Source organism: Geodermatophilus ruber, from assembly GCF_900114385.1.
Lineage (GTDB): Bacteria > Actinomycetota > Actinomycetes > Mycobacteriales > Geodermatophilaceae > Geodermatophilus > Geodermatophilus ruber.
The window spans coordinates 228020-342718 of sequence record NZ_FOSW01000003.1 but is presented as its reverse complement, the minus strand read 5'-3'; the positions used below and the strand labels follow the sequence as shown (position 1 = coordinate 342718).

Sequence of the window (114699 nt, the reverse complement as noted above, 5' to 3'; positions counted from 1 at the left end):
GGTCGATACCTGGCTCGGCGTCCTCGCCCTGGTGCACCAGGGCATGGGCATCTCCTACGGCCCCGCGTCGAGTGCCAACAGTGAGGTCTTCGGCCGGGTCGACGTCGCGACGCTGGCCGACGCGCCCCTGTGGGAGCTGGGCATCGTCTACCGGGACGAGGCGCTGCGCGGAGCAGCGGGCCGCGCCTTCCTCACCGCCTTCCGGCGGGCGCTGCCCGGCGCGAACCGCTCCTACCCGAACGTGGCCGTCCCACCGGGGCGCCTCCCCGGGCGACCGGTCCTGGAGCAGTCCCTGCCGCGGCTGCTGGGCACCGCCGCGGACCTGGCGAAGACGTCGGTACCCGGAGCTGCCGAGGTGTCGGTGACCCTGCTGGTCGAGAACCAGGCGACCACCGTGGCCAGCACCGGACAGCTCGCCCTCGAGCTCGACGCCTGCCAGTACGAGCAGGACGACGGCCCCTGCCTGCACGCGGCCCGCTCCGGTGAGCCGACCGAGATCCCCGACAGCCGCACAGAGCCCCGCTGGCCGGCGTACGCCCGGAGCGCCACCGGGCACGGCGCGCTGTCCGTCCTGTCCGTGCCGCTCGTCATCGACGCCGACGGGCCGGTCACCGGATCACTGAACATCTACGCGACCGGGCCGCAGGTCTTCGGCTCCGCCGGTCGGGCGGCAGCCGCCCGCGTCGCCGACTTCGCGGCCGCCGCAGCAGGGAGCGCCTCCGCCTACCGTGGCGCCCGGAACCAGGTCGAGAACCTGCGAACCGCGCTGACGTCCCGGGCGGTGATCGAGCAGGCCAAGGGCATCCTGATGGAACGGGGCAAGCTGACCGCCGAGCAGGCCTTCCGGGCGCTCAGCGAGGAGTCGATGGCGGCCAACGTGAAGGTGCGCGTCCTGGCCGAGCAGCTCGTCCTCACCGGCCAGTTCCCCGACCGTGCTCCCACAGCCAGGACTCGGTCGCCTGCCCGCCGCCGGCCGCGGAGTTAGGCGGAGGCGGCGCCGTGTCAGCCAGCCGGACGAAGTAGCGGTCGCCCCATGGACGTTCATGGAGAGCCGGCGGCGGGATCGTGGGCCCGAAGGGCGCGCCGCCGGCCCGGCGGAGCGGAAGCGCAGGGCCGGGGTAGCAGAGCCCGATCCCTCATGACCGGGCGCCGGACGGCGCTCGGGCCGGTCAGCGTACGACGACGCGGGGGAGCAGCGCCCAGACGTGCTTGCACTCGTGCTCGGCCACCCAGCCGTAGCCCGTGGCGTACGCCGCAATGACGAACAGGCCGTACCCGCCCTGGCCGGCGGGGCGGCCCGGATCGGGCGAGGGCGGGGCGCCGACGGCCGCGTCCATGACGTCGACCAGCCAGTGGTCGGGCAGCGGGCACACCCGCAGCCCGACGGGCAAGCGGCCGTGGCGCAGCCCGTTGGAGGCCAGCTCGTCCAGCGCCAGCACCAAGCGCTCGGCCGCCTCGCTGTCCGGCGGGGTGGGCCGCACGTCGTCGTCGGCGAGGTGCCGCCGGACGGCGGCCCGCACACCGGGCAGGTCCCCGAGCGTCCTCAGCTCCCAGGTCCAGCAGTCGTAGGCGTGCGGCATGTGGCCGCCGGCCCAGCGGTCGGGGGACTGCCGGGGGACACGGGGCGTCGGTACCCGGAAGCCCTCAACCACGGGAGGCGCCGGAGGGAGGCGTCATGTGCACGGCCGGAGTCCTCGAATTCCTGCGATGGGCGCCGGGGCGACGCGATGGGAAGAGCGCACGAGCAGGACGAGAGGTGTGGGGAGTGGGCGTCTGGCCGCCTCACCCAACCAGGCGCCGGGCTACCGCGCAGCGCGACGTCAGGCGAGCACCGTCCCTGCCGGCACCCCGCCAGGGATGCCGCGTGCCAGCTCGTCGTCCCGGGGCGGTCCGCTCCACTCGACCATGAGCAGCGACGCGTCGTCGCTGGTGCGCCCGCCGCGGCCCTTCAGCAGCGCGTGCGAGAGCAAGCGGACCGATTCCGCCGGGGGCAGCTGCTCCAGGGCGTTCGCCTCGATGAACTGCCGCAACCGCTGCTCGCCGAACTGGCCGCCGCCGGCCACCCGCTCCTCGACGACGCCGTCGGTGAAGAAGAGGACGCGGTCGCCGGGGCGCAACTGTGCCGCGTGGACGTGCGGCGCGGCGTGCCCGAACCCGACCGGCCGGGTGATGGGGCCGCTCAGCTCGTCGACCACGCGGCCGTCGCGGATGAGCAGGCCGCTGGGGTGACCGGCGTTGATCCAGGTCAGCTCGCCCGTGACGGTGTCGAGCTTGCCGAGCATCGCGGTGGCGAACCGTCCGGGGAACGAGGACGCCATGACGCCGTCCATCTCCCGGTACATCTCGGGAAGCGCGCTGCCGTTGATCCGGCCGTGCCGGTAGGCGGCGATCATCAGGGTGGCCATGATGGCCGCCTCGACGCCGTGGCCCATGGCGTCGAACACCGCGAGGTGCAGCGTCTGGTCCTCGAGGGCGTAGTCGAAGCTGTCCCCGCCGACCTCGTAGGCCGGTTCCAGCGCCCCGGCGAGGGCGACGTCGGGGGTGGTCATCACCAGCGGCGGCAGCATCTGCCACTGCAGGTGCGCCGACAGGCTCATCGGGGCCGTCATGCGGGTGCGGGCGAACGTGTCGGTGTACCCGGACTTGGTCACCACCAGGTCGGCGGTCAGGCCGGCGAGGCGCTGGGCCAGCCGGCGGTCGTTGTCGTCGACCTCCGGCAGGGTCAGCGCGAGCACGCCGACGCGGTCGGAGCCGTCGAGCATCGGGACGAAGAGCCGCACGCTGCCGTCGGCCTGATGCACCTCGCACCGTTCGTCGGTGCGGAAGGCGGTACCCGCGGGGCTGTCGTCGATCAGCTCCGCCTCACCGACCAGCCCCGGCCCCTGGAGCGGGCGCAGGGTCGCGTGGTCGAAGTCCTGCAGGTAGATCGAGACGTCGCGCCCGCCCATCTCGGCGATCTCCTGGGCGACCAGCGGGCCCACCAGCCGCGGTGGCATGAGGTGCGCACGGTCGAGGAGGGACCCCAGCAGGCGCTCGCCCAGGCTCTCGCCGCGGGTTCTGCCGCCCGGGTCGGCGAACCCCAGACCGGTCAGCGCGTCGTCCTCCGGGCCGCGGAGGTCACGGTCGATCTGTGCATCGTGCTGCGTCATCACTGCCCAACCGGTCGGTCCGCGCCGATCGCGGCTCATCGACTCTTCACGAGGAGGCGTGCGAGGGCAAGGTCCGGTAACTCACATCGATCCGGCCGGTGGTCGGCCGGCTCCCGACCTGAGCCCGCCCGGCACTCGGACGAGACTGACGCCGTGGACGGCGAATCGACGGTGCTGTTGGTGCTCGCCACGGTTGTCGTGATCGTGGTGATCCACCGGATCTCCGAGCGGACGGGGCTGCCCGCCGCGGCACTGAAGACCCTGGTCGGCATCGGGTACGCGTTCATCCCCGGACCGCACATGGTCCTCGATCCCCACCTGATCCTGACGGTGGTCATCCCGCCGTTGCTGTACAGCGCGGCGCTGGACTCCTCGCTGGTGGCGATCCGCCGCAACCTGGGCACGGTGATCAGCCTGTCGGTGCTGCTCGTGCTCGTCAGCGCGCTGGCGGTCGGCGTGAGCTTCGACCTGCTGGTCCCGGGGGCCACCCTGGCCGTGGGCGTCGCGCTCGGCGCCGCGATCGCCCCGCCCGATCCGGTGGCCGCACTGGCGGTGGGACGCCGGGTCGGGCTGCCGCCCCGGCTGCTCACCCTGATCCAGGGTGAGGGCCTGCTCAACGACGCCACCGCGCTGACCCTCCTCTCGGTCGCGGTCGCCGCGGCCACCAGTGGATCCTTCTCTCCCGGCGCCACCGCGCTCCAGTTCGTCCTGGCCTCCGTCGGCGGCGTCGCGGTCGGGCTCCTGGTGGCCACCGCCGTCCGCGGGATCCGCCGCCTGTGGCAGGACCCGCTGACGCTGAACGCGGTCTCCCTGGTGACCCCGTTCGGGGCCTACCTGCTGGGCGAGGCGCTGCACGTCTCCGGGGTGCTGGCCGTGGTGGTGGCCGGACTGGTCATCGGCCACGACACCCCCCGCAGGGTGTCCGGTGCCAGCCGGCTGCAGGTCGACGCGGTCTGGCGGCTGGTCGACTTTCTCCTCGAGGGGTTCGTCTTCCTGCTCATCGGCATGCAACTGCCGGCGGTCGTGGCCGGGTTGGGCCAGTACGACATCTCGACGGTCGTGCTCGCCTCCCTCCTCACCGTCGGCGTCGTCCTGCTGGTCCGTCCGCTCTGGCTGGTGCTCACGCTGCTGCTGCCGCAGTCCCTGCACACCCGCCTCGGCCGCGCGGACGGCGACACCGCGGACCGCCCCGAGGACAGCCGCGACCGGGCCGTCGAGCGGTTCTCCGGCCGTGAGCTGGTCGTGCTGAGCTGGGCCGGGACACGGGGAGTCATCAGCCTGGCGGCGATCTCGACGCTGCCGATGACCACGGAGAGCGGCGCCCCGTTCCCGCTGCGCGACCTCCTGCTGTTCTGCACCTATCTCGTCGTGCTGGTCACGCTCGTCGGCCAGGGGCTGACGTTCGCGCCGCTCGTCCGCGCACTCGGCCTGCACGCCAACGCCGCCGACCAGGCCCGGCTGCAGAACCGGGCGCGCGCAGAAGCCGCGCAGGCCGGGCTCGAGCAGCTGGACGAGCTGGAGCGGGAGGACCACGACCCGGTCGACAGGCAGATGATCAACGCCCTCCGCAACCAGCTGGAGAGCCGGCTGCGCAAATACCGGCAGCGGTTGGACGTGCTGGCGAACTCCTCGGACGGGGTCCCGTTCAACCCGCACTACGAGGCGGGGGTGCGGGCGCAGCGAGCCGTCCTCGACGCCGAGCGCGAGAGATTGGTGCACCTGCGAGACGTCGGCCAGCTGCCCGACTCGGGCCTGCGGGTGCTGGAGCGGGAAATCGACCACCAGGAGGGCCTGCTGCCCACCCCCGCCCGGCGATGAGCACGACGCCGCACACCCCCGGCGCACTGCGTCGGGGTTCGTCCCGAAAAGCCGGATTCGTTTCCCCGAATCCGGCGCTCGGGAGAACCCGCAGCTCAACCACGGAGGGCCTGGTCAGACGACCGGGTCCTACGTGATTCTGCGGCTCTCGTCATCGTCCGCGCCGCCCGTTCCACGGCAGCCGGCAGCCGGCAGGCGACAGGCCGGCGTCGTTGGGCCAATCGGCGGCCGGAAGGGTTCTCAGCCGGCGGTGACGGAGCTGCCGGGAAGCTCGCTCTGCTGGACGCGGCCGTCGAATTCGGCGGGCGGCTGCCGGAGCTGTTCTGCGGGTTCGCCCCTCGACAGAGGAAGGTGTTCGTGGCCGGTACCCCTACGCCGGTCGGCGGCGATGACGTGTGTGGGTCGCGTTCATGTACGCGGCCGGCCGTCCGTATCGACCACTCGCGGACAGGTCCACGCCCGATGGATGAGGAGAGCGAACACTTGATGTTGTGGCCGGCCCTGGCCTTGATCGGATTCCTGGTACTGACGGCCTTCGTCGTCGTCCTGGGCACCGTGTCGACGGATCGTTACGAGAGAGAGCAGCAGGCGCGGACCATGTCCGCCCGGCCTGCCGCGAAGTCGATCGGCGTCGCCCCGACCACCTGACCTACGACCGCCCCCGCATCCCGATCCGTTCACGTTCCGTGGCCGACGTGCGGGCTACACCTCACCCATGGCGGGCGGGCGCTATGGATGGCACTGCGCGGCCGGCCGCGGTCGGCAACTCCTCCGCCGAACCCCGGGAGTGGGGGAGTGGACGCGGCGGCTGCAGGCCCGACGCGGCCGGGAGGTGAGAGACCGGTCTGGTGGGAGTCGTCCGATGAGACAGGCAATCGCCAGGCTGCGCCCGGAGCGGACTGGCCAGCTCGTTGGCCCCGGCCGGAGCCGTGCCGCGGCCGCGGCACGGCTCCGGCAGAGACCGCACGGTGACGAGGCCCTGCGGGCGGGACCCGTCAACCCGGTGGCGGCGTTGCTCCGCCCTCGCGGCGGCCAGTTCCTACGGTGTCATGGCGGCACCGGGCGAAGTCGCCGTGGGACGGCGCCGCGGTGTCGATCCGTGCTCGACCGCCCGGTCCTCTCACCGGCGACCGCTCATGAGTACCTGTATCGGGATCTCGAGGGCCGCGGCGCCGGCCACGGCCGTCGCGGTCGTGGCAATCGCCACCCCGTGTACACCGGCGGATGCCGAGCTCAGCTCGTCGCGAACCCGCGCGAGAGCTGCCTGTCCCGCTGATGGGGCACCGACACCTGCGGGGCCGGTGTCGCCCGAGCAGTGGCCAGCACGATCTGTGGCGAGCGGGGGAGGCCTCGGCGGGTGCAGCACAATCGGAGCGCGCGGGCGCCGGTGAGCGCATCGGTCTCCGGCGGCACCACGAGCAGATCGGCGCGCCGGGAGCCACCGGCCCAGGTGACACTGACGACCTGGGGGTCCATGCTGCGGAAGCCACCGGCGCGGACCACCCCGTCCGCGACCGCGATCCTGCGCGGGAGCAGTGGCCAGGCCGCCAGGGAGTACGCGAACCGCTCGACCCGGACGCCCCGTCGGCTCAGCTCGGCGATCAGCTCCGGCAACTCGGCGGCCAGGTCGTACCGGCGCGGCCACCATGCACCGTCATACGTCGCGGACCCCCACCCCGCATCGGCCCGGAGGCTGACCCGGACGTCGATGCCTGCCCGGAATCCGCCGTCCAGGCCCGGGCGGTTGTTCGGCCCACACTGGTGGGGCTCGTCGACGTTCGGACAGGACATCGGGTGCCTTCCCCCTGAAGAAGTCATGACGCGGCACAAGAGAGGTGAGATCACCGCCCACCTGCCACCCGGCGGCACGGAACGGCCGACGGGGGAGGCGAGGCGGGGCCATCTCACCCAGGTCATCGCCGGCTCCCGGTGTAGGGGTACGCCGGCGCCGGAGTTTCTCGCGTCACGCTGTCCCCGCTGGGCCACGCTCCCGCCCCAGCGGGGACGTCGAGCAGGGAGACGCGGAGGGCCGCCTCCGGCCTGCCGGCGCTTGTGGCTGCGGCAGCGCGGGGGCAGTCATCGCCGCCGCCCGAGACCTTGCCCCTTGTCGCTGACCAGAAGGGCGAGGCTACCGAGGCGACAGCGTCACCGGTGACCCTGGCCGTGAGCGGCGCCCCGGGAGGCGTCCGCCTCCCCGTGCCCGGCCTGTTGGCCGGCCGAGCCCTTGGTCGAGGGCGTCGCAGAACTGTTGCGCGTGGTGTGGGTGGGGTCCTGCGCGCGCCCCAGGTCCGTCGTCGCCTGGTGGTCGGCGCGGTGGGCCTGGTAGTAGCGCGCCCACTCGTCCACCTGAGCGGGCGTGAGCGGGTCGTCCTCCACCTGCCGGTGCTGGTTCACGCAGTCACCGAAGGGTTTGCCCGGGTCGCAGTCGTATCCCGTGGGCACGGGACCGGCCGGAGTCGGCGTCGTCTCGTTCCGGCTCTCCGTCGTGGGGGTCCCCGGAGTCCCGGTCGCACTCGCCGTGGTCCGCGGGGTGATCTCGCTCGTCGCCGTCGCCGTCGCCGTCGCCGTCGCCGTCGCCGTCGCCGTCCCCGTCTCGGCCGTCCGTTGCGGGTCGGGCGCCTGGAGCGAGGTGGCTGTCTCGACGACCTGCGCGAAGGCATGCTGCGCTCCGGCGGGGAGGACGCCGGCGGTCCCTGCGCCGGTGACGCCGAGGACGACGATGCCGGCACCGGCGGCGACCCTGGCCACGGCTCCGGCCGAGGCGATCCTGTTGAGGGCGGACCACATGGGAGGTCTCCGCCGCTCGGCCACCCGCGGAGACGTGTCGGGCCGGTCAACGGTCAGACCGGTGGCCAACAGTTCGGCGAGCGCCGGGTTCGGATGGCCCGGCTGGGTGGCGGTGGCCCGCACCGCTTCGGTGAATGCGGCGAGTCCGCTCGCTCCCGGAGGAACGGGCGGGCCGGCGAGGGCGGCCTCGAAGGCCCTCTCGGCAGCGGCGTCAGCTGTTGTGGTCATCTCGTCCCCGTCATCGCGCGACGGCCGGATAGAGGTCCGCCGTCGTCGCACCGTTCACAGCCTCCGCGGGAGAGGCCTCTTCGAGCAGCGCCCGCAGGGTGCGAAGTCCCCGCCGCTGGAGTGCCTTCACGGCCCCGGCCGACCGCTCCATCACCTCGGCGATCTGCTCGATCGTCAGGTCGGCCAGGATGCGAAGCAGCAGCACGGTGCGCTGGTCCTCTGGCAGTTGCGCGCACCACGAGTGCACGTTCTCGGCGCCGACGCGGGCGAGGGCATCGTCCTCGACGTCGCCGCCGATGCTGCCAGCCACTTCGCTCAGCGCATCAGGATGGTCGGCGAGCTGGGGCCGGCGGCTGCGCCGGCGCCAGTCGTCCATGAGCCGCCGGTGGGCGATGGTGAATACCCATGAACGCAGAGCCGCCTCGTCCCCCTGGAAGCGGGCCAACCCGGTGAAGACACCGACGAAGGTCTCGCTGGCCAGGTCGTCGGGCTCGAGCGCGCCGTGCAGACGCAGGTAGCCGGTCACGGCCGGCGACAGGTCGCGGTAGAGAACCTCGAACGCCCACGCGGCTCCCGTCTGCGCGGCCGCCAGGACGTTGTCGAACGGCAGACCCGTTCCCATGCCACTCCTCGCGCCGCCCTACCCGTGCGGTCCGATCGTCAGGTCATGGGCGGCCGCAGACCGGGAGCGGAACCGGATCGGACGGAACTTTTCCGGTCAGGGCGCCCCGCCGGTCACTCCAGTGGTCTTCTCGCACTCCTGACACGTAGACGCGCCGACGTGGCGATGCGCCGGCCCTCATCCGGCCTGTTCAGGTGCGCGTTTCGGAGTGTCAGTCGCAAGGGTCGGGCTCACACGGCCGCGGCTCGGGCAACCGCATCGACGCGTTGCCGCCGAAGGCCCAGCCGCCGGGCGGAGTGGCACCGGCGCTCCGCTGCCCGGAGGGACCGCCGGCGGCGGAGCGGGGGCGGTGAGGCGAGGCATGGCCGGACCCGTCCGGGGCCTGCCGCCGTCGGCGATCACGACGACGGCTCCGCCGCCGACGGCGGCCGCGAGCGCGGTGCGCGCGTCGGTCACGCGCTGCGGCGGGGGAGGGCCAGCGGGCCGTTCGGGCCTGACTGCCGGGAGTCGGTGATCCACCGACTCGGCGGGATGGGGCGAATCCCACTTCGTGGTGTCCGAGGGGCGACACGTCACACCCGCACACGGCTACGGCCGGGATGCGCAGGGGTATGGACGGCCTGGCGGTAGCCGGTCCCGGGATCGGGCAACAGCCCGGCGCGATCCGCAGCAGGGCAGGTCCTCCCGATGGGGCGAGAAGTGGCCAGGAGGACGGCGTCCTACCGGATCCGCCGGCCCGTCTCCTCGGTGCAGTAGCCACCCAGGCCCTCGACAGCGGCGCGGAAGGCGGCCGAGCCCAGCAGCTCCCAGAGCGGGGCCAGCACGGGGGCGTCGAGCAGACCGGCGGTGACGACGAGGTCGTAGGGCTCGGTCGTCACCGGCACGAAGTCCAGAGCGTAGGCGCGGGCCGCCGCGAGGATGCCCAGCCCGCAGTCCGCCCGGCCGGCGGCGACCGCTCCCGCCACCGCCAGGTGGGTGTGCTCCTCGCGGGCGTAGCCCTCGACGTCGTCGGGGGACAGGCCGCGGCGGGTGAGCTCGTGGTCGAGCAGCACCCGGGTGCCGGCGCCCCGCTGCCGGTTCACGTAGCGGACGCCCCGGCGGGTGAGGTCCTTGACGTCCTGCAGCCCCAGGGGGTTGCCCGGCCGGACGATCAGGCCCTGCTCGCGGTGGACCAGGCGCACGACGGCGACATCCCGACCGGCCAGCAGCCGGTCGACGTAGGGCAGCGTGTACTCGCCGGACGCCGGGTCGAGCAGGTGCGACCCGGCCAGGTGGCACAGCTCGTCCCGGACGGCGACCAGCCCGCCGAGCGAGCCGACGTTGGAGGAGGCCAGGCTGATCCGCGGGTCGCGGCGGCGCAGCTCCGATGCGGCCAGGTCGAGCACCAGGTCGTGGGAGCCGATGACCACGATCGTGCGCCTGATCTCGTCCAGGCCGCGCAGCAGGTCGATCTCGACGTCCTCCCCGGCCTGGTGGCCCTCGGTACCGGCGGGGACGACGAGCAGCCCGTCGGCCCGGACGAGGGAGGTGAGCACGCCCGCTCCCCGGGACAGCGGTGTGGCCACGACCCGGCCGGCGACCTCGCCCAGCCGCACCCGGATCCAGTCGTCCATCCCGACCACGGAGGCGAGCTTGCGGGACAGCCGGGCCCGGGTGACCGGGCGGCGCTGCACCGCCGCGCCCTGCAGCGCGGCCAGCAGCGGCGCGGCGAAGATGTCGAACGTCAGGGCCGCCGAGACGGGGTAGCCCGGGCAGCCCACCACCGGGGTTGCGTCGACGAGGCCGAGCACGACCGGATGACCCGGGCGCACGGCGACGCCGTGGACGACGAGGGTGCCGGCCTGCTCGACGACCTGGGCCGTGTAGTCGTCGCGTCCGGCGCTGGAGCCCGCCACCACGAGGACCAGGTCGGACTCGGCGGCCGCGGCGTGGACCGCCGCGGCGATCCGGGCCGGGTCGTCCGGCTCGATGGGCAGGACGACGGCCTCGCACCCGGCCTCCCGCGCCTGAGCGGCCAGCATGAGGGAGTTGGTGTCCGGGATCTGTCCCGGCTCGACCGCCCCCCCGAGCGGCCGGATCTCGTCCCCGGTCGGCAGGACGGCCACGACGGGAGCCCGTCGCACGAGCAGATCGACCGCGCCGGCCGCCGCGGCCGCGGCCACGTCGACAGCACGCAGCCGGTGGCCTTCGGGCAGCAGCAGCTCACCGGCCGCCACGTCCTCGCCCACGGAGCGCACGTGCTGGTAGGGCGGGACGGCGGCGCGGAGTTCGGCGACCGGGCCGGCCGGCGTCCGCTCGTAGTGGACCTGCTCGCGCATGACGACCGCATCACGCGCATCCGGCAGCGGGTCCCCGGTGTCGACCACGTCGTAGGCGTCGGGGGGCAGGCGTAGGGGAGTGGTCTCACTCGCACCCACGGTGGCGGCGGAGGAGACCGCGATGCCGTCCATCGCGGCCGCGTCGAACGCCGGTGAGGAGCGCCGGGCCCACACCGCCTCGGCGGTCACCCTGCCCACGGCGTCGGCCAGGCCCACGCGCACGGCCGGGATGCGTTCGGGGCAACCTCCGGCCGCGCAGGCCCGCCGCCACGCCTCCAGGGCCTGCTCCGCGGGAACGTCCCGGATGAACGGGCTGGTCGTGTCGCTACTGATAGAGCACCACCTCGACCTCGGCGCCGGCGGCCAGCCCGGTGGCTGCCTCGGGCACGAGCACGTAGCCGTCGGCGGCGGCCAGCACCGACAGCAGCGCGGAGTGCCCGAAGATCGGCTCGGCCACCCCGTCGTCCAGGCGCACCTGGACGACGTCCAGGCGCCCGGCGGCCGACGGCACCTGCCGGGCCAGGCGCGCCCGGGTGCGTGGCTCCGGTGGAGGCCGCAGGCAGCCGCCGATCCGGCGGAGCACCGGCACGCCGACCAGGCGGAACACCACCAGGGCCGACAGCGGGTTGCCCGGCAACCCGATGACCGGCACGCCGTCGCACTCGGCGAGCAGGGTCGGCTTGCCCGGCCGGATCGCCAGGCCGTGGCAGAAGATGCCCGGCGGCCCCAGCCCGGCGACGACACCGGCGGTCTCGTCGCGGGCGCCCACCGACGAGCCGGCGCTGACGACGGCGAGGTCGCAGGTCTTCATCGCGGCGCGCAGCGCCTCGTCGAGGAGCCCGGCGTCGTCCGGGACGATCCCCCTCGGGTCGGGTGCGCCGCCCGCGTCGGCGACCAGCCCCGCCAGGGCCACGGCAGTGGCGTCGCGCACCTGCCCGGGCCGCAGTGCCGTGGTCGTGGCCGGCACGACCTCGTCGCCGGTGGAGATGATGGCCACCGCGGGCCGGGCGTGGACGGCGAGCTCGCGCACCCCCGCGGCGGCCAGCAGGCCGAGGTCCTGGGCGCGCAGCGGCCGCCCGGCGGGCACGAGCTCGGCGCCGGCCGGAACGTCCTCGTCGGCCCGCACCAGCCCGTCGCCGGGTGCCGCGGGGCGCACCACCTCGATGGTGCCGGGCATGGCTTCCTGCGTGTACTCGACCATGACGACGGCGTCGGCGCCGGGCGGCAGCGCACCCCCGGTCGGGATGGCCACCGCGGTGCCGGGCCGGACGCCGGTGGTCGGCGTGGCGCCCATGCGGACCGCGCCGATGACGTCGAGGTATCCCGGCAGCCCCTCGGACACCCCGAACGTGTCGGCGGCGCGCACGGCGAAGCCGTCGACGGTGGCCCGGGCGAAGCCGGGCAGCGGGGCGGGCGTGGTCACCGGCGCGGCCGGCACCCGGTGCAGTGCCGCGTCCAGGGGCACGATCTCGACCGCGGAGCGCCGCCCCGGCCGGAACCCCCGGAGGGCCTCGGCCACGGTCAGCGCGGTGAAGAACTCGTGCCCCGGCATGCTCGGGCTCTAGTCCCGCGGCTGCGGCCGGGCCACGGCGCCGCCGCGCTCCAGCCCGAGCACGCTGACCACCGGACCGAGCGCGACCTGCCCGAGCCCGCAGATCGACGTCTTCCGCAGCACCGTCTCCAGCTCCGCCAGCACGGTCCGCCGGCTCTCGTCCAGGCCGCCGTCGGCGAGCGCCTCGGTGAGCAGGACGTACGCCTTGGCCGAGCCCACCCGGCACGGGACGCACTTGCCGCACGACTCGTTCCGGAAGAAGCGCAGCACGTTGGTGGCCGCGGCCAGCAGGTCGGTGCCCTCGGCCATCACCACCATGGCGCCCGAGCCGAGCATCGAACCGGCCTCGGCCAGGGTGTCGAAGTCGAGGCGGACGTCGAGCCGGTCGGGGCCGAGGAAGTTGGAGGAGGCGCCCCCGGGCTGCACCGCCGCGAGCGTGGCGCCGTCGGCCATCCCGCCGGCCGCCTCCAGCAGGCCGCCGACCGTGGTGCCCATCGGCACGCAGTACACGCCCGGCCGGGCCACGTCCCCGGAGACGGCGAAGAACTTCAGCCCGGTCGACCCGCCGACCCCCTGGTCCTGCCACCACCCGGCGCCCCGCTCGACGATGACGGGCACGTCGGCGAGGGTCTCCACCGAGTTCATCAGCGTGGGCCGGCCCCACAGGCCGTAGGTGCCGGGGAACGGCGGCTTGTTCCGGGGCTCGCCGCGGTGGCCCTCCATGCACTCGAGCAGGGCCGACTCCTCGCCGAGGATGTAGCCGCCGGGAGAGGTGAAGATCTCCACCGACAGCCGCCGTCCGCTGCCCGCGACGTCGTCACCGAGCAGACCCTCGCCGCGCAGGAACTCGATCTCCTCCCGGAGCACCGCCTCCTCGGGGCCGTACTCGTGGCGGATGAAGACCCACCCCTCCTCGGCCCCCACGACGACCATGCCGAGCAGCAGGCCCTCGAGCACGAGGTGGGCCTGCTCGGCGAGGATCTGCCGGTCCTTGAACGTGCCGGGCTCGGACTCGTCGGCGTTGCAGACTGCGTACTTCGGCCCATCCGGCTGCGCGGCGACCAGTTTCCACTTCCGCCCGGTGGGGAACCCCGCGCCGCCCATGCCGCGCAGCCCCGCGTCCTCGAGGGCGGTGAGGACGGCGTCGGCGGTGCGCTCACCGGTGACCAGCGACCGCAGGACGCGGTACCGCTGCTCACCCGGCGCGTACGGGTCGTTGGGCCAGGGACCGCCCCGGCCGTCCGGCCCGGGCCGCGCCGCCGGGACCGGGGCCAGCGCACCGGCGCGCGCGGCGGCGACGAGGTCATCGGTCGCGGCCGCCGCGGCCGGCTGGTCGTTCACCGCGACCGCGGGGGCGCGCTCGCAGCGGCCGAGGCAGGACACCTCGACGACCTCGACGTCAGGATCGCCGGCGTAGCGCGTCCGCGTCGCGTCGATGCGGTCCTGCCCGCCGCGCAGCCAGCACGGTAGGTCGTGGCACAGGTGGACGGCGATCGCCGGCGGCGGTTCGGTGCGGTAGTGCGGGTAGAACGAGATCAGCCCCTCGATCTCGTACAACGGCCGTCGGGTGTCGCGGGACAGCGCCTCGAGCTCCTCGCGGGGTAGCCAGCCCCGGCGCTCCTGGATGAGGTTGAGCGCCGGGACGAGGCTCGGGCCGGGGAACTTGCCCGCCCGGGCCTCGATCCCGGGGACGCGCGCCTGCCCGGCGCTCATGCCCCCTCCACCGGCTCGACGTGGACCGCGCAGAACTTGAACTCCGGGATCTTCCCGAACGGATCGATCTCGTCGATGGTCAGCAGGTTGGCCGCGGCCTCCCGGAAGTGGAAGGGGATGAAGCAGTTGCCGCGCGCCTCGCGGTGGGAGACCTTCACGTGCAGCTCGATCCGGCCGCGCCGGGACGCGACCCGCGCCATCCCGCCGTCGACCAGGCCCAGCGCCGCCGCGTCCTCGGGGTTGACGTAGACCTCGGCGCGGGGCGCGATCGTGTCCAGCGCGTACGAGCGGCGGGTCATCGAGCCGGTGTGCCAGTGCTCGAGCAGCCGGCCGGTGTTGAGCACCATCGGGTACTCGTCGTCGGGCAGCTCCCTGGCCGGCAGCCACTCGGCCGGCACGAGATGGGCCAGGCCGTCGCTGGTGTTGAACCGCTCGTCGAACATCACGACGGTGCCGTCGCTGTGCTCCGGGTCGTCGTTCGGGTAGAGCTTGCCGGTGCCGCCGAGGTTGTCGTAGCTCAGGTTGCGGTAGCTCGGCATGAGCGAGACGACCTCGTCGAAGATCTCCCGCGGGGAGGTGTAGTCCCAGTCCAGGCCGAGCCGCCGGGCGACGTCCTGCACCACCCGCCAGTCCTCGCGCGCCTGTCCGGGCGGATCGAGCACCTTGCGGCCGAGCTGCACCCGGCGGTCGGTGTTGGTGTAGGTCCCCTCCTTCTCCAGGTACGAGGTCGCCGGGAGGATGACGTCGGCGAACTCGCCGGTCTCGGTGAGGAAGATGTCCTGCACGACCAGGAAGTCCAGCGCGGCGAGCGCCTTGCGGACCTTGTTGATGTTCGGGTCGGACAGGAACGGGTTCTCACCCATCATGTACATCCCGCGGACGCCGCCCTTCAGCGCCGAGGAGATGATCTCGGTGACGGTCAGCCCGGGTTCCGGGTCGAGGTCGGCGCCCCAGACGCGCTCGAACCGGTCGTGGACAGCGGGCTCGGCGGCCCGCTGGTAGTCCGGGTAGAACATCGGGATCAGGCCCATGTCCGAGGCGCCCTGCACGTTGTTCTGCCCGCGCAGCGGGTGCAGCCCGCTGCCCGGCTTGCCGACGTTGCCGGTGATGGCGCACATCGCGATCAGGCAGCGGGCGTTGTCCGTACCGGTCGTGTGCTGGGAGATCCCCATGCCCCAGAAGATGACGCCGGCACGGGCCTCGCCCCAGATGCGGGCGACCCGGCGGATGGTGTCGGCAGGGACGCCGGTGATCTGCTCGCCGCGCTCGGGCGGGTAGTCGGCGACCGTGGCGGCCAGCGCGTCGTAGTTGGAGGTGCGGGTCGCGACGTAGTCGGCGTCGACCAGCCCGAGGCGGATCACCTCGTACATCACCGAGTTGTAGAACGCGACGTCGGTGCCCGGCTTGAGCTGGCAGTAGATGTCGGCGTGCTCCGACATCCGGTCGGCGCGCGGGTCGACGTAGATGATCGTCGTCCCGGCTCGCTGCGCCTGCTTGAAGAACGACGAGGCCACCGGGTGGTTGGACGGGGCGTTGCTGCCCGCGACGATGGCGACATCGGCGTTGACGACGTCGCCGTAGGTGGTCGACACCGCGCCGGAGCCGATCCCCTCGAACAGCGCGGCGACGCTGGAGGCGTGGCAGAGCCGGGTGCAGTGGTCGACGTTGTTGGTGTGGAATCCGGTGCGGATCAGCTTCTGGAAGAGGTAGGCCTCCTCGTTGGAGCACTTCGCCGAGCCGAACCCGGCGATCGCCCCTGGGCCGCCCTCGGCGTGGATCGCCGTGAGCCGGCGGGCGACCAGGTCCAGCGCCTCCTCCCAGGTGGCCTCCCGGAAGTGCGGCAGCACCTCCTCCATCGGCACCAGCCCGCCGGGCCTGCGGCCCGTGCGGCCCTTGCGCCCGACCTCCTCCTCGCCGCGCACCTCCGCCGACAGCGGGCCCTTGGGGTAGGAGTCCTCCCGCCGGATCAGCGGCGTCGTCAGGCGCTGGGGTGAGGCGGCGTAGTCCCAGCCGTAGCGGCCCTTGACGCACAGCCGGCCCTGCGAGCCGGGCTGGTCGCGCCCTTCGGCGAAGGCGATGGCGCCGCGCTCCCGGTCCACGTAGTAGGTCAGCGCGCAGCCCACCCCGCAGTAGGGGCAGACGCTGTCCACGGCGTCCAGCTCGGTGCGCGGCCGGATCGGCACGTCGCGGATCGGCTTGTTGGTCAGCGCCCCGGTGGGGCAGGCGGCGACGCACTCGCCGCAGGTGACGCAGGAGGAGCTGCCCATCGGGTCGTTCAGGTCGAACGCGATCCGGGTGGTGTAGCCCTTCCCGCTGCGTCCGATGACGTCGTTGCCCTGGATGTCGTCGCAGGCCCGCACGCAGCGGTCGCAGAGGATGCAGCCGTCGTGGTCGACGGCGATCACCGGGTTCGACAGGTCGGTGCCGCGCCCGGAGCCGCGCGGCAGCCGGCCGTCGGCGGGAACCCCGTAGCGGTCGGCCAGCGCGAGCAGCAGGTTGTCACCGGTCGTGGTCTGCTTCGGGTCCCGCTCGCGCGGCGGCTGGTCGACCACGAGCAGCTCGGTGAGCACCGCCCGGCTCCGCTCCACGTCGGGAGTGGAGGTGGCGACGGTCATGCCGTCCTCGCAGGGGCGGACGCACGCGGCGGCGTAGGCCCGGCCGCCGACGTCCACGACGCACATCCGGCACACCCCCACGGGGTCGAACCGTTCGTCGTGACACAGCACCGGGACGTCGATGCCGGCGTCGCGCGCCGCCGTCCAGATCGTCGTCCCTTCCGGCACGGTCACCTCGCGGCCGTCGATGGTCAGCGTGACGGTGCGGGTCAGGTGCTCGGTGGGCGACACGGTCAGCATCTCGGTCCTTCTCCCTAGGTCGCGACCGCTTCGGTCAGCAGGAGGTCGACGGCGCACTCCGAGGTCGGGCGGCCGTCCCGGTCCAGCCCGCGGGCGGCCCAGTAGCCGTCGACCATGGCGCGCAGGGTGGCCGGGGACAGGCTCGCCACCCGCCCCGACCGGAGCGTCAGCGGCTCCTCCAGGAGCCGGGCCGGCAGCCAGTCGTCGGCGGGGGTCCAGCCCTCCCGGAGGTTGAACATCCGCTTGGCCAGGACGATCCGCCGCGCGGTGGCCTGCAGCTCGGTGGCGTCGACGTCCCAGCCCGTGACCGTGCGCAGCAGGCCGGCCCACTCCGCGAAGGGGTCGGTGAAGACCCCGCGCAGGAACTTGCAGAGGATCAGCGAGTCCATGACCGCGGCGCGGTCCTCGGTCTCGACGGTCGCGCGGACGTGCGCCTCCCCACCGGCGAACCGGTCCAGATCGCCGGAGAGGTCGGCCTCGTAGGCGCCGGAGCGGTTGTGGTCGGCCCCGCGGGCGTTCACGGCCAGCCCGAGCGCCATCGCCTGCAGCGTGCGCGGCTCGTAGCCGGGCAGCTCCAGCCCCTTGACCTGCAGGGCGAACCCGGCCGAACCGCGGCCGACCACCGCGGCGGCCCGCCGCGACCCCTCGGCCAGGAGCGCGCCCAGCCCGTCGCGCCGGCCGATCTCGTCCAGCGCACGCAGCAGCGCGGCGCCGTCGCCGAACCGCAGCCACGGCGCGTCCAGCAGACCCCGTTCGGCGCATTCCATCGCCCAGGCGACGGTGCCGCCGGCGGAGATCGTGTCGATCCCCAGCTCGTCGCAGCGGGCGCTGGCGGTGAGCACGGCGTCGGGGTCGGAGACGCCGCACAGCGGGCCCAGCGCGAAGACGTTCTCGTACTCGACCCTGGCCGACTTCCCGCCGCCGGCCCGGTACACGTGCTCGCAGCCGATCGTGCAGGAGGCGCAGCTGTTGCGGGCCACGCGGCGCATCTCGGCGAGGTCCTCCGCGGCGAGCCGGGGCGCCTCGGCGAAGGTGGCGGCGGTGAAGTTGCGGGTCGGCAGGGTGTTGATCGCGTTGAACGTCAGCAGGTTGGCCAGCGTGCCCAGCTCCCGGTACTTCGCGGTGGCCGGGCCGAAGGACCGGGCCCGCAGGTCCCGCGCCGCGGCGAGGACGGCCGCCGGGTCGGCCGGCGCGACCTTCGTGGCGGCGTGGACCGCCACCGCCTTGACGTTCTTCGCGCCCAGCACAGCGCCGAGGCCGCCGCGGCCGGCATGCCGCCCGTCGTGGGAGAGGGTCGCGTACCGGACCCCCCGTTCCCCGGCCGGGCCGATCGCGGCGACCCGCCAGCCGCGGCCCAGCCGGGCCACGAGCTCGCGCTCGGCGTCGGCGGCCGGCAGCCCCCACACGTCGGCGGCGTCCACGAGGCGGGCGCCGGCGCCGTCGACCAGCAGCACCGACGGCCGGGCGCAGCGCCCGCGCACCACGATCGCGTCGTGCCCGGTGAGCTTGCCGGAGATCGCGAAGTGGCTGGAGGCCAGCGCGTCGTTGAGCATCCCCGTCAGCGGTGACTTGGCGACCACGGCGAACTTCGCGCTGGTCGTCAGGGGGGTACCCACCAGCGGGGAGAACACGAAGGCCAGGGGCGCCTCCGGCGCCAGCGGGTCCACCCTGGCCGGGGCCAGCCGGTGCAGCAGCCAGGTGCCCAGCCCGGCGCCACCGAGGTAGCCGCGCAGCACCGGCTCGGGCAGCGCCAGGGACGAAGCCCGGCCACCCGTCACGTCGACGAGGAGCGCTCGGCCGAAGTAGCCGCCCGGCACCGCGTCACCCCCCGGCGTCCGAGGAGATGAACGCCACGGTGTCGCCGGCGGTCAGGGGCAGATGGTCGTCGCGGGTGATCTGCTCACCGTTGAGCGCCGCGAGCACGTGCCGGTCCAGGGACAGCGAGATCGCGGCCGCGGCCCGGGCCAGCGTGGCCGCGCGCACGGCGTGCGGGCCGCTGCCCCGGCGGCCGGCAGCCGACCCGAAGCACTCGACGGTGACGGCCGGCTCGGGGCGGGCCCGCGCCACCTCGTACTCGCCCGGCTCGTTGACGTTCACCACGGAGTCGAGGTCGGGGTCCAGCGCCGCCACCTGCGGATCGGTCCGCAGCGCGGCGTCGTCGAGGCGGACGACCCGGCACTTCTCGAACAGGAACGCGGGCCGGAGCCGGTCGGCAGCCAGGAGGCTCTCGACCAGCGGGGCCAGGCTGGTGCGGTAGGCCGCGGCCAGCGGTTGGGGATACCCGCGAGCCACGGGCAGCGCGACGTCGACGTCCGGGCCCACGGCACCCAGGACGGCGTGGATGAACGCCGGGTGCAGGAACGGCAGGTCGGTGGAGCAGATGAAGGCCACGTCGGCCCGCTCGGCCAGCGCCGCGAGCCCGACGGCGATCCCCTGCAGCGGTCCGCGGCCCTCGTACGGGTCCTGACGGATCTCGGTGTCCGGAGGAAGGTCGGGCAGCTCCTGCCCGGGGGCGCGCACCACGACGACCGGGCCCGCGATGGCGCGGGCGACGATCGACACCGTCCGGCGCAGCAGGGTCGAGCCGTACCACTCCAGGGCTGACTTGGGAGAACCCATGCGGGAAGAGCGCCCGCCCGCGAGCACCACGCCGGCTCTCCGCTCGGCCATGAGGGGATGCTAGACCCGCGGCATGCCTCCGTCCTCGGGCCTCGTCCTCGTCCGACCCCCCTCAGCCGTGCCGTCCTGCGGGAGCGTGGGACCCGCAGCCGGGCCCTCACCGCTTCGCGCCGGGCGCGGCCGGCTCGACTGCGGGTCGTCGGAGTGCGGCACGCCGTTCCGGGGGGCGACCCGCCGCGTGCACCGACCCGACATCGCGCCGGTTCAGGCGGTGGAGCACCAGGGACGCAGCAGGCCATCCCGCCGGGGTGAGGTCAGCGGGGCGCCGCCCGTGGAGCGTGGGAGAGCAGGGTGCCCCTGATCCGTCGCCAGGATGACCTGACGGTGGGGCTCCCGTCGAGGAGGGGAGCCGCGAGATGGTCACCACGACCGGGCGCCCGCCGGCCACGCGGGCCCCCGAGGAACGGCAGATCGGTGCGGGCGGCGCACCGGCGGTGGACCGGGGGCCGCGCCCGGTGGTGCGGGCGGCGGAGGGCGTGCTGGGCGCCTGTGGGTTCGTCCTGCTCGGTCTCGTCATGCCGGTCGCAGCCATCCCTGCCGGCCTGCTGCTGGTCCTGCGTCGGCGGGCCCGGACCGCGCAGGCGAGCGTGGCACCGCCGGCGAGAGGCCCAACCCCGGCATCCGGGTCCGGGGTCACGACCCGCAAACCGATGGCGGGGGAGCGAGCGGTCGACCTGTCCGCGGTGCGGTGGCCGGGGGGAGCTCGGATCCCAGCGCCCTCTGGCGGCGCGGCCACGGGCCGGGGGATCACCGGCGTGATCGGGGGGACGGGGTCCCACCGGGGAGTGTCCGAGGGGCGACACGCTGCATACGCACACGCCACGCCCTGTGATGACCTCGAGGAGCTCCAGGCCCAGGCCTCTTCGTTCGACTGACCGGGGTCCCCCTGCTGCTGACCGCGTCCCCCCGAGCCTGCGCGCTCGGGGGGACGCCACGGAAGCGGCCAACTGAGGATGCAGGCGGCCGGCCCGACCTCGGTGCTCGCGACCGCCACCAGGCTGAGGGCCGGCCCGGAAACAGCAGCGACTGGGACTGCTGCCCCCATGACCCTGGTCACTTCCGCGACGCTGCGTGACCGGTGCCGCCTCGCCTGCTGCTCGGCGGCTGAACCGTGGACCTGCTCGAACATCCGCGGGACCACGAATCGAACCTGGCACTGTCCGTAAGTGGCTCACCTCGGCGGGTGATGGCCGGTGCCACCCTCGAGGGATGACTCCTCCCAGCCCCCTTCCCCACCGTGCCGCTCCGGAAGCCGCCGCGGCAGCCGAGCGGGTGGCCGCGCTGATCGCGGCGCGGGTGCAGGCGTGCGGGGAGCCGATCCCCGGGCCCAAGGCGGCGTGGCTGGACCGGGCCGGGTGGACCGTGGCCCGGTACGCCCATGTCGGGCGGATCCTGGCCCGGGCAGCGGCCGTGCAGGGATCGGACGCCGAGGCCCGGCGGGTGCCGCTGGTCGAGTCTGCGGAAGAGACCGTCGTGTACCGGATGCCATGGGCCGATGCGGTGCCGTGGCTGGAGGTGCTCGCCGTCGAACCGCTGCCCTACCTGGCGCAGACGATCGAGCGGAGGCGCGGCGAGCGCGAGCTCTTCGGGTACGTCGGGATGGTCGAGGAGCTGCGGTTCGCGTGGACCGGAATACCGGCCGAGGTCGCCGCGGTGGCGTACGCCGCCGGACTGGACCCGCTTCGGGTGCGGGCCGACCTCGCCGCCGGGCGGCTGGATCTGGCGGAAGTTCGAGCTCGAGCCGGGAGCCGGGGCTACCGCCTGCCGGACGCCCCCTGAGCCGGGTGGACCGTGGCCCGTCCCACCCACACGGCGGCCGGGGGCTCGATCCCCCTCGTCGAGGGAAGCGCCGCGCCGGACTTCTATCTGGGCAGGTCGACTGCCGGGAGGCCGCCGGGCCGGCTGTTGCCGGAGGCGACGGCGGCCAGGGTGAGCGCGCCGCAGGGCGCCTGCTCACCGGCACCGGCCCGCGGCGGGATGGGTAGAGGAGTCGGCGCTGGCGCCGCGGGCGGCCGGGTTGGCCGGGGGAGCGGGGTTGGGCCTCGGCCGACTCGACCGGACCGTCCCGGTGGGCGCAGTCGCAGCCAGCAGCCGCTGGAGCGCGGCAACGTCCGAGGCATGGTGCGCCGTGGACGTGGGCTGCGCCGCAGCGGGGGAGCGGCCCCCTTGTCGTACTCCGCGCTGTCTCGGGTGTTCCTGCCGCCACCGGGGGCTTGCGCCGGCGAGGCACCTACCTCGACGCGATGCCACTGGCGCTCGGGCTCATGATGAGCAGTTGCAGGTGATTGGCACGCTCAGAGTTGTCTGAGCTGCCAACTGTTGCGCTTGCCATTCGGGAGTTGCGCGTTGCCAACCTCCGGCAGATTGGCAGACGCAGCTATCGGCACACGCAACTCTTGGGAGCGCCAATCGGCGTCCTGACCGCCCGGCCGCGATTGCCGACCCTGGTGAGGGCTTGGACGGTGCCTCGCCGTGACCGAACACCGCACACTCACCCCGCCCAGCGCCGCGCAGTTCGACGCGCTGGCCGCCGACGCCGCGCAGCTGCTCGCCCCGACGTTCGCAGCGCGGGGCTGGACCTGGCGGCTTCCCCCGCCGCCTGGAGCTGCTCCAGGGGGCGCGGCTCGGACCGGGGATACCGGTCGAGGTCCCGGCGTCCTGACCGACGGGCCTCACTCCGCGGGGGTGTTGGGCCGGTAGGTGTAGGCGGCCTCGCGCACCGCCTCGTCGGTCTCCAGCCCTGCGCCGAGGGCACCTCCGACGGTGGCCAGCGAGCTGGTGAGCCACGCCAGTTCGAGATAGTCCCCGACTCCCACGGCGTGGCCGAGGGCGTCGGCGAACAGGCCCGGCGCGACGAGCAGCAGCGCAATCGGTAGCGCCAGCACGAACAGGGCCGCGTACAGCGAGACCACACCGATGGCGACGGTCGCGGTGGTCGCGAGGTTGAACAACGCCACCTGCTTGCGCACCCGTGGATCGGTGGACCGTTCCCAGAGCTCGGCACCGACGATCAGCGTCACGCCGATGGCGAGCACCGAGCCGACCGCGACCGCCGTCATCCGCGCCCACCCCAGGGTGTCGGCCAGCCGCCAGATGTCGGAGGTCACGAGGGCGAACACACCGGCCGCGATCGTCGCGGTCAACGCCCGGGACAACCGCGTGGCAAGCCGCCACGGCCGGTTGGCCCGCACCATGCCCAGCAGCAGTCGGAGGTTGCCCGAGAGCACGCGGGCGGTGAACCAGGCGCCCTCGGACACGTCCTCGGCGTCGGGCTCGGCGGCGAGCTCGCGCAGGCGCCGTCCGAGGGGTCCGGACGGCGGCTCTTCCGCGCCGGGCTCCTCGTCGGTCTCCCCGGCCAGCGTCCGGATCAGGGCCATCGCGGTGGTGCGTGTGCGGCGTCGGAGGCCGACGGGGCCGAGGGCGGGCACCGAGATCAGGGCGACGCCATGCACAGGACTGGCGTGCGCGACCACCGGCCGGCCCGACGACGCGAGCGGCAGGTCGGTCAGGCAGACCGCGAGATCCCAGTCCTCGGCGAGCAGGAGTTTCCGGGCCGCCGCGACCAGTTCGGCGTCGTCAGCCGGTGGCTGGACCAGCCCGTCCTCGGCATAGGCGATCTTCCAGGCCACCGTGGGCAGTTGGTCGGCGAGGTCGTCGGTCAGGTCGGCCACGAGGTGCTGCCCCACGTCGGCCGCGGCCCCAGGTGCAGCCACGACCCCGACGACGACGGCCGGTGCGGCAGCGTCTGCCATCGTCGCCTCCACGACCGGGCGCCGGGGAAGCCGCGTGCCTGCGGTGTGGTCTGCCCGCGGTCCATGATGCCGCCCGCGCGACCGGGTTCAGCCGGCCAGTCGCGCCGCCTCCCGGTCCAGGCGGACGACGGTGTCCCCGGGTTGCTCGAGGTCGTCGTGCGTCACGCACACGACCAACCGGCCGGCGAGCGCGGCCCGCAGATCGGCGATCAGCGCCCCCGCCGTCGGTCGAGGTGGGCGGTCGCCCGACCCCGACGATCCGGCCGCCCCGCCGTCGTGGACGCAGCGCGTCCCCACCGAGGCCGGGGTCGCGGCAAACATCCGCAGCCGATCCGGGTCGCAGTTCCTTCATGTTGTGCTGGGCGCTGTCGCCGACCCTGTCGACCAACGGCCGCCCGATGGCGATCAAGCAGCCCCGCAGGAGGAACGCAGCGGGGGCCGCTCAGTCGCTCAGGCGCTCTGCGTGCGGTACGCCTCGATGTACTCTCGCGGGTCCTTGAGCTCGATCGGGACCCCGTGCGAGTGCTGCGCCTCGAAGGTGACGAACTCGACCGCGATCCGGTGCCGCGTCTCCAGGTCGACGTGGTGCCGGACGTCGAGCAGGTCCTCGCGCTCCTCCTCGGCCATGTGTTCGTCGTTCTCCTTGCGGGCAGCCCAGACCGCGGTCCACCACTGCTTGCTCCCGGGTTCGCTCGCGCGAACCTTACGGATGGCGTCGCGGATCTCGTTGTGGTCCTTGATCGCATCCTCGACCTCTTCGATGACATCGCTGTCGGGGCTGCCCCTGCCGAGCTTCAGCAGCGGCGGGTAGAAGTACCGCTCCTCCGCCTCGGCGTGCACCTCGAGGAACACCTCCAGCCGGCCCCACAGCGACGCCAGGCCCGCCGTATCGTCACGGGGCATCTCGTCGAGCAGGCCGAACATCCGCCGCTGCTCGTGGTGCTGGAAGAGGATCACTTCGGTGATGTCCATGCCTGGCACGGTCCTCCGGCCGGGCGTCCCGCGCAGCCCTGGACCGCGCGTCCTGTCCACAGATCGACGCATTCCGGGCCCCTGATGTGTGCACACGTCGCCCCCGGAGCGGTCGTGTACGTGAGCCGGCGCGCCACCCGCCGGTCTGACCAGCCGGCGTGGCCGCACCATCGCACGTACACGAGCGTGCGGATCGCTCGCATCCGGTCGATGGCGTGCGATGAGCGGGGCGAGGCCGCCGAGCGAGTTCCGGCCACAGGTACCGGCTCCAGCCGACCGTCTCGGCCGCCGGGACGGGAAGCTCGGTGTACAGCCGCGGCGGCCCGGGCCTGTTCAGCCCGAACAGCTCCAGCACGGCGATCGACATGGCGTCGCAGCGCAGCACCCGGCAGAGCTCCTGCAGGATCTGCTAGCCCCGGTCGGCGAGCGTCACGGGCTCGTCGGCGATGCCCGCGATCTTGGCAGCGGTCGTGCGCGCCTCGCCGCTGTCCGCGGACACGGCTCCGCCTCCCACGCTCGGGCCGAGGCCCGCTGCTCCGCCGCCCCGGGCCACTGCTCAGCCCGGGGCGGAGGAGAGGGCCGTGGGCCCTCGGCTTCGCGCGCAGGTGAGCCGACTGCTTGGCCCCCTGCGACATGAGCCGCCGTCTCCCATGAAAGAGCGGGAGTCCGGGCGGGTCTATGCGGGGAGCGCAGAGTTCGGTGCGCTTCGCGCACCGCCGCGGGAGCCGACCGAGCGGTCTACGGGCGCGGCGGGCGGTGGTCCGGATCAACCCACGACCCGGGCGCCGATCCACGGGGCGTCGGCTACCTGTCCGGCCAGCTGCTCGATCTCGGCGAGGAGCCCGGCGACCGTCCAGGTGGTGCGCAGCTCGTGGGGTGCGGCCTGGTGGATCATCCGCTGCAGTCGGCGCAGCTCCTCGAAGGCCTCGTGGCGGACGAACCCGGAGGCGGTGAGTTCGGCGTCGGGTCAGAGGTCCCCGGCGTGATCGATGGTGAAGCCGATCCAGCCCCGGCCCGCTCCCGTTGCCGATCGCGCGGGGGGACACCGTCGCAGGGCGACGGGCGCAGCGGCGGATGAGCCGAGTCGAACCACGGCGGGTCGTGCCCGTAGAGGCGCATGCCCCGCCTCCTCGGCCGGCGTGCCGGGCAGCGTCCGGAGTCCGACACGACGCGGCCCCTGCGGGCTCCGGCGCGGGAGGCGGCACTCCGGGCCGCCACCGGTGCGTCGAAGCTGCGGGGCGGGTCGCTGCCGGCGCGCCTCCGTGCCCCCGCTGTCGGTCTGCCGAGCGCCGGTGCTGCGCTGAAGGATCCAGGCAACGGCGGCCGGCCGGGGGCTCTACGCGCAACCCGCAGAGTTTGGTGCGATTCGCGCAGACCTGCAGCAGGGCCCTTATGCGCGGTACAGAGTCTGGGCGCGGAACAGAATCTGCGTCCGGCGACGAGTCGGTGCGTGGCGCAGGGTCTGCGACGGGCTCTCCCCGAACTTCTCGCGGTAGGTCGCGGCCATTCGGCTCAGGTACAGGACCCCCCAGCGGCTGGCGACGGAGGAGACCGTGGTGGTGTGCGGGTCGGCCGCCTGCAGGTCCTCGTGGATCCGCTGCAGGCGGATCTCTCGCAGGTATCGCGTCGGCGGGATGCCCACCGTACGGGCGAACCCGTCCTGCAGGCTGCGCGCGCTGACCGCGACGGTGCGGGCCAGGCCCGCGGTCGTCCACGGCTGTTCGGGGTGCGTGTGCAGCAGCTCGATCGCCCGGTGGATCGCCGGCGGGGCCGCCGGCGGGTGCGGCGCGGCGAGGGCGTCGGTGTAGGTGTGCGGCTGGGCCAGCAGCAGCCCGTCGACCAGGATCCGTTGCAGGTTGCCGGCCGCCAGCGGGTGGTCGAGCAGGCCGTGGGAGTACCTGCTCTGCCGTTCGATCAGCCTCAGCGCGTCCACCCACGCCCGCCCGGCATCGCCGGTGACGTCCATCGCCGGGGCGAAGGCGAGCGGCGCGGCCAGCGGCCGGTCCAGCATCGCCTCGAGCTCCTGCTGGAGCACGTGGCGGGGCAACATCAGGCAGAACTGCGCGGTGCCGGCCTGCCACTCGAGCTCGGCGTCCAGCTCGGGCATGAACACCGCTGCGAGCTGCGGCGTGCTCGCCACCGGCTCCAGCCGCCCGGAGCGAGACACAGTCCCGCCGGTGATCGGCAGGTTCACGTGGTAGTTGTCCGCCTCGGCGGTGTCGATCTGCACGCCCCGGCCGAACCGGACGTAGGTGACCGTCACGTCCCCGACCCGGGTCGCGTTCAGTCCCAGATCCAGATCGCCCCCGGAGCCGACCGGATCGAGCGGCCGTAGGGTCAGCGGCAGAAACGTCGACCGCATCGCTTCCTGCGCCTCGTCGACGTCCGCCGTCCGCGCCACCGGGAACCGACCGAACGGTTCCGCTGCCATCCTGACCCTTGATACCCCGCCGCAATGCCAGCCAGCGTCTTGACGGCGATTCCAGCCAACCACCGTTCAGGGCATGGCATGGACCATGCGGTCACGGCTCGACTCACCCCTCCGTCCCCCGGGGGGCCACCGCGGTGCCGCTGTCCGCATGACGGGGGTCACTTCACTCATGTCACCAGACGCCGTCACCAACGTCCGTGGTCAGTACACCTAGCGGGCCAGCACCACCCGCCCCGCTCGCGTAAGCGTGGAGACAGAAGCACCCCACTGGCCTGGATGCCATGAGGGTTCAACTCGGTGTCCGAGGGGTGACTCGCTACATACGCACACGCTTCTCGCGTGCGAGTTGATCCTCGGCTGCGGTAGCGGGGCCGACGGCTGAGGTCGCGCTGACAGGCCCGGGTCGGCTATGAGGCGCGCCGGGATTTCAGCAGGCGGAGCAGCGCAAGGCGTACGCCTCGGCCGGATCGGGACCGTCGTACCCGCTCGTCGCGCCGTCCAACACGAGCGTGACCCGGTAGCCGTCACCGGTGGTGGGGCGGTGTGGTCTCGCCCGAGGGGACGGGTCAGCCCTTGGCCTGGCGGGGGTGCATCAGTCGCTCCATCTCAGTGGCGGCCCGCTGCTTCTCCTTCCGTTCGCTGCGCTTGGCCTTGACGGCCTTGCCCGACTTCTTCATGGCGTGGTTGTCGTGCGGCGACTTGTCGGCCATGGGAGGAGTCCCTCGTCGACGGGCGGAACAGCTTCTCCATCATCTCGCTGCTCTGCCGCGCCAGAGCGTCCGCCGCATCCCCTCCAAGCGATACGAAACGGCCCGACGAGCGTGATCCCCGGTCCCGGGCCCCCGCAGCGCCCACCCCCAGCCCCCTGTAGCGACAACACCGACAACTGCCCCGCCGGGTGACGTGCCCATACAGGGAGAGGATCCCGATGTCCTGTCGTTCCAGCGGCACCGCACATCCCCTGCAGTCGTTGGACGCCGAGGCGCGTGAGCCGGCACTGCGGCGGGCACGGCGCGCAAGACGGTGAGCACCGTCCGCGGGCAGCGCCGGATCAGGGCGGCCCTCCCGCCTACCTGTCCGGCGTGGCGCGCGTTCACCCATCGGGCACCCAGGCGCCGCCGGCCGGACCGGCCGATGACGGACTGTCCCGAATGACACGATCTGTCGCTGATCTACCCGCGGGGGGAGATCGGGGTGCCGCCTGAGTCTCTCTAGTCCATCGCACGGCGAGCACGCCGAACACCAACAGTGGGTCACCGGCGCAGACCCCGTCATTTCCGGCGACCGATAGGCCCCGATCGTGCCTGCGTTCGGGGGGGTGCGGCCGTCGACAGACGTGCCGGTCGGACTGCTCCATGCGGTCGGCACCGGACTGCCCGTCGGCCGTAGCGCTCTGCCAAGCGCCGATCACGCTGCTGGATCCGGGCCGGTGGCGCTGGCCTCCGAATCGACGCAGACCAGGAAGTGCTCCTGTCACTCGCGTCCCCTCGTGCACGCATGTCACAGAAATGCACCGACGTGACCGACCGCAGGTGGTTCGGCGGTGACGTGACCCAAAGCCGAGGACGACGGGGCGAGCCTGGTGTGACGGTTGAGCCGGGAGCGGCTTCCGCTTCGTGGAGTGACAGGAGGGCCCGCGGCGCGTGCCGCTGAGCGACCTGTCCGCGATGACGACAGTGAGATGGCCGCGCCATGGGCTACGTCGTCCAGCCCCTGCCCCGGGCGGTCGCGGTCATCTCTCCACGAGAGCGACCACGTGATGTCTTCATCGGGAGGCTGGGATGTCCTGTCGACGCTGCGGCCCTGCGTACCAGAGCGGCCGGCCCTGCGACCGCTGCGGTGAACGGAAGCCGCCTGCCGTCCCGCCGAAGGGTGGTGTGTCGCGGGCCCCGCAGCCGCTCGGGAGGCATCGTTCGGACGTGCGGGCGGATGCTGGGGAACGTCAGATGACCCCGATCTACGACTGGTGCCGCGCCCACTTGGCCGACGGCGAGGCCGTCGGCCATGTGGCCCCCGAGGACGCCGCGGCGCCGCACCTGGCCACGATCCAGCGCATCTATGACGAGGGCATGGCGCGGTTGGCGCATCTCGCCCGCTAGCTCGACCCAGAGGAGCCCGGCGGGCTCCAGAACGCCGCACCCCACTTCCCTGACGTCGACGGGGCCGGCTTGCCCCCAGCGGCCGGCCGTGCACCGTGCCCGGCTGGCTCTCGTCGCGATGGTCGTGGCTCTTGTGCTTGCCGGCGACGCGGCCGCGGATGCGCCAGCCGCCGTCGAGGCCTCGCCATCATGTTGGCACCGCCGGGCCGGGTGGTGGGGGCGGCCGGCGAGAATGCGGCTGATCGGTTCGACGGTGACCCGGTCGACGTGCCAGAGCCAGCTCATCCGCCAGCGGACCAGCACCTGGTGCACGGTCGAGGGGGCCCGACCCGCACTGCGATCGCCACCGGGCCGACCGGCACCCGGTCAGGTGACAGCGTGGGGGAGTTCGCCGGTGGCCGACCGCGTGTCCGCGGGGGCGCGAGTGGGAAGGCCGAGAGCTGATGATGGTCAGCCTGACTGCTGTCGGTAGATCACGACGGCGCGATCAGGACGCTCACGTAGCGCTGGAGCGGGCGGTGCCCGTGTACGGCCGCGCGTGCCATGGCCGTGTCGTACATGTGCCGGATCTCCGCCGTCGGGCGCGTCCTATCGTCCCCGCCGACCTCGACGTGCCCTCGGGCGGCACGCTGCGCCGCGCCCTGTGGAGCACTGCCGGTCCCCTGAACGTCTCCGGCGCGCATACCCGTGGCCGATTCGCTCCCGGCGGACGGCCGTCGGGGGAGCGTCACCCGGCGAATCGCATGGGCGACGGGCAGCCGCTTACCGCAACGGTCACAGAAACGGCCGCGCTCATCCGCGGTGCCGCAGTGTGGACAGGACATCGGAGTCCATTCCTCGGGGGCAGTGGTCGCAGTGGTGCCGGTTGCTAGGGAGGCGGCCGCGCCCCACCGGCACGACGTCCACGGGGGGAAGGCGCGGGATGCCAACGGTGGCGCGGCCGCCTCACTTACGTCATCGGCGACAACCGGCACAGGGGCTCGTCGTCGTCCCACCTCTGCCGTTCTGGCACATCCGTCACACCAGTGCACCGATGTCACACCAGCGCGCGGCACCGCCGTCACACATGAGCTGCAGGGATTCCCTCGTGATCGCGCAGAGCCCATCGCTCACGCACCCGTCGGCGGGTGCCCGGCGATGACGGGAGTGAGGCATCCCCGGCTGACCCGGACCGGACCTTCCGGGATGCGTCAGCCGGGGGATGCCTCTGCCAGGGGGCGGGGCGTCGGGAGGGACCCGTTCACCGAGGAGACCGCAGCCCGCAGCCGTCCCTGCGCTCGTGGCGAGCGGCCGGCCCAAGGCCGTCGAGCCCCAGGACGCCGACCAGCGGACCGACACGGTCCCCCTTGCGCTCATCGTGTCGAGGGACGGCCGACACGAGGCGCCGTTGACCTCTCACGGGGTGCCGGAAGGCCGGCCCGCTGCGTGGTCGACGGGCTGCCGGACGCAGGAGCCCGCCGAATACACGACTCAGGCCCGCCCGGCCGGCTCGGCGCGGCACCTGGGAAAGCGGAGCCGAATGGCCCGCGGCATGGGCGTTCTCCTCGGGGGTGGGCGCTCCGACGCCCGGCCTGATCTGCCGAGCCCCGCCTGCGGCGCCTAACGGCAGCCGCGCCCGGCCGTCAGCGGTCGTCCGGCGTCAGCTCACCCACGGAAGCCGTCAGTTCACCGCGAGGGACCCCTGGCGCACGGTCTCACGAGCAGCGTGGTTCCGCCGATGTCGGCCGTTCTCAGCCGTGGCCCCGCCCGTTGCCCCGCCCGGGCGGGGAGGGGCGGCGGCTGTTGCCGGGGCCGGTGCTGGTCTGGGGGGGCGGCCGTCGTCGGGGCGGCGACCGTCGTCGGGGTGGCTGCCCTCGTCGGGGCGACGCCCTCGGGTGCGAGTCCTGGGGTGTCATCAGTCGCGGCGTCCCCTTCCTGCTTCCCTCCGTGAGAGGGGACGGCGTAGGTGACCACGACGATCTGCCCCGGGGACACCTCTCCGGTCGGGTCGACGGCAAGCACCGAGCCGGCGGGCGCGTCCGCCGTCTGGAACGCCCGCTCCCGTACGGAGAAACCGAGGCCCCTCAACTCAGCCTCGACCTCGCCGACGGGCCGGCCCACGTAGTCCTCAGGAGCGATCCGGAGGCTGAGCGTCGTGGTTGGTGCCGGGGTCGACCCGGCCGCCGGGGCCGGCGCGCGGTCCACCCCCGCGAGGACCCCCGCCAGCACCGCTACGAGAGCCAGGACCGGGATGAGAAGGATCACGAGCCGCCGGGATGGCCGACGGCTGACGGCCGCATGTCTCGCCCGCCCCGGGGCGCCGGTGTTCGCCGCGAGAAGGGGCCCCGGATCGCCGAGCCGCAGGACCGTCGTGGCGTCCGGGTCCGGCTCAGGGAGTACCGCCGACCCGGCCACGGCCTCCTCCACGGCTCTCAGCACGGCGGCGCCGTCCGCGATTCGCTTTCGAGGATCCTTCACGAGCATCCGCGCCACGAGCTCCCGCACCCTGGCGGGGACGTCGTCGGGTAGCGGGTCGGGCTCGCCATGTGCGTGCATGAGGGCGACCTGCACCGGACTGGCACCGTCGAACGGGCGGCGGCCTGCCAGGCACTCGTAGGCCACCAAGCCCAATGCGTAGACGTCGCTGGCAGGGCCGGCCATGGCCCCGTGCGCTCGCTCCGGCGAGAGGTACTGCGCGGTGCCCATGACCTCTCCAGGTCCGGTCAGCGGATCTCTCGACCCGGACCACGCGATCCCGAAGTCGGTGATCTTGACGGTGCCACCGGGGCCGAGGAGGAGATTCGATGGCTTCACGTCCCGGTGGACGACGCCCGCCGCGTGGGCCGCGGCCAGCCCGGCCGCGGTCTGCCGAACGATCTGCAACGTGCGGGCCGGTGTCACCCGGCCTTCTCGCCGGAGCACGGCCGACAGCGGCTCGCCGTCGACCAGTTCCATCACCAGGAAGGGGATCCGGTCTCCGCGTGGCCCTGGCGTCAGCCGGGCTTCTCCGTAATCGTGGACCGTGGCGATGTTCGGGTGGGTCAGGCCTGCGGTGAGCCGCGCCTCCCTCCGGAAACGGCTCAGGGCGGTCGCGTCGGCGGCATGCCGCGGGCGCAGCACCTTGACGGCCACAGGCCGCTCCAGCGCGAGGTCTCGGGCCCGCCACACCTGCCCCATGCCGCCGGTCGCCAGCAATGTCATCATCTGGTACCGATCACCGACGAAGTGACGGCCCAGGTTCACGCTGATCTCCTCTCTGGCGGTCGGACCCTCCGGTGATCCCGGCCGGGCGGTAGGCGACCGGCTCCGCAACTGAGGAAATCAGCACCGCCGACCCGCTTCTTCGACCCGCCGACCCGCGTCTTTGACCCGCCGCGCGGCGTCGAGGTCGAGTACAACGGCGTTCGGGAGGACATCTGCCTCCCGCGGGTCTGGGGCCCCTGCAAGCACAGCCGCCGTGTCATGGCCGAGGTGCCGTGGACGCAGCCCCAGGACTGAGCTTCGGACCGATGTTCCCGCCGCTATCAGGCCCTGGGTGGTCACGGGGCGCAGAACCATCGGCTTGCCGCATCGGTTGCAGAACCAGAGCTCGCCGCGCGGGTGTGCGCTCACGCAGTTCAGACAGGACATCGTCGACCCCTCTCATAGAGGAACGTCATCGCGGGGCTTGCATCTGTGTCATCGCCCGCGAGCGACCCAGCGGTACGCCCGAGTAACACCGTGATCTCCTCCCCCATCTGTCACAGAAGGAGAACGACAGCCCTTGGAGGTTCTCGGCGGACGCGGCCGTCTCGTCGTCGATGTCGCCCAGGCCGACCGCGCGGTTGCCCCGAGATCGTGAACCGCCGAGGCGATGACGGCGACATGAACTTCATCAGGGACGCAGCAGATGACTCGGGCCGGCCCCTCGCCTGGCGTCTCCCTCGTCAGGCGCACTGCAGGCCGCCTGAGGGAGACCGGTCCAGCCGTTGCGGATGTCAGAAGGGCGGCTCCTCATCGGCTACAGCCGAGCCCTGCCCTGGCGCCACCGCCCCGAGGCGACCCGCCTGCTGGAAGCCCTCGCCGCGCCCGACCACACCTTCGACGCCGTGGTCATCGGCGAACCGCAGCGCGCCTTCTACGGCTCACAGTTCAGCGACACCTTCCCGGTGCTACAGCACTTCGGCGTGGACCTGTGGGTACCCGACGTGGGCAGCCGGATCGACCCCGACTCCGACATCCACGAACTGAGGATGACCATCTTCGGCGGCATCTCGAAGGGCGAACGCCGCCGCATCCAGCGCCGCGTGATCGGCGCGATGGAAGCGGCGACCGTCCACCAGGGCCGCTTCCTCGGCGGCCGGCCGCCCTACGGGTACCGCATCGCCAGCGTCGGCCCGCACCCCAACCCCAGCAAGGCCGCCGACGGCATCAACCTCCACGTCCTCGAGCCGGACCCGGCGACGGCGCCGGCGGTGCAGCGGGTCTTCGACCTCTACCTGTCGGGCACCGGCCTGCGGGCGATCGCCACGCGACTGAACCAGGAGAGGCTGCCATGCCCGTCGGCGCACGACCCGGACCGCAACACCCACCGACTGAAAGACGGCTGGCAGGCCTCCACCGTCCGGGCCATCCTCACCAACCCCTGCTACCTCGGCCACCAGGTCTGGGGCCGCTGGCATCGGGTCGAGCGCCTGCTCGACCCGATGGACGTCGCCGCCGGGACGGTCACCGTGTTCCGCCGAAGCGCAGCCGAACGCATCGTGACCAGCACGGAGCCCTCGCACCCTGCCCTCGTGTCGCCAGAAGCCTTCCGTCGAGTCCAGAGCCTGCTCGCCTCCGGTTCGGCGAGTGCCGCCGAGCGACCGCACACCGTCCGGTCCGCAACCAGCCCCTACCAACTCCGCGGCCGCCTGCACTGCGGGCTCTGCGGACGCCGAATGTCCGGGCACCGCCGCGGTCCCACGCTGCACTACCGCTGCCGCGCCGCCGACCTCGTCCCATCTAAACGGCCCGAACACCCCCGCACCGTGTACCTGCGCGAGGACGGACTCGTCGAGACACTCGACGACTGGCTGCACAGCGTCCTCGCCCCTGACCGCCTCGAGGCAACGGTCAGGACCCTGGCCACCAATAGTGAGGCTTCGTTGGCTGACGACAGCAGACGTCAGGCCATCACGGCGCGCATCGGCGATGCACAGCAGCGGCTCGCCCAGTTCAAGGAAGCGTTGACCCGAGGAGCCGACCCAGGCATGGTGAGCGCCTGGATCAACGAGGCCCAGGCCGACCTCGCCAGGGCACGCACCGACCTCGCCCTGCTCAACAACGCGGTTCCAGCCGAGTTGACCCGAGCGGACCTCACGACGGTCCTCCGCGACATGTCTTCGCTGGTCAGCGCGCTGTCCACGGCTGAGCCCTCTACCAAGCCCGACATCTACCGCGACCTGGGCCTGCGAATGGAATGCCACCACGACACCGGCGAGGTGGAGGCTGAGATCAGCACCGCCGAGGCGTGTGCAAAACGTGGTGTCCGAGGGGGGACTTGAACTCCTGTCCGCGGCTAAGTATCTAGATGCGCGGTGATGCCCTGAGCTGCGCTTTGACCGTCTACGGCACTCGCTGGCCGTCCGGAAATGGCATCCAGATACCGCCGAATACGCCGGGCGCAGTATCACGCGGAGTATCACGGGCCGGGCCCGCGGGAGAGGGGAGACTTCGGCGGGGGCCACCCCGTTCGCAGCCAGCATGCCGCCCGACGGGTCACGTGGATGACCACAGGAGGCGTCCGGAAGTCGTTGCTGCCGCAGACGCGCGCCGCAGCCGACAGGTCTGTTCTGGGCGGGTGGCTACCGGTCGCTGGAGCCGGCGTCGTTCACTTCGGAGAGGGGGTCACCAACTGTGACGCCCAGGACGGCAAGGAGAGGCAGCCGAGGGAGCAACACTCGCCGACCGAGACGGACGGCAGGCAGCTCGCCGTTCCCGATGGCGCGGGTCACCGTGCGCACGTCGACACCGAAGATCGAGGCTGTCTGTGCAACCGTCACCACGGCGGAGCGGCTGGTCCTGAGGTCCTCGAGGTTCACCGCACCTCCCGTGCACGAGCGGGACGTCGGGCTGTCCGGCGCTGCCCGGCCCATCCATGGTTGAGGGGTGGCCTCCGGGCAGTCTCCAGTTCTCCTGGCGGGAGAACGCACGTCGGGTTGACCGGGGCGGACTGAACTCGTGCCCCGGCAGGCTGTCACCGCGGAAGGTCCGGATGGCGGATCTCAGCGGAGCTGCGGGGCTCCGGTCGCGTGCGCCCGTCTCCAGTAGGCCTCCAGTAGCGGCTCCAGGTGTCGTGCCAGGCCGGGGAGGTCGCGGTCGTACACCCGCCCGTCGTTCAGTTGGTCGGCAAGTTCGCCGAGCAGCCTTGGCCAGTCGCGAGGGGTCGGCGCGACGGGCACCCGGATCTCGACGCGCCGCTCGACGACGTCGACCGCTGAGCGGCCCGAGGTCGCGGCCCGAGTCTGTTCCCAGGCTCGGTGCCGGCAGGTGGCCGAACACCCCTTGGGGATCGGTCCACGGCTCATCGGGGTGATCGGTCCACCGCACCACCCACACGTTCGCGCCGCGGCCCGTCGTTCGCGGCCGGCCCCCCAGCGTCGGGCGCCCTAGCGGCCCTGGTGGCCGGCGTCTGCTCTGCTCGCTGGTCACGCCGGAACTCCTGTTCCCGCCGCTGCCGCTCACGTTCACGCTGTCGCGCTCGGTACCCGGGGCTCCGGCTGTTTCCCATGCCGTTGACGCTGCAGACGAGCCTCCAGTGACTCGTCACCACGAGTTCTGGGACCGCAAGCGCAAGAGGTGTGATGCCTCGCGATCTTGAAGGCTCCAGTAGGGCCGGATGGCGAGCGGAAACACCGCAGTCATCCCACCGGTGGTGCCTCGAGGGTCGCCCCGCTTTGGGACGGTGTCTGCACGCGGTGTCAAGGGAGGACTTGGGCGCCGCGAAGTGGGAGCCGTCCCACCAGCGGCTCCCTGGTGGGGGAGTGGGCGCTGTGCGCGCGGCTTCGTGGACATGGTCGGAACGTGTGGACGAGGCGTCGAGGAGTTGGAGCTGGCCACGCTGGCCACGCTGGCCACCGCCGTACTCGCCGAGGTCTCGCCCCCGAGAAGGAGGCCGACGGTGTCCGACTGCGCTGGTCGAACGCCGGCCACCCGGTCCCGGTGCTGCTCGACGGGCTCGTCCCGTCGGCGGCCGCGGACGACGTCGCCATCGTCGCCTTCCGGCTGCGCCCCATCGCCACCGAGGACGGCACGTTCGCGAGACGCCCGCGCGGATCCCCACCGCGTCCTCCCGCGGTCGTCCTCACCCGACTCGGATGAACGCCGGTCCGGGGCCGATCCGGCCCACGGGCAGGAGAGCGGCTCCGCTCCGCAGGGCAGCGACGGGCAGCACCGATCGGCGCCAGGGGGCGAGGGCCCCCGCGGCGTGGTCATCCCGGCGTAGGACGATCGGGCTCACACCGGGGGCTCTCCTCCGCCACGGGCCGCGGCGACCGGGGCGGGGACCGCCGTCAGGGCCGGGTCGACGACGCCCGCCGGCTCGTCCGCACCTGCGGGGTCCTCGTCGCGGGCCGCCGCGTACGCCGCGCTCAGCCGCCGGTAGGCCGGGCTGGCGAACGCCGCCAGGACGGCGAGGACCCCGATCAGCCCGGTGACGACGAAGACCAGCGCGATGCCCCGGTCGGGGCCGGTCCCGAACCAGCCGCCGATCGCCCGCGCGCCGGCGCCGTCGGTCATGAACGGGATGACGAGGAACTCCGTGAGCGGGGCCATGAGGAAGGCGGTCAGCGGCGACGCGGCCTGCTCGACGCTCTGGGCGAAGCCGAACACCCGGCCCTGCCGCTCGTACGGCACCACCCGCTGCAGCACCGTCTGCTCGGCGGCCTCGGCGAAGGGCACCACGGTCATGAACACGGCCATCGCCACGGTCAGGGTGAGCACCGAGGAGGCCAGCGGGAACAGCATCGTCCCGGTCCACATGGCCACGTTGACCAGCAGCAGCACCCGGATCGGCCGGCTGCCCAGACCGATCCGGGCCACCAGCAGCCCACCGATGATCAGCAGCGCGGACAGCCCGCCCCACAGCAGCCCCCACGCCTGCACCGACATGAGCGACAGGCCGTAGGGGTCCATCAACGCCATGAAGGCGCCACCGAGGAAGTTGTTGAAGCAGCTGAACAGGATCAGCGGCAGCAGCCCGGGCACGCCGCGGACCAGGCGGAGTGTCCCGCGCAGGTCGACGCCGGACCCGGCTGCCGGGCCGTCCCCGGCCTCGGCGAGGGGCGTCGCCGCGTCCTCGGGTACCTGGACGCGAGTCAGGTGCACCACCGACAGCACCAGGACGGTCAACGCGAGCGCGAGGACGGCGGTCATGCCTCCGAAGGCGATCAGCAGCCCGCTGATCACCGAAGTGACCAGCATGGACAGGCCGGTGGCCGATCCGACGAGCCCGTTGGCCCGGTCCCGCCGGTCCGCCGGGACGAGCAGCGTGACCAGCGTCGGCAGCGCGATCGTGCGCGGGTTGCCGGCGATCACGCCGAGCATGAGCAGCACGACGAAGCACCACAGCGGCAGGCTGGCCGCCGTCCGGAACGACTCCTCGGGGGTCAGCTGGTACACCGCCAGCGCCAGCGCGTACAGGACGGTCGACGCACCTGCCGAGGCATGCAGGACGGCGTGCTTGCGGTGGTGGTCGACCAGGCTGCCGAACCAGATGCCGGTCCCGGCCGTCGCGACCAGGAAGATGCCGGCGATCATCCCGGTGGCGAACACCGACCCCGTCTCGAGGAACACCCAGAAGGTGACCGCGAACCAGACGGTGTAGTTGACTACCGACACCAGCAGGTTGTTGACCAGCAGGTGAGCGAAGACCCGCTCGGGTCCCGAGCGCAGGTCGAGTGCGGGAGCGCGGTCGGCCACGGTGTCCTCCTCCGTCGGCACCGGGGTCCGCGGGCTGGGCCCGGTGCCGGTGCGGTCTCCAGATGAGACCGCGCGGGGCGGGCGCGCTCATCGGTGCTCGCCGATGGTGCCTGCCGCGCGTCGTCCGGTCAGTCGGGTTTCCCCGGACCGGACCGGACGACCTCAGTGTTCATGACGCGGCGTCCGGTTCGCGGAACGACACCGGCCCCCTGCACGGCGCAGCCGTCGCGCCGGGCCGCGTGCCGTTGCGGACCTGCGCGGGCCGGAAGCCGCCCGGTCCCCGGGGTGCGGGTGGACGCTGTGACCCTTGTTGCGTCGCGCCCCGAGAGAAGCAGCCATGCCACCCCTGATCGACACGGACACCGCGACCACGTTCACCCCGCGGATGCGTGCGTCGGACGCCGACCGTCTGGTCACCGTCGAACGCCTGCAGGACGCGGTGGCCCGCGGCCTGCTCGGGCCGGATGAGGGCAGCGAGCGGATGGCCGAGGCCTTCGCCGCCGTCCACCTGACCGACCTCGACCCGTTGATCGAGGACCTCCCGCCGGCGCCGGCCGAGCGGACCGCGCCGGGCTGGCGGTCGCTGGGGACGCTTGTGGTCGAGCAGGTGCGGGCCTCCCTGACCACCGCCACCGGCGGGTTGAGGGCGGCGCGGGTGGGGGTCGTGCTCTTGGTCGCCGCCCTCTTCCTCGTCCTCGTCGGCGCCCTGACCGGAGCGGCGCTGTCCGACGGCGGTGCCGGCGGGGGTGGGGGCGGCGGCTGGCACGAGGACTGGCACGACCACCGGGGCGACCACTGGGACCACGACGGGGGCGACCACTGGGACCACGACGGGGGCGACCACTGGGACCACGACGGGGGCGACGACTGACCGCTCGGCGGTCACGGCGTCGGAGGAGGGCGCTCCTCCGCCCCAGGCCTGGGCTCAGCCCGGGGCGGGGAGGGGGAGCAGTTGGCCTGCTCTGCGCACGGGGGCCGACTGGTTGACCGCTCCGCGTCACTGCGGAGGGGGACTCTGCGGCGGTCTGCTACCCCGGGCGGGTCCGCCACGCGTGGGCAGTAGGTGCTTTACGGGTTCTTGATGGGGGCGGTGCTCGCGGAGGCGTGTGCTCGCTTCCGGTTCCGCGGGATGCTCATGGCGACGGCCCCGTACGGATGAGGGAGCGGTAGTCGATGCCCCCTTCGTCGCGGCCACGCTCCGTGACGACGGATCCCGACGAGTCGGCCGGTGTCCTCATGGGGACAGCGCTCGTTGACCACCGTTTTGACCACCATTGCGCCCGACTCGTCCTCGCGCTGCGGTTCGTCGGCGTTCCGTATGCCGTTTGACCTGCTCGGACGGGCTTCAACGAACTGCAGCGGACACGCTGCCGTCGCCTGGGGGTTGTAGGCCCGCAAGAGGTCGTCGGCACAGTGGCGGCCAGTTCGTACGCCGCAGATGTCGCCGTGCCGGCTCACCCGCACAGCGGCTTCCCGGCCGTCGACGCCCTTCTGGAATACCGGAGAAAAACTGGAGGACCGAGGCGACGCTCCAGCGAGGCCGGCGCTAGGTCCCTGCTATCGCGTCTTCCACAGGCTGTTGGCACGTCCACAGATCGCCGGCCCGGCAGCTGAGTGGCCCTCCTCTGGAGTAGGCCGTCATGGGGTCGGCATCTGCGTCCGCATGCCGAGGCCCTTGGCGGGCAACGGCGACGGGAGGCGGTCCATGCCGCGAGGACGGCGACGTCAGGCGGGCGAGGGGAGCATCAGTGAGTACCAGACCAAGGCCGGCCCGCGTTCCCTGATCAAGTACTCGGCCCTACGTGCGGACGGCACGACGCGGGTCGTTCTCAAGCGAGGGTTCAGGACACGGAAGGACGCCGTCACGGTTTTGCGCGCGGGGATCCGCAAGAGCGAGGTGGGGGAGTGGGTCGAGCTGTCGAAGCAGCGCCTGGACGGCTACCTCGCCGAGTGGATCGACACGCAGCGGCTGAGCCCGGCCACGCTGGCTTCCTATCGCAAGAACATCCGGCTGCACATCGCCCCATATCTTGGCGCGACCCCGTTGTCCCGGCTCACCGGTGCGGCGGTGGATGCCTGGGTGCGCAAGCTGGAGACGTCGGGCCGTGCCGATGGGCGGGGAGGCCTGTCCGCGCACACCTGAGCTTGCCCGGTTTCTCCGCTGGGCCGACGCCGAGGATCCCGACCTGGCCATGGGCTGGCGGCTGCTGGCGGCCACCGGGATGCGCCGCGGCGAGGCGCTGGCCCTCCGGTGGCGGGACGTCGACCTGGACGCCGGCCGGCTGGCGGTGCGGCGCAGCGTCGGCGTGGTGAAGGACAAGGGCGCCGGCCAGCGACTCGTCGAGGGCCCGACGAAGACCGGCCAGGCCCGGGTGGTGGACATCGACGACGACACGGTCGCCGCCCTGCGCGCCTACCGGGCCGCCCGCGCCTCGCTCGCACCTCTCCTCGTGCGGGACGCCGCGCTCGTCCTGGCCACTCTCGACGGCAGGCATCGTCACCCCGAGCGGTACTCCCGCCGGTTCGTCGAGCAGGTCGTGCAGGCGCGCAAGGCAGTGGGGGAGGACCAGTTGCCGAGGATCCGGCTGCACGACCTGCGCCACACTCACGCGACGCTGCTGCTGGCCGCCGGCGAGCCGGTGAAGGTGGTCTCGGAGCGCCTCGGGCACGCCAACGCGACCATCACGCTCACCGTCTACCAGCACGTGCACCCCGGCATGGGGCGCGAGGCCGCGGACCGCTTCGCGGCGCTGCTCGAGGGCTGATCGGGGCGCGAAGTATCACGAGGGCATCAGAGGCCGCGACAAAAGAACACCCCGGGCTCCTGACCTGCAGGAATCCCGGGGTGATGTGGTGTCCGAGGGGGGACTTGGGCACCGCGAAGTGGGATCCGTCCCACCGGCTGCTCCCGCTGGGGGAGTGGAGCACGGTGTGCGCGGCTTCATGGACATGGTCGGAACGTAGCGCGCCGGTCGGACAAGATCATTCCGACGTTCTTGCGAATGCGCTGACTGAGCAGGTGACGCGCGGGCGGTGACGAGCGATGCACAGCTCGCCTCGCCCGTCCGTAGCAGCGGCGCGTGGCGTGCGAAGTCCGGCTACGTCGCGACTGGGGAGCGGCCGTCCGTCGGCGGACAGGCCGAGGTGCCCAACCACAGGGCGCAACCCTGGCGGCGCACCATGACCGACTGACTCGAGGTGGCCACGCAGTACACCGTCCCGGTGTAGCGCACACGCGTCACGTTCTGCTTGCGCACGTCGGAGTCGACCGGAACCCCGGGATCGCTGACCATGTACGTGGCGCGCCGGCGCGTGAATGCCCGGCCGGTGGTGCTCATGACGCTCGCGCTTCCGGCCTCGGCCATGACCCGCACCTTCCGGCCGCGACCCACCTTGCACAGCACCTCGTGCAGGTCGTTGGCGAGCTGCAGGCTGCTGGTGATGTAGCGACGGCTGTCCTCGTGAGTGTGGACGGCTCCGTCGCCCCGTCCGAAGGCGTCGAGGAACACGTCGATCATGTCCGCGCCGGCCTCCTTGATGGAGACGGGAATCTGCTTGTGCCCCGACCCGACGCCGCAGTGTTCCTGCAGCCACAGGGACAGGCCCTTGTGGTGGAACGTGAGCGCCAGCGCGCCGCGGTAGTAGCGAATGCCCATCCGCCCGAGCAGGTCAGCGATCTGCTCGTACTTCACCCCGGGCTTCTGGGCGATACCGATGGACCAGGAGCCGCGGGCCTCGGTGTGGGTCCAGCCCTCAGCGACGTACCAGCCCAGGAACTCCGCCCAGTCGTCGAAGGCGAAGGTCAGGGTCCGCTGATAGCCGGGCGTCCTGGGTGGAGTAGCAAAAGTGATCTGGTCCGGGTGGCTCCCTGCCCAGATGTTGGTGCGGCGCACCTTGAAGTGCTCGGGCAGGTCGGTGTAGGGACGCAGCTGCCAGCGCGGGGCGTCCACGGCGCCGGTGCGCAGTTTCCCGTCGCGGCGGCCATGCGCGACGTCGCCGATGGTTCCCACGCTTACGCCGTACCGAGCGGCGAGGACCGCCTGCGGGACGCCGCGCCGGCGGGCCTCCTTGATCGCCTCGCCGTCCTCGACGGTCAGGCGGGAGTGCCTGCGGTAGGTGGTCTCCCGACCGCGGACCAGCAGCAGGTGGCTGGCGGTGACGGCGAAGTTGACCCGGTCGCCGTCGTGGAGGTTGAGGTAGCCGTCGAACGCGTGCCGCCACAGCCCGGTGATCGGCGCCCACTCGGCGACGTCCCCGTTCAGGGTCAGCGCCCGCTCCTCGCCGGTGACCTGGGGGAGTGCCTTCCAGCCCTGATCGGTGAGCAGTTCGGTCTGGTCGTCGAAGCCGTGGACCTGCGCGGCGGGCATCGACGTCGACGACCCGGAAGATGACGGCACGCCGGCGACCGTAGGGGACGCCACTGACGCAACGACCGGGCGCGGCTGGATCGGTGTCCGGGGGTCTTGCGGCCCACCTGGATGGCACTCGGGAGCTCACTCGAGCTGCGGGTTCGCGCACCTGCAGTGCGTTGTAGCCGCAGCCCTCCCGCCGGCAGCGAAAGCCGAACGCGAACTCGTCGCTGAAGAACTTCAACGCACTCTTCCGCCCGCTCCGCGGGCACCGCTGGACCTCCGCACGCTATGACGCTGGCTTGAGGGGTGTCGCTAGGACGATCTGGCGATGCCGGGAGGAGTCGGACACCTCGAAGTGGGAGCCGTCCCGAGACATCGTGCGACTCGTTCAACCGGGGACTCGACCGGGCGGCGGTAATCGGTCGCGAGGGGGTCACCGGCTTTCTGCGCTGAGCGCAGCGCCGTGGCCAGCCAATCGAGGCGATGCGGTGCGCCGGTGGTGGCCGGGTGGGCCGGGGGAGCGGGGTTCGGCAGGGACCGACCGGTCCGGGCTGCCCCTTGTTGGGCACTCGCCGCCAGCAACCGCTGGATGACGGCGGCGTCGGACGGCTCCTCGCCGGAGGCACCGGAACGCCCGGTGACCGTGGCCGGTGGGCTGGTTGCCGATCCCGGGGCACCCGGGACCGTGCAGTTCGGTTGATCGAGAGGGACCCGGTCCAGGCCTGGGAGGTGGGCAGCAGCCCACTTCGTGGTGTCCGAGGGGCGACACGCCATATATGCACACGCCTGCATCCCCGAGGACAGACCTATGGGCTATAGACGACAGGCGGACCTTACGGGCTCGCCTACTGCGGATCGATGTCGATCTCCGATCGTTGTCCCGCCCACCAACGATCGGCGGTGCCGTCGCTCAGGTCGGCGGCCAGACGGTGCAGCCACGGCCACAGGACGTCGTCGCGGCCCCACACCGGGTCGAATACCTGGAGCGCCTCGGCTGACCGGACGGCGCTGGCCGCCGCCGGCGGGAGCGGGGCGTAGAGCAGGACATCGCGGTCGGGCGGAGCCCAGTTCCCCAGCCAGGTGGCGGGCTGCCCGTCCCTGACGGTCACAACGAGGTTGATCTCCGGCGAGAGTTCGGGCAGGCGGACGGCGCGAAGGACGACCACGTCGCTGTCCGAGCTCAGGTGCTCGGCGTACCGGGTCAGCGCGGGAGCCGCAATGCCGCTCACGTACGCCCGCTGCCGCAGGCCGGAGTGCCGCAGGCCCGGCTGACTGGAGTCTGTCACCCAACCGGCACGGTTGACCCTGGCGAGTGCATCCCGAATGTGGCCACGGGTCTCCGGATGTGGCGTGCTGCCGATGTACGTCGGAATCCACCGTCTGGTGCCCTCCAGCCACTGGGCCACGAGTTGGCCCACGTCGACCACGGATGTCGTGGTGGCCCAGTCCTGATGCTCGGCGGCCGGGACCTCGTCCCATTCGTCGTCCAAGTCATCGCCTCCCGGGGCTGTCCTCGAAGGCATCGGCCCACTCGACCGGTGTGCCGGTGCGCCAGTGATCGAACAGCTCCGTCGCCGTCATGCCGGGGTGTCGCTCCCACAGCTCCAACCAGGGCAGGGCATCGGTGAGCGCTGGGAAACCGACGTCGCGTAGATGCGCATGCCGCCGGGGTTCACGTTGGAAGGGCGTTCGGCCGTGCAGGACGTCGGCTGGATCTCCGAGCCACGCGACGACGTCGTCCGGCTCGAAGTCCGTGTCGCGCCAGGAGGTGGCGGTGTCGGCGGCACCTTCTCCGGAGGTGACGGCCCCGGTCTGCACCAGGAGGCGATGCCAGGCGACGGCGTCGTCGTCGGTGAAGCCGTGGTGCCGGTAGGCCTCCATGCTGCGCGGGCGCCGGAAGTACGGCCAGTGGCGGTCGAGCTGGTCGGCGACGTCGGCCAGGAGCGCCGGATTCACCTCCGCCTCCGGATCGCCGGTGAGGTGGCGCTGCCAGTCCCGGGCTGCGGACCAGGCCAGGAGTGGATGGAGGTGCGGTGCTTCGACGACCTCGACGCGGCTGGTCGGCTGGCAGCGCGTGCCGCCGGTGGTCCGGCCGCGCTCGCGCATGCGTTCTTCGAACCGGTTGGCCACCTCGGGCTCCACGCCGGACAGCCGCCACACCAGCCCGGCGATCGCGGGACACCGGTAGGCCGTCGTGCCGACGGCGGCCCGATGGATGACGGCGTCCCGGTCCGAGGGACCGAGGCCCCGCATCTGTCGGACGTCGGTGGGCGACATCCGCACCACCACCGTGCGTGCGGTGACGCGGTCGGTGTGCGCACGGAGCGCCTCGGCGACGTGCGCGTGGACGTCGAGGTCCACGTCGGGCTCGTGCTTCGTCAGCCAGGTGTTGAGCCCGCGAGCGAGCACGGCGTGCAGGGCCAGCAGATCCAGCTCGATCGCGCCGTCCGTGATCGCCTCGTCTCGGGTGATCCCCGCGGGCGCCCAGTGGTTCTGAAAACCCGCTTCGTGGACGTGGCACAGCGCGACCGGGCCGGTTCCGCCGATCGGCAACGAGCAGCCGTAACAGGCCCAGGGATTCCAGCCCGAGACCGGGGCAGGAGAGGCGGGCATGGTCAGTCGGCGCTGCCGGGCAGTCCGGCGCGCACGTAGGCGAGCGCCCACTCCACCGGGCCGTCCAGCAGTTCCGTCCGCACGTCGAGGGCGCGCTTCGCCAGGTCCATCACGTCTCCGAGAGGAACGACGGTGCCGGCGGGAAGGTTCTCCCAGGACCCGTCGCTGGCGAGCAGGCCGCGCACGTGGTCCTCGACCGCCTTCAGGTCCGGTTCCTCATCCCCGCAGAGTCGCTCGAGGGCATCGAGGTCCTCTTCGCGCATCTGTCGGTCGAAATCGTCAGGCGGGCCGCCGTCGGAGGTGGTCATGGTGGGTCTCCCTGTGCCTGTGTCTGCGGCCAGACCGCCAGTGTCATGGCCGACTGGATGAGTAGTCGGCAGTTCGGACGGAACGCTTCAGTGCGCGAGGGGCGATTGGCCCGTTGGAGTGCCATGCCCCATGACTCAGGCCCAGGCGCGCACCCAGTCGATCGGGGTGGTGCGGTAGAGCAGGACGGCGTCCTGGAGGGTGAGCCTCCGTCGCTGTCGCACGAGGTCCAGCCAGGGCAGTGCGGTCTGCAGGTTGGGACACCCTGCATGCAGGAACGCCGCCTGCCAGGTGATCGGGTAGCGCGGTCCGCCCTTCGGGGTGGGCCCTTGCGCCGACCAGCGATACAGGGCCGGGAGGCCCACACCGGCCTGGCGCCAGGCGAGGGCGGTGGGCAGGGTGGCTCGGTCCCTGCCGACGAGCTTCTGCTCCGAGAGCAGACGGTGCCAGCTGAGGGCTGCTGTCTCGCTAAAGCCGGCCCGCAGGTAGGGCTGGAGGCTTCCCGGATCCCGCAGAGTCCCAGCGAGGACAGTCTCGCCGTGGAGGAGGACTTCCGGGTCGAGCAGCCAGGGTCGCCGCGGGTCCAGCGTCTCCGGCGCGAGGTGATCCTGCCAGGCGCGGGCGCGATCCAGGTCGTTGAAGCGTGAGACGCCCTCCTCGTCCCGGCACGTGGGTCGCCACGGCGAGCGGTCCTGGGCCCATCGATTGGCGACGTCCGGCTCCACTCCGGACACCGCCCATGCCAGCGCCGCCGCGGTGGGGAACCGGTAGTGGCTGAGCCCGACGATGGCGCGCGTGAGCTGCGCCCGGTGCAGCGGCTCGCGCGTCGGGCGGATGGGCACCCACCGGCGTCCGTCGTCGGACCAGGTGGGCGCGTGCCGGCGAAGACGCCGGCGCACCTCGTCCTCCAGGATCGGGCGAAGCGTCCGGCGGTGGGCGACCGGGAAGCTCGAGAGCCACTCCTCGAGTTCCGACAGCAGCTCGAACTCGACCTCGTCGGGATCGAAGGTGATCGGACGCCGGCTGGTCCGCCTACTGGTCGTCACCTCCGGATCCGCCGGACCGTCGTGGTGCGGCGCAGGGTGAAGACGCCACGGCCCGGGAGCCGGGTCCGGGTCATCGCGTCCAAGGCGACGAGGTGGTGGCTGGTGCGGATGACGACCGTCAGAGTCACGGCTGAACGCCCCAGCGGGTGTGGCTGTCGCACAGCGTTCGTGCCCGGCCGCGTCCCACGCCGAGCAGCTGGGCATCCGCGTGGCCACAGACCTCGCAGAGAAAGCCGCTGGCGACTTCAGCGGAGGAGATGACCGCGCGGAACTGCCGGTGAGTCTCCTCGTCCAGGTCGGCCACCGACGACGGCCTGGCGTAGTACCTCAGCAGTCCGAACTTCTCCTTCACCTGCCCCAGCAGGTAGCACGGGTCGATCTCGGCCAGCCGACGGTCGGTCTCGGCGACCAGCCGGTGCCACCCGGCGCCACACCACACCTGGTCGGGCTCGTTGTTGGATCGGGCCAGCCGGGCGAGAACCTGGGCCAGGACACCCAGCGGATCCGGATCGTCCCCGTAGGTGCTGCCGAGGTACTGCAGCGCGAGGTGCTCGCGAGCCAGCCCTGCCAGGTCGGCCCGGACGTCGTCGGCGAAGGTGGCCTCTGCCTGCTCCCAGATCACGGGGAACGGGTGCAGCCGACGGAGCGTCTCGAGCGCCATCGCTTCGACGTCCGCGTCGTCGTCGGTCACGGCTCGTCGCAGTCGTGGAGGGTCCGGCGGGTCGGTGGCTCGAGGCCGTAGCGCTCCAGCAGGGCCGGGACGAGGTGTCCGGCACAGCAGTACGGCTCAGGCGTCGACGCCTCCAGCAGCGCCGGCCGATCGACGGAGAACTCGAAGACGGGCTCACCGTCCCAGTGGCCGCAATGGCCCTCGGGGTACCCCGCGATCATCTGCTGGTCGATGGCGACCGCGAGGCCTCCTGGGCAGCTGCTCGCCGTGTGCATGCCGAGCGCCCACACCAGGTCGGCGTGCAGTTCGGTGCAGGCGGCGCGGTCGTCCGCGCCCTGACCGCGGGTCACCCGGCCCGTCGCGCAGGCCAGCTCCACCGAGGTGAGCCGGGGCTGCTCCTCACCCGGTTCGAGCCGGAAGACCACCAGTCGGTTCTCGCCCGGACCGAGGACGTCATCGGTCAGTTGCCGGAGGTCGTGCAGCACACGGAGCAGCGCACGCTCGTTCGCCTGGGCCGCTCGCTGCAGCTGGACCTGACGACGGGTCGGGGACGGCAGCGGACTTCGGGGATCGGCGTCGGGAAGTGTCATGCGGCCCCTTGCCCAGTGGTTCGTCCAGTCATGCTCGACCTCCTCCTCCAGCCATAGAAGCGAGCAAAACGCTAGACCACCTTGGGCAGTGCTGCCATCAGCCGAGCGCGGAGCCCCCCGGTCGAGGGATCAGCCGGTTGCTTCCGGACTTGACCGGTATGCGGCGACCGCTGAAGACGGCGAGGAGTGCCCTGCCGACCGTGGTCTCCTCGGTGGCCGGCGCGACGTTGAAGCGAACCCGCCCGATGTCGGGGCGCTCGTCCGCGACGGGTTGCTCCGGATCGACGACTGCCAGGGTGACGACGAAGGAACTGACGGTCGAGACGATGGCCCGCACCCCGTCGCGTCGCCTGTGGTCCACGGGCCACCAGCCACTCGCGGACAGGAGCTTCTCCTCGTCGCTGGCCTCGGCCGTCCAGCCCCACATGGTCCGCCAGGAGAAGTCGTCATCCGTGTGATGAAGCCAGCGCGGGCCGGCCTGCTGCACGAACAGCACGCTCCAGTCATCGAACGCGGAGACCAGGTGTCGTTCGTCGATGAACGCTCGGCGTCCCATCTCCAGCACCTCGTCGGCGTCGTAGTGGACGACGTCGGCGTCTTCTGCCGCGCCGGCACGCGCGGTCCGATGCGGGGTGAGCAGGCCGGTGTCGCTCGCCTGGCGGACGGCGATCGGCGTGACCCCCCAGAAGCGCGCCACCTGGCGTGCGCTCACGAGGAGTCTGCGTTCATCCGGATGGGTGGTCACCTTTCGAGCCTAGGAGAAATGCCGACACACGATCCCTTCGGTCTGGGTAACATGCCTCAAAGTGATTGACCACCGGCCACGGTCCGGCGTACGACCATCGAGGGGAGGCCGCCTGCATGAGCACTGCGGTGGAGAGTCCTCTTGCGATGCCGGCCGGCGGTCGGGTGCTGGTGGTCGGCGACGTCCACGGCAGCGAGCCGCACCTGCTGCGGCTGGTCCAGGGGGCCGCCGAGGCAGGGCTTTCCACGATCGTGCAGCTGGGTGACACCTTCGGCACCCACCCGGCCCGGTCCGCGCGGGCGATGGATGCGGTCAGCTGCGCCTGCGTTGAGCACGGGGTCACGTTCCTGTGGCTGGACGGGAATCACGACCGGCATGTCGGCCTCCTCGACCGGTTGCCCACCGATCCCGTCACGGGCCTGCACCCCTGCCGGCCGCACGTCTGGCATCTGCCCCGCGGGGCGTCGTGGACGTGGGGCGGGTGCCGCTGGACCGCCGTCGGGGGAGCGGTGTCGGTGGACGCTGCCGTCCGCACCTACGGGGAGGACTGGTGGATCGAGGAGGAGCTCACCGATGCGGACATCGACCGTGTCGTCGCGGAGGTCGGCGCGACCGACGTCCTGCTGAGCCACGATCGCCCCGCCTGGGTCGAGCCGGCGCTCGGCCAGGCACCGGGCGCCTGGTGGCGGCACATGCCGTTCCGGTGGTCGGAGGACGACTTCCGCCGCAGCCAGGCGCATCAGCGGCGACTGGACCGGCTCGTGACGGCCCTGCGTCCGAAACTGCACATGCACGGTCACCTGCACCGCCGCTACGACCTGGTGACCGACGAGTCCCCCTGGGGTGGGCGGACCCGGGTGAGCGGTCTGGCCCACGAGCCCATGCAGGGCAACACGCTGGTCGTCCCGTGCGCGCCGGACTTCGACCGGTTGTTGGCGGACACCGGCACCCAGGGGGACGCCTGGTGATCCGGGTGCTGTTCGCCGGCGACACCCACGGCCAGACAGCTCACGTCGACCACCTGCTGCGCGTCGCCGTACGCGAGGGGTGTCCGTGGGTTTTCGTGGTGGGTGACTTCGGCTACTGGGAGCACCAGCACGACGGACGCCTGTTCCTCGACAAGGTGGATCGGCGGGCCCGGCAGCACGGCGTCCGGTGCGCCTTCCTCGACGGCAACCACGACAACGTGGCCCTGCTCCGCCGCACCTACCAGGACCGGGACGACGACGGACTGATCGTCGTCCGCGACCACGTCCAGTACGCCCCGCGCGGGCACCGCTGGACCTGGGGTTCCTCCCGGCTGCTGGCTGCCGGTGGAGCGGCCTCGCTCGACAAGGACCTGCGTCTGGCCGTCGAACAGCGGAAGACCGACAGGGCCGCGCGGCGTGCGCTCGCTCATCGGAACGCGGGCGCGCCGCGGGACTACGCCGGGACGTTGTGGTTCCCCGACGAGGAGCTCACCGACGACGAGACCGACCGGATCATCGCCGCCGGGGGGCGTGTCGACCTGCTCCTCACCCACGACAAGCCTCGGGACGGCGCGCCGTCCTTCAACCGGAAGACCGCCGAGGCGGCGTACCCCAACCAGGACCGGATCCAGCGCATCGTCGACGCACTGGCTCCTGCGCAGCTGATCCACGGCCACCTGCACCACCGGTACACCCAGACGCTGGCCAACGGCACCGTCGTCGACGGCCTCACCTGCGACCCTGCCGCAGGGCACGGCGAGCCCGGCTACCGGGTGGAGGATTCGTGGCTGGTGGTGGACCTGTGACTCGCAAGCAGGCAGGGCCAGGGCCCGCCGGGGACACGATCACCTACCGTCAGCTCGGTGCCGATGGTGGGGCTGGCGCGTGGCGGCGGCCGGTTCCGACAGCGCTCGGCCTGGCGGCGGAAGATTTCGCGCACCGCCCCGTGGTGGCCGTGGACGTCGACGGCGTGCTCAACGTCCTCGGCGGGGACAGGCTGGTGCGGGAGCCCGAACTCCGGCGCTACGAATGCCACATCCCGGCGGCGTGCCAGCGACCCAGTCCGTTCCGTCGCGGGTACGGCCGTGAGGACATCACGGTGCGACTCGCGTTGGATCCCGCGCACGCGGGCTGGATCCGCGCCCTGCACCAGCGGGCCGACGTTGTCTGGGCCACGACGTGGGGCCACTTGGCCAACGACCTCGTCGGCCCGTTGCTCGGTCTACCCGGACCCCTGCCGGTCGTCGACCTCGAGGACGCGCCCTTCAGCTACCTGAAGTCCGGGGACGCCATGAGCGCGAAGGCATCGGTTTTGCGCGACTACGCCGCGGGGCGACCTGTCGTGCTCGTGGACGACCGACCTCTCGATGAGTGGTTGACCGGTGACGCCCTCGACGGCCGGGGCCACGCCGTTCGGACCGATCCGGAGACCGGTTGGACGCGCGACGGCCTTGTTGCAGTGGAGAGGTTCCTCGATTGGGCGGACGCCGCCGGGCCGGGGGAGAGGTACCGGCCTCAACGCGGGCGCAGGAGAGGAAGAGGGCGGTGAACCGGGGCGCGTTCGCGTCAGGTGGTCGACGGCTGACCGACAGTACCCGCCGCCTCGACCACGGCCCGGTGAGCCAGGACCGCGTCCACCGCCGCGGGCCATTCGTGGACGCGAGGGCCGAGCACATGGCGGTTGTAGGGCTGGTCGAACACCAGCGCGGAGAGGCCGGCAGCCTGGAACGCGTCAAGGTTCGACGGCCCGTCATCGATGTACAGGTCGGCACCGACCTGTGGCTTCGCGGCCATGAAGCAGAGGTCCCAGTAGGGCAGCTCGTGCTCCTCCAACCAGGCCACCGTGTCGGCTGCGCTGGCGGCGTGAGAGCCGCTGATGAACAGCCGATGAGTGATCACGCGGATCCGGACGCCGGCATCCGACAGCCGCCACAGCGCCTCGGCGACTCCCGGAAGCGGGTCGAGCTTGCGGAAGAGGCCGTCGGCCACCGCCGCGGCGTGCAGCGCCAGGTAGTCCTCGTGGGACCCGATGCCCCAGCCGCACTCGGTCCAGTCCCAGCTGCAGGGCTCGGGGAGGTCGCCCTCCGGGATGCCGCGGACGGCGGCCACGTGGCGACGGAAGCCACCCACGTAGTCGGCGCAGACGCCGTCGAGATCCAGGCCGAGGACGAAGGGGCTGGTGCTCACCGTCTCCATGTCGGCAGCCGGGCGCCGCCACTTGACCCCGCCGTCCTCCCGGTCCCTCAGCAGGGGGGGACCGGCCCGACCAGCAAGGAGACCGCATGAACACCACGCACAACCCGACCAACGGCCGCCTCGCCTACCCGACCGACCCGCCGAACACGCTCGACCGGCGGTCCGACAAGCCCCTCGACCCCGCCCCGTCGCGGGGCCGTGACCACGGCCCCGGACGGCTGTGCTGGTGCGGCGCCTCGATCGAGTGGACGGGCCCGCTGGGGCCCGATCGCTCGTGGCTGGAGCGCTGCGACGGGCGGGAGCAGCACCACACGCGCACCGACTGGCTGCCCTACGTGGACGTCGCCTGACCAGCGGCCCGGGGGAGGGGCACAACAGTCTGGACGGCCGTGTGGACGAGGGTGTCGGCCCGGTCGTACCCGAGCTGTCGGACGACGTCGCCCCCGGACTCCAGGTGAGCGGCGATCCTGGCCAGATCCTCGGGGCCACGGCCCGTGGCCAGCATGGCCTTCCCCAGGGAGCGTGCCCGCTCGGCCTCCAGGACGTTCCCGACGACATGGTCCCGATTCGTCCACGCGTACATCGCACCGAGCGCCCGGTCGACGTCGATCGACGGGTTGGTGGCCAACGCCAGCATGGTGGCCGCGCAGCGGTCGTGGTCGCGGAGCAGTCGATTGGCGAGATCACGGTCGCACCGCTCGTCCTCTGCGATCGAGGTGGCGACCTGCCTCATGGGGCTGGAGAGAGGCCACTCCCCGGAATGGCGCTCCTCGAGGTCGAGCAGGGCCCAGGCGACCGTGGCGAAGTCGCCGCCGTCGGCCGCGTCGGCGTCCGCCTCGCCGAGCAGTCGGTCGGGGTCGTACCGGTCCTGGGTAACGAGCGCGAGACGGCCGGGCCACCGCAGGTCGGCGACAGGCACGGCGGGGAGCGGCGGGTCGTCCGGTTCGCCCCACGCGATGTCGATCAGCTCATCCAGCGTGAGCCCTCCCCAGGCCGTCTCAGGGTGATGGGCGAGCAGGGTGAACGCCGCTGCGGCGAGCTCGGCGCCCGCGAGCGCCACGAGCACGTCAGCCGGTGCGCTCGAGTTGCTCGCCACCGCTCGACGGATGCCGTCCGCCTCGGCGGACGCGGGATTCCGTCCGGTCAGTTCGACCGCCTCTGCCAGCGCAACCTCGACGAGGTCAGCGGGCAGCTCCGGATTGCTCAACGCCGCCAGCCGCACCTCCCACGACGGGTCTTCTGCTGCCCGCACGACCAGGTCAACCGGCAGGCAGGGATTCGCCGCGGCCACGGCGCGGAACTCGTCCCGTGCCCGGTGGAACGTGGCGATGAGGAGTTCTGGGTCGTCGGTGCGGTGCAACAGGGCGGCCACGCCGTCCGGAGAGACGACGTGCTCGAGTTGATCCGGACGCCAGTCGAGCTCCACCGCGCAGCGCCGGGTCTCTTCGACGGACAACCGGTCCCGCCCCGGTTGTCCGCCCACGCCTCCGCCCACGCCGCCGGCCGTCGTCCGCGCCGCGTTGTCCGCGAGTCCGTCGTCTTCCTCCGTCGTGTCCTGCTGCGCGACCGCGCAGTGGTGCTCGTAGGCGGTCCGTATGACACCGGTCGGGTCGCACCAGGCGATGACGCCCCCAACGACGAGGGGGTCGACGGCCGGGTTCGTCACCAGCGCGACGAGGACGTCGGTGTCGGTCGACAGCGCGAGCTGGCCGGCGACGTCCTCGGGCAGGTCGGCACGCTCGGCGGCGAGCACCTGGACCGAGGGGGAGGCGTCGGGCACGAAATCCACGAGCGACTCCGGCGGTCCAGTCAGGACGTCGAAGAGGTGGGCTGCCGGTGCGTCCTCCTGTCGTAAAGCCGCTCGCAGCCGGCTCATCGCCGCTGCGTCGAAGCCGGCATCCGCCCCGGCCTCCATCGCGGCGAAGGCGAGCGCCAGGCCGGCCGCGCCCTCAGAGCTCCAGAGGTCGGCGTCGCTGGCCCACCGGAACCAGTCGTGGGCGCCGTGCGCGGTGCGGGGATCGGTCACGCCGTTTCTTCGGCGGCGATGGTGGGCGAGTGGAGGGGCGCGTCCGCCGCCGTCCCCCGTTGTGGCGAACCGGCGCCGTTCCGCTGTGGTCGGGCCCGGCTGGTGCCGAAGGAGAACGTGTGACGGGGACCCTGCGACCGATCCTGCTCGGCGGCTATGCAGCCAAGCGGTGCCCGCGCGCGACGCACAACGAGTACGACCTCACCGTGCCCCGGGTCGAGTGGCAGCCTGATCCGGCGGTGCAAGAGCAGCTGGACGAGGGCCGGGCCTTCGAGGACGACGTCGTCGAGGCGCTGCTGTCGGCCGCGCCGGACGCGATCGACCTGCGCCCGCTCGAGGACGACAAGTGGACGCACATCGCGGAGACGATGCGGCACCTCGCCTCCGGGACCGGCCTCATCGTCGGTGGTCGGTTGCCGGACGACGACGCGCGCGGGCGGACCGGCAAGCCGGACCTCCTGATCTGGGCGGAGGACCGCCCCGACGGACGTCCCGGTTACCACGTCGGGGACATCAAGCATCACCTGACGCTGCACCGATCACCGAACGACTCGGTTGAGGTGAGCCTGGCGTCCGTACCTTCTCGCGCGCAGGCCGTCGTCCGCGCCGGGGTCGCGCTCCGCGTCGGTGACCGTGAGGACGACTGCCTCCAACTGGCCCACTACTGGCGACTCCTGGAAGCAGCGGGTCATGCCGCCGTGGAGCCGTGGGGTGCGGTGCTCGGCACCGACGGGGCCAAGGGATACGTGCCCGACCCCCTCGTGCTCAGCTGGTATGACCTGAACGAGCCGCTGTTCACCACGTTCTCCAGGACGGCCGGCAAGCGGCGGCGCTCCTCGCTGGAGCGGTACGACCACGAGCATGCCTTCCGCTTCGACGTCGCGGACCTGGCGCGCCGACGCACGGGGGAGCCCGGTGATCCGGTGCCGCTGGTGGTGCCCATCGGGCACGAGGAGTGCGGCGACTGTCGGTGGGCGTCGGTCTGCGTCGACACGCTGACCGACGACGACCTAAGCAGGGAGCTCGGCGGCGTCCTGTCGGTGCGCGAGTACCTGACACTGCGCGCGCAGAACGTTGTCACCGTGAGCGATCTGGCGGCGGCGGAGCTCGATGACGTCCTTACCGAGGACTACCACCAGGAGGTCGCGCACCGGCAGAACCGGGCGGCACGCCTGAAGAAGGCGCGGCTACATGCGGAGCTGGCCGAGGCTGGTCTGGACATCCGGCGGCGTGCCGACGCCCCGTCCGTGCCCACCGCGGACGTCGAGTACGACATCGACTGCGAGTGGAGCCCCTCGCCGGAGCGCGTCTATCTCTGGGGCGTCCTGCGGACGGACGGTGAGGAGAGCACCTACGTGCCGTTCCTCGACCTGTCCGTCGACGACGTGCAGGCCGAATACGACTTGGCCGAGCGATTCCTCCGCTGGCTCGATGATGCGATCCAGGCGGACGGCGCCGCCGGCCGCTCGGTGGCCGTCTTCCACTACCACCATCCGGAGCGCAGCCAGCTCCGCCGGATCACCTCCACCAGCGGCCGGGAATTGCCGGAGATGTGCGCCGAGGCGGCACCCGAGGCCTGGATTGACCTCTGCAAGATCGTGGAGAAGTCGCTCGACTCCCGAATCGGCCACGGGCTCAAGGCGATCGCGATGCAGGGCGCCGGCTTTGAATGGCGGGACGACGACCCCGGTGGGCTGCAGTCACAGACCTGGTACGAGCAGGCGCTTGCCGGTGACGCCTTGGCCGAGGAGCGGCTGCTCGCCTACAACAGGGACGACGTCCAGGCCACCGCCGAAGTCCGGCGCTGGCTTCGAACACCATCCTCCCTCTCTCCCAAGAAGCGGTCCTCATGATGGAACCAACGTGGTTGAACGGCGTGCGTGCACTTGCGGACTCCATGGGCATTCACCAGGAGGGTTGGATACTCCGAGACTCCGGAATTGTCGACAAGGAAGTCCCGCTGATGCGCTGCTTGTCTTGGTTGTTGCGCCAAGACATACCCGCCTTCGAACCCTTTCGACGTGCGCTTCTGGAGAAGCTTGCTCCTGGCCACGGGAGCACTGCGTTCTACGTAGAGCGCGAGCAACCCGTCGGCCAAGCTAGTCCGGATGAAAAGGGATACGTCGACCTCGTCATTCTTGCACCGGGAACTCGTATCGTGCTAGAGGCCAAGGTGGATGCCCTGGAGCACGGGGATCAGCTGCGCCGATATGCGAAATACTTCCTGGAAGACTCTTCCGTCGCGCCCCGTGAGAATGGATTCGTATTCCTAACGCGCCATGGCCAGCACCGGTGGGTCTGCACAAGTCACGAGAGCTATGACCCCAGCTGTCAGGGCGTGTGTAGAACTGCGAAGTGGGAAGGTTGCACATGGGCCAGCCTATTCGAGGCACTTGAGCCACTGTGCAAGGATGGAGTTGCTCCCCCGAGCGTCATGGAACTGTATCGCGCTCTAGAAGGATTCGCTCCGGGCAGGACAGTTCCCGACCTTGGCCGAGCGGCGCAGTTGTTGGTGCAAGCGCACACTGAGCGTGACGCCGCGGTTGGCTATGTAGAGCGCCTGGGGGAGCGGCTGGGGCCGGTGGTTGTGAGCGCCCAGGGTGCGTTCCGCTGGACCGGCCGAGAGGTCGCTTGGCCAACGATCGAAGTCAGCGAGGCGTACTGTCAGCCTACTGGTCCATGGTTCCATGACGTTTCTTCCAAGACCTTTTCTCGCGAGCTCAAGTGGTCCGATGAGCCCCGCGGGCAGGAAGCGCTGAGATCGATAGTCCAGGAGATAGCGGAGCAGGTCGGAGGATTCGACCCCGAGCGCGCATTGGCAGAGCCGCTTCCTGAACTGCTGGAGTCCAGTCCTCGAGACCGCATCCGCACGGTGGCCCAAGGTATCGAGGCCGGCCGAATGCTCGAACCCGAAGCCAGGAGGCAGTTGCTCGATGTAGCCGCCGCATGGAGTAACGGGCAGCAAGCCGGTGTCCCCGGGCAGGGGTGGTTGCGTGGCGAGAATCAGAGTTGGGACCTCTTAGGGCGAGACTTCGCGTCGGGGGATGACTGGGTCGGCGTCTACATGGCGGTGCCAGGACACGGCTCGATCCTGAGTGATCGCCGCGACGAGCAGGCCTGGGTAGGGCTCGTCTTCGGACGATCAACCAGCAAGGGGTACCCCAGCAAGGCGTGGAGAGGTATCTGGTCTGAGCAAGTCGCCGGGTTGCGCCGTGTCGCCAGATCCGAGCTGTCTGAGGAATTCCTCCACGCGGTGCCCATCCGAGAGGGTTTCTGCGTTGTTGGCCGCCGGATCGAGCTCTATAAAGAAGGCTGGCACCCCTCGGTCGTGAGGAAATGGCTCGACGAATTGATGACGCTACGGGATCGCGTCATTGCGGCCTACGAGGTCATCCACCGAGATTGAGTCGGCGCGTGGCACTACGGCCGCGTAAAGGGCGGGTCAGGCTTACTGCAAGGACGCAGGGCCTGTCGCTTCTCGCCGGCCAAGGTCACCGCCCGACCACGACGCTCGATGGCGCGGGAGCTAGCGCATGCCGTGACTGAGGTCGACGAGGAGCCCGCCGTAGCCGTCTTTCGCGTCCAGCTGATGACCGGTCCACGGTTCGCAACTCATATGTGCTCGAGCGAAACGAGAGGCGAGGCATGGATCAGAAGGCACCCGTGACGCGAGAGGTGACTCGCTGGGCCGAGGTTCCGCGCATACCGGCCCTGTACGCGATGTACGGAGGCGATGTTGGCCGCACCTGGGTGGCCTATGTGGGCATCGCCCGAAACCTGAACTCCCGCCTGGTCCAGCACTTCGTGCGACGGGACAGCAGCGTCGTCACCGGCACATCTGCAGTCGGGCTCAACATTCAGCACGTTCGGCACGTGCAGTGGTGGGGGCCGCCGCCGAGGGTGCCGACCCTGACCCGCTCATTGACCTGTCCCAGATCGACTTCGACGGGTTGGCGAGACGGTTCGGCGACCGTAAGCGGGCCGAGACCGACCGGCTGGCGCAGCAGCTCGGGGACCGCTCGTTGTTCGTCATTCGGCACGGCAGGGACCAACTGGTGCCGGCGGTCCTGCTCACGGAGGCGGGCGAGCCGCGGCCGGAGCTGCGGCCCCTGCTCGAGGTCCTCCTCGACGCCGACGGCCTCGGTGGCTGGTCGATCTGGACGTGGCTCACCGCGCATTCCTCGCTCCTGTAGGGCGAGAGGGCCGTGGACGTCGCGGCCACCGATCCGCCGCGGGCGCGGTTCGCGGCCGAGCGGTTCGCCTCGGCGCAGCCCGGCGGCTGAGACGCAGAGGGGCCCCGGGCGTCCGAAGACGACCCGGGGCCGGCGACCGGGGATGTCCAAGCCCGGCCGCGGTCCGTTCGCGTGTCTTGGACCCACGCGTTCGGACATGGAAATCTTCGGCAGGGAGGGCGCGTCCGTTGAGGCCGCGGCGGCCGGCCTCATCCGCCGGGGTGAGCGCAGACGACAGCGGCCGCCCGGTCGGGAAGACCGGGGCGGCCGCTGCAAGAGTGGATACCGGCCCGACAGTCGCCTCTCGGCGCGTGGCCGCTCGAAGCGGCAGATGGTTTGAGACCCGGGGACATGTACGGGCCGGCACCGATGACAACGTTCCCGAAACCCAGGCATTCCCGCGGCCGGGCCGTTGGTCACGTCGGCGGCGCCTCCGGCTCGCCGGGCACCAGCCACCACGGCTCTTTCCGCTTGAGTGCGCTCTCGATGCCGCGGCCGCCCCGGAGATCCCGGACAAGGGAACCGAGCCGGGAGGCGACCTGCCGGGCCTCGGCGACCTCGCGGCGCAGTCGAACGACCAGGTCGCGGACGGCGTCGGGGACCGGGCCGGGCTCCCGGTGCGGGCAGTCCTGCCCGTCGACGAGTGGCAGCAGGCACGGCTCGGCCGAGATGAGGAGGGTCGGGCAGAGCGGAAGCGTGGGCGCCGGCTCCCCGGTCGCCGCGGCCTCGTCGGCCCGCTGATGCCGCTCGCGGCGGGTCCGCCGGAGCGCGGCGAAGATGCGCTCGGCCTCCGCGCGCTGAGCGTCGCTCAGGCCGGGCGCCAGCTCGATCCGGTACTTCTCGCCGTCGTCGTCCTGTTCGCCGTTGCCTGACATGGGCGTTTCCCTACCAGCCGGGACCGACAGTCCGCGCCGGGGTGCTCCGCGTTCGCGCCGGACGAGCCTCAAGACGCCCGGGCGGCGGACGCCGCACGCCGTCGGTTCACCAGCCGGACGGCGAAGCGAACGGCGCGACGTCGCGCAGCCTCACGCGCCCCGGTGGCACGCAGTGGAAGTGCTCTCCGAGACCTCACTCGTACCGGGCGCTGAACTCGACCTCGGCGACCCAGTGGTCCCGGTCCGACGTGAGCCGCCACGCATGCTGGAGGCCCGGCCACCACTCCCCGTTCAGCTCGACCTCCACGTGTCGCGACGGGTCGAAGCGATGCTGGTCGAGGAGCCGGACCGGCTCGCTTACCCGGTCCACTGGCCAGACAGCAGTCGCACATGCAGCCAGCCGTCCTCGTCAACGGCCTCCACCCGCACCCGGGACCAGGCGGCGGCTGTGCCCGCCGTGAGGATCGTGCCGACGGCCGGGGCGCCCGCCGCGGGCACGCGGGCCAGGATCACCCCCGCCTCGTCACCCTCGAAGTTCAGATCGGCGACGACGTCGATGTGCGGCACCTTGGCCTCCTCTGAGTCCCTCCTCGGCAGCCGGGGCGGCTGGTCCTACCCCAATGAGCAGTCGGGATGCGCTGGAGCCACGCACGCGCTCGACGAGATCCTGGCGTCCTGGCAATGCTGCTGTGGCCCGTCCGCGCCGCTCTCCGAACAAGGGACCGCTTCACCTCGCCCACCTGGTTGAGGGCGAGCGTGAAGGCGGCCGCGGCCCACAGGGTGATGGGGTGGTCCGAGCCGAATACCCGGCGGCAGCGCCGCAGGGTGTCCTCGCCGAGTGGACGGGCCTGCCCTGGTTGACGCGAGGAGAAGACGGCTAGGGCGAGACTTATCGGTGAGGACGTCGGGATGGTCGGCGCCGAAGCTAGCCCTCTAGGCCTTCCGCGGGACGCCGGGGGGACTTGGGCACCGCGAAGTGGGAGCTGTCCCACCAGCGGCCGTCCCGGCGGGGGAGGGGCGCGGTGTGCGCGGCTTCGTGGACATGGTCGGAACATAGCGGGCCGGTCGGACAGCCATGATCGTGACGAACCTGCCGGCGACCACTGACGACAGTCCGGCGCCGCCGAACGCGTCGTCGAACATCACCGGCTCGCCGTGGTGGACGCGCACGCGCCCCTGGTGGGCGAGCTGGCCGCCGGCGGGCCCGCTCGAACAGGCCCCCAGCGACAGCCGCAGGCTGCTCCCACCACGCGTCGAGGAACTGGCGGACGACCGACTGAGCGGTGGGTAGCCGGGCGACACCCGGGGCCCTGTCCGGACACCCCGGGCGGTGCCGCGGCGTCCGCCGACGGTACGACCACGTGGCAATCACCCACCAGCGGCCATCCCGGCTCGGTTCGACGGCGACGTCGACCGAGCCAGCCTCAGCGGGCAGCGTGGACGGCGACCCGCCCGGGGCGGGGTCAGAGGCCCCGCGGAACGGCGTCAGGATGCCGTCACGCCCAGCGCGGGGCGCGCTTCTCGGCGAACGCGGTTCGGCCCTCGACGTGGTCGGGGTGGCCGGCGGCGTCCCCTTGGTGGCGGGCCTCCAGCGCTAGGGCGGCCTCGAAGGAGATCTCGCTGACGGCGCGGAACTGCCGTTTGGTCAGCGCTAGTGCGTGCGCCGGACCACCGGCGAGCGACTCGGCCAGGTCGTGCGCCCGCGCCGCCAGCTGGTCGGTGGGGACGATCTCGTTGAGCAGACCCAACCGGTGCGCCTCCGCGGCCGGGATCGGTCGCCCGCTGGCGGCAAACGAGAAGGCCCGGGCGTAGCCCAGTTCGCGGACCAGATACCAAGACACGGCGGTGTCCGGAACAAGCCCCACCTTGCCGAAGGCGCAGGAGAACGAGGCGGTGTCGGCGGCCAGCCGCTGGTCGCACACCAGGGCCAGGCCCATCCCGGCGCCGACGGCCAGGCCGTTGACCGCGGCAATGACCGGTTTCGGCATGTCGGCGATCGTCTGCGCGATCGGGTTGTAGGAGCCGGCCACGGTCTCGTCGGCGTGCTCGAGTTCCTCGACGGCGGCGATGTCCTGGCCGGCGCTGAACGCCCGGCCGGTGCCGGTGAGCACCACCGCCCGCACGTCGGTGTCCGCGGCCACCGCGCGCAGCGCGCCGACCAGCTCCCACCGGGTGGCCCGGTCCAGCGCGTTGAGCTTCTCGGGGCGGTTGAGGATGACGGTCGCGACCGCGCCGTCCCGACGGATCCGGATGCCGGTCGACACGGTGGTCATCGGTTGCCTCCGGGGTGGCGGCCCGCGGCGGCGGGGTGGATCGCGCTGCGTTCGGCGCCGGGTGCGGAGTAGCCGCGCTCGGCGTAGGGGAAGCCGTCGAGCTCGGTGGTCTCCGGCCGCATCTGGTAGTAGGAGCGGATCTCCCGGATCCGCCCGTCGGTGCAGGTGAACCACTCCGCGCCACGGGTGCCGACCCGCGCGGGGGCGCCCTCGGGCAGCCACCACATCGTCCACTCGATGACCGCCTGCTCCGGGGTGGCGCAGATGCTGTCGACCACCCAGCGGGCCTGCAGCATCCGAGTGACCTTGCGCCAATAGCGGGCCAGATGCTCGGCGCCCTCGACGGCCTTCGAGCCGGGGTTGGGAGCGAGGAACCAGTGGACGACCTCCGGGTGGAGCGTCTCCAGCATCAGGTCGACGTCGCCGGCGCTGCAGCCGTCGTAGTAGCGGCTGATCAGCGCGGTCCAGGCGGCGGTCGGGTCGGCCGCCGTCCGGGGGTCGGCCAGGGCGGCCATTCGGCGTCCTCTCACGGGTAGTCGTGGAAGCCGGCGCCGGTCTTGCGACCCAGCCGGCCGGCGGCTGCCAGCTGGTGCAGCGTGGTGGCGGGGGAGATGCGCGGGTCGTCCTCGACGGCGGCCATCGACTGCAGCGCCGCCACGGTGACGTCGATCCCGATGAGGTCGATCAGCGCCAGCGGCCCCATCGGGTGCCCGGCGGCGCTGCGCAGCAGCTCGTCGACCTCCGGCGCGGGCACGCCGGTCTCGTGCAGCCGGACGGCGTCGTTCAAGAACGGGATCAGCAGTCGGTTGACGACGAACCCGCGGGAGTCGGCGCAGGCGATGGGCGTCTTGCTGAGGGCCCGGACCCAGGCGCTGGCCGTGGAGCGGAGCTCGTCGGCTCCGCGCAGGTCGTCGGGCACGACGACCTCCACCAGCTCCATGACCTGCGCCGGGTTGAAGAAGTGCAGCGCCACGACCGGCCGCCCCGAGGTGACGAACGGCCGCAGGTCGCGCACGCGGAACGACGACGTGTTCGTCGCCAGTGGCACTGCCGTGGGCAGCGCGGCATCCAGCAGCCTGACCACGGCCGCCTTGGCGTCGAGGTCTTCGGCGACCGCCTCGATCACCACGTCGGCGTCCGCGAGGGCCGCGGGGTCCTCGGTGACCGATACACGGCCGAGCACCTCGGTCCGGCCGGCCGCCTCGATGCGGCCGCGGGACACCGCCCGGTCCAAGCGGGACGACAGCGCGTCCAGGAGCCGCTGACCGGACTGCCGGCTGCGGGCCAGCACCCGCACCGGGCGCCCACTGCGAGCCACCGCCTCGACGATGCCACCCGCCATGTGCCCGGTGCCCGAGACGCCGACGGGCCCGGTCCAGCCGCCGCCGTCGGCGGAGAAGCGGGGCGCGCCAACCCGCCCCGGGGGCAGGGTCGTCGGCGGGCCGAGCTCTCGACGCACGTCGGGCGGGAGGCTGGCCAGCACCTCGAACGGCCCGGCTGGGTGACCGGCCCCCAGGCGCATGGCGGTGTCGATGTCGGTCGGCGTCGCGGTCCCCCGCTCGACCAGCAGGACCGCGTCGCGCAGCAGCCCGGCCAGCACCGGCGGGACGTCGGAGCGCGGAGGCTCCACCGACTGGGTCCTCACCGGGACCAGCTCCGCCTGGCCATGATCCCGGTCATGAGTTCCCGCTCATCACGGCCGGGGTCCGCGGTGCAGTGTGCAGGCGTCCGCCGGTCGCGGCCCCTCTTCTTCTATGGATCGCCGGTCGGCCGTGCCGGTGGTCCGTCGGCGCTGAGCGGCGTCCAGGGCGGCCTTGACCAAGTTCACGTAGCCGGTGCATCGACACAGGTTGCCGACGAGGGCGTCGCGGACGTCCTGTTCGCTTGGGTCGTCGTCGGCGTCGAGCAGGTCGCGGGTGGCGAAGAGGTGACCGGGGAGGCAGAAGCCGCACTGGAAGGCGTCGTTGTCCCAGAACGCCTGCTGGATCTCGTCGAGGGCGCCGTCGGGTCCGCCGACGCCCTCGATCGTGGTGAGCTCCGCTCCGTCGGCCGAGGCGGCCAGCACGAGGCAGGACTTCCTGATCTCACCGTCGACCTGCAGCGTGCAGGCGCCGCAGTCGCCGTTGTAGCAGCCGACCTTCGTGCCGATGAGGCCGAGCTGACCGCGGACCACCTCGACGAGCAGCTGGCGGTCCTCGATGCGGACCCGCCGCGGTCGGCCGTTGACGGTCAGGGTGATCTCGCGGCCGGGGACCTCCTCGACCTCCTCGGGGAGGGACGGGGGGGACGGGGTCTCCTGGATGGTCATGCGGGCACTCCCTCGAGTTCGGAGAAGGCACGGGCAGCGACGACGCCGGCGATGCGGGCGCGGTAGTCACCGGGCGCGAGGACGTCGGTCCACGGCGCGGGGAGCGCGCTGCGGACGCGGTCGGCCAGCGCCGCGCGGTCCACGGGTCCGTTCGAGGCGAGGTCGGAAACGTCCACGTGCAGCGGGGTGGCGTGGACGCTGCCCAGGGTCACGGTCGCGGAGCCGTCCAGCCGGCGCGCAGTGGCGGTGGCGATCGGCCAACTCCCGGAGCTGTGCTTGACCTTGCAGTAGCCGGTCCGGGCGGCCGTCCGCGGGATCGTGATGGCCAGCACGAACTCTCCCGGGCGCAGCACGGTCGTGAACGCGTCGACGTAGAAGTCCGCCGCCCTGACCTCGCGCGCGCCGTCCGGGCCGTGCAGCCGGAGGATGGCGTCGATCCCGACCAGGGCGGCGGGCATGTCCGAGCCCGGCATGGCGAAGCAGGCCGAGCCGGCCAGCGTGCCGGTGTTGCGGATCTGCCGCCCACCGGTCACACCGTGGGCGACCCGCCGCAGGTGAGGAGCAGCCCGGCTGAGATCACGGGAGAGCAGGACGTCGGCGTAGGTCACGAGTGCCTCGACGACAACCTGGTCGTCGGTCACCTCGATGCGGCGCAGTCCGAGCCCCCTCAGATCGACCAGGTGGCCGACGTGTACCTGGTCGCGGTTCATCTGCGGCAGCAGCTGGGTGCCGCCACCGAGTACCGCGACGTCCCCCCTGTGCTCCACCAGCAGGGCGCTGGCCTCGTCTGGGGTGCGGGGTCGGTGGTAGCGCAAGGGTGTCCGGATCACCGGGCGCCTCCGGGGTTCGTGGCCGCGTCGATGGCGGCAAGGACGTTCGGCGGGTTCAGCGGCAAGTGGTGCGCCGTCGCCCCGAGGGGGGCCAGGGCGTCGTTGACCGCGTTGACGCAGGCGGCCAGACCGCCGCCGACGCCGCTCTCGCCGGCCCCCTTCGTGCCCAGCAGGGTGAACGGGCTGGGGGTGTGCTGGGAGTCGAGCCGGATGGCGGGTAGGTCACCGGCGCGGGGGGTCAGGTAGTGCTTGAACTGCGTGGCGACCGGCTGGCCGTCGGTGGTGTAGGGCTGGTGCTCCCAGAGCGCGCCGCCGATGCCCATGCTGATGGCCCCGTAGAGCTGCCCCTCGACGAAGCGGGGGCTAACGACGTTGCCGCAGTCGTCGACCGCGTGGAACTCGAACAGGTCGACGACGCCGGTCTCGGCGTCGACCTCCACGACGGCCACGTGCGCGGAGTACGGATAGCTGGGGTAGGCGCTGAACCTCCCTTGCTCGTCCGGGACGTGGTGGAAGTTGTGGGGCAGGTCCACGCGGGTGACCTCAAGCAGCGGCTGGTCCAGGCCCGGTGCCGCGAGGCCCCTCCGGTACACCGTCTCGGCCACCTCCGCGAAGGACAGACTCGACGTCGGGACGGTGACGCACGTGACGTTGCCGTCGGCGAAGCGGAGGTCGTCGGCGGCGCAGTCGAGCAGCGCGGCCGCCGCGCCGGACATCCGGTCGCGGATCTCGCGAGCGGCGAGGACGGCCGCGGCGCCCCCCGTGGCCAGGCTGCGGCTGGTGAAGTTGCCGAAGCCGTACGGGCAGGTGTCGGTGTCGCCCTGGACGACGCTCACCTGTTCGCTGGGGATGCCGAGCTCGGAGGCCACCAGGTGTGCGATGCTGGTCTCGTTGCCCGTCCCCGGGCTGGTGACGCCGGTCAGGACGGTGACCGCGCCGCTGGGATAGACCCGCACTGTCGACGTGTCGTATCCGCGGACGAAGCTCCCGGCGAAGTCGCCGCCCTCCGGTGTGAGCTCGAAGGCCAGGCCGATTCCGAACAGCCGGCCTCCGGCGCGGGCCCGCTCCTGGCGGGCGCGTAGTCCTCGGTAGTCGGACAAGGCGAGGACCTTGTCCAAGGCGCCGGCGTAGTTGCCGCTGTCGAGATGCTTGGCCGCTGTCCAGAAGGGGAACTCGTCCTCGGGGATGAAGTTGACCCGCCGGACGTCGGCCGGGTCGAGCCCCCGCTCGGCGGCGATCAGGTCGACCATGCGTTCGAGGGCCAGGCAGGCGGTCTCTTTGCCGTAGCCGCGGGCTCCGTTCCACGGTGCCTTGTTGGTGACGACGGCGTGCGACTGGATGTCGTAGTCGGCGACCTTGTACGGCCCGGGGAAGGTCATCCCGGCCGGGAAGGTCATGCTCCAGCCACCCCAGCTGCCCAGGGCCCCGATGTTGCCGACGACGCGGTCCTGGATGCCGAGAATCCGGCCGGTGTCGTCGTAGCCGACGGTGAACCGGTGCGAGAACTCGCGCGCCCCCACCAGCAGGGCGTCCGCGCGGGTCTCGACCCACTTGACCGGGCCTCCGGCTGCGCGCGCCAGCAGGCAGACCAGCGGTTCCTCCGCGTAGCCGTTGAACTTGTGGCCGAAGCCGCCACCCAGCCGGGTGGCGATCACCCGGATGCGGTCCTCGGGCAGCCCCAGGACGGTGGAGAGGTTCGTGCGCAGCGGGTGTGGGTTCTGTGTCGAACCCCAGAACGTCAGCCTGCCGGCCCGGTCCCAGCTGGCGATGTAGCCGCGGGTCTCCATGGGGGCGGTGTGGTGGCGTTGGGTGTGCAGCTCGCCGGAGAGCCGGTGCGGGGCGGCCGCGACGGCGGCGGCTGCATCGCCCTCGGCGAACGGGAAGACGGCGAGAAGGTTGTCGCCCCACTCGCCGAAGACCAGCGGCGCGCCGGGTGCCAGCGCGTCCTCGGCGTCGACGACGGCGGGAAGGACCTCGTACTCGACCTCGATGAGTTCCAGGGCCGCTTCCGCGTCGGCGAGCGTCTCGGCCGCCACGGCGGCGACCGCCTCGCCGACGTAGGTCACCTTCGTGCCGGCCAGGATCCGGAAGGTGCTGGTCTTGCCGCCCACGATCGACGGCTCGAAGAAGGCCGGTAGGGGAGCGGCCTGGGCATCGGCGTCCTCGGGCGCGAGCACCGCGCGCACGCCGCGGGCCTGACGGGCCGCGGTCGCATCGACGCGCAGGACCCGGGCATGGGCGTGGGGACTGCGCAGCACGGCCGCGTGCAGCAGGCCGGGAAGGGCGATGTCGTCGAGGAACTCCGCTCGACCGGTCAGCAGCAGGTCGCCGTCCCGGCGCAGCGGATGGAGGCGGCCGGGCGCCGGCTCGCGGTCGACGGCGGTGTCGCCGTCGACCTCGGGGGTCACCGCGAACGGCGGCGGGGTGGTGGCCTCGCCGTCGTCACGCGGACGGGGGCGAGGGGGCGACTGGGTCACGGGCTGGTCCTTCCCGGCACACCGACGTGCACAGCGAGGGTTCTACCTTCCGGCCGGTAGGGGAGTGTTGTGGCACTCGTCACAGCTGTCAAGGTGCCGGCGGATCCCTTCTGGAGGAGGGCAGTTGACTACCGGCCGGTTGGTAGGTTTCGTTGCTGACGGCGACCGCTGTCGAAGGGTATCGGCGAGGAGCGCGAATCTGACATGGCCGATCGGACCGATGGGGTGTCACGCCGCGCGCAGATCATCGATGTGGCCGCCCGACTCTTCGAGCAGCGCGGCTACCACGAGACCAGCATGGAAGCGCTCGCCCAGGAGGTGGGCATCCGCAAGGCGTCGCTGTACTACTACTTCTCCAACAAGGACCTCATCCTCGTGGAGATCCACGAGGAGATGATCGACCATCTGCTCGTCCGGGCCCGCGAAAGGGCCGGTTCGCCGGTGGAGCGGCTGGACGGGATCATGTTCGACCTCGTGAGCCTCATGGAGCTCTACCCCGGTCGGCTGCGGATCTTCTTCGAGCACTACCGCGAGCTCCCTGCGGAACAGCGTCGCGCGATCACGGTGAAGCGGGACGAGTACCACGGGCTGCTCCTGGCGACCCTCCGGGACGGCGTCGCGGAGGGCGCCTTCGTCATCGAGGACATCGAGGTCACCGCGCTGGCGATCCTCGGGATGTGCAACTGGACCTACCAGTGGCTGCGCCCGGGTGGCCCACTGGGTGCCCGCCAGGTGGCCGATCGGTTCCTGGCGCTGGTCCTCGAGGGGATCCGCGCGCCGTCGGCGACGGCCGCCGGGTAGACCGCGGGGCTCGGGCGCCCCTGCCGAACCGCCGGCGCCGACACGTCAGCGGATGGCCAGGGCACTCACCGGAGAGCCGATGCCGCCGGTGAGCGGCAGCGGGTCGGCGCAGAAGAAGAAGTCGTAGTGGCCGTCGGCCGCGCTCGCCCTTGCGATGGCTTCCAGATCAAAGATCTCGCCGATCGCCAACCCCATGTGTGTCAGACCTACGATGTGGAAGGGCTGGAAGAAGCCGATCTCATTGGGGCGTACTTCGACCCCCCAGGTGTCCGTGGCCACGGCAGCGACTTCCCGCTCGTGCAGCCAGGGAAGCGTGTGGAGCGAGAGTCCCGGAGCATCCCCGCCTCGGCCGAAGTCCCCCCAGTCGCTGCGTCGGTGCTCCAGGAAGCCGGTGCGGACCACGAGTGCATCGCCGGTGCGCACCTCCACCGCCTGCTGCTCGCAGGCTGCCTCCAGGAGCTCGACGGTGATCGGTGTCCCCTCCGCGAGGTGGTCGATCCCCAGCAAGCGTGGAATGTCCAGGAGGACGCCGCGGCTGACGAGCCGGCCGTGATAGTTCTCGATGCCATTGTGCCGGGCGCCGTGGCTGTCCACCTCGGCTGCTGATCGGCCGTTGTACATGCATCCGTCGAAGAAGACGTGTGCCAGGGAGTCCCATTGCGTACCGACCTGGGTGGGCGTGACCAGGTAGTCGTCGGCGTACCCCATGCCGCGTGCCGGACCCCAGGACCCCGGCAGAGGATCCTGTCGTCCGGCCAGGTAGTCGGTGCCAGTGGCGAGCGGGAACAGTTGGGGGTTGTTCCGGCCGATGCCGCCGATCTGGGGCCCTGCAGAGTCGTACGGAAGGGTCATCGACACGACCTCGCCGGTGCGGATGCACTCCCGGGCGGCGAGGATCTGGGCGGGACCGATGAAGTTCAGCGTGCCGCGTTGGTCGTCGACCCCCCAGCGTCCCCAGTTGCTGAGCTGGGCGATCATCGACCGCAGCAGGGTCTCGTCGGCGTGGCAGCCGTCGGATTGCTCCCTGTTCGGGGGCTCAGCCACGGCGGGGACCGATCGTGTTGCGCAGGACGCCGATGCCCTCGGCCTCCAACTCGACGACGTCGCCGGGCTCCAGCCAGGGGTATGCCGCGCCGCCGTGCAGGCCGGCGAGTTCCATGATGCAGCCGGTGGCCGCAGTTCCCGAGCCCAGCACGTCGCCCGGACGCAGTCGCGACGCCGTCGAGGCGTGCGAGATCAGCCTGGCGAAGGAGTGCTGCATGTGCCCGAGGTCGTCACCGCCGTACTCGCGCCCGTTAACCCGGGCCCGCACCTGACCGCGCGGTGTGCCGGGCGCTCCGCCGAGCTCGTCGGGTGTGGCCAGGCAGGGGCCGAGGGCGTGGGCGAAGTCCTTGCACTTGCTGGGCCCAAGCCCCAGAGCCATCTCGACCTTCTGTACGTCCCTTGCTGAGAAGTCGTTGAACAAGGTGTACCCCGCGATTAGATCGGGAGCCTCCTCGACGGTCACGTCGCTTCCACCCCGTCCGAGCACGACGGCGACCTCGAGCTCGTAATCGAGGCAGTCGGTCACCGGGTGAGGGATCTCGGTGTCCGGTCCGTGTACCACCGCGGGGTTGGTGAAGTAGAAGACCGGGGTGCGGTACCACTCCGCGGGGATGTCGACGGCCCCGGTCTGGCCACGAAGGAAATTGGCGTAATGGTCCTCGAAGGTGATGAAGTCTCGGATGCTGGCCGGCTGCGCCAGTGGCGAGAGCAGGGTGACGTCGTCAACAGGAATCGCCGGCCCTATCCCGTCGGGGCGTTGCCGGCTCATCGCGATCTCCAACAGTCTCGCGTCCCCGTCGGCCAGGGCCACAGGGACGACTTTCTCGCCCTCCAGGACGCCGATGGACGTCGGACCTCCGGAGGTGGTGAACCGGACCAAACGCATCGCAATCTCCCTTGATCAAGTCGCCTCCGGCCAGACACTAGCGTCCCTACCGACCGGAAGGTAGAGAGGTAATGCTGTCCTGCTGTGGCTGCAAGCAGCCGGTTGCTTCGTTCGGGCCCAGCTCGGAGTTTGGCGCTCGCCCCGTCGCATACGAGGCTGAGATCCGGAAGTGCGATGACGGACGCCCGAGAGGCAGCGAGCCGACTTCGTCAATTACTTCCGGGTCGGTACGTCGATCGTGGTGCAGTGCGGCAATTCCCACGGCATCCACGACCTGCACGGCTGAACCGCCCCGGCGAGTCCGGAGTCTCTGTGAGACCCCGTCCGCCTGCTGGATCGTGCGGCGGATCGTGACCAGCTCATCGGCGACGGCAGCCGGGGCGGCCATGAGCCACTCCAGGCGGGCCCGGATCCGCTCGTCGGCCGCCGCCTGGGAGAGCCTGCGGATGCGCTCCATGACCTCGGGGGCGGGCCATCGCCCCGTTACCTTCCTGGCGCCCCCGGTGAGGGGGTTCCTGGTCACCAGGTCCGCATGACTGATTGCCCCTGTCGTTGATGATCCGGGGGGTGTTGTCACCGGGCCTGGTGGCACTGGTGGACCGCTGATAGGGACATGGCCGCCCCCGTTCGGGTTGGTCTCTTCGTAACGTGGCTGCCGGCATCCAGTGCTGGACCGACCACGACGAGAACTGCGGGAGCGGGGAGTGCATGGATGAGTGAGAGCGGCTATGCGGTCTTCTGCGGGCTGGACGTCGGCAAGTGCACCCACCACGCGGTGGCCCTCGATCCCGGGGGCGCCCGGCGGCACGACGCCGCGCTGCCCCAAGACGAGCAGCGGCTGCGCGAGCTGTTCGAGCGTCTGCAAGGCCACGGGTGGTGCTCGTCGTCGTCGATCAGCCGGCCACCATCGGCGCGCTGCCGGTCGCGGTCGCCCGGACGGTCGGCTGCCACGTCGCCTACCTGCCCGGCTTGGCGATGCGCCGGATCGCCGATCTGCACCCGGGATCGGCCAAGACCGACGCCCGCGACGCCTACGTCATCGCCGAGGCCGCCCGCACCACGCCGCACACGCTGCGCCGGGTCGATGCGGGCGAGGAGGTGCTCGCCGAGCTGGGTGTGCTGATCGGCTTCGACGACGACCAGGCCGCCGAGGCCACCCGGCTCAGCAACCGCGTCCGTCGCGTCGACGTCCTGTTCGCCATGCTCCGCGACGGCACCGTCTACCAGCCACAACCGGCTTGACCGAACCCATAGGGACACCCCCCGGGCGTGTTTAGCACGACGTGCTTTGTCCGCTCCGGATGCGCCGCGGCGAACTTGACCGCCAGTCAGCCGTCGAGCGATTCACCGTTCAGGTGCGCCCTCTGCACGTCCAGCGCGTCGAGTAGCCCAGCCAAGTGCGTCACGTACTGGGACAGTTCCAGGTCCGCCATCGCGTGGGTCGTGTAGCCGTGCCCGGAATAGTCCTAGGCGATCACCCGGAACCGCTCGGCCAGCGCGCCGATGTTGTGCGCGTAGGCCGCCAGGTGCCCGCCCGTGCCGGCCGTGAGGACCAGCGGGTCCGCGACGGGGTGCGCCACCGACCCCAACGCGACCCAGACCGGCGTGTCGCTTCTGCGGTCAACCTCCTGTTCCCCGGCGAGTTCCCTGTTCACCGACCGCCGGGACAGCACTAGTGTGCTAGCACGCTACCGACGCCGCAATGGCTCGGTGGACGGACGACGGAGTTGTGGCCGTCGCGTCGGCGACTCCATGGTTGGCGCTCGCGGGCCCGCGGACTCAAGGAGGGCGATCGACGATGGCAGCAGGGACGAGCGCGGAACGGCGGGTCGCCGTCGTGGGCGGGGGCTCCACCGGGATCGGTGCCGCGGTCTCACGGCGGCTGGACGCCGACGGCTACCGCGTCGTCGTCGTCGGCTCGAAGAGCGTCGAGGAGGGCAACGCCCTCGTCGCCGAACTGCGGGACGGCATGTTCCTGCAGGCCGACCTCGGCGACCCCGACGGGCCGGCCGGCGTCGTACGGCAGGTCGAGGAGCGGCTTGGCCGACTGGACGCGCTGGTGTACTCGGCCGGCAAGACCGCGCGTATCCCGCACCCCAACATCCACGAGGTCACCGACGACGTCTGGTCGGGGATCCTGCAGATGAACGTGCTGGCTCCGTGGCACTTCGTCCAGGCGGCCGAACCGCTGCTGCGCAAGAGCGGCGACGGCAGCATCGTCATGGTCGGCGCTCTCGCGGGCGTGGACGTGGGCGGTAGCAGCATCCCGTACGCGGTGAGCAAGGCGGCGATGCACCACATGTGCAAACTGCTCGGCGGGGCGCTGGGCCCGGAGATCCGGGTCAACGCCGTCGCGCCCGGGTTCATCGACACCCGGTGGACCGCCGGGTGGGAGGAGTTCCGCACCCAGATCCAGGAGCGGGTGCCGCTGCGGCGCACCGGGACCCCCGAAGAGGTCGCAGAACTCGTCCTCGGGCTGATCAAGTCCACCTACGTCACCGGTCAGACGGTGGTCGCCGACGGCGGTCTGTCCCTCCTGGTCTGACCACGCGTCGACCGTCCCGGCAAAGGAGCAGTGTGCCCGAGAATATCCCTCTCTCCGACGAGCGCGTCGTCCCGGCGCCGACCATCCGGAGCTTCCGCAGGGTCGTCACCGGGCTGGACGAGCAGGGCCGGTCCACGGTCCTGGAGGACGGGCTGAGCCCGCACGTTCAGGTCGTCGCCGACACCCCCACGTTTGTCTACACGAACCTGTGGCGCCACGAGGAGGTCCCGGTCGACAACTCGGGGCCGGCCGACGATGGGCTCGGGAGCCCGGGCCGCATCGCGCCGCCGGCGGCCGGGTCGATCCTGCGCATCGTCGAGTTCCCGCCCGACAGTCACTGGGACACCGGACCCGAGGTGCGGGAGGCCATGTTCCACAGCACGCCGTCGCTGGACTACGCGATCGTGCTCGAGGGCTGCATCTGGCACGTCATGGACGCCGACGAGCGCGAGCTGATGGCCGGCGACGTGCTCATCCAGCGCGGCACGCGGCACCTGTGGTCCAACAGGTCCGACCGGCCATGCCTGATCGCGTTCGTGCTCATCGGCGGATCGGCGGTCTAGCCCGCCGCCGGCGTGGAGGAAGTTCCCGAGGAGGAAGTCATGGCCACTGTCGTGGGATGCGTCGCCCTCTCGCACTCGCCGGTGTGGAGCATCGCCCCGCCGGCGACGCCGGACTCGCCCGGGGCTCGCTTCGCGGCCGCCGTCGAGCAGGTCCGCGGCGCAGCCGTCGAGCTGCGGCCCGACGCCGTCGTGGTGTTCGGTCCCGACCACGCGCGGAACCTCTTCTACGACCTCATGCCGCCCTTCTGCATCGGCGCCGAGAAGGTGCACAGCGTGGGGGACTACGGGACGGTGAGCGGTGAGCTGCCGCTGGCGGCGGGGCTGGCCCGCGCCATCTTCGATGGGGTAACCGGCCAGGGCTTCGACCCCGCGATCTCGCTCGACCTCGGAATCGATCACGGCCTGACCCAGGTCTACGGCAAGCTCTTCCCGGCCCTCGACTTGCCGATCGTGCCGGTGATCGTGAACGCCGGCTGTCCGCCGTTGCCGAGCTTCCGCCGCTGCTTCGACTTCGGCCGGGCGGTGGGCCGGGCGATCGAGGCGTCGGCAGATCCGGCCCGGGTGCTGGTCGTGGGGTCGGGCGGGATGTCGCACTGGCCGAACTCGATCTCCGCCGAGGACCCCGGGATCACCCCCGAGTGGCGGGACTTCCTCATCCACGGGCGGCCGCGGGTGAACGAGCTCGAACCTGCCCGGCAGAGTAAGACGCGCGAGCTGGCTGAGAGCGAGGCGACCGGCCAGATCAACCCCGGGTGGGACCGGTCGCTGCTCGAGCGGGTCCTCGCCGACCCGGAGGTCATGGCCGGGCTGGACGGGGAGGACGTCGAGACGGCGGCCGGCCACGGCGCGGGCGAGGTGCGCACCTGGGGGGCTGCGGTGGGCGCGTGGGGCGGCCCGCTGGCGTGGGCGGCCTACGAGCCGGTGCCCTCCTGGATCACCGGCATGGGCGTCGTCGCGAGCTTCGTGCCACAGAGCCAGGACCAGCTCGAGGCCGCGGCTGCGGGCATGTCCCGAGCCTGAGCGAACCGGCTTGCTCACCAGGGCGCGGACAGCAGCCACTCGTGCGGCGCGCTGCTCACCATCCGTTGCCAGTCCTGATCGGGCATGTCGATAAGTGCGCCCTGGCTGTATAGCAGCGGTTCGGCCTCCGAGAGACGGACCTGGCAGCCGATCATGGAGGCGCTGCGCCGGCTGGACGCCGACGGCCTGGTGGTCATCGTCCCGCAGGTCGGCTGCCGAGTGGCGACCTACGACGCCTGCGACATCTCGAACTTCTTCGCCGTCTTCGCTGCCTTCGAGGGCGGCATCGCCGGCGTGCCGGCCGCCCGGCGGACCGAGCAGGACCTCCAGCGCCTGCAGGAGGTGCACGAGCGGATCGGCAGTATCTGCGTCGAACCCGACGAGGTGCGGAGGGGGCACGGCTACCGGCTGCTGAACCGGGAGTTCCACGGCGTGATCCACGGGATGGCGCGGTCCATCATCGAGGAGATCAGCCTGCGCATGTGGGACCTGAGCGACTTCCTCATAAGCACCGCCGGACCGTCGCGCCCGCTCGGTTCCGCGCTCGAGCGGCGGCACGCCGATCATCAGTCGATCTACGAGGCGCTGGTCAGCGGTGACGGCGCGGCCGCTCGTGCCCGCATGGAGGAGCACGTCCTGGACAACGTGTCGCTCATCCGGGGAGACCTCTCGGCCTGACCGGTTCGCGACCGCGCACTCGTCATAGCGACACCCGGCGCGTCTCCCCGGGCGGAGGCTGAGCCGCTGGTCAAGCTTGCGTCACGCCGTCGAGCCAGGCTTGACGGCACCGCGCTCCTCGGGGAATGTGTCCTGCGTCACTCCAAGCTGGAACGCTAGTACGCAAGGAGCCCCATGGTTCAGCCCATCGCTCCGAGCCGGTTGGGCGTCGGGGCCGAGCTGAGTCTCGAACACGTCTCCATCTCCTTCCGGGGGGTCCACGCGCTGCGCGACGTCTCGTTCGAGGTGCGTCCGGGCAGCGTGACGGCGCTGATCGGGCCCAACGGAGCCGGCAAGACCACCCTGTTCAACTGCATCTCCGGCCTGTACCGGTCGGGGGGCACCATCCGCCTGGACGGGCGGGACATCTCCACGACCCGGTCGGCCGCGCGTGCCCGGCTCGGTGTCGCCCGCACGTTCCAGACGCCGGCGCTGGTGGCCGGGTGGAGCGTGCTGGCCAACGTCGTGGTGGGGGACTGCGCCCGGGGGGCGGCCGGGCCGTTCGCGTCGTTCCTCCAGCCGGGTCGGGAGAACCGGCAGGCCCGCCAGGCCCACGAGCAGGCAGCCGACCTGCTGGAGACGTTCGGGCTGGCGCACCTGTCCGAAACCCCGGTCGACGGGCTGCCACACGCGCAGCGACGGCGGGTCGAGATCGTGCGCGCGCTGCTGCCCTCGCCGCGGTTGCTGCTGCTCGACGAGCCGGCGGCAGGGCTGGGCAACGAGGAGTCCTTCCCGCTGTTCGACCGGCTGCTGCGCTGGGCCGAGGGGCGGGACATGACGGTCCTGCTCGTGGAGCACTCGATGGACCTCGTCATGAAGGTGGCTGGACATGTCGTCGTCCTCGATGCCGGCGGCGTCATCGCCGACGGCGCCGCCGAGGAGGTCCGCCAGGACCCTGCAGTGATCAAGGCGTACCTCGGTGAGTGAGCCGGTGCTTGAGGTTGCGGATCTGCGGGCTTCGTACGGCACGGTCGAGGCGCTGCACGGCATCTCGCTGACCGTGGGGGAGGCCGAGGTGGTGGCGCTGGTGGGGCCCAACGGCGCCGGGAAGACGACGCTGCTGCGTGCGATCTGCGGCGACGTGCGGGTGCGCGGCTCGGTCGTCTACCGGGGCATGGAGACCGCCGGCAAGAAGCCGTATGCGATCGCGCGGCTCGGCGTCGGGCATGTGCCCGAGGGACGGGGCACGTTCACCGACCTGACCGTGGCCGAGAACCTGCAGCTGGCCTGCCTGGGCGCCGGGGACCGGGCCCGGGGGAACCGGCCCACGCCCGACGAGGCATACGAGATGTTCCCCATCCTGCGCGAGTTCCGACAGCGCCCGGCGGGGGCCCTCTCCGGTGGGCAGCAGCAGATGCTGGCGATCTGCCGGGCGCTGCTGGCCCGGCCCGACCTCCTGCTGATCGACGAGCCGTCGGCGGGGCTGGCGCCGCTGGTCACCAAGGAGGTGTTCGACGAGCTGGAGCGGCTACTGGCCGAACGCCGGATCTCGGTGGTGCTGTCGGAGCAGAACCTCACCCGCGCCTTCGCCATCGCCCACCGCGGATACGTGCTCAGCTCCGGCAGGGTCGTGCTCAGCGGCTCGGTGAGCGAGTTGCAGCAGCGCGACGAATTGCTGCACGCCTACCTGGGCGCCACGACCGCTTCGCACGGAGGTGAGCTGCGGTGACGCTGCTCCTGCAGCAGATTCTCTCCGGTATCGCGACCGGCGTGATCTTCGGTGGCCTCGCCCTGGCCCTCAGTGTCGTGTTCGAGGGCACGGGGGTCATGAACTTCGCGCAGGGCGAGATGGCCGCCTTCACCACCTTCCTGTTCTGGACGCTGTTGCAGGTCGGCCTGCCCTACTGGGCGGGGTTCGTGCTTGTCATCGCGATCGGCTTCGTCCTCGGACTGGTCGTTGAGCGCACGCTGATCCGGCCGGTGGAGAACTCCAGCGAGCTGACCATCCTCATCGTCACGCTCGCGCTCTTCCTGGCCTTTAACGCTCTCAGCGGGCTGATCTGGGGCTTCAGCGGGCAGACGGTGGCGAGCCCGTTCGGCTCCGGTGCTATAAGCGTCTTCGGCGCGCGGATCACCTACCAGCAGCTCGGGATGACGATCGCGATGATCGCCACGGCGGCCGCCGTCGGTGCCCTCTTCCGGTTCACCAACCTGGGCCTGCGGCTCCGGGCGGCGGCGATGAACCGCACGTCGAGCCACTACCTGTCGATCAACACCGGCGTGATGCTCGGCGTGGGCTGGGGCATCGCCGCCGCCACCGGCGCGGTCGCGGGGGCGGTGATCGTGCCGCTGAGCAACCTGCAGCCGGACATGTTCACCACGTCGCTGCTGCTCGCCTTCGCCGCCTTCGCCCTCGGCGGTGCCGGCTCACGGGTGGGCGCGGTCGTCGGCGGCATCATCATCGGCGTCGTCACGAACCTCGGGGTGACCTACGTGCCCTTCCTTAGCGGCGACATCTCTGACGTCGTCCCGCTCGTGGTGATCCTGCTGGTCCTGCTGCTGCGGCCGCAGGGGCTGTTCGGCCGGCACGCGGCGGTGCGGTCGTGAGCGCCGTCGCCGCGGGGGTGCAGCGGTCCCGCTGGCCGGTGCGGCTGGCCTGGGTCGTCGGCATGGTCCTGGTGGCACTGCTCGCCTTCGTCATCACCGACTACGAGTTGTTCCGGCTCAGCCGGATGGCCTGCATCGGCATCGCGGTCCTGTCGCTGGACCTGCTCACCGGCCGGGCCGGGCTCATCTCGGCCGGGCAGGGGGCGCTGTTCGGGCTGGGCGCCTACACCACGGTGCTGCTGGTCTACCACGAGATCGCGCCGTACCCCGTCGCGATCGTGCTCGGTAGCGTGCTGTGCTTCCTCGTCGGGCTGGTGCTCGGGCTCCCGGCACTGCGGCTGGGCGGGCTCAACCTGGGCCTGGTCACCTTGGGCGCGGCGCTGGTGTTCCCCGAACTACTGAAGAAGTACAGCGACCTCACCGGAGGCGTGTTCGGGATCGGGATCAGCCCGCCGCAGGCTCCGCTCGACCTCGCGCTGACCTCTGCCCAGTGGCTCTACCTGGTCAGCGTCGCCGGCCTGCTGATCGCGATGGCCTTCTACACCCGGCTGGTCAACTCCCGGTTCGGGCGGGGGCTGGAGGCGCTGCGGACCAACGAGAACATGGCCGCCTCCGTCGGGGTGGACCTCGCCCGCTCGAAGCTGCTGGCCTTCGGCATCAGCTCGGCCATGGCCGGGTTCGGAGGCGGCCTGTACCTGCTGCTCATCGGCCACGTCACACCCGACACCTTCCTGCTGACGCTGTCGCTGTCGATGCTGTTCGCCGCGGTCGTCGGCGGGCTGCGCTCCAGGCTGGGCGTGCTGCTCGGGGCGGCGTTCGTCGTCTTCGTGCCCGACTTCTCCGCCGCCTTCGGCGAGCGCGGCCCGCAACTGATCTACGCCATCGCCCTGCTGCTGACGGTGTACCTGCTGCCCCGCGGGATCGTCCCCAGCCTCGCGGCGCTCGGCCGCCGCCTCCTCGGACGGCGCGCTCCCCGGACACCCGAGCCGTGGGACGAGATAGAACCTGGCGCGGCGGTCGCGCCTGAGCAGAGCCCTGTCGTCGACAGACTCGGAAAGGGATGACCATGAGTCGGAGAAGGTTCGGCCGGCTGGGTGCGGCCGCCGTGACGATCGTCGTCACGGCGCTGGCGCTCAGCGGATGCCGGGGTGGAAGCGAGGACCCGACCGACGGGGGAGGCGGCGGCGGGAACGCCGCGGAAGGGGAGCCGATCACGATCGGCGGCAGCTTCCCCTTCAGCGGCGGGCTGGCCCTCTACGGCGGGCTGTCGCAGGGCGCGCAGGCATACTTCGAGCAGGTCAACGCCGACGGCGGTGTCAACGGCCGGGAGATCGAGTACACCGCGCTCGACGACGGCTACGACCCCTCGCGGCTGGCCAGCAACGCCCGGCAGTTCGTGGAGCAGGAGGGGGTTTTCGCCGTCGTCAGCTTCGGCGGGACCAACCTCGCCATCCGCGACTACATGAAGACCCAGGGCGTGCCGCACTTCGTCATGGCCGGCAACGCGGCGCTGTCGGAGATCGAGTCCCACCCGCACACCCGCGCCTGGTGGCCGGACATCCGCCTCGAGGGAGCGATTACTGCGCACGCGATCCTCGAGCAGAACCCCGACGCCCAGATCGGCGTCATGGGCTTCAACAACGACATCACGGTCAGCCAGATCGAAGGCCTCACCGAGGGCCTCGGCGACCAGGCCGACCAGCTGATCGCGGAGGAGACCTACCCGCCGTCGGCCACCGACTTGTCCGCGCAGATCAACCGGCTGCAGGCCGCCGGCGTGGACACCGTCGTCGCCGCCCTCGGCGGGCCGGTCGGTGTGAGCGCGCTGCAGTATATGGACCAGATCGGCTGGGATCCGGACATCTACAACTACTCCAATGCCTCAGCCATCGAGACGCTGACCGCCAACGCCGGCGCGGCCGCCGACGGCCTGCACAGCGTGCAGTGGCTCAAGGATCCGGCCGACGAGCAGTGGGCCGACGACGAGGGCATCCAGGCGTTCCAGGACGCCGTCGAGCAGTACGGCGACGGCGCCAGCCCGAACGACATGCTGGTGCTCAACGGCTACGCCTGGGCCCAGGCCCTGGTCGCGGTGCTCGAGTCGATGGGTGACGACATCACCCAGGAAGGTCTGATCGAGGCCTGGGACAACCTGGAGAGCACCGAGAACCAGGCCACCCTGCCGGATGTCCAGATGGAGGCGGGGCCGGACGGCCGGCTCATCCACAGCTACAAGCTGACCACCTGGGACGGCAGCACGTGGCAGATCGAGGGCGACGTGATCGACGGCCTCGAGCTGGGTCTGCTCGGCTAGCCCGGAGCAGTGCACTGCCGGGCCGTGGGGCGCCACGCGCCCTACGGCCCGGCCCCTTCGGAAGGCGGGAGAACGACATGCGATGGGTGACCTACCGGTCGGCCGCAGCCGGCGGCGAGCGCGTCGGGCTGGTCGAGGACGGGCAGATCCACGGGCTCCGGGCACCTGACCGCCTCCTCGACCTGCTCGGGGACGACGGCGAGCGGATGGCGGGCGCCGCGGAGGAGGCCCGGCGCGATCCGCTCGAGGTCGTCGATCTGGACGAGGCGGTGCTCCGGGCACCCGTGCCGGTGCCGCCGTCCATCCGGGACTTCATGGCCTTCGAGGCCCACGTGCGTAACGCCCGGAAGTCCATGGACGCCGACCTCGACCCGGAGTGGTACCACGACCCGGTCTTCTACTTCACCAACCCGGCCGCCGTGCTCGGGTCCGGTGACGACGTGCCGATCTCCCCGGGCTGCACCTGGTTCGACTACGAGCTGGAGCTCGGCGTCGTGGTCGGGCGCGGCGGGGCCGACCTCGACCCGGCCGAGGCCGAGGAGCACATCGCCGGCTACTTCATCTTCTGCGACTGGAGCGCTCGCGACCTGCAGCTGAAGGAGATGCGGCAGGGCCTGGGCCCGGCGAAGGGCAAGGACGGCGCCAGCACCCTGGGGCCGATGCTGGTCACCCCCGACGAGCTGGCCCCGCACCGGAAAGGTAACGGCTTCGACCTGCAGGCCGGGGTGACCGTCAACGGCCGGACGTACACGAAGACGACGCTCGGCGAGCAGTACTGGTCGTTTGGCGAGATGCTCGCCTACGCGTCGCGGGGGACCCGGCTGGTGCCCGGCGACGTGATCGGCAGCGGCACGGTGGGCACCGGCTGCATCCTCGAGCTCTCCGTGTTGCACGGGATCGAGGAGTACCCCTGGCTGCGCCCGGGTGACGAGGTGGTGCTCTCCGTGGAGCTGCTGGGTGACCTTCGCGCCCGGATCGTCGAGGGTGCGCCGCTGCGCCCGTTGCGCTGAAGTTCGGGCGTGGGGTGCAACTGGCAACCCCGCGGGAGCTGACTACAGGAGGACCGATTGTCCGCACACGGCATCGAGGCCGGCATGGCGCTGCCACCCCGGGTCGAGGAGGTGAGCACGGGCGTCTTCGCCTACATCCAGCCCGACGGCAGCTGGTGGATAAACAACACCGGCTTCGTCGTCGGCCGGGACCGCGTCTTCGGCATCGACGCCTCCTCGACCGAACGACGCACCCGCGGCATCCTCGATGCGATCGGCACGGTGACCAGCGCACCGGTGCGCACGCTGCTCAACACCCACCACCACGGTGACCACACGCACGGCAACGGGTACTTCACCGAGGCGACGATCATCGCGCACGAGGCCGCGCGGGAGCTGATCATCGGGCAGGAACCGCCCCCGAACGGCATGGTGTTCGAGCCGGTGGAGTGGGGCGCCCTCCCGCCTGCGCCGCCGTTCCTCACCTACTCGGACGGGGTCGACGTCTGGGTCGACGACAGGAAGGTCGAGGTGCGCTACATCAGCACCCCGGCCCACACCACCAACGACTCCATCGCCTGGCTGCCCGAGGAGCGCGTGCTCTACAGCGGGGACCTCGTGTTTAACGGTGGCACCCCCTTCCTGCTCATGGGGTCGGTCGCGGGCTCCCTTGAGGCGCTCGACCGCATGCGGGCGCTCGACCCCGCCGTCATCGTCCCCGGGCACGGGCCGGTGTGCGGCCCGGAGATCTTCGACCGCACCGAGGGATACCTGCGCTTCCTCCAGAAGACGGCCGCGGACGCGCACGCCGCTGAGCTCTCGCCGCTGGACGCCGCCCGGCAGACCGATCTCGGCGAGTACGCCGAGTGGCTCGACGCCGAGCGGATCGTCGGCAACCTGCATCGGGCCTATGCCGAGCTGGACGGACGCGAACGCGGAGCCACCCTGGACAGCTTCGGCATCCTCGGCGAGATGGTGACCTTCCACGGCGGCCCCTTGCGCTGCTACGCCTGATCGCTGTGAGGAGCCGGGGACGCCCGGGCGTTCGGTCGCCGAGCCGAGCAACCGCTGCCGTACCGGGCGCGGGCATGTGGCCGACGTCCACGCGTGTGGCGGTGGTTACTGGAGGCTCCCGCGGTATCGGTCGGGCCACGGTGAGCCGGCTGGCCGCGGACGGGCTGGCCGTCGTCGTCGGCTACGTCGCCGGCAAGGAACAAGCCTGGGCCGCGGCGCAGGAGGTGGCCGTCGCCGGAGGTCGTGCCCTCGCCGTGCAGGCCGATGTCGCCGTCGAGGCCGACGTGGCCGGGCTGTTCGATGCCGCCGAGGAAGCCTTCGGCGGCATCGACGTCGTCGTCCACTCCGCCGGACGCATGACTCTCGCACCCGTTTCCGACCTCGCGCTGGCTGACCTCGACAACCTGTACCGGACCAACGTGCGGGGGAGTTTCGCAGTCGCCCAACAGGCCGCTCGGCGACTGCGGGGCGGCGGGGCCTTGGTCCTGCTGTCGACGTCGGTGGTCGCGCGCCCGCTGCCGCGGTACGGCGCCTACTCGGCTACCAAGGGAGCCGTGGAAGCGCTGACCAAGGTGCTCGCGCGCGAGCTGCGCGGCCGTGACGTGACGGTCAACGCCGTCGCCCCCGGGCCGACGGTGACGGACATGTTCCTCGACGGCAAGGACGAGGAACTTCTGGCTCGCTTCGCTGCTGAGCCTCCCCTTGAGCGACTCGGGACCCCGGCGGACGTGGCGGACGTCATCGCTTTCCTCGCCTCACCCGCCGGCCACTGGGTCAACGGTCAGGTGATCCGGGCCAACGGGGGCGTCATCTAACGCTAAGCGAGGCACCTCGTCGATGAGGCCAGCGGGCGCCTGCCGAGCCCCAACCGCGGCGTCCTCTGCCCCGCATTGGGGGCAGAGCAGGAGTCCCGCATCGAGGAGGCACGCGACCGGTTCAGCCGGTGCCCGCTTAACGAGAACAGCCTCGGCGTCCGTAGATCGAAGGGTGCGGCTCCCCCGTGCAGATCCCCATCAGCTCCGGCGAGTCGTCGTCCTCATCACCTGGGTGGTGATCACCCTCCGGCTGTCAGCCGCCAAGCAGACAGACCGAAGCGTGACCGCTCATGATCCTGCCGCCGAGGCATGGATGGATCTACGACGGTTCAAGCCGTTGCGTGACGCCGGAGCGACCTGGAAGGTGATCGCCGCGGAACTCGGGCTGGATCAGCCCATCGAGCGCGGGGTCGTTGCCGGTGGAGACAGCGACGCCGTAGACCTCGAGGAACTCCACGTCCGTGAGTGCCCGGGCGCCGGCCTCCTGCCGGGTAGGCAGCTTGACCTTCTTCGCCGGGTTGCCCGAGACCTTCTCCTCGTCGGTCATCCAGGTGAACATCCACCGGGTGGCCTGGATGAACTGCTCGCGGGCACCGCGGCCGTCACTGTGCAGCAGGTTGCGGCCGGCGGCCTCCCGCTTGACGTTGCGGGCGACGGTGCGCTTCAGCCCGCGACGGCCGGCCCACCAGGCTGCGTCAGCGACGACGCTGCGGGTGACCTGGTTGACCGGCAGGTCAGGGATGCCGAGGTAGCGCGCGGCGCAGTCGGTGTGCAGCTCGTCGTCCGTCATGACGCAGGCCTCGTCGTGCCCGTCAGCGCCGCCTGGGCAGGGGCAGGTCCCGGCCGCGCAGGCGGGGCAGGAGCACGGGCACATGTCCGGCATCCCGTCGACGAGCAGCTGCAGGTAGGGCGCCCAGGTCTTCTCACTGCGGGGCGGGTCGCGGCGCATAGCGGTGATCGCCTCGGCGACCGCCTGCCGGACGCGGTAGATCTCCTCGGGCGTCGGGGGAGTCGCGAGCATGCTGTCGACGACGGTCGGGTCGTAGCCCTGGGCGATGAGGGTCGCTCGCATCGCCTCGCGCTGGTCGTACTGCTGGCCGCCCTCGGCGGCGCCGTCGGTGGGGGAGTTGATGGTGGTCATGGTGGTTTCTCCGTGAGGTGAGGGCACCGGTCGTGCCGTGGGACGCAGGGGACGGTGCCGCTCAGCGGACGATGCGCAGTCGCCCCGCGGAGGCGGTCGCCTCGGCGGTGTGCGCGACGTCCGACGGCGTGGCGTCGGTGTCATCGCCGGAGTCGGCGAGGGGCAGCTCCGTCGGCCCAACGGCCTCGGAGGACGCAGTGGCCGGCCGGCGGAGGCCGTCGATCAGGCCGGTGATCTCGGCCGCCAGCCGGCTGGCCGCGGTCAGGGTGACCGTGCCCCGGTCGGGATCGAGGACCACCAGCACGTCGGCGCCGTCAGGGATACCGGCCAAGCGCCGGACTCCGGGGCTGAGCGTGAGACGTCCGCGGCCGTCCAGCGGCAGGGCGGTCGTGGCGTAGTTGGGCCGCGGCTGCTCGGGGCTGCCGGGCAGGAAGGCGGTGAGGACGGCGCCGTCCCGCTCGGCGGGCAGCCGGGTGGCGGCGGCGACCTCGACCGGCAGCGGCAGCCGTCCCTTGACGTCGAGGGCCCGGACCAGGTGGCCGCTGCGGGCTGCGGCCATGTCCGCCGGAAGAGCCCAGATGCCCGACAGGTCCACCGGCGGGGCGGCGGGCTTCTCTCCGGCGGCGATCGAGGCCAGCGCCAACGCGTCGGCTGGCGTGCGGTCGCCGGCGCCGGTGAGCAGCGCGCCCAGCCCGGCCCAGGAGGCCGGCACGCCGGTCAGCGCCGGCGCCGGGTCACCGGCAGACGAGGGGGTCACCGAGGAAGCGACCGACAGGCCCGGCCGGGCCGCCGGTGCGGTGGAAGCCGCGGCGGTGCGGCGACGGACGGCGGGGTGCAGCGGGGGAGCGGCGTTGGGCATGCGCGGATCGGTGCCGGGACCGCCGCGCTGGGCAGTCACTTCCAGCAGTCGGCGCACTGCCGCCTGATCGGCATCGCCCAGGAGGGCCGCCTGCGGGGCAGGTGCTGCCAGGGACTGGGCGGTGAACGCCGCTGAGGGCTCCGGAATGCTTGCGCATCCTGGGATGGGGGGAACCGTGTCGTCAGGTTCCGAGATGGCCGTTTCCGGCCGGTGGAGGTGGGAGAGCTCCCACTTCGTGGTGTCCGAGGGGGGACTTGAACCCCCACGCCCGATAAAGGGCACTAGCACCTCAAGCTAGCGCGTCTGCCATTCCGCCACCCGGACAAGGTGGGCGCCCTCGCGAGCGCCGGGAGTCAGCATAACCGAGCCTCGGCCTGGGATCGCACACCCCCGGTGGCACGATCGGCGGCATGTCCGAGACGACCCCCGCCCCCCTTGCCCGAGCCCAGGCCGAGGTCGCGGAGCTGCTGTCCGACCTCATTCGCATCGACACCACCAACACCGGGGACACCGCCACCGGCAAGGGCGAGCGGACGGCGGCCGAGTGGGTGGCCGGCAAGCTGGACGAGGTCGGCATCGACTCGGTGATCCACGAGTCGGAGCGGGGGCGGGCCAGCCTGGTCGCCCGCATCCCGGGCGCCGACCGCAGCCGGCCGGGCCTGCTCGTCCACGGGCACCTGGACGTCGTCCCCGCCGACCCGGCCGAGTGGAGCGTGCACCCCTTCTCCGGCGAGGAGCGCGACGGGTACGTCTGGGGCCGCGGCGCGGTCGACATGAAGGACATGGACGCGATGGTCCTGGCGCTGGTCCGGGACTGGGCCCGGACCGGGACGAAGCCGCCCCGGGACATCGTGCTGGCCTTCGTCGCCGACGAGGAGGCCGGCGGCCGGCTCGGCGCGCGCTTCCTCGTCGAGGAGCACCCCGACCTGTTCGAGGGCTGCACCGAGGCGATCAGCGAGGTCGGCGGCTTCTCCATCACCGTCCGCGACGACCTGCGCCTCTACCTGGTGCAGACCGCCGAGAAGGGCCTGGCCTGGATGCGCCTGACCGCGACCGGCAGGCCCGGCCACGGCTCCTTCGTCCACGACGACAACGCCGTCACCCGGCTCTGCCAGGCGGTCGCCCGGCTCGGCTCGCACCGGCTGCCCACCGTCCTCACCCCGCCGATGCGGCAGTTCCTCGCCGCGGTCGAGGAGGCCTACGGCATCGAGATCGACCCCGACGAGCCCGAGGAGGCGCTGGCCCGGCTGGGCAGCATCAGCCGGATGATCGGCGCGGCGCTGCGCAACACGGTCAACCCGACGATGCTCCAGGCCGGATACAAGGCCAACGTCATCCCCGGCACCGCGTCGGCCACCGTCGACGGCCGCTTCCTCTACGGCCAGGAAGAGGAGTTCGAGCGGCAGCTGGCCGCCCTGATCGGCGAGGGCGTGCAGCGCGAGTGGATCGTCCACGACCAGGCCGTGGAGACGACGTTCGACGGCCCGCTGGTCGACCACATGGTCGCCGCCCTCAAGGCCGAGGACGACGGCGCCCGCCCGGTGCCCTTCACGATGAGCGGCGGCACCGACGCCAAGAGCTTCGAGCGCCTGGGCATGCGCTGCTTCGGCTTCTCCCCGCTGCGGCTGCCGCCCGACCTGGACTTCGCCTCGCTCTTCCACGGGATCGACGAGCGGGTGCCGGTCGAGTCGCTGCGCTTCGGCATCCGGGTGCTCGACCGCTTCCTCCGCGCCGCCTGAGCCCCCGGCCAGGCCCGCCCTCTCGACGATGTGGGGCGGCACCCCGGGGACGACGGCGTGCCGCCTCCGGAGCGTGACGATCGCGGCAGTCCGGGTGCGGGGCGGGAGCGGCCCGACGCCGGCACCGCGTGATGTGATGCGACGGTGACCGACACCACTCCCGGCCCCGGCTCCGTCGCGCTCGTCACGGGAGGGGCCGGCGGGTTCGGCCGCGCCCTCACCGCGAAGCTGCGGGCGCTCGGCGTCACCGTCGTCCTCGCCGACCTCGACAGCGAGCGCAACCGGCAGGTGGCCGCCGAGCTCGGCGCACCCTTCGTCGCCCTCGACGTCACCGACCGGGCGGCGAACCGGGCCGTCGTCGAGCAGGTCGAGGCCGAGCACGGCCGGCTGGACGCGGTGTTCCTCAACGCCGGCATCGCCGGGGGCAGCCGGGAGACCCTCGACGTCGACGAGTTCCTCCGCGTCGTGGAGGTCGACCTGTTCGGCGTCGTCTACGGCACCGAGGCGGCGCTGCCCGCGCTGCGGCGGGCCGGCGGCGGGTCGATCGTGGTCACCGCCTCCCTGGCCGGGCTCTCGCCGATGGCCACCGACCCCGGCTACAGCGTGGCCAAGGGCGGCGCCGTCGCGTTCGTGCGCTCGATGGCGCCGCGGCTGGCCGGTGAGGACATCACCGTCACGGCGATCTGCCCGGGCTTCGCCGACACCGCGATCATCGACCCGATCCGCGGGGAGTTCGAGAAGGCCGGGTTCCCCGTGCTCACCGCCGAGGAGGTGGCCGACGCGATGGTCGCCGCCTGGGCCTCCGGCGAGCCCGGCGCGGCCTACATCGTCCAGCCGGGGATCGGCGCGGTGCCCTACCGGTTCAAGGGCGTGCCGAGCGCCCGGACGGCCACCGGCGAGACCGCCGTCGTCCCCGAGGCGCTGCGGCCGCCGTCGATGCGCTAGCCGCCCGAGTCCAGCCGGCAGGCGAACAGGAAGGCCGGCGGCACGTTCCACGGGCAGATCCGCTGACGCACCGATGCGAAGCGGCGGCGCAGCTCGGGGAGCATCAACGGCGAGTACTGGATGACCAGCAGGACGCCCCGCGGGGCGAGGGCGGCGGGCAGCAGGTCCAGGATGCGCCGCCGCAGCCCGGCCTCCAGCGAGGTGTAGGGCAGGGCGGAGACGAGGACGTCGGCCCGCTTGCCGCCCAGGTGCAGGTCCAGGTTCTCGGCCGAATCGCACACCACCTGCAGCCGCGGGTCGGCGAACCGGGCCGTGAGCAGCTCGGCCAGCTGCGGATCGACCTCGACCGCGACCAGCCGGCCGTCCGGGCCCAGCCGGTCGAGGATCTCGCCGGTCGACACGCCCGTTCCCGCGCCCAGCTCGACCACGAGCTCGGCCGCGGGGATGTCGGCCAGATCGAGCATCTCGCGCACCGCCCGGCGGGAAGTGGGCAGGACCGCGCCGACCTGGCGCGGGTTGGTGAGGAACGCCCGGAGGAACTGACCCCGGTCGCGCAGCTGCTGTCTCATCCGGTCCTTCCCGGTCACCGTGCGAACGGGGCGACCACGGGCCGACCCTGCCACGGCCGGCGCCGGCCCGCGATCGGACACGGCCGGTCGCGAGGCACCCGCGCACCTCGCGCCGGTGACCGCGGTCACCGGCATCTGGCAGGGTCGCGGGCATGCGCGCATGGCGGGTCCACGAACTGGGCGATCCCTCGACGGTCATGAAGCTCGAGGAGGTCGAGCGGCCCACGCCCGGCGACGGGCAGGTGCTGGTCAAGGTGCGGGCGGCGGCCCTGAACTTCTTCGACGGGCTGATGATCCAGGGCCGGTACCAGGAGCGGCCGCCCCTGCCCTTCACCCCGGGCAGCGAGCTGTGCGGCGAGATCGTCGGCACCGGGCAGCGGGTGATCGGCGCGCCGTCGGGCGGCCCCGGCGCGTTCGCGGAGTACGCGCTCATGGACGCCGCCGGCGCCTGGCCGGTGCCCGAGAGGATGAGCGACGAGAAGGCCGCGTCGCTGTACCTGACCTACCAGACCGGCCACGTCGGCCTGCACCGCCGGGCGCACCTGCAGCCGGGGGAGTGGCTGCTCGTGCACGCCGGCGCCGGGGGCGTCGGCTCGGCGGCGATCCAGCTCGGCAAGGCCGCCGGAGCCCGTGTCATCGCCACCGCCGGCGGCCCGCACAAGGTCGAGGTCTGCCGGGAACTGGGCGCCGACCACGTCGTCGACTACACCAGCGAGGACTTCGTCCCGGTCGTCAAGGAGGTCACCGGCGGGCACGGGGCCGACGTCATCTACGACCCGGTCGGCGGCGACGTGTTCGACCGCAGCCGCAAGTGCATCGCCTTCGAGGGCCGGCTGGTCGTGGTCGGGTTCACCAGCGGCCGGATCCCCGAGGCCCCGGCCAACCACGCGCTGGTGAAGAACTACAGCGTCGTGGGCCTGCACTGGGGGCTCTACCGCACGAAGGAACCCGCGCTGATCGCCACGGTCCACCAGGAGCTGGTCAAGCTGGTCGAGGACGGGCTGGTCGACCCGATGATCAGCGAGACCTTCCCGCTGGAGCAGGCGCCGCAGGCGCTGGCCCAGCTCGCCGACCGCGGGACCGTCGGCAAGGTCGTCCTCGTCCCGTGAGGTCAGGCGGCCGTAGCCGGCCGCGTCCAGGACCGGTCAGTGCGCCGGGGCCCGGCCCAGGCGCGCCTTCGTCTCCTCGACGTCCATCCCGTGCAGCCGCAGCAGGTTCTCGCCGAGGATCTTCCGCTTGGCGACGTCGGTCAGTTGCGGGTAGCCGTAGCCCTCGCAGAGGTCCTGGGGGATCGAGAAGTCCCTGAAGGCCTGCAGCGCCCACTGCGGGTGCCACAGCGGCGCCTCCGAGCCGTAGACGATCTTGTCCTCGCCGCACCAGAACAGCAGCTTGCCGATGATCTCGGCGAACATCCGCGGCGCGCGGACGACGAAGTTCACCGTGGCCGCGATCGACGCGTAGAGGTTCGGGTGGCGGATCAGCTGCCAGCACGTCTCGTCGAGGAACGGCAGCCCGACGTGGAAGATCACGAAGTTGATGCCGGGGAAGTTGGCGGCGGCGCCGTCCATGTCCCAGGTCTGGGTCGCCTCGATCGGCTGCGGGCCGAGCGGGACGCCCTTGTGCACGCCGATCAGGTTCACGCCCAGCTCCTGCGCCTTCTCGAAGACCGGGAAGGCGATCTGCGGGTCGTCCATCCGCCAGGGGAAGGGCGCGCCGTAGTCATAGCGGACGTTGTAGAACTTGAACGCCTTGGCCCCGAACTCGCCCACCTGCCGTTCCATGAGGTCCAGCGCCCGGCGTCCCTCCAGCGGGTTGACCGAGCCCCAGAACACCGTGCGGTCGGGGTCGCGGGAGGCCAGGTCGGCGCACTCCTCCCAGGGGGAGAGCCCGTCGCGGAACAGGTCGGTCAGCGGCAGCGGCATCGCCACGAGCATGTCGGTGTCGGACTGCTCGTAGACCATCTGCCGGATGTCGGCCGGCGTCCACTCCTTGAGGAACTCCTCGGGCGACAGCTTCGGCTCGCTGTCCGGCGTCAGCGCGTTGTGGAACGCGTACAGGTGATTGGCGAACATCTGCCCCGGTGGCCCGAAGGCGTTCTTCGGCGTGAAGTTGAACGGGTGCGCGACCCCGTCGAACACGAATGCGTCGCCGATCATGGTCGTTCTCCTCGGTCAGGGGCGGTGGGCGGAGAGGTAGGCGTCGCGGTCAGGGACGGCAACCGGATCGGGGAGGAAACGCAGCTTCCGGGCGGCCGACTCCGACAGCCGGTCGGTCGTCCAGGCCTCGTCCCAGACGATCTCGACCTCGCAGGTGTCCACGCCGGGCAGGGCGGCGATCGCCTGCTCGACGTCGGTCAGCACCCGCGCGGCGAACGGGCACCAGCCGGAGGTGAGCAGTAGCTCGACGCGGGCGTGCCCGCCGTCCACGGTGACCGACCGGAGCAGGCCCATGTCGACGACGGAGATGCCCTTCTCCCGGCAGCAGGGGTCGAACACCGACGACAGCGCGGCGGCAGCCCATCCGGGCACGGGGCTCGGGGTCATGCGGTCATGGTGTGACCCGGAACACCACCTGACCAGCACCCGGTTTTCAGATGGTGACTCAGGAGGCCGAGCCGAGGACGAGGGCCCGCGAGACCCGCCGCGCGGCGTCCAGCACCGCCCGGCGGGTCCCGGGACGGTCCACGGCGCTGGGCGGGACGACGACGCCGACCGCCCCGGCCTCCTGCCCGGCCACCGCGGCGGCCAGGCAGCTGATGCCCACCGCGTACTCGCCCTCGTCGCGCGCGACGTCCTCCGGGGCCGGCAGCCGCAACCGGCGGCGGTCGACCACCGTCCGCGGAGTCAGAGCGTGCAGCGGGTGGCGCGCCAGGTAGTCCTCGCGGTCCACCGCCGGCAGCTGGCCGAGGATGCACTTGCCCAGGGCGGTGGCGTGCCCCGCGTCGTGGATGCCGACCCACAGGTCGATGCGTGGCGCACGGGCGCTGTCGACGATCTCCGCGACCACGATCTCCCCGTCCACCCAGCGGGCCAGGTACACCGCGCCGCCGAGCTCGTCGCGCAGCCACTCCAGCGCCGGCCGGGCGTGCGCCACGCCGCGGGCCGCCGTCCCCCGCCCGCGGACGAGGTCGAAGCGGTGCCCGAGCGCGTAGGAGCCGTCGTCCAGCCGCTGCAGCCAGCCCTCGTGGGTGCAGGTGCGCAGCAGGTGGTAGGTGGTGGCGAGGGGCAGCCCGGCGGCGCGGGCGACCTCCTTGGCGCGGGGGCGGCCGTCGTGCTCGGCGACGACCTCGAGCAGGTGCAGCGCCCGCTGCACGGACTGGATGAGCGTCGGGCGTGCCTCCACGTCCCGCTCCCTTCGCGGCGTGGGCACACGATCGCAGAAGGGACGCCGGCGGGGAATGCTAGATGTGCGGCTTCGGCAGATAGGAGAGCCGGGCGCGGCGCCGCAGGATCGCCTTGCGGGTGCCGTCGGGATGCAGCTGCAGCCGGGCAAGCTCCCAGCCGCCGGTATCGGCCTGCAGGCTCAGCATGGTCGCCGCTGCGGATCGGGACGTACCCGGTGGGATCCGCAGCGGCGCGAACTCGTATTCCCCGGCAACCGCCTCCATCCGGCCGATTGTGCCCGCCCGCCGCCGCCCGCGTCATCTCCCCGGTCGACCGCGGTCCGCTCCGGCCTGCCGGCAGGCCGCGGGGGCGGCAGGATGGACCCCGGCCGTACAACCCCGAGCAGGGACCGGCGGAACCGGGCGCGCCCGGTCGAGGTGCCGCGCCGCGGAGCCCCGCCGGCTCGAGGCCGGCGACCGCCGGCGAGGAGGACGTGTGACTGACCCCGGCAGCCCCCTCGAGGTGCCCGAGGCCGACCGAGCGGAGCAGGAGGAGCTCGTCGAGCCGCCCGACGTGGTGCTGGCCACCGAGGCCACCCCGCCCCCGGAGGACGTGCCCGAGGCCGACGCCCTCGAGCAGCAGCTGGTGGCGCAGCCGCGGGGGATCGGGAGCGGGCAGCCGCAGCCGATCGGTGACCGGGAGGCCGACGACGCCGACGTCCTCGAGCAGGAGGCCGACGTCCCCGTCGTCGAGGACGACGACCTGCCCTGACCTCCGGGCCGCGGAACGCGGCGCTCAGCCGTGCGCCACGACGTACCCGACCAGCCCGCCGACGGTGGTCACCTCGCCGTAGGCGCGCTCGGGGACGTCGACGCCGGTCAGCGTGACGACGTTCTCCAGCACGCGGAGGAAGTCCAGCGAGTCCAGCTCGAGGTCCTGGCGCAGCCGGACACCCTCGTCGAGGGCGTCGACGTCGACCTCGGGGGCGATCCGGCCGATCGCCGTGCACACCGCCTCCCACGCGGCCTGGCCGGTCACGATGCCTGCTGGCCGGTCACAGGTCCTCCGGGTGCTGCAGCAGCTCGCCCACCAGCCGGAGGAACCGTCCGCCGCGCGCCCCGTCGCTGACCCGGTGGTCGGCCGACAGGGTGGCGGTCACCGCCGGGCGGATGCCGAGCATCCCGTCGGCGGCCCACGGTTGCTCGCGTAGCCGGCCGTATCCCACCTGCGCCACCTGCGGCGGGGTGATCACCCCGTAGTACGCCTCCGCGCCCAGGTCGCCGAGGTTGATGACGGTGAGCGTCGCGTCCGGCGTCGCCGTCCGCGGCAGCCGTCCGTCCCGGGCCCGCGCCACGACGTCGCGCAGCTGCTGCATGAGCGCGTCCAGGGGCAGGGTCTCGGCGTCGCGCAGCGTCGGGGTCGCCCGCCCACCCCCGCGCAGCGCCACGGCGACCCCGAGGTGGACGGCGCCGCTGGGGCGGAACCGGTCGTCGGTGAGGAACCCGTTCACCTCCGGCACGCGGGCGGCGGCGCGGGCGGTGGCCCCGAGCAGCAGCGCCACGAGCGCCAGCCGCCGGGAGACGGGGCGTCCGGCGTTGGTCTCCCGCAGCCAGTCCGTCGCCGCCCGGAGGTCGATCGTGCTGCTGAGGTGGTACTGCGGGGCCGCCCGGGCGGGTTGGCTCGCCTCGCCGCGGCCGGGGTCGCGCCCCACTCCGCCGTCGGGGTCGCTGGTGCGGAGGGCGGCGAGGTGGAGGGCCGGCGGGAGGCCCGCGCGGCGCACCAGGGCGGAGGTGGAGCCGCGGCCGAGGGGGATCAGCGGCGGAGGTTCGGGGGGCGGCGGCGGTGCCGGCTCCGGCGGGGGCACGGGCGTGGGCGGCGGCACCGGCACCGGCGGGGGTTCGGGGGGCGGCGGCGGTCCCGGCACGGGGGGCGGCACCGGCACCGGCGGTGGTTCGGGGGGCGGCGGCGGTCCCGGCACGGGGGGCGGCCCCGGCCCCGGGCCCGGCGTGGGCGGGGTCATCCGGGTGGGTGGATCGCGGTCATCGGCATCGCGGTCATCGGCATCGCGGTCATCGGCACTGAGGGAACCGCAGGTCGCCGACCCGGGAACAGTGCCGAAGGTCGTCCCGCCGGTGGTCGTCGGCCCCGCAGCCGCGGGGCCGACGGTCAGGCACCGTCCAGGTCAGGCATCGTCCAGGCCGGGGAGCTCGAGGTCGCCGGCCTCGCAGGGCGCGCGCAGCGCGGTCACCGTCGCCCACCCCTGGCGGAGGAGGGCGACGTCGCTGCCGGGGGCCGGATCCTCGTCGATCTCGCTGAAGGTGAGCGTCACGAAACCCTCGCCGGTCTCGCCGACCTCCGCCTGCACCGCGCCGAAGGACGCCAGCCGGGCCGGCCGCAGCCCCTTGAGCCGGTCGAGGGGCACGTTCGGCACGTTCACATTCACCACCACGGGGCCCACCGGGTTGTCGAGCAGCCAGGCCAGCGCGCGGCGGGCCGCCTCCTCGGCGGTGTCCCACTCGTCGGGGTCGGGGGCGGCCAGGGAGACCGCCAGACCCGGCAGGCCGTGCGTGGCGCCGGTGAGCGTCGCCCCGACCGTGCCGGAGTGCAGGATCGCGGTGCCGGTGTTGGGCCCGCGGTTGATGCCGGAGAGGACCAGGTCGGGGCGCTTGCCGAAGGCCCCGCGGACACCGGCGAACACGATGAACCCGGGGGTGGCCTCCACCGCCAGCACCCGCTCGGCGCCCACCCCGGGGAGGCTGCGCTCGCGCAGCGCGAGGCGGCCGCCGTCGGCCATCGCGGTGAGCGCGGCGCTGCTGCCGCTGTACTCCACGTCGGGCGCCGCGACCAGCACGTCCAGTCCGGCCTCGACCGCGAGCTTCGCCAGCCGGTGCAGCCCGGGGCTGTCGATGCCGTCGTCGTTGGTCACCAGCACCCGCACGGTCACGCCCCCTCGACGGTCCTGATCCGCACGTGCTCGGCCAGGGACTCGATGACGTCGCGCTGGCCGGTCGCCAGGCCCCGGCGGGTCACGTTCAGCGCCCCCGCGGCGGCCCCCAGCCGCAGCGCGTCCGGCAGGTCCCGGCCGCGGGCGAGCGCGGCGGCGATGCCGGCGGTCATCGAGTCCCCGGCCCCGCGGTGCTCCTGCAGCTGCAGCGGCGGGGCCTCGATCTCGACCACCTCGCCGTCGATCAGGGCCAGCGCGGGGTCGCCGGCCCGGGACACGACGACCGACTCCGCGCCCTCGTCGGCCATCGCGCGCATCGCCTTCACCAGCGCGGCCGGGTCCTCGGCGTCGGCCCGGCCGTCCTCGACCAGGTCCTCGTGGCTGACCTTGAGCAGGGTGAGGCCACCGGCCAGGGCGGCGGTCAGCGGTTCCCCGGAGAGGTCGGCGATCACCGGGACGCCGACCGCGCGCAGGTCCGCGGTGAGCCGGCGGTAGGTGTCGGCCGGGAGCGTGCCCGGCGGGGCGATCCCGAGGGTGTCCGGCCCGCCGAGGACGGCGACGTCGGCCTCGAGCCCGACGGCCAGCGCCCCGCTGTAGAGCTCGTCGACCTCGTGCCGGGTGAGCACCGGCGGCAGGACGTTGACCAGCGGCTCGCGGTCGCCGTCGCGGCGGTCGTGGATGTAGGCGCCGTTGGCGCCGGCGCTGCCGGTGCTGCGCACCTGCACGCCCTCGGCGGCGATCAGCCGGTCCAGGACGAAGCCGGTCTCCCCGCCGAACGGCGCGGCGATGGTCGTCCCGATGCCCAGGGTGGTCAGCATCCGGGCGAGCCAGAAACCCTGCCCGCCGGCGTGCAGGTGGATCTCGGGCTGCTCGTCGACGCCCGGTTCCACGGTGATGGTCAGCAGGGGGGTGGGCGCGAAGACCATGGCCGTCTGGCCGGGCGTGTCTGTCATGGGTTCCTCGGGGGTGGCGGCGGTGGGGGCGGAACACGGCCCCTCTGCCCGCCCGGAGCGACGGTCACACCTCGTCCCCGGCCACCGCCCCGCCAGCGGGGGCCTCCGTGCCGCAGCGGCGCAGCGCCCTGCTGGTCGGCGACCGCGCCTCGGGGGCCGGCCGGGACCGACCCCGTCGGGGTCAGCCGGCGTTCTCGGCGAGCAGCTGCGCCAGCCGGGTGCGCCGCGGCCGGACGTCGACCTCGCGCACCGCCCGGGCCAGCGCCGCGCCGCTCGCGTGCACGACCGACAGGTGCCGCTGCGCCCGGGTGAGGGCGGTGTAGACCAGCGGCCGCGACAGCATCCCCCCGGCCTCCGGCGGCAGGACGACGACGACGCCGGGCCATTCCGAGCCCTGCGCGCGGTGCACGGTGATCGCCCAGCCGTGCCGCAGGTCGCTCATCGCCTTCCCGCTCACCGTCACCGGACCCGAGGCGAAGGCGACGTCCAGCGTGCCGTCGCCGGTGCCGGTGACCACCCCGACCTCGCCGTTGGCGAACCCGATCGGCTCCAGGTCCAGGTGGTTCGCGGTGGCCACCACCCGGTCGCCGACGTCGAAGCCCCACACCGTGCCCTCGCCCGGGTTGAGCTTCGCCTTGAGCGCCTTGTTCAGCTCGATCGTGCCCGCCGCGCCGCGGTGCACCGGCGTCACCACCTGCACCGTCGCCGGGTCGATGCCCAGCGCCCGCGGGATGGAGTCGGTGACCAACTGCACCACCCGCTGGGCCGCCTCCGCGCTGCCGGTCGCCGGGACGACGACCACCTCGCGGTCGGGGGAGTCCACCGGCGGCAGCTCCCCGGCCCGGACGGCGTTGGCCAGCCGGGCGATCGCCCCGCCCTCGGCCTGCCGGTAGAGGGTGGTCAGCTCGGTGAACGGGACCACGCCGGAGTCGATGAGGTCACCGAGCACGTGGCCGGGGCCGATCGAGGGCAGCTGCGCCGGGTCGCCGACCAGCAGCAGGTGGGTGCCGTCCGGGCAGGCCTCCAGCAGCGCCGCGGTCAGCTCCACGTCGAGCATCGAGGCCTCGTCCACCACCACGACGTCGGCGTCCAGCGGCCACTCCTCGTTGCGGGCGAACCCGCCGGAGGTGCCCTGCGCGCCCAGCAGCCGGTGCACGGTGACCGCCGGGTGGTCGGTGAGCTCCTCCAGCCGCTTGGCGGCACGGCCGGTGGGGGCGGCCAGCGCGACCTCGCTGCCCTTGCTGCGCAGCAGCGTCACGATCGCCGCCACGGTGCGGCTCTTGCCGGTGCCCGGCCCGCCGGTCAGCAGCGATACGCCGGCGCCCAGCACCTGGGCGACGGCGGCCTTCTGCGCGTCGTCCAGGCCCTTGGCCACCGACCGGACGGCGGCGGGGTCGGCGATCCGCTCCGCCGTCGCGGCCAGCCGGGCCACGTTCTCGGCCACCGCCTCCTCGGCCATCCCGAAGCGGGCCAGCGACAGCGTGCGCAGCGCCGGGTCCGGCTCGGGCAGCTCGTCCAGATCGGCGTCCTCATCGAACTCCGGCTCCGGTGGCTCGTGCTCGAGCACCTCGCCGGACTCCACCGCGGCGGCGATCGCGGCCGCGGGGTCGGCGATCTGCTCGGCGCGCAGCGCGGCCACCACCAGGTCGGCCGGGAGCACGGTGTGCCCGTCGCGGGTCGCCGTCCGCAGGGTCATCGCCACGATCGCCCGGCCGCGGCGGCTGTCCTGCCGGTCGGCGCCGGGCAGCACGGAGATGGCCAGCCGGTCCGCGTCGCCCAGCGTCACCCCCGGGAGGCCGAGCAGCGCCCAGGGGTCGTCGCGCAGCCGGCGGGCCGCGTCGCTGCCCAGTGCGTCGGCGGCGGTGGCGGCCAGCCGCGCCTCCAGCCCGGCGCCGACCAGCAGCGCGACGACGGCGTAGGTGGGCTGCGCGGCCAGGAAGCTGGAGAACAGCCGCTCGGCACGCTGCCGGCCCACCCGCGGGAGCGCGAGCAGCCGGTCGGCGGTGACGGCGTCGGCGGAGGTGATCCCGGCGGCCGGCAGCTCGGCCGCCGCCCGCTTGCCGAGCCCGGGCCACAGCCCGGCGGCGCAGAAGGCGGTGAAGACCGGGTCGGGTGCTGGCGCGCTCACCGGTCCGACCGGTGCTCGGGGTAGGAGAAGTACGGCGCCGAGACGTCCTCCAGCGCGGTGCGGATCGCCGCCGGCAGCCGCACCGCCTCGGCGTCCAGCGAGGCCTGCAGCTGCTGCGCGGTGCGCGCGCCGATCACCGGGGCGGTCACGCCCGGCCGGTCGCGCACCCAGGCCAGCGCGACGGCCAGCGGGGTGGTGCCCAGCCCCTCGGCGGCGGTGATCACCGCCTCGACGATCCGGTCGGAGGCCGGGGAGCGCAGCCCGTCGATGAACCCCTGCCACTGCGGGGAGGCGCCGCGGGACTCCGAGGGGGTGCTGTGCCGGTACTTGCCGGTGAGGATGCCCCGCCCCAGCGGGGACCAGGCCAGCACCCCCAGCCCCAGCGCCTCGGCGGCCGGCACGACCTCCCGCTCCACGCCGCGCTGCAGCAGCGAGTACTCGACCTGGGTGCTCACCAGCGGCACCCGGCCCGGCCAGGCCCGCTGCCAGGTGGCCGCCTGGGCGGTCTGCCAGCCGGTGAAGTTGCTGACACCCACGTACCGCACCCGCCCCGAGGAGACCGCGGCGTCGCAGGCGGCCAGGGTCTCCTCCAGCGGGGTCGTGTCGTCCCAGGCGTGCAGCTGCCACAGGTCGAGGTGGTCCAGGCCGAGCCGCTCCAGCGAGGCGTCGAGCGCGGCCAGCAGGTGCCCGCGGGAGCCGCCGCGGCCCATCGGCCCGGGCTGGGTGCGGCCCGCCGCCGTGGAGGCCACCAGCACCTGGGAGCGGGGCACGACGTCGGCGAGCAGCCGGCCCAGGGTGCGCTCGCTCTCCCCGTCGCAGTAGACGTCGGCGGTGTCGACCAACGTGCCGCCGGCGTCGACGAACGCCGTCAACTGCATGGCGGCCTCGTCCTCGTCGGTGTCCCGGCCCCAGGTCATGGTGCCCAGCGCGAGGCGGGAGACGACCAGACCGCTGCGCCCAAGTGCGCGTTGTTCCACGGGGGGCCAACCTACCGGCGCGCACCGGGCCGGGCCGGGGAGCGGCACGACCCTCGGGGCGGCGGGGCGGCGGGGCGGCATCCCCGGCGGCCGCGCCTACCCTGACCTTCCGTGCTCCGAGGATCCCGCCCCGCCCCTTCCCGCCCCCGCACCCCGGAACGGGGGGCGATCGGACGATGAGCTGGTTCGAGGCGGTCGTCCTGGGCCTGGTCCAGGGCCTGACGGAGTTCCTGCCCATCTCCTCCAGCGCGCACCTGCGCGTGGTCGGTGAGGCCTTCGGCTGGGACGACCCGGGCGCGGCGTTCACCGCGATCACCCAGATCGGCACCGAGGCCGCGGTGCTGCTCTACTTCCGGCACGACATCTGGCGGATCATCCGCGCCTGGGTCCGCTCCCTGGGCGACCGGTCGCAGCGCAGCGACCCCGACGCCCGCATGGGCTGGCTGATCATCATCGGCAGCCTGCCGATCGTCGTCCTCGGGGTGCTGTTCCAGGACGCCATCGAGACCACCTTCCGCAGCCTCTGGATCGTCGCCACGGCGTTGATCGTGTTCTCGCTGGTCCTCTTCTGGGCCGACCGCGTGGGCAGCAAGAAGCGAGACCTGCAGCAGCTCACCGTCGGGCACGGCATCGCCTTCGGGTTCGCCCAGGCGATGGCCATCGTCCCCGGGGTCTCCCGCTCGGGCGGCACGATCACCATGGGCCTGTTCCTCGGCTACTCCCGCGCCGCCGCGGCCCGCTACTCCTTCCTGCTGGCGATCCCCGCCGTCCTGGGCTCGGGGTTCTTCCAGGCCTACGAGGCGCTCACCGGCGACATCGCGGGGCAGAGCGTCGCGTGGGGCCCGACGATCCTGGCCACGGTGCTCGCCTTCGGCGTCGGCCTCAGCGTGATCGCCTGGCTGCTGCGCTACCTCGACCGGGGCAGCTTCACCCCGTTCGTCGTCTACCGGATCGCGCTCGGCGCGCTGATCCTCGGCCTGCTGGCCGCCGGGGTGCTCGCGCCGCAGTGACCGTCGGCCTGCCCACCCTTCGCGGGCTCGCGGCGGGCCCCGGGGCGGGGCCTACGCTCGGACGTCGTGACCACCGTGATCCTCCTGCGGCACGGCCGGACGTCGGCCAATGCCGGCGGCGTCCTCGCCGGCTGGACCCCCGGCGTGCAGCTCGACGAGACCGGCTCCCTGCAGGTGAAGGCGGTGGGGGAGCGGCTGGCGCCGGTGCCCCTGGCGGCGGTGGTGAGCAGCCCCCTGGAGCGCTGCCAGCAGACCGCCGCCGCCGTGCTCGCCGGCCGGCCGCTGGAGCTGCGGACCGACGAGCGGCTCGGCGAGGCCCGCTACGGCGACTGGACCGGCCGCCCGCTCAAGGAGCTGGTCAAGGACCCGCTGTGGAAGGTCGTCCAGCAGCATCCCTCGGCGGCGGTGTTCCCCGGCGCCGAGGGGGAGGGGCTGGCGCACACCCAGGCCCGGGCGGTGGCCGCCGTCCGTTCCTGGAACGCCACCCTCGGGCCGGACGCGGTGTGGCTGGCCTGCAGCCACGGCGACGTGATCAAGGCGATCCTCGCCGACGCCCTCGGCCTGCACCTGGACCAGTTCCAGCGGATCGTGGTCGACCCGGCGTCGATCTCCGTGGTCACCTACACCGAGACCCGGCCGTTCGTGGTGCGGGTCAACGACACCGGCGGGGACGTCGCCGCGTTCGTCCCGCCCCCGCGGAAGGGACGGCGGCGCCGCAAGGCCGACTCCGACGCGGTCGTCGGTGGCGGCGCCGGGGCGACCGTGTGAGCTGCGCGTCCGGGGCTGGCCGGGCGCGGACTCCCGCGTAACCTGGGGATGTGCCCCGCCAGGTCTACCTCTTCGAGCGCCCGTCCCGGTTCGTCGCCGGCACGGTCGGGCAGCCGGGCGACCGCACCTTCTACCTCCAGGCCTCCGACGACTCCGGCCGCGTGATCAGCGTCGCGCTGGAGAAGTCCCAGGTGCAGGTGCTCGCCGAGCGGATGAGCGAACTCCTCGACGAGATCGCCACCCGCCCGGGCACCGTCGTCCCGCCCGACGCCGACGTCGACGACCTGGAGCCGCTCACCGCCCCGGTCGACGAGGAGTTCCGCGTCGCCGCCATGGGCCTGGCCTGGGACGGCGAGGCGCAGGCCGTCGTCGTCGAGGCGGTCGCCGCCGGCGAGGAGCCGATCGACGAGGACGCGATCCTCTCCGACAGCGAGGACGGGCCCGACGCCCTGCGGGTGACCATCACCCCGGGCGCGGCCCGCTCCTTCGTCGCGCGGGCCCGCCGCGTGGTGTCCGCCGGCCGCCCGGCCTGTCCGCTGTGCTCCCTGCCGCTGGACCCCAGCGGGCACGTGTGCCCCCGTCAGAACGGCTACCGCCGCTGAGCGCGGCCCGCACGCCGCGATGAACGAGCCACCCGCCGAGCCGGCGTCGGAGGTCCGCGCGCCGCTCGGGCACGAGGAGGCGCGCGCGCTGCTGCTCGAGGGCGAGATCGACCTCGAGGGCCGCATGCTCGACGCCAGCAACGTCACCCTGGTCGGCACGATCCGCACCGGCGAGCTCGCGGCCGAGTGCGTGTACAAGCCGGTCGCGGGGGAGCGGCCGCTGTGGGACTTCCCCGACGGCACGCTCGCCGGCCGCGAGGTCGCCGCCGCGCTGGTGTCGGAGCACACCGGCTGGCAGATCGTGCCGCCCACGGTGCTGCGCGACGGGCCGTTCGGGCCCGGCATGGTGCAGCTGTGGGTCGACGGCGACCCGGACGTCGACCTGGCCGCGTTCGTCCGCGCCGACGACCCCGGGCTGCGGCGGATGGCGGTGTTCGACGCGGTCGTGAACAACGCCGACCGCAAGGGCGGGCACATCATCCCGATGCCCGACGGGCACGTGTACGGCGTCGACCACGGCATCTGCTTCTCCGTCGACCCGAAGCTGCGCACCCTGCTGTGGCGCTGGGCCGGGCAGCCGCTGACCGCCGAGGCGGTGCGGGTGCTCGAGCAGCTGGCCGACGGGTTGCTCGCCGACCTGGGCGAGCAGCTGCACGAGCACCTCACCCGCCGCGAGGTGCGGCGCACGCAGCAGCGGGTCGCCGAGCTGCTGCGCACCGGGCGCCACCCGCAGCCCAGCGGCGACTGGCCCGCGCTGCCCTGGCCGCCGTTCTGAGCCGCGCGGGCTGCCGCCGGCACGCCACCCCCTGGCCCTGAACCGCCCGGGCCTACTCCACCCGGACCAGGCCGATCATCGCGGCCGCCTGCGGGCCGTCGCCGTCCACCGTGAGCACCTCCAGCGGCACTCGCCGCCACACCGCCAGCATCAGGTCCCCCGCGGTGCCGAACAGCGTGGCGATCGGCACCGGCCGGGTGCCGGCGAACAGCACCCGCTCGGTCCGGGTGTCCACGACGTGGAACACCACCGGGTGCGCCTGCTCCGGCGGTCCCTCCGGCAGCGCCGCGGGGACCATGACCTCCAGCCACTCGTCCAGGCCGTCGAGCCCGACGTCGACCGGGATGGGCCGGACGTCGCCGAGCACCTCCTCGACGTCCTCGGTGTGCACCACGGCCTCGTGGGTCTGGCGGCGCAGCACGAAGGCGACGTTCTTCTGCGGCGCCCAGGTCCACACCCGCTGGGCCGGGTCGGTGCGGGCGAGCACCGCCTCCAGCTCCGCGGACTGGGCCAGCAGCCAGCCGAGCAGCTCCTCGTTCGGCCGGCGGGCCGGCGGGACGTACCCGCTCGGGTCGCTCGCCCGGGTGCGCACCACCCAGGCCCAGAAGTGCTGCACCTCGGCCAGGTGCCAGACCAGGTCGGCCAGCGTCCAGCCGGGACAGCAGGGCACCTGCGCACCCCAGCCGCGGGCCAGCACCGCCTCGGCGGCGGCGTCGGCGAAGCGCACGTCCGCCTTCCGCAGGACCGGCAGGTACTGGTCGAGCTCCATGGCTGCTCCTCCTGCGGAGTGGCGTTCCCCTCCACCGACAGGATGAGGGGCGACCGGCGCCGTCGGTAGGCGCATCTAGGCTCGTAGCGTGCTCGCCTGGCCTGCTCCGCTCCTGCCGACCCTTCCGGGCACCGGTTCCGTGCTCAAGCTGTACGACACCGCCCGCGGTGAGGTGGTCGCCACCAATCCGGATCGGACCGCCCGGATGTACGTCTGCGGGATCACCCCCTACGACGCCACCCACCTCGGCCACGCCGCCACCTACCTGGCGTTCGACCTGGTGAACCGGCTGTGGCGGGACGCCGGCCACGCCGTGCACTACGTGCAGAACGTCACCGACATCGACGACCCGCTGCTCGAGCGCGCCGAGCGCGACGGCGAGGACTGGATCGTCCTGGCCATGCGGGAGACGGCCCTGTTCCGCGAGGACATGACCGCGCTGCGGATCCTGCCGCCCGAGGACTACATCGGCGCCGTGGAGTCGATCCCGCGGATCGTGGCGCACATCGAATCCCTGCTCGACGAGGGGCTGGCCTACGTCCTCGACGACGGCACCGGTGACGTCTACCACGACGTCGCCCTGGCCCCCGGGTTCGGAGCGGAGTCCCGCTACGACGAGGCCACCATGCTGCGGTTCTTCGCCGAGCGCGGCGGCGACCCGGACCGTCCGGGCAAGCGCAATCGGCTCGACCCGCTGCTGTGGCGCGGGGAGCGGCCCGGCGAGCCCTCCTGGGCGGGCCCCCGGGGGACGGTCGGGCGTCCGGGCTGGCACATCGAGTGCGCCACGATCGCGCTCGAGACGATCGGCATGGGCTTCGACGTCCAGGGCGGCGGCAGCGACCTGGTCTTCCCGCACCACGAGTACTCCGCCGTGCACGCCGAGGCGCTGACGGCGACCAAGCCCTTCGCGCGGGCCTACGTGCACGCGGCGATGATCGGCCTCGACGGCGAGAAGATGAGCAAGAGCCGCGGCAACCTGGTCTTCGTCTCCCGGCTGCGGGGGGACGGCGTCGACCCGATGGCGATCCGGCTGGCGCTGCTGGCCGGGCACTACCGCACCGACCGGTTCTGGACGCCGGACCTGCTGACCGCGGCGCAGGAGCGGCTGGTCACCTGGCGCCGCGCCGTGGCCCGCGCCGCCGGGGCGCCGGCCGCGCCGGTGCTCCAGGGCCTGCGCGAACGGCTCTCCGACGACCTCGACAGCCCCGGGGCGATCGCGCTGGTCGACGAGTGGGCGGCGCGGACCCTCGCCGGGACGCGCGGCGACGAGCTCGAGGACGGCGCCCCGACGATCGTGTGCGACGCGGTCGACGCCCTCCTCGGTGTGGCGCTGCAGGACAGCTGATGACCGGTGGGGGGCCGTTCCGGCTGGCCGACCGCGCGGCCCGGGAGGCCGCCGAGGCGCACCTGGCGCCGGCGGCCACCCGCGCGGCGGCCACCCGGGGGCGCGCCCACCCGGAGCCGGAGGACGCACTGCGGACCGCCTTCGAGCGCGACCGCGACCGGATCCTGCACGCCAAGGCCTTCCGCCGGCTCAAGCACAAGACCCAGGTCTTTCTCAACCCCGACGGCGACCACTTCGTCACCCGCCTCACCCACACGCTGCAGGTGACCCAGGTGGCCCGCTCGCTGGCCCGGGCGCTGGGGCTCAACGAGACCCTGGCCGAGGCGATCGCGCTGGGCCACGACCTCGGCCACTCGCCGTTCGGGCACATCGGCGAGGACGCGCTGGAGCCCTACGTGCCGGGGGGCTGGCACCACGCCGCCCAGGGGGTGCGGATCGTGGAGGTGCTCGAGCACCTCAACCTCACCTGGGAGGTCCGCGACGGCATCCGGGCGCACAGCTGGAAGATCGCCCCGCCGCCGGCCACCCGGGAGGCCGAGTGCGTGCGCTACGCCGACCGGATCGGCTACCTGTCGCACGACGCGCTGGACGCCGTCCGCGCGGGGGTGCTGCGCCCCGGTGACCTGCCCGCCCGGGCCCGGGCCGTGTTCGGTGAGCCGGGCAGCCAGATGGTCGGCGCGATGATCGACGCGGTCATCGCGGGGTCGCTGGCGGCAGGGGACGGCGACGGGCTGGTGGTGATGGCCGCCGAGCCGCTCGAGGCGATGCACGAGCTGCGGGCGTTCATGTTCCAGCGGGTCTACGCCTCCGAGATCGCCACCGGGCAGAAGCAGCTGGCGATCGACGTCACCCGCCGGCTGGTCGACCACCACCTGGCCCGCCCGGAGCTGATCCCGGCGTCCTACCGCGACACCGAGGCCGACCCGGTGACGCAGGTCGTGGACTACGTGTCCGGGATGACCGACCGGTTCGCGCTGGCGATGCACGACCGGCTCTTCGACGCCGACGCCACCTCGGCGATGCGCCCGCTCCTCCCGCCCCGGTAGCTCCCGCCCTCCGCCGCGTCCCGGCTCCCGGGGCGACCGCCGTCACGCATCGCGCCGTTATCCCCAACAGAGCGCCGGAGGGACGCCGCTGGGCGCGCCGCAGCGGGGGAGGCGGCGGGCAGGAAGGTCACCGGCGTCCCCGGCGGGTCGGGACTCCTTGACCCGGGCGCCGGGGCTGTCGATAGTGGGCACCCGCCGGTCGCCCGGCACCCCTCCCGGAGGGAGCGATCCGCCGTGTCCGAGACCCTGCAGCCGGTCGAGCTGACCGTGATCGACACGAACCGCCAGGAGTGGATCGGCTTCCCGATCCCCGAGCAGGGCGTGGAACTGCCCGCGATCCCGCTCGTCGACGACGCCGACACGGGCATGCAGGTCATGAAGATCGTCTACCGCGCCGGCTGGACCAACCCGTGGCACACCCACCCCTGCGCCCACGGCATCTACGTCCTCGAGGGCCGCCTCACCACGCACCGGGGCACCTACGGGCCCGGCACCTTCGACTGGTTCCCCGAGGGCGGTGTCATGGAGCACGGCGCCTCGGCCGACGGCGACTGCACCTTCCTGTTCATCACCAACAAGCCCTTCGACATCCACTACGTCGACCGGGCGTAGTCGACCCGGATCAGCCGACTCGAGGCATCCGGCCGGGGGCGGTCGACCCGGGGCAGGGGTCGACGCCTGTCGGGGCCTGGTCGCACTGCGCGCGCCTGCCGGCGGCCCCGGCGCGTCCGCTATGCCGTTATCCCCAACAAACCGCAGCGACTGCACGCCGGGCGGGAACACCCGGCAGGCAGGGGCCCAGCTCCGCCGGTCCCGCGGCAGTCGACGCCGCGGGACCGGCCGGATCAGTTGGGGGAAGAGCCGCGGCGGCGCAGGTAGCGCTCGAACTCCCGGGCGATGCTGTCGCCGCTGGCGTTGGACAGGTCGACCTCGGTGGCCCGCTCCTCGAGCGATCGCACGTACTCGACGACCTCGGCGTCCTCGTTGGCCATCTCGTCGACGGTCTTGACCCAGTCATCGGCCTGCTGCGGCAGCGCGCCCAGCGGCACCGCGACCTCGAGGACCTCCTCGACGCGCTGCAGCAGCGCGACCGTGGCCCGCGGGGACGGCGGCTGGGAGACGTAGTGGGGCACGGCCGCCCAGAAGCTGATGGCCGGCAGGCCGGCCTGCACGCAGGCGTCCTGGAAGACGCCGAGGATGCCGGTGGGCCCCTCGTACCGGGAGGTCTCCAGCCCCCACCGCTCCGCCGACTCGGCGTCGTAGGCCGAGCCGGTGACCGGGGTGGGCCGGGTGTGCGGGGTGTCGGCGAGCAGCGCGCCGAGGCCGATCACGGTGCGGGCGTCCAGCTCCCGGCACAGCTCGATGAGCTCCTCGCAGAAGCCGCGCCACCGCATGTTCGGCTCGATGCCGCGGATCAGCACGATGTCGCGGTCGGAGCCCGGCGGGCGGGCGACGGAGACGCGGGTGGTGGGCCACTCGATCCGGCGGCTGACCCCACCGATGAGCGAGACGGTGGGCCGGTTGACCTGGAAGTCGTAGTAGTCCTCGGGGTCCAGCGCGGCGAGCGGGGTGGCGTCCCAGATGAGCTCGAGGTGCTCCAGCGCCCCGGTGGCGGCGTCCCCGGCGTCGTTCCAGCCCTCGAAGGCGACGACCACCAGCGGGTCGGTCAGCCGGGGCAGGTCCTCAGGGGGTGACTTCGGGTCGATCACCTCTGCGAGCCTACGTCGATCCGGGGGGAGTGCCCCGCCTTCGCGACCCCTGCGTGTGGTTGGCCATCGGCGAGCGATCCGGCGCCCCGTTCGACGGCTACCCTTGCTCGGTGTCGCCCCGCACCGTCCGGACCGCCCGATCCGACCGGGCTCCGGCCGCCCGCGAGGGGGTGCCGCCACTGCGCCCGGACGCGACGGCGACGCTCCGGGGCCTGCTGGAGCAGCGCATCCTGGTGCTCGACGGCGCGATGGGCACGGCGATCCAGCGCGACCGGCCGGACGAGGCCGGCTACCGCGGCGAGCGGTTCGCCGACTGGCCCACGGACGTGCAGGGCAACAACGACCTGCTCAGCCTCACCGCCCCCGGCCTGGTCGCCGGCGTCCACCGCGAGTACCTCGACGCCGGCGCGGACCTGATCGAGACGAACACCTTCAACGCCAACGCGATCTCGCTGAGCGACTACGGCATGGCCGACCTCGCCTACGAGATCAACCTCGCCGCCGCCCGGCTCGCCAGCCGCGAGTGCGACGCGATGACCGGGCGGACGCCGGACAAGCCCCGTTTCGTCGTCGGTGCGCTGGGCCCGACCAGCCGGACGGCGTCCATCTCGCCCGACGTCAACGACCCCGGCGCCCGCAACGTCACCTACGACCAGTTGGTCGAGGCCTACCTGGAGCAGGCGAACGGGCTGGTCGACGGTGGCTGCGACGTGCTGCTCGTCGAGACCATCTTCGACACCCTCAACGCCAAGGCGGCGATCTTCGCGCTGGAGACCCTCTTCGAGGAGCGCGGGCATCGGTGGCCGGTGATGATCTCCGGCACCATCACCGACGCCTCCGGGCGCACCCTCTCCGGCCAGGTCACCGAGGCGTTCTGGCACTCCGTGCGACACGTGCAGCCGCTGCTCGTCGGTCTCAACTGCGCGCTGGGCGCTGCGGAGATGCGGCCCTACCTCGCCGAGCTGTCGCGGGTCGCCGACACCTTCGTCTCCTGCTACCCGAACGCCGGGCTGCCCAACGCCTTCGGGGAGTACGACGAGTCGCCGGAGGAGACCTCCGCGGTCCTGGCGGAGTTCGCCGGCAGCGGCTTCGTCAACCTCGTCGGCGGCTGCTGCGGCACCACGCCGGCGCACATCGCGGCGATCGCCCGCGCGGTCGAGGGCGCAGCGCCCCGGACGCCGGCGCAGGCGGCGCCGGCGCTGCGGCTGTCCGGCCTCGAGCCGCTCACGGTGACCGGGGCCAGCCTGTTCGTGAACGTCGGCGAGCGGACCAACATCACCGGGTCGGCCCGCTTCCGGAACCTGATCAAGGCCGGCGACTACCCGGGCGCGCTGGCCGTCGCCCGCCAGCAGGTCGAGGCCGGCGCGCAGGTCATCGACGTCAACATGGACGAGGGGATGATCGACGGGGTCGAGGCGATGGACCGCTTCACGAAGCTGATCGCCGCCGAGCCGGACATCTCCCGGGTGCCGACGATGATCGACTCCTCGAAGTGGGAGGTCATCGAGGCCGGCCTGAAGAACGTGCAGGGCAAGGCGATCGTCAACTCGATCTCCCTCAAGGAGGGCGAGGAGAAGTTCGTCCGCGAGGCCCGCCTGTGCCGGCGGTACGGGGCCGCCGTCGTCGTCATGGCCTTCGACGAGAACGGCCAGGCCGACACGCTCGAGCGGCGCACGCAGATCTGCCGGCGGGCGTACGACATCCTCACCACGCGGGTCGGGTTCCCGGCCGAGGACATCATCTTCGACCCGAACGTCTTCGCCGTCGCCACCGGCATCGAGGAGCACGCCAACTACGGCGTCGACTTCATCGAGGCCACCCGGTGGATCAAGCAGAACCTGCCGGGCGCGCTGGTGTCCGGCGGCGTCTCGAACGTCTCCTTCTCCTTCCGCGGGAACAACCCCGTGCGCGAGGCCATCCACGCGGTGTTCCTGTTCCATGCCATCGCCGCGGGCATGGACATGGGCATCGTCAACGCCGGGGCGCTCGAGGTCTACGACGAGGTGCACCCGGAGCTGCGGGAGCGCATCGAGGACGTCGTCCTCAACCGCCGTCCCGATGCCACCGAGCGGCTGCTGGAGATCGCCGGCGACTTCGCCGGGACGGGCGCGGCCGCGGAGGTCGCCTCCGAGCAGTGGCGGTCGCTGCCGGTCGGGGAACGGATCACCCACGCGCTGGTGAAGGGCATCGACGAGTTCGTCGAGGCCGACACCGAGGAGCTGCGGGGGCAGATCAGCGCGCGCGGCGGCCGGCCGATCGAGGTGATCGAGGGCCCGCTGATGGCCGGCATGAACGTCGTCGGCGACCTGTTCGGCGCCGGGAAGATGTTCCTGCCGCAGGTGGTGAAGTCCGCGCGGGTGATGAAGAAGGCCGTCGCCTACCTGATCCCGTTCATCGAGGCCGAGAAGCAGCCCGGCGACGCCGAGCGCAGCAACGGCAAGGTCGTCATGGCCACCGTCAAGGGCGACGTGCACGACATCGGCAAGAACATCGTCGGCGTCGTCCTGCAGTGCAACAACTACGACGTCGTCGACCTCGGCGTCATGGTGCCGGCGCAGAAGATCCTCGACACCGCCAAGGAGATCGGAGCCGACATCATCGGGCTGTCCGGCCTCATCACGCCGTCGCTGGACGAGATGGTCACCCTGGCCTCGGAGATGGAGCGGCAGGGTTTCGACATCCCGCTGCTGATCGGCGGCGCGACCACCTCGCGCGCGCACACGGCGGTGAAGGTGGATCAGGCCTACCACGGCCCGGTGATCTGGGTGAAGGACGCGTCGCGGTCGGTGCCGATCGTCGCCGCGCTGCTGTCCGACGAGCAGCGGCCGAAGCTGCTCGCCGAGACCGAGGCCGACTACGCGGCGCTGCGGGAGCGGCACGCCGCCCGCCAGGACACCCGGGCGCTGCTGCCGCTGGCGGCCGCCCGCGCGGCGGCGCCGGAGATCGACTGGACCGACTACGCCCCGCCGCGGCCGCGCATGCTGCACTGCGACCACGGCCACGGCGAGGGCACCCGGTTCGTCACGGCGCTGACCGACTACCCGCTCGAGGAGCTGCGGGAGTACATCGACTGGCAGCCGTTCTTCAACGCCTGGGAGATGCGCGGCCGGTTCCCCGACATCCTCAACAACCCGGCCACCGGCGAGGCCGCGCGGCGGCTGCACGAGGACGCGCAGGCGATGCTCGACCGGATCGTCGAGGAGAAGTGGCTGCGGGCCAACGGGGTGTTCGGGCTGTTTCCCGCCAACCGGGTCGACGGCGAGGACATCGAGGTCTACACCGACGAGTCGCGCACCGCCGTCCGGACGACCCTGCACCAGCTGCGGCAGCAGACCGCGGGCCGGGACGGCTCGCCCCGCAAGTCGCTGGCCGACTTCGTCGCGCCGCGGGAGACCGGGCTGCGCGACCACGTGGGCGCGTTCGCGGTCACCGCGGGACTGGGCTGCGCCGAGCGGGTGGCGGAGTTCAAGCAGGCCAACGACGACTACAGCGCGATCATGCTGGAGGCGCTGGCCGACCGGCTAGCCGAGGCGTTCGCCGAGCGGCTGCACGAGCGGGTGCGCCGGGAGTTCTGGGGCTACGCCGCCGACGAGCGCCTGGACAACGACGCGCTGATCGCCGAGAAGTACCGCGGGATCCGGCCGGCGCCGGGCTACCCGGCGTGCCCCGAGCACACCGAGAAGCGGACCATCTGGGAGCTGCTCGACGTCGAGGCCAACGCCGGCATCCGGCTGACCGAGAGCATGGCCATGTGGCCGGGTGCCGCGGTGAGCGGCCTGTACTTCGCGCACCCGCAGGCGCGGTACTTCGTGCTCGGGCGCATCGGCCGCGACCAGGTCGAGGACTACGCGCGGCGCAAGGGGTGGACGGTCGCCGAGGCGGAGAGATGGCTCTCCCCGAACCTCGGCTACCGCACCGAGAACGAGTGACGGTCCGCGCCCGGCGCCCGCTGAGGAAGCGGTGCCGGAGGCTACGCGATGTGTACCGTCGATAACCGATGCGCCCCGAATCTCCACCGCGACCTCGTCCACGGAACGACCGCCGCACAGGGACGCAGGGCCCGCCGGACGCGGTGCTGTTCGACATGGACGGCACCCTCGTCGAGACCGAACAGCTCTGGAGCGAGGCGCTGTTCGAGCTGGCCGGGCGGCTGGGCGGGCGGATGTCCGACGCCGCCCGCGAGCGGACGGTCGGCACGAGCATGGCGACGTCGTTGCGCATCCTGTACGCCGACCTGGGCGTCGTCCGCACCGAGGCGCTCCTGCGCGCCGACGCGCAGTGGGTGGAGGACGCCGTCGGCGCGCTGATGGCGCGCGGCATCACCTGGCGACCGGGGGCGCAGCAGCTGCTGGCCGAGGTGCGCGACGCCGGAGTGCCCACCGCGCTGGTGACCACCACGCCGCGCCGGCTCGCCGCGATCGTGCTGCGTCGCATCGCGGCCGACCTCGGTGGTGATCCGTTCGACCTGACCGTCTGCGGGGACGAGGTGCCGGCCCGCAAGCCCGACCCGGCCCCCTACCGGCTGGCGACGCGGGCACTCGACGTCGACCCCGCCGCGTGCGTCGCGCTCGAGGACTCCCTGGTCGGCGTCACCTCGGCGCTCGCGGCGGGCGCGGCGGTGCTCGGCGTGCCGTCGCTGCAGCCGCTGCCGCCGGCGCCCGGGCTCACCCTGCGCGACTCGCTGGCCGCGGTCGACCTGGCCTACCTGGCCGAGCTGGTCGGGGCCCGGTCCCTCACGGCCTGACCGGTCTCAGCCGAACGGGACCCGGTCGAGGTCCACGACCCACTCCGCCTGCAGCTCGGCCGGTGTGTCGGTGGCGTGGAGGTGCAGTGTCCGGCCGACGCCGAGCAGCTCCCGCCGCTGACCGGTCGCGTCCGCGCTGCCCCGACCGGGGCGGACGGTGTCAGTCGTGCTCGACGAGCGGCAGCGGCGTGCGCCAGCCGGCCGCGGCGACCGCCTCGGCCGGGAACGGCGGGGGAGTGCCGCCGAACGACGGGCAGACGGCCTGGTGGTCGCACCAGTCGCACAGCCGGGTGCGGTTGGGCCGGAAGTCGCCGGTGGCCACCGCCCGCTCGATCGCCGCCCAGATCGCGTGCAGGGTCCGCTCGAAACGCACCAGCTCGCCCTCGTCGGGGGCATAGGTCAGCGCGTCGCCGTCCTTCAGGTAGAGCAGTTTGAGCTGGCTGGCCACCACGCCGCGGGTGCGCCACAGCACCAGCGCGTAGAACTTCATCTGGAACAGGGCCTTGCCCTCGAACGCCTCGCGTGGCATCGCCCCGGTCTTGTAGTCCACGACCCGCAGCGCGCCGTTGGGTGCGACGTCCAGCCGGTCGACGTAGCCCCGCAGCAGCAGCCCGTCTGGCAGGGTGACCTCGACCAGCTCCTCCCGGCCGTGCGGCTCGATGCGGGTCGGGTCCTCCAGCGAGAAGTAGGTCTCGACCAGCCGGCCGGCCGAGGCCAGCCACCCGTCCAGGGACTGCTCCGCCGGTTCGCCGTCCGTGGCACCGCCCTCGGCGAAGAGCTCCGCGATCTCCGGGTCCGCACGGAGCTCCTCCCACGCCGGCTCGACCAGCCCCCGGGCGGTGGCCAGCGTCCGCTCCCGCGCCGGCAGGTCGTAGAGCCGCTCGAGCACCGCGTGCACCAGCGTGCCCCGCAGCGCGGCCAGGCTCTTGCGCTCGGGGAGCCGGTCGATAGTGCGGAACCGGTAGAGCAGCGGGCAGGTCTTGAAGTCCGCCGCCCGGCTCGGGGAGAGCGAGGGGCGCCGGGGGGCCACCGCCGAGTCCTGCGCTGTGCTGGACCGCGCCGAGTCCTGCGCTGTGCTGGACCGCGCCGAGTCCTGCGCTGTGCTGGACCGCGCCGAGTCCTGCGCCATCGCCGTCATGCATCCGAGGCTAGGCCGGACCACCGACAGTTCCGAGTGCGCGCGCCGGGACGTGCCCGACGCTCCGTAGGCTGGCCGCCCGTGGACGTCGAGCACCAGAGCCCGGAGCACCAGAGCCCGGAGCACCAGACCCCGGAGACCGGGACCCCGGAGACCGGGACCCCGGAGCGCGAGCCCGCGGGGACCCCCGCCGCGGTGGACGCCGGACCCGGCCGGGACGCGCCGCTGCCCGGGGCCTTCCAGCCCGGCGACCGGGTGCAGCTGACCGATCCCAAAGGACGGCAGCACACCGTCGTCCTCGAGCCGGGGAAGCTGTTCCACACCCACCGCGGGGCGATCGCCCACGACGACCTCATCGGCGCCCCGGAGGGCTCGGTCGTCCACTCCACCGCGAACACCGGCTACCTGGCGTTCCGCCCGCTGCTGGCCGACTTCGTGCTCTCCATGCCGCGCGGCGCGCAGGTCATCTACCCGAAGGACGCCGCCCAGATCGTCGGCTTCGGTGACATCGGGCCGGGTATGCGCGTGCTGGAGGCCGGCGCCGGGTCCGGGGCGCTGACCTGCTCGCTGCTGCGCGCCGTGGGCGGCGGGGGCGCGGTGACCAGCTACGAGCGGAGAGAGGACTTCGCCGACGTCGCCCGGGCCAACGTGGGAGCGTTCTTCGGGGAGGTCCCGGGCAACTGGTCCCTGCGGCTGGGCGATCTGGCCGGCCACCCCGCCGAGGAGGTCGTGGACCGCGTCGTCCTGGACATGCTCGAGCCGTGGGCCGTGCTGCCCACGGTGGCTCGCGCCCTGCGTCCCGGCGGGGTGCTCGTCGGCTACGTGGCCACCGCCACGCAGCTGTCGACGCTCGTGGAGGCACTGCGGGCGCAGGAGGTGTGGACCGAGCCGTACTCCTGGGAGACGCTGATGCGGCCGTGGCACGCGGTGGGACTGGCGGTGCGCCCGGAGCACCGCATGGTCGCTCACACCGCCTTCCTCGTCACCGCGCGGCGGCTGGCCGAGGGGGTCGTCGCGCCGGTGCGGCAGCGGCGGGCGCAGAAGAGGTGACCGGAGGGGCAGCAGAGGCAGCAGGGATCGACGGCACGCCCCGGACTTGACCGGGGTCGCCGCGAGCCCCCGGCGCGCTGTCGGCAGGCGTGTATAGATTTGCCTCCTGGCTCTCCCGATGTGTGCGGAGGTGCGCGATGGGCCTGGGTCCCGACGAGTTCCGAGCGCGGCGCGAGCGTGACGTGGCGGCGCTGCTCAGCCAGATCTCCTACCTCGAGGAGGAGATCGGGCTGCTGCGCCGCAAGGTGGCCGAGAGCCCCCGTCAGGTGCGAGCGCTGGAGGAGCGGATCGCCGAGGCCGAGGGTCGCGCGGCGTTCCTCTCCGAACGCAACGACAAGCTGGCCGCCACGCTGCGGGACGCCCGCGAGCAGCTGGTCGCGCTCAAGGAGGAGGTCGACCGGCTCGGTCAGCCGCCGTCCGGCTACGGGGTCTTCCTGACCCGCCACCAGGACGGCACGGTCGACGTCTTCACCGGCGGGCGGAAGCTGCGCGTCTCGGTCTCGCCCAACCTCGACAGCGAGGAGCTCCGGCACGGCCAGGAGGTCATGCTCAACGAGGCGATGAACGTCGTCGAGGCCTGCGGCTTCGAGCGGGCCGGTGACGTCGTCATGCTCAAGGAGCTGCTCGAGCCGATCGACGGGGTCACCCCGCGGGCCCTGGTCATCGGCCACACCGACGAGGAGCGGGTGGTCCACCTCGCCGACTCGCTGATGGACCAGCCGCTGCGCAGCGGCGACTCGCTGCTGCTGGAGCCCCGCTCCGGCTACGTCTACGAGCGGATCCCCAAGAGCGAGGTCGAGGAGCTCATCCTCGAAGAGGTCCCCGACATCGACTACAGCGACATCGGCGGCCTGTCCCGGCAGATCGAGCAGATCCGCGACGCGGTCGAGCTGCCCTTCCTGCACGCCGACCTGTTCCGCGAGTACCACCTGCGCCCGCCCAAGGGCATCCTGCTCTACGGCCCGCCCGGGTGCGGCAAGACGCTGATCGCCAAGGCGGTGGCCAACTCGCTGGCCAGGAAGGTCGCCGAGGTGCAGGGCGAGGGCACCCGGGCGGCCAAGTCCTACTTCCTGAACATCAAGGGTCCCGAGCTCCTCAACAAGTACGTCGGGGAGACCGAGCGGCACATCCGGCTGGTGTTCCAGCGGGCCCGGGAGAAGGCCAGCGAGGGGACGCCGGTCATCGTGTTCTTCGACGAGATGGACTCGATCTTCCGCACCCGCGGGTCGGGGGTCTCCTCCGACGTCGAGAGCACGATCGTGCCGCAGCTGCTCAGCGAGATCGACGGCGTCGAGGGCCTGGAGAACGTCATCGTCATCGGCGCCTCCAACCGCGAGGACATGATCGACCCGGCGATCCTGCGTCCCGGCCGGCTGGACGTGAAGATCAAGATCGAGCGGCCGGACGCCGAGGCGGCGCGGGACATCTTCAGCAAGTACCTGACCACCGGCCTGCCGCTGCACGCCGACGACCTGGCCGAGCACGGCGGCAGCCGCGAGGCGACGATCGCCGCGATGATCCAGCGCACCGTCGAGCGCATGTACACCGAGAGCGAGGAGAACCGCTTCCTCGAGGTGACCTACGCCAACGGCGACAAGGAGGTCCTGTACTTCAAGGACTTCAACTCCGGCGCGATGCTGCAGAACATCGTCGACCGCGCCAAGAAGATGGCGATCAAGGAGCGCCTCGACATCGGCGCCGGCGGCCTGCGGGTCGGCCACCTGATGCAGGCCTGCCTCGACGAGTTCAAGGAGAACGAGGACCTGCCCAACACGACCAACCCCGACGACTGGGCGCGGATCTCGGGCAAGAAGGGCGAGCGGATCGTCTACATCCGCACGCTCATCAGCGGCAAGGGCAGCGACTCCGGCCGCGCCATCGACACCGCCACCAACACCGGCCAGTACCTGTAGCAGAAGGACCTCGTCCTCCCCGCCCTTCGCAAGCTCAGGGCGGTCCCCTGGACGAGGCCGGCCGGCGGCCCGGCCCCCTGCGGGGGCCGGGCCGCCGGCGTCTTCGAGTCCGCGCGCCGGTCGCCGCCGGCGCCGTCGAGGCGTGCGCGTGGAGAGCCTCCAGCGTCCGGGGCCGACCACCTCGGCGGGCCCGCAGCCTAGGGTTGGGGCATGAGCGTGCGGCGGGTCATGGGCACCGAGGTGGAGTACGGCATCTCGGTGCCCGGACAGCCCACCGCGAATCCGACCACCCTGTCCAGCCAGGTCGTGAACGCCTGGGCGGTGGCCGAGGCCCCGACCCCGCGGCGGCCCCGGTGGGACTTCGAGGAGGAGTCGCCGCTGCGCGACGCCCGCGGGTTCGACCTCTCACCCGCGCAGGCGCTCGACCACACCGACCTCGACGAGGACGCGGGGATGGCCAACGTCATCCTCACCAACGGCGCCCGGCTCTACGTCGACCACGCCCACCCGGAGTACTCCACCCCGGAGGTCACCACCCCGCGCGACGTCGTTCTGTGGGACAAGGCGGGGGAGCAGGTGATGGCCGAGGCCTCGCG

At 72.5% G+C, this 114699-nt stretch carries 103 protein-coding genes, 1 tRNA gene and 1 pseudogene (2 of these 105 only partly in view); 46 read left to right on the top strand and 59 right to left on the bottom strand.

The window, feature by feature from the left end; genetic code table 11:
• On the top strand, positions 1-985 hold the 3' portion of the coding sequence (locus BMZ50_RS06715) for a LysR substrate-binding domain-containing protein (RefSeq protein WP_143087107.1). Its footprint begins 662 nt before the window's first position; 985 of the gene's 1647 nt are visible here — the last part of the coding sequence; the start codon falls outside the window, past its left edge; the stop codon is at positions 983-985.
• A gap of 184 nt (positions 986-1169) precedes the next feature.
• Here the strand turns inward: BMZ50_RS06715 and BMZ50_RS06710 are convergent, their stop codons facing one another.
• Complete coding sequence (locus tag BMZ50_RS06710; protein WP_091322515.1) at positions 1170-1580, bottom strand: ATP-binding protein; 411 nt, start codon at positions 1578-1580, stop codon at positions 1170-1172.
• Positions 1581-1820: 240 nt separating this feature from the next.
• Positions 1821-3149 (bottom strand): PP2C family protein-serine/threonine phosphatase, encoded by a 1329-nt coding sequence (locus BMZ50_RS06705; protein ID WP_091322514.1) that lies wholly within the window; start codon positions 3147-3149, stop codon positions 1821-1823.
• 153 nt (positions 3150-3302) lie between these two features.
• Here BMZ50_RS06705 and BMZ50_RS06700 point away from each other — a divergent pair, with 153 nt between their 5' ends.
• Both BMZ50_RS06700 and BMZ50_RS06695 read left to right on the top strand, forming a co-directional pair.
• Complete coding sequence (locus BMZ50_RS06700) at positions 3303-4967, top strand: Na+/H+ antiporter (RefSeq protein WP_091322513.1); 1665 nt, start codon at positions 3303-3305, stop codon at positions 4965-4967.
• Positions 4968-5429: 462 nt separating this feature from the next.
• Entirely contained in the window at positions 5430-5615 is a 186-nt protein-coding gene (locus BMZ50_RS06695) for a hypothetical protein (RefSeq protein WP_091322512.1), read from the top strand.
• A 585-nt stretch (positions 5616-6200) separates the two neighbouring features.
• Here the strand turns inward: BMZ50_RS06695 and BMZ50_RS06690 are convergent.
• The 9 genes from BMZ50_RS06690 to BMZ50_RS06650 form a co-directional block, all read right to left on the bottom strand.
• A complete protein-coding gene (locus tag BMZ50_RS06690; protein WP_245753424.1) occupies positions 6201-6758 on the bottom strand; it encodes a DUF5994 family protein in 558 nt (185 codons plus the stop codon).
• A gap of 354 nt (positions 6759-7112) precedes the next feature.
• Positions 7113-7982: a hypothetical protein gene (locus BMZ50_RS06685; RefSeq protein ID WP_143087106.1), complete on the bottom strand. Its 870-nt coding sequence runs from the start codon at positions 7980-7982 to the stop codon at positions 7113-7115.
• 10 nt (positions 7983-7992) lie between these two features.
• Positions 7993-8604, bottom strand: a complete 612-nt coding sequence (locus BMZ50_RS06680) for an RNA polymerase sigma factor (RefSeq protein ID WP_091322510.1) — start codon at positions 8602-8604, stop codon at positions 7993-7995.
• Positions 8605-9323: 719 nt separating this feature from the next.
• Positions 9324-11228: a molybdopterin biosynthesis protein gene (locus BMZ50_RS06675; protein WP_281245408.1), complete on the bottom strand. Its 1905-nt coding sequence runs from the start codon at positions 11226-11228 to the stop codon at positions 9324-9326.
• A gap of 19 nt (positions 11229-11247) precedes the next feature.
• Entirely contained in the window at positions 11248-12474 is a 1227-nt protein-coding gene (locus BMZ50_RS06670; protein ID WP_091322509.1) for a molybdopterin molybdotransferase MoeA, read from the bottom strand.
• Positions 12475-12483: 9 nt separating this feature from the next.
• Positions 12484-14187 (bottom strand): NAD(P)H-dependent oxidoreductase subunit E, encoded by a 1704-nt coding sequence (locus BMZ50_RS06665; protein WP_091322508.1) that lies wholly within the window; start codon positions 14185-14187, stop codon positions 12484-12486.
• Positions 14184-17042, bottom strand: coding sequence for a formate dehydrogenase subunit alpha (gene fdhF / locus BMZ50_RS06660; protein ID WP_091322507.1), 2859 nt, complete (start codon positions 17040-17042; stop codon positions 14184-14186). Before fdhF ends, BMZ50_RS06665 begins: the two co-directional genes overlap by 4 nt.
• A gap of 14 nt (positions 17043-17056) precedes the next feature.
• Positions 17057-18859, bottom strand: a complete 1803-nt coding sequence (locus BMZ50_RS06655) for an aldehyde ferredoxin oxidoreductase family protein (protein WP_091322506.1) — start codon at positions 18857-18859, stop codon at positions 17057-17059.
• 4 nt (positions 18860-18863) lie between these two features.
• Positions 18864-19712 (bottom strand): NTP transferase domain-containing protein, encoded by an 849-nt coding sequence (locus tag BMZ50_RS06650; RefSeq protein WP_091322505.1) that lies wholly within the window; start codon positions 19710-19712, stop codon positions 18864-18866.
• A 1218-nt stretch (positions 19713-20930) separates the two neighbouring features.
• Here BMZ50_RS06650 and BMZ50_RS06640 point away from each other — a divergent pair.
• A complete protein-coding gene (locus BMZ50_RS06640; protein ID WP_143087105.1) occupies positions 20931-21500 on the top strand; it encodes a hypothetical protein in 570 nt (189 codons plus the stop codon).
• Positions 21501-22393: 893 nt separating this feature from the next.
• Here the strand turns inward: BMZ50_RS06640 and BMZ50_RS06635 are convergent.
• The 6 genes from BMZ50_RS06635 to BMZ50_RS24085 all read right to left on the bottom strand — a co-directional run bounded on the left by BMZ50_RS06635 (position 22394) and on the right by BMZ50_RS24085 (position 27586).
• On the bottom strand, positions 22394-23473 hold the full coding sequence (locus BMZ50_RS06635) for a hypothetical protein (protein ID WP_091322502.1): 1080 nt from the start codon (positions 23471-23473) through the stop codon (positions 22394-22396).
• A gap of 87 nt (positions 23474-23560) precedes the next feature.
• A complete protein-coding gene (locus BMZ50_RS06630) occupies positions 23561-23794 on the bottom strand; it encodes a hypothetical protein (RefSeq protein ID WP_091322501.1) in 234 nt (77 codons plus the stop codon).
• A gap of 129 nt (positions 23795-23923) precedes the next feature.
• On the bottom strand, positions 23924-24445 hold the full coding sequence (locus BMZ50_RS06625) for a hemerythrin domain-containing protein (protein WP_091322500.1): 522 nt from the start codon (positions 24443-24445) through the stop codon (positions 23924-23926).
• 766 nt (positions 24446-25211) lie between these two features.
• Positions 25212-25340: a hypothetical protein gene (locus tag BMZ50_RS24985; RefSeq protein ID WP_281245406.1), complete on the bottom strand. Its 129-nt coding sequence runs from the start codon at positions 25338-25340 to the stop codon at positions 25212-25214.
• 495 nt (positions 25341-25835) lie between these two features.
• Positions 25836-26876 carry an AraC family transcriptional regulator gene (locus BMZ50_RS06620; protein ID WP_091322499.1) on the bottom strand — a complete coding sequence of 347 codons (1041 nt, stop codon included), beginning with the start codon at positions 26874-26876 and terminating at the stop codon, positions 25836-25838.
• A gap of 566 nt (positions 26877-27442) precedes the next feature.
• Entirely contained in the window at positions 27443-27586 is a 144-nt protein-coding gene (locus BMZ50_RS24085) for a hypothetical protein (RefSeq protein ID WP_177212680.1), read from the bottom strand.
• Between the two features lie 1236 nt (positions 27587-28822).
• Between BMZ50_RS24085 and BMZ50_RS24080 the strand changes: the two genes are divergently transcribed.
• Complete coding sequence (locus BMZ50_RS24080) at positions 28823-28975, top strand: hypothetical protein (RefSeq protein ID WP_177212679.1); 153 nt, start codon at positions 28823-28825, stop codon at positions 28973-28975.
• Between the two features lie 1665 nt (positions 28976-30640).
• On the opposite strand, the gene BMZ50_RS06605 is transcribed toward BMZ50_RS24080, so the two are convergent.
• Complete coding sequence (locus BMZ50_RS06605; protein WP_091322496.1) at positions 30641-32197, bottom strand: protein kinase domain-containing protein; 1557 nt, start codon at positions 32195-32197, stop codon at positions 30641-30643.
• A 731-nt stretch (positions 32198-32928) separates the two neighbouring features.
• Here BMZ50_RS06605 and BMZ50_RS06600 point away from each other — a divergent pair.
• Positions 32929-34479 carry a recombinase family protein gene (locus tag BMZ50_RS06600; protein WP_091322495.1) on the top strand — a complete coding sequence of 517 codons (1551 nt, stop codon included), beginning with the start codon at positions 32929-32931 and terminating at the stop codon, positions 34477-34479.
• A 300-nt stretch (positions 34480-34779) separates the two neighbouring features.
• On the opposite strand, the gene BMZ50_RS06595 is transcribed toward BMZ50_RS06600, so the two are convergent.
• Together BMZ50_RS06595 and BMZ50_RS06590 are read right to left on the bottom strand one after the other, a co-directional pair.
• The gene (locus tag BMZ50_RS06595; RefSeq protein WP_218146128.1) at positions 34780-35016 is read right to left on the bottom strand and encodes a helix-turn-helix domain-containing protein; all 237 of its coding nucleotides are present in this window, start codon (positions 35014-35016) and stop codon (positions 34780-34782) included.
• A gap of 1414 nt (positions 35017-36430) precedes the next feature.
• Positions 36431-37894 (bottom strand): MFS transporter, encoded by a 1464-nt coding sequence (locus BMZ50_RS06590; RefSeq protein ID WP_218146127.1) that lies wholly within the window; start codon positions 37892-37894, stop codon positions 36431-36433.
• Positions 37895-38231: 337 nt separating this feature from the next.
• Between BMZ50_RS06590 and BMZ50_RS06585 the strand changes: the two genes are divergently transcribed.
• The 3 genes from BMZ50_RS06585 (at position 38232) to BMZ50_RS06575 (ending at position 40659) form a co-directional block, all read left to right on the top strand.
• Positions 38232-38765, top strand: a complete 534-nt coding sequence (locus BMZ50_RS06585; RefSeq protein WP_091322494.1) for a DUF1707 SHOCT-like domain-containing protein — start codon at positions 38232-38234, stop codon at positions 38763-38765.
• Positions 38766-39599: 834 nt separating this feature from the next.
• Positions 39600-40037: a tyrosine-type recombinase/integrase gene (locus tag BMZ50_RS24075; protein ID WP_177212678.1), complete on the top strand. Its 438-nt coding sequence runs from the start codon at positions 39600-39602 to the stop codon at positions 40035-40037.
• Positions 40006-40659, top strand: coding sequence for a site-specific integrase (locus BMZ50_RS06575; protein WP_245753444.1), 654 nt, complete (start codon positions 40006-40008; stop codon positions 40657-40659). The genes BMZ50_RS24075 and BMZ50_RS06575 overlap by 32 nt, the downstream gene beginning before the upstream one ends.
• A gap of 333 nt (positions 40660-40992) precedes the next feature.
• On the opposite strand, the gene BMZ50_RS06570 is transcribed toward BMZ50_RS06575, so the two are convergent.
• The 9 genes from BMZ50_RS06570 to BMZ50_RS06535 form a co-directional block, all read right to left on the bottom strand.
• Positions 40993-42291, bottom strand: a complete 1299-nt coding sequence (locus BMZ50_RS06570) for a helix-turn-helix domain-containing protein (RefSeq protein ID WP_143087102.1) — start codon at positions 42289-42291, stop codon at positions 40993-40995.
• Between the two features lie 800 nt (positions 42292-43091).
• Positions 43092-43736 carry a DUF6919 domain-containing protein gene (locus BMZ50_RS06565; RefSeq protein ID WP_091322490.1) on the bottom strand — a complete coding sequence of 215 codons (645 nt, stop codon included), beginning with the start codon at positions 43734-43736 and terminating at the stop codon, positions 43092-43094.
• 1 nt (position 43737) lies between these two features.
• Positions 43738-44799: a hypothetical protein gene (locus BMZ50_RS06560; RefSeq protein ID WP_091322489.1), complete on the bottom strand. Its 1062-nt coding sequence runs from the start codon at positions 44797-44799 to the stop codon at positions 43738-43740.
• Between the two features lie 62 nt (positions 44800-44861).
• Complete coding sequence (locus tag BMZ50_RS06555; protein WP_091322488.1) at positions 44862-45167, bottom strand: hypothetical protein; 306 nt, start codon at positions 45165-45167, stop codon at positions 44862-44864.
• Between the two features lie 135 nt (positions 45168-45302).
• Positions 45303-46211: a hypothetical protein gene (locus BMZ50_RS06550; RefSeq protein ID WP_091322487.1), complete on the bottom strand. Its 909-nt coding sequence runs from the start codon at positions 46209-46211 to the stop codon at positions 45303-45305.
• Entirely contained in the window at positions 46208-46339 is a 132-nt protein-coding gene (locus BMZ50_RS24980; protein ID WP_281245405.1) for a hypothetical protein, read from the bottom strand. Before BMZ50_RS24980 ends, BMZ50_RS06550 begins: the two co-directional genes overlap by 4 nt.
• Positions 46336-46902 (bottom strand): hypothetical protein, encoded by a 567-nt coding sequence (locus tag BMZ50_RS06545; protein ID WP_091322486.1) that lies wholly within the window; start codon positions 46900-46902, stop codon positions 46336-46338. Before BMZ50_RS06545 ends, BMZ50_RS24980 begins: the two co-directional genes overlap by 4 nt.
• Positions 46899-47471, bottom strand: a complete 573-nt coding sequence (locus BMZ50_RS06540) for a hypothetical protein (RefSeq protein ID WP_143087101.1) — start codon at positions 47469-47471, stop codon at positions 46899-46901. The genes BMZ50_RS06545 and BMZ50_RS06540 overlap by 4 nt, the downstream gene beginning before the upstream one ends.
• 97 nt (positions 47472-47568) lie before the next feature.
• On the bottom strand, positions 47569-48216 hold the full coding sequence (locus BMZ50_RS06535) for a hypothetical protein (RefSeq protein ID WP_143087100.1): 648 nt from the start codon (positions 48214-48216) through the stop codon (positions 47569-47571).
• Positions 48217-48332: 116 nt separating this feature from the next.
• On the opposite strand from BMZ50_RS06535, the gene BMZ50_RS06530 reads away from it, so the two are divergent.
• From BMZ50_RS06530 to BMZ50_RS06520, 3 genes are all read left to right on the top strand, one after another.
• Positions 48333-49184 carry a metallophosphoesterase family protein gene (locus tag BMZ50_RS06530; protein ID WP_091322483.1) on the top strand — a complete coding sequence of 284 codons (852 nt, stop codon included), beginning with the start codon at positions 48333-48335 and terminating at the stop codon, positions 49182-49184.
• Positions 49181-49990, top strand: coding sequence for a metallophosphoesterase (locus tag BMZ50_RS06525; RefSeq protein ID WP_091322482.1), 810 nt, complete (start codon positions 49181-49183; stop codon positions 49988-49990). Before BMZ50_RS06530 ends, BMZ50_RS06525 begins: the two co-directional genes overlap by 4 nt.
• 143 nt (positions 49991-50133) lie before the next feature.
• Positions 50134-50733 (top strand): HAD domain-containing protein, encoded by a 600-nt coding sequence (locus BMZ50_RS06520; RefSeq protein WP_143087099.1) that lies wholly within the window; start codon positions 50134-50136, stop codon positions 50731-50733.
• Positions 50734-50750: 17 nt separating this feature from the next.
• Here BMZ50_RS06520 and BMZ50_RS24070 read toward each other — a convergent pair whose 3' ends face one another.
• Positions 50751-51371, bottom strand: coding sequence for a 5' nucleotidase, NT5C type (locus BMZ50_RS24070; RefSeq protein WP_177212676.1), 621 nt, complete (start codon positions 51369-51371; stop codon positions 50751-50753).
• Between the two features lie 95 nt (positions 51372-51466).
• Between BMZ50_RS24070 and BMZ50_RS24065 the strand changes: the two genes are divergently transcribed.
• Entirely contained in the window at positions 51467-51730 is a 264-nt protein-coding gene (locus BMZ50_RS24065) for a hypothetical protein (protein WP_177212675.1), read from the top strand.
• Here BMZ50_RS24065 and BMZ50_RS24060 read toward each other — a convergent pair.
• Positions 51712-53133: a hypothetical protein gene (locus BMZ50_RS24060; RefSeq protein ID WP_177212674.1), complete on the bottom strand. Its 1422-nt coding sequence runs from the start codon at positions 53131-53133 to the stop codon at positions 51712-51714. The genes BMZ50_RS24065 and BMZ50_RS24060 overlap by 19 nt on opposite strands.
• Before the next feature lie 392 nt (positions 53134-53525).
• On the opposite strand from BMZ50_RS24060, the gene BMZ50_RS06510 reads away from it, so the two are divergent.
• From BMZ50_RS06510 to BMZ50_RS06500, 3 genes are all read left to right on the top strand, one after another.
• Entirely contained in the window at positions 53526-55259 is a 1734-nt protein-coding gene (locus BMZ50_RS06510) for a TM0106 family RecB-like putative nuclease (protein ID WP_091322479.1), read from the top strand.
• Complete coding sequence (locus BMZ50_RS06505; RefSeq protein ID WP_091322478.1) at positions 55256-56812, top strand: PD-(D/E)XK nuclease family protein; 1557 nt, start codon at positions 55256-55258, stop codon at positions 56810-56812. The genes BMZ50_RS06510 and BMZ50_RS06505 overlap by 4 nt, the downstream gene beginning before the upstream one ends.
• A gap of 475 nt (positions 56813-57287) precedes the next feature.
• Positions 57288-57599 (top strand): hypothetical protein, encoded by a 312-nt coding sequence (locus BMZ50_RS06500; RefSeq protein WP_091322477.1) that lies wholly within the window; start codon positions 57288-57290, stop codon positions 57597-57599.
• 455 nt (positions 57600-58054) lie between these two features.
• Here the strand turns inward: BMZ50_RS06500 and BMZ50_RS06495 are convergent, their stop codons facing one another.
• From BMZ50_RS06495 to BMZ50_RS06460, 9 genes are all read right to left on the bottom strand, one after another.
• Positions 58055-58513: a hypothetical protein gene (locus tag BMZ50_RS06495; protein ID WP_091322476.1), complete on the bottom strand. Its 459-nt coding sequence runs from the start codon at positions 58511-58513 to the stop codon at positions 58055-58057.
• A gap of 193 nt (positions 58514-58706) precedes the next feature.
• Complete coding sequence (locus BMZ50_RS24055) at positions 58707-58883, bottom strand: hypothetical protein (RefSeq protein ID WP_177212673.1); 177 nt, start codon at positions 58881-58883, stop codon at positions 58707-58709.
• Complete coding sequence (locus BMZ50_RS06490) at positions 58871-59080, bottom strand: hypothetical protein (protein WP_091322475.1); 210 nt, start codon at positions 59078-59080, stop codon at positions 58871-58873. Before BMZ50_RS06490 ends, BMZ50_RS24055 begins: the two co-directional genes overlap by 13 nt.
• Positions 59081-60009: 929 nt before the next feature.
• The gene (locus tag BMZ50_RS06485) at positions 60010-60786 is read right to left on the bottom strand and encodes an enoyl-CoA hydratase/isomerase family protein (protein ID WP_091322474.1); all 777 of its coding nucleotides are present in this window, start codon (positions 60784-60786) and stop codon (positions 60010-60012) included.
• Positions 60783-61301 (bottom strand): nuclear transport factor 2 family protein, encoded by a 519-nt coding sequence (locus tag BMZ50_RS06480; protein ID WP_091322470.1) that lies wholly within the window; start codon positions 61299-61301, stop codon positions 60783-60785. The genes BMZ50_RS06485 and BMZ50_RS06480 overlap by 4 nt, the downstream gene beginning before the upstream one ends.
• Positions 61302-61312: 11 nt before the next feature.
• On the bottom strand, positions 61313-62416 hold the full coding sequence (locus tag BMZ50_RS06475) for a 3-hydroxyacyl-CoA dehydrogenase family protein (protein ID WP_143087098.1): 1104 nt from the start codon (positions 62414-62416) through the stop codon (positions 61313-61315).
• Between the two features lie 63 nt (positions 62417-62479).
• Positions 62480-63094: a (2Fe-2S)-binding protein gene (locus BMZ50_RS06470; protein WP_091322467.1), complete on the bottom strand. Its 615-nt coding sequence runs from the start codon at positions 63092-63094 to the stop codon at positions 62480-62482.
• Positions 63091-63924: an FAD binding domain-containing protein gene (locus BMZ50_RS06465; RefSeq protein ID WP_091322464.1), complete on the bottom strand. Its 834-nt coding sequence runs from the start codon at positions 63922-63924 to the stop codon at positions 63091-63093. Before BMZ50_RS06465 ends, BMZ50_RS06470 begins: the two co-directional genes overlap by 4 nt.
• Complete coding sequence (locus BMZ50_RS06460) at positions 63921-66401, bottom strand: xanthine dehydrogenase family protein molybdopterin-binding subunit (protein WP_091322462.1); 2481 nt, start codon at positions 66399-66401, stop codon at positions 63921-63923. The genes BMZ50_RS06465 and BMZ50_RS06460 overlap by 4 nt, the downstream gene beginning before the upstream one ends.
• 204 nt (positions 66402-66605) lie before the next feature.
• Between BMZ50_RS06460 and BMZ50_RS06455 the strand changes: the two genes are divergently transcribed.
• Complete coding sequence (locus BMZ50_RS06455; RefSeq protein WP_091322461.1) at positions 66606-67202, top strand: TetR/AcrR family transcriptional regulator; 597 nt, start codon at positions 66606-66608, stop codon at positions 67200-67202.
• 45 nt (positions 67203-67247) lie between these two features.
• On the opposite strand, the gene BMZ50_RS06450 is transcribed toward BMZ50_RS06455, so the two are convergent.
• Positions 67248-68180, bottom strand: a complete 933-nt coding sequence (locus BMZ50_RS06450) for a cyclase family protein (protein ID WP_091322740.1) — start codon at positions 68178-68180, stop codon at positions 67248-67250.
• Between the two features lie 58 nt (positions 68181-68238).
• Positions 68239-69132 (bottom strand): fumarylacetoacetate hydrolase family protein, encoded by an 894-nt coding sequence (locus BMZ50_RS06445; protein ID WP_091322460.1) that lies wholly within the window; start codon positions 69130-69132, stop codon positions 68239-68241.
• Between the two features lie 712 nt (positions 69133-69844).
• On the opposite strand from BMZ50_RS06445, the pseudogene BMZ50_RS06435 reads away from it, so the two are divergent.
• The 13 genes and pseudogenes from BMZ50_RS06435 to BMZ50_RS06370 all read left to right on the top strand — a co-directional run.
• A pseudogene (locus BMZ50_RS06435) lies at positions 69845-70311 on the top strand (IS110 family transposase); the annotation flags it as partial.
• Between the two features lie 619 nt (positions 70312-70930).
• Positions 70931-71677: an SDR family NAD(P)-dependent oxidoreductase gene (locus BMZ50_RS06425; RefSeq protein ID WP_091322455.1), complete on the top strand. Its 747-nt coding sequence runs from the start codon at positions 70931-70933 to the stop codon at positions 71675-71677.
• Between the two features lie 32 nt (positions 71678-71709).
• Positions 71710-72240, top strand: coding sequence for a cupin domain-containing protein (locus BMZ50_RS06420; RefSeq protein WP_091322454.1), 531 nt, complete (start codon positions 71710-71712; stop codon positions 72238-72240).
• Between the two features lie 39 nt (positions 72241-72279).
• The gene (locus tag BMZ50_RS06415; RefSeq protein WP_091322453.1) at positions 72280-73260 is read left to right on the top strand and encodes a DODA-type extradiol aromatic ring-opening family dioxygenase; all 981 of its coding nucleotides are present in this window, start codon (positions 72280-72282) and stop codon (positions 73258-73260) included.
• A gap of 153 nt (positions 73261-73413) precedes the next feature.
• Positions 73414-73938 (top strand): GntR family transcriptional regulator, encoded by a 525-nt coding sequence (locus BMZ50_RS06410; RefSeq protein WP_177212672.1) that lies wholly within the window; start codon positions 73414-73416, stop codon positions 73936-73938.
• Positions 73939-74112: 174 nt separating this feature from the next.
• Entirely contained in the window at positions 74113-74904 is a 792-nt protein-coding gene (locus BMZ50_RS06405; protein WP_091322738.1) for an ABC transporter ATP-binding protein, read from the top strand.
• The gene (locus BMZ50_RS06400) at positions 74897-75646 is read left to right on the top strand and encodes an ABC transporter ATP-binding protein (protein ID WP_218146126.1); all 750 of its coding nucleotides are present in this window, start codon (positions 74897-74899) and stop codon (positions 75644-75646) included. The genes BMZ50_RS06405 and BMZ50_RS06400 overlap by 8 nt, the downstream gene beginning before the upstream one ends.
• Positions 75643-76524, top strand: coding sequence for a branched-chain amino acid ABC transporter permease (locus tag BMZ50_RS06395; RefSeq protein ID WP_091322441.1), 882 nt, complete (start codon positions 75643-75645; stop codon positions 76522-76524). The genes BMZ50_RS06400 and BMZ50_RS06395 overlap by 4 nt, the downstream gene beginning before the upstream one ends.
• Positions 76521-77588: a branched-chain amino acid ABC transporter permease gene (locus tag BMZ50_RS06390; protein ID WP_091322440.1), complete on the top strand. Its 1068-nt coding sequence runs from the start codon at positions 76521-76523 to the stop codon at positions 77586-77588. The genes BMZ50_RS06395 and BMZ50_RS06390 overlap by 4 nt, the downstream gene beginning before the upstream one ends.
• Before the next feature lie 2 nt (positions 77589-77590).
• Entirely contained in the window at positions 77591-78838 is a 1248-nt protein-coding gene (locus BMZ50_RS06385; protein WP_177212671.1) for an ABC transporter substrate-binding protein, read from the top strand.
• 77 nt (positions 78839-78915) lie between these two features.
• The gene (locus tag BMZ50_RS06380) at positions 78916-79848 is read left to right on the top strand and encodes a fumarylacetoacetate hydrolase family protein (RefSeq protein WP_091322437.1); all 933 of its coding nucleotides are present in this window, start codon (positions 78916-78918) and stop codon (positions 79846-79848) included.
• A 57-nt stretch (positions 79849-79905) separates the two neighbouring features.
• Positions 79906-80841, top strand: a complete 936-nt coding sequence (locus BMZ50_RS06375) for an MBL fold metallo-hydrolase (RefSeq protein WP_245753423.1) — start codon at positions 79906-79908, stop codon at positions 80839-80841.
• A gap of 74 nt (positions 80842-80915) precedes the next feature.
• On the top strand, positions 80916-81656 hold the full coding sequence (locus BMZ50_RS06370; protein ID WP_091322436.1) for an SDR family oxidoreductase: 741 nt from the start codon (positions 80916-80918) through the stop codon (positions 81654-81656).
• 319 nt (positions 81657-81975) lie between these two features.
• On the opposite strand, the gene BMZ50_RS06365 is transcribed toward BMZ50_RS06370, so the two are convergent.
• The 3 genes from BMZ50_RS06365 to BMZ50_RS06355 form a co-directional block, all read right to left on the bottom strand.
• Entirely contained in the window at positions 81976-82797 is an 822-nt protein-coding gene (locus BMZ50_RS06365) for a hypothetical protein (RefSeq protein ID WP_091322435.1), read from the bottom strand.
• A gap of 61 nt (positions 82798-82858) precedes the next feature.
• Positions 82859-83695, bottom strand: a complete 837-nt coding sequence (locus BMZ50_RS06360) for a hypothetical protein (protein WP_143087097.1) — start codon at positions 83693-83695, stop codon at positions 82859-82861.
• Between the two features lie 197 nt (positions 83696-83892).
• Positions 83893-83980: transfer RNA gene (locus BMZ50_RS06355), tRNA-Leu, on the bottom strand.
• 86 nt (positions 83981-84066) lie between these two features.
• On the opposite strand from BMZ50_RS06355, the gene BMZ50_RS06350 reads away from it, so the two are divergent.
• Entirely contained in the window at positions 84067-85395 is a 1329-nt protein-coding gene (locus BMZ50_RS06350; RefSeq protein ID WP_091322429.1) for a M20/M25/M40 family metallo-hydrolase, read from the top strand.
• A 144-nt stretch (positions 85396-85539) separates the two neighbouring features.
• On the top strand, positions 85540-86340 hold the full coding sequence (locus tag BMZ50_RS06345; protein ID WP_091322428.1) for an SDR family oxidoreductase: 801 nt from the start codon (positions 85540-85542) through the stop codon (positions 86338-86340).
• On the opposite strand, the gene BMZ50_RS06340 is transcribed toward BMZ50_RS06345, so the two are convergent.
• Positions 86337-86909 carry a class I SAM-dependent methyltransferase gene (locus BMZ50_RS06340; RefSeq protein ID WP_091322427.1) on the bottom strand — a complete coding sequence of 191 codons (573 nt, stop codon included), beginning with the start codon at positions 86907-86909 and terminating at the stop codon, positions 86337-86339. The two genes, BMZ50_RS06345 and BMZ50_RS06340, sit on opposite strands and share 4 nt — an antisense overlap.
• Positions 86910-87061: 152 nt before the next feature.
• Between BMZ50_RS06340 and BMZ50_RS06335 the strand changes: the two genes are divergently transcribed.
• Positions 87062-88018 (top strand): NADPH:quinone oxidoreductase family protein, encoded by a 957-nt coding sequence (locus BMZ50_RS06335; protein WP_091322426.1) that lies wholly within the window; start codon positions 87062-87064, stop codon positions 88016-88018.
• Positions 88019-88054: 36 nt separating this feature from the next.
• Here the strand turns inward: BMZ50_RS06335 and BMZ50_RS06330 are convergent, their stop codons facing one another.
• From BMZ50_RS06330 to BMZ50_RS06315, 4 genes are read right to left on the bottom strand one after another with little or no spacing between them, the layout of a single operon-like run.
• Positions 88055-89065: an amidohydrolase family protein gene (locus BMZ50_RS06330; RefSeq protein WP_091322425.1), complete on the bottom strand. Its 1011-nt coding sequence runs from the start codon at positions 89063-89065 to the stop codon at positions 88055-88057.
• 15 nt (positions 89066-89080) lie between these two features.
• On the bottom strand, positions 89081-89452 hold the full coding sequence (locus tag BMZ50_RS06325) for a metal-sulfur cluster assembly factor (RefSeq protein ID WP_091322424.1): 372 nt from the start codon (positions 89450-89452) through the stop codon (positions 89081-89083).
• Positions 89453-89510: 58 nt separating this feature from the next.
• Complete coding sequence (locus tag BMZ50_RS06320) at positions 89511-90251, bottom strand: IclR family transcriptional regulator (RefSeq protein WP_091322423.1); 741 nt, start codon at positions 90249-90251, stop codon at positions 89511-89513.
• A gap of 58 nt (positions 90252-90309) precedes the next feature.
• Positions 90310-90516 (bottom strand): DUF5703 family protein, encoded by a 207-nt coding sequence (locus BMZ50_RS06315; RefSeq protein WP_091322421.1) that lies wholly within the window; start codon positions 90514-90516, stop codon positions 90310-90312.
• Between the two features lie 211 nt (positions 90517-90727).
• Here BMZ50_RS06315 and BMZ50_RS06310 point away from each other — a divergent pair, with 211 nt between their 5' ends.
• Complete coding sequence (locus tag BMZ50_RS06310) at positions 90728-91003, top strand: hypothetical protein (RefSeq protein WP_091322404.1); 276 nt, start codon at positions 90728-90730, stop codon at positions 91001-91003.
• Positions 91004-91027: 24 nt separating this feature from the next.
• Here the strand turns inward: BMZ50_RS06310 and BMZ50_RS06305 are convergent, their stop codons facing one another.
• The 6 genes from BMZ50_RS06305 to BMZ50_RS06275 form a co-directional block, all read right to left on the bottom strand.
• The gene (locus tag BMZ50_RS06305) at positions 91028-91270 is read right to left on the bottom strand and encodes an acyl carrier protein (RefSeq protein WP_091322402.1); all 243 of its coding nucleotides are present in this window, start codon (positions 91268-91270) and stop codon (positions 91028-91030) included.
• Between the two features lie 16 nt (positions 91271-91286).
• Entirely contained in the window at positions 91287-92012 is a 726-nt protein-coding gene (locus BMZ50_RS06300; protein WP_218146124.1) for a 2-oxo acid dehydrogenase subunit E2, read from the bottom strand.
• Positions 92013-92414: 402 nt separating this feature from the next.
• A complete protein-coding gene (gene surE / locus BMZ50_RS06290; protein ID WP_218146123.1) occupies positions 92415-93176 on the bottom strand; it encodes a 5'/3'-nucleotidase SurE in 762 nt (253 codons plus the stop codon).
• Entirely contained in the window at positions 93173-94129 is a 957-nt protein-coding gene (locus BMZ50_RS06285; protein WP_218146122.1) for a 1-phosphofructokinase family hexose kinase, read from the bottom strand. Before BMZ50_RS06285 ends, surE begins: the two co-directional genes overlap by 4 nt.
• Positions 94130-94310: 181 nt before the next feature.
• Positions 94311-96257, bottom strand: coding sequence for an AAA family ATPase (locus BMZ50_RS06280; RefSeq protein WP_091322400.1), 1947 nt, complete (start codon positions 96255-96257; stop codon positions 94311-94313).
• Positions 96254-97234 carry an aldo/keto reductase gene (locus tag BMZ50_RS06275; RefSeq protein ID WP_091322399.1) on the bottom strand — a complete coding sequence of 327 codons (981 nt, stop codon included), beginning with the start codon at positions 97232-97234 and terminating at the stop codon, positions 96254-96256. Before BMZ50_RS06275 ends, BMZ50_RS06280 begins: the two co-directional genes overlap by 4 nt.
• A gap of 176 nt (positions 97235-97410) precedes the next feature.
• Here BMZ50_RS06275 and BMZ50_RS06270 point away from each other — a divergent pair, with 176 nt between their 5' ends.
• The 4 genes from BMZ50_RS06270 (at position 97411) to BMZ50_RS06255 (ending at position 100389) form a co-directional block, all read left to right on the top strand.
• Complete coding sequence (locus BMZ50_RS06270) at positions 97411-98244, top strand: undecaprenyl-diphosphate phosphatase (RefSeq protein ID WP_091322397.1); 834 nt, start codon at positions 97411-97413, stop codon at positions 98242-98244.
• A 66-nt stretch (positions 98245-98310) separates the two neighbouring features.
• Positions 98311-99012 carry a histidine phosphatase family protein gene (locus tag BMZ50_RS06265; RefSeq protein WP_091322396.1) on the top strand — a complete coding sequence of 234 codons (702 nt, stop codon included), beginning with the start codon at positions 98311-98313 and terminating at the stop codon, positions 99010-99012.
• Positions 99013-99062: 50 nt separating this feature from the next.
• On the top strand, positions 99063-99614 hold the full coding sequence (locus BMZ50_RS06260) for a DUF3090 family protein (protein WP_091322395.1): 552 nt from the start codon (positions 99063-99065) through the stop codon (positions 99612-99614).
• Between the two features lie 19 nt (positions 99615-99633).
• Positions 99634-100389, top strand: coding sequence for an SCO1664 family protein (locus BMZ50_RS06255; protein WP_091322393.1), 756 nt, complete (start codon positions 99634-99636; stop codon positions 100387-100389).
• Between the two features lie 52 nt (positions 100390-100441).
• Here the strand turns inward: BMZ50_RS06255 and BMZ50_RS06250 are convergent, their stop codons facing one another.
• Positions 100442-101158, bottom strand: coding sequence for a maleylpyruvate isomerase family mycothiol-dependent enzyme (locus BMZ50_RS06250; RefSeq protein ID WP_091322392.1), 717 nt, complete (start codon positions 101156-101158; stop codon positions 100442-100444).
• Positions 101159-101246: 88 nt separating this feature from the next.
• On the opposite strand from BMZ50_RS06250, the gene mshC reads away from it, so the two are divergent.
• The 3 genes from mshC (at position 101247) to BMZ50_RS06235 (ending at position 104161) form a co-directional block, all read left to right on the top strand.
• Positions 101247-102503 carry a cysteine--1-D-myo-inosityl 2-amino-2-deoxy-alpha-D-glucopyranoside ligase gene (mshC, locus tag BMZ50_RS06245; RefSeq protein ID WP_091322391.1) on the top strand — a complete coding sequence of 419 codons (1257 nt, stop codon included), beginning with the start codon at positions 101247-101249 and terminating at the stop codon, positions 102501-102503.
• Positions 102503-103549, top strand: a complete 1047-nt coding sequence (locus BMZ50_RS06240; protein WP_091322390.1) for an HD domain-containing protein — start codon at positions 102503-102505, stop codon at positions 103547-103549. The genes mshC and BMZ50_RS06240 overlap by 1 nt, the downstream gene beginning before the upstream one ends.
• 234 nt (positions 103550-103783) lie before the next feature.
• Complete coding sequence (locus BMZ50_RS06235; RefSeq protein ID WP_218146121.1) at positions 103784-104161, top strand: cupin domain-containing protein; 378 nt, start codon at positions 103784-103786, stop codon at positions 104159-104161.
• Positions 104162-104394: 233 nt separating this feature from the next.
• Here BMZ50_RS06235 and BMZ50_RS06230 read toward each other — a convergent pair whose 3' ends face one another.
• Positions 104395-105258, bottom strand: coding sequence for a PAC2 family protein (locus BMZ50_RS06230; protein ID WP_091322389.1), 864 nt, complete (start codon positions 105256-105258; stop codon positions 104395-104397).
• Positions 105259-105368: 110 nt separating this feature from the next.
• Between BMZ50_RS06230 and metH the strand changes: the two genes are divergently transcribed.
• Together metH and BMZ50_RS06220 are read left to right on the top strand one after the other, a co-directional pair.
• Positions 105369-109187: a methionine synthase gene (gene metH, locus BMZ50_RS06225; protein WP_245753422.1), complete on the top strand. Its 3819-nt coding sequence runs from the start codon at positions 105369-105371 to the stop codon at positions 109185-109187.
• 68 nt (positions 109188-109255) lie between these two features.
• Positions 109256-110002 (top strand): HAD family hydrolase, encoded by a 747-nt coding sequence (locus BMZ50_RS06220; protein WP_091322388.1) that lies wholly within the window; start codon positions 109256-109258, stop codon positions 110000-110002.
• Between the two features lie 160 nt (positions 110003-110162).
• Here BMZ50_RS06220 and BMZ50_RS06215 read toward each other — a convergent pair whose 3' ends face one another.
• A complete protein-coding gene (locus BMZ50_RS06215; protein WP_245753419.1) occupies positions 110163-111032 on the bottom strand; it encodes a RecB family exonuclease in 870 nt (289 codons plus the stop codon).
• A 189-nt stretch (positions 111033-111221) separates the two neighbouring features.
• Here BMZ50_RS06215 and BMZ50_RS06210 point away from each other — a divergent pair, with 189 nt between their 5' ends.
• The 3 genes from BMZ50_RS06210 to dop all read left to right on the top strand — a co-directional run.
• A complete protein-coding gene (locus BMZ50_RS06210; RefSeq protein WP_281245404.1) occupies positions 111222-112190 on the top strand; it encodes a tRNA (adenine-N1)-methyltransferase in 969 nt (322 codons plus the stop codon).
• Between the two features lie 137 nt (positions 112191-112327).
• Positions 112328-114103, top strand: coding sequence for a proteasome ATPase (arc, locus tag BMZ50_RS06205; protein WP_091322385.1), 1776 nt, complete (start codon positions 112328-112330; stop codon positions 114101-114103).
• A 210-nt stretch (positions 114104-114313) separates the two neighbouring features.
• Positions 114314-114699: the 5' portion of a depupylase/deamidase Dop gene (gene dop, locus BMZ50_RS06200; RefSeq protein WP_091322384.1), read on the top strand. 1120 nt of this gene lie beyond the right edge of the window; only the first 386 of its 1506 coding nucleotides appear in the window; it begins with the start codon at positions 114314-114316; its stop codon lies off the right edge, out of view.

What these genes read in the sequence shown, in the direction of transcription:
- BMZ50_RS06325 (WP_091322424.1), bottom strand. Translation starts at nt 89,452, where the DNA reads ATGACCCCGAGCCCCGTGCCCGGATGGGCTGCCGCCGCGCTGTCGTCG.
- BMZ50_RS06540 (WP_143087101.1), bottom strand. Translation starts at nt 47,471, where the DNA reads ATGACACTTCCCGACGCCGATCCCCGAAGTCCGCTGCCGTCCCCGACC.
- BMZ50_RS06405 (WP_091322738.1), top strand. Translation starts at nt 74,113, where the DNA reads ATGGTTCAGCCCATCGCTCCGAGCCGGTTGGGCGTCGGGGCCGAGCTG.
- BMZ50_RS06690 (WP_245753424.1), bottom strand. Translation starts at nt 6,758, where the DNA reads ATGTCCTGTCCGAACGTCGACGAGCCCCACCAGTGTGGGCCGAACAAC.
- BMZ50_RS06240 (WP_091322390.1), top strand. Translation starts at nt 102,503, where the DNA reads ATGACCGGTGGGGGGCCGTTCCGGCTGGCCGACCGCGCGGCCCGGGAG.
- BMZ50_RS06620 (WP_091322499.1), bottom strand. Translation starts at nt 26,876, where the DNA reads ATGGCAGCGGAACCGTTCGGTCGGTTCCCGGTGGCGCGGACGGCGGAC.
- BMZ50_RS06415 (WP_091322453.1), top strand. Translation starts at nt 72,280, where the DNA reads ATGGCCACTGTCGTGGGATGCGTCGCCCTCTCGCACTCGCCGGTGTGG.
- BMZ50_RS06315 (WP_091322421.1), bottom strand. Translation starts at nt 90,516, where the DNA reads ATGGAGGCGGTTGCCGGGGAATACGAGTTCGCGCCGCTGCGGATCCCA.
- BMZ50_RS06495 (WP_091322476.1), bottom strand. Translation starts at nt 58,513, where the DNA reads ATGTCAGGCAACGGCGAACAGGACGACGACGGCGAGAAGTACCGGATC.
- BMZ50_RS06350 (WP_091322429.1), top strand. Translation starts at nt 84,067, where the DNA reads ATGTCCGAGACGACCCCCGCCCCCCTTGCCCGAGCCCAGGCCGAGGTC.
- BMZ50_RS06575 (WP_245753444.1), top strand. Translation starts at nt 40,006, where the DNA reads ATGGGCGGGGAGGCCTGTCCGCGCACACCTGAGCTTGCCCGGTTTCTC.
- BMZ50_RS06425 (WP_091322455.1), top strand. Translation starts at nt 70,931, where the DNA reads ATGGCAGCAGGGACGAGCGCGGAACGGCGGGTCGCCGTCGTGGGCGGG.
- BMZ50_RS06685 (WP_143087106.1), bottom strand. Translation starts at nt 7,982, where the DNA reads ATGACCACAACAGCTGACGCCGCTGCCGAGAGGGCCTTCGAGGCCGCC.
- BMZ50_RS06480 (WP_091322470.1), bottom strand. Translation starts at nt 61,301, where the DNA reads ATGGCCGCCCTGGCCGACCCCCGGACGGCGGCCGACCCGACCGCCGCC.
- BMZ50_RS06330 (WP_091322425.1), bottom strand. Translation starts at nt 89,065, where the DNA reads ATGATCGGCGACGCATTCGTGTTCGACGGGGTCGCGCACCCGTTCAAC.
- BMZ50_RS06445 (WP_091322460.1), bottom strand. Translation starts at nt 69,132, where the DNA reads ATGCGTTTGGTCCGGTTCACCACCTCCGGAGGTCCGACGTCCATCGGC.
- BMZ50_RS06380 (WP_091322437.1), top strand. Translation starts at nt 78,916, where the DNA reads ATGCGATGGGTGACCTACCGGTCGGCCGCAGCCGGCGGCGAGCGCGTC.
- BMZ50_RS06455 (WP_091322461.1), top strand. Translation starts at nt 66,606, where the DNA reads ATGGCCGATCGGACCGATGGGGTGTCACGCCGCGCGCAGATCATCGAT.
- BMZ50_RS06470 (WP_091322467.1), bottom strand. Translation starts at nt 63,094, where the DNA reads ATGACCATCCAGGAGACCCCGTCCCCCCCGTCCCTCCCCGAGGAGGTC.
- BMZ50_RS06220 (WP_091322388.1), top strand. Translation starts at nt 109,256, where the DNA reads ATGCGCCCCGAATCTCCACCGCGACCTCGTCCACGGAACGACCGCCGC.
- BMZ50_RS06630 (WP_091322501.1), bottom strand. Translation starts at nt 23,794, where the DNA reads ATGTTTGCCGCGACCCCGGCCTCGGTGGGGACGCGCTGCGTCCACGAC.
- BMZ50_RS24080 (WP_177212679.1), top strand. Translation starts at nt 28,823, where the DNA reads ATGACCCCGATCTACGACTGGTGCCGCGCCCACTTGGCCGACGGCGAG.
- BMZ50_RS06650 (WP_091322505.1), bottom strand. Translation starts at nt 19,712, where the DNA reads ATGGCCGAGCGGAGAGCCGGCGTGGTGCTCGCGGGCGGGCGCTCTTCC.
- BMZ50_RS06600 (WP_091322495.1), top strand. Translation starts at nt 32,929, where the DNA reads ATGTCAGAAGGGCGGCTCCTCATCGGCTACAGCCGAGCCCTGCCCTGG.
- BMZ50_RS06695 (WP_091322512.1), top strand. Translation starts at nt 5,430, where the DNA reads ATGGATGAGGAGAGCGAACACTTGATGTTGTGGCCGGCCCTGGCCTTG.
- BMZ50_RS06665 (WP_091322508.1), bottom strand. Translation starts at nt 14,187, where the DNA reads ATGAGCGCCGGGCAGGCGCGCGTCCCCGGGATCGAGGCCCGGGCGGGC.
- BMZ50_RS06255 (WP_091322393.1), top strand. Translation starts at nt 99,634, where the DNA reads ATGAACGAGCCACCCGCCGAGCCGGCGTCGGAGGTCCGCGCGCCGCTC.
- BMZ50_RS24065 (WP_177212675.1), top strand. Translation starts at nt 51,467, where the DNA reads ATGAACACCACGCACAACCCGACCAACGGCCGCCTCGCCTACCCGACC.
- BMZ50_RS06450 (WP_091322740.1), bottom strand. Translation starts at nt 68,180, where the DNA reads ATGATCGCCCAGCTCAGCAACTGGGGACGCTGGGGGGTCGACGACCAA.
- BMZ50_RS06410 (WP_177212672.1), top strand. Translation starts at nt 73,414, where the DNA reads ATGGAGGCGCTGCGCCGGCTGGACGCCGACGGCCTGGTGGTCATCGTC.
- BMZ50_RS06710 (WP_091322515.1), bottom strand. Translation starts at nt 1,580, where the DNA reads ATGCCGCACGCCTACGACTGCTGGACCTGGGAGCTGAGGACGCTCGGG.
- BMZ50_RS06670 (WP_091322509.1), bottom strand. Translation starts at nt 12,474, where the DNA reads ATGCCGGGGCACGAGTTCTTCACCGCGCTGACCGTGGCCGAGGCCCTC.
- BMZ50_RS06505 (WP_091322478.1), top strand. Translation starts at nt 55,256, where the DNA reads ATGATGGAACCAACGTGGTTGAACGGCGTGCGTGCACTTGCGGACTCC.
- fdhF (WP_091322507.1), bottom strand. Translation starts at nt 17,042, where the DNA reads ATGCTGACCGTGTCGCCCACCGAGCACCTGACCCGCACCGTCACGCTG.
- BMZ50_RS06635 (WP_091322502.1), bottom strand. Translation starts at nt 23,473, where the DNA reads ATGGCAGACGCTGCCGCACCGGCCGTCGTCGTCGGGGTCGTGGCTGCA.
- BMZ50_RS06270 (WP_091322397.1), top strand. Translation starts at nt 97,411, where the DNA reads ATGAGCTGGTTCGAGGCGGTCGTCCTGGGCCTGGTCCAGGGCCTGACG.
- arc (WP_091322385.1), top strand. Translation starts at nt 112,328, where the DNA reads ATGGGCCTGGGTCCCGACGAGTTCCGAGCGCGGCGCGAGCGTGACGTG.
- BMZ50_RS06340 (WP_091322427.1), bottom strand. Translation starts at nt 86,909, where the DNA reads ATGAGACAGCAGCTGCGCGACCGGGGTCAGTTCCTCCGGGCGTTCCTC.
- BMZ50_RS06335 (WP_091322426.1), top strand. Translation starts at nt 87,062, where the DNA reads ATGCGCGCATGGCGGGTCCACGAACTGGGCGATCCCTCGACGGTCATG.
- BMZ50_RS06250 (WP_091322392.1), bottom strand. Translation starts at nt 101,158, where the DNA reads ATGGAGCTCGACCAGTACCTGCCGGTCCTGCGGAAGGCGGACGTGCGC.
- BMZ50_RS06285 (WP_218146122.1), bottom strand. Translation starts at nt 94,129, where the DNA reads ATGACAGACACGCCCGGCCAGACGGCCATGGTCTTCGCGCCCACCCCC.
- BMZ50_RS24985 (WP_281245406.1), bottom strand. Translation starts at nt 25,340, where the DNA reads ATGATCCACCAGGCCGCACCCCACGAGCTGCGCACCACCTGGACGGTC.
- BMZ50_RS06485 (WP_091322474.1), bottom strand. Translation starts at nt 60,786, where the DNA reads ATGACCACCGTGTCGACCGGCATCCGGATCCGTCGGGACGGCGCGGTC.
- BMZ50_RS06705 (WP_091322514.1), bottom strand. Translation starts at nt 3,149, where the DNA reads ATGACGCAGCACGATGCACAGATCGACCGTGACCTCCGCGGCCCGGAG.
- BMZ50_RS06370 (WP_091322436.1), top strand. Translation starts at nt 80,916, where the DNA reads ATGTGGCCGACGTCCACGCGTGTGGCGGTGGTTACTGGAGGCTCCCGC.
- BMZ50_RS06585 (WP_091322494.1), top strand. Translation starts at nt 38,232, where the DNA reads ATGCCACCCCTGATCGACACGGACACCGCGACCACGTTCACCCCGCGG.
- BMZ50_RS06640 (WP_143087105.1), top strand. Translation starts at nt 20,931, where the DNA reads ATGACTCCTCCCAGCCCCCTTCCCCACCGTGCCGCTCCGGAAGCCGCC.
- BMZ50_RS24085 (WP_177212680.1), bottom strand. Translation starts at nt 27,586, where the DNA reads ATGGCCGACAAGTCGCCGCACGACAACCACGCCATGAAGAAGTCGGGC.
- BMZ50_RS06365 (WP_091322435.1), bottom strand. Translation starts at nt 82,797, where the DNA reads ATGACCACCATCAACTCCCCCACCGACGGCGCCGCCGAGGGCGGCCAG.
- BMZ50_RS06385 (WP_177212671.1), top strand. Translation starts at nt 77,591, where the DNA reads ATGAGTCGGAGAAGGTTCGGCCGGCTGGGTGCGGCCGCCGTGACGATC.
- BMZ50_RS24075 (WP_177212678.1), top strand. Translation starts at nt 39,600, where the DNA reads ATGCCGCGAGGACGGCGACGTCAGGCGGGCGAGGGGAGCATCAGTGAG.
- BMZ50_RS06555 (WP_091322488.1), bottom strand. Translation starts at nt 45,167, where the DNA reads ATGACCACCTCCGACGGCGGCCCGCCTGACGATTTCGACCGACAGATG.
- BMZ50_RS06625 (WP_091322500.1), bottom strand. Translation starts at nt 24,445, where the DNA reads ATGGACATCACCGAAGTGATCCTCTTCCAGCACCACGAGCAGCGGCGG.
- BMZ50_RS06530 (WP_091322483.1), top strand. Translation starts at nt 48,333, where the DNA reads ATGAGCACTGCGGTGGAGAGTCCTCTTGCGATGCCGGCCGGCGGTCGG.
- BMZ50_RS06680 (WP_091322510.1), bottom strand. Translation starts at nt 8,604, where the DNA reads ATGGGAACGGGTCTGCCGTTCGACAACGTCCTGGCGGCCGCGCAGACG.